102 protein-coding genes, 6 tRNA genes, 1 pseudogene and 1 riboswitch (1 of these 110 running past the window's edge) are annotated in these 112,166 nt (G+C 63.6%); of the genes and pseudogenes, 44 read left to right on the forward strand and 65 right to left on the reverse strand.

The window, feature by feature from the left end; translation table 11 throughout:
* Positions 1 to 246: 246 nt before the first annotated feature.
* Positions 247 to 1,005 (forward strand): DUF2259 domain-containing protein, encoded by a 759-nt coding sequence (locus tag J8I29_RS05910; protein ID WP_209430954.1) that lies wholly within the window; start codon positions 247 to 249, stop codon positions 1,003 to 1,005.
* Positions 1,006 to 1,018: 13 nt separating this feature from the next.
* Here J8I29_RS05910 and J8I29_RS05915 read toward each other — a convergent pair whose 3' ends face one another.
* Positions 1,019 to 1,423, reverse strand: a complete 405-nt coding sequence (locus J8I29_RS05915; RefSeq protein ID WP_209430955.1) for a DCC1-like thiol-disulfide oxidoreductase family protein — start codon at positions 1,421 to 1,423, stop codon at positions 1,019 to 1,021.
* On the reverse strand, positions 1,413 to 2,270 hold the full coding sequence (locus J8I29_RS05920) for an HAD family acid phosphatase (RefSeq protein ID WP_209430956.1): 858 nt from the start codon (positions 2,268 to 2,270) through the stop codon (positions 1,413 to 1,415). Before J8I29_RS05920 ends, J8I29_RS05915 begins: the two co-directional genes overlap by 11 nt.
* 590 nt (positions 2,271 to 2,860) lie before the next feature.
* On the opposite strand from J8I29_RS05920, the gene rnr reads away from it, so the two are divergent.
* The 5 genes from rnr (at position 2,861) to J8I29_RS05945 (ending at position 7,320) form a co-directional block, all read left to right on the forward strand.
* Positions 2,861 to 5,176, forward strand: coding sequence for a ribonuclease R (gene rnr / locus J8I29_RS05925; RefSeq protein ID WP_348535985.1), 2,316 nt, complete (start codon positions 2,861 to 2,863; stop codon positions 5,174 to 5,176).
* Positions 5,173 to 5,580: a DUF983 domain-containing protein gene (locus J8I29_RS05930; protein ID WP_209430958.1), complete on the forward strand. Its 408-nt coding sequence runs from the start codon at positions 5,173 to 5,175 to the stop codon at positions 5,578 to 5,580. The genes rnr and J8I29_RS05930 overlap by 4 nt, the downstream gene beginning before the upstream one ends.
* Before the next feature lie 3 nt (positions 5,581 to 5,583).
* Positions 5,584 to 6,297, forward strand: a complete 714-nt coding sequence (locus tag J8I29_RS05935) for an NUDIX domain-containing protein (RefSeq protein ID WP_105864565.1) — start codon at positions 5,584 to 5,586, stop codon at positions 6,295 to 6,297.
* A 170-nt stretch (positions 6,298 to 6,467) separates the two neighbouring features.
* The gene (gene rpmG, locus J8I29_RS05940) at positions 6,468 to 6,635 is read left to right on the forward strand and encodes a 50S ribosomal protein L33 (RefSeq protein ID WP_068297055.1); all 168 of its coding nucleotides are present in this window, start codon (positions 6,468 to 6,470) and stop codon (positions 6,633 to 6,635) included.
* Positions 6,583 to 7,320: an MFS transporter gene (locus J8I29_RS05945; RefSeq protein ID WP_209430959.1), complete on the forward strand. Its 738-nt coding sequence runs from the start codon at positions 6,583 to 6,585 to the stop codon at positions 7,318 to 7,320. Before rpmG ends, J8I29_RS05945 begins: the two co-directional genes overlap by 53 nt.
* Positions 7,321 to 7,376: 56 nt before the next feature.
* On the opposite strand, the gene cbbX is transcribed toward J8I29_RS05945, so the two are convergent.
* The 6 genes from cbbX to J8I29_RS05975 form a co-directional block, all read right to left on the reverse strand.
* On the reverse strand, positions 7,377 to 8,321 hold the full coding sequence (cbbX, locus tag J8I29_RS05950) for a CbbX protein (RefSeq protein WP_209430960.1): 945 nt from the start codon (positions 8,319 to 8,321) through the stop codon (positions 7,377 to 7,379).
* 289 nt (positions 8,322 to 8,610) lie between these two features.
* Complete coding sequence (locus tag J8I29_RS05955; protein ID WP_209430961.1) at positions 8,611 to 9,033, reverse strand: ribulose bisphosphate carboxylase small subunit; 423 nt, start codon at positions 9,031 to 9,033, stop codon at positions 8,611 to 8,613.
* Positions 9,034 to 9,200: 167 nt separating this feature from the next.
* The gene (locus tag J8I29_RS05960; RefSeq protein WP_209430962.1) at positions 9,201 to 10,661 is read right to left on the reverse strand and encodes a form I ribulose bisphosphate carboxylase large subunit; all 1,461 of its coding nucleotides are present in this window, start codon (positions 10,659 to 10,661) and stop codon (positions 9,201 to 9,203) included.
* A 37-nt stretch (positions 10,662 to 10,698) separates the two neighbouring features.
* Positions 10,699 to 12,723, reverse strand: a complete 2,025-nt coding sequence (gene tkt / locus J8I29_RS05965) for a transketolase (RefSeq protein WP_209430963.1) — start codon at positions 12,721 to 12,723, stop codon at positions 10,699 to 10,701.
* A gap of 151 nt (positions 12,724 to 12,874) precedes the next feature.
* Positions 12,875 to 13,750 carry a phosphoribulokinase gene (locus J8I29_RS05970; protein ID WP_209430964.1) on the reverse strand — a complete coding sequence of 292 codons (876 nt, stop codon included), beginning with the start codon at positions 13,748 to 13,750 and terminating at the stop codon, positions 12,875 to 12,877.
* Between the two features lie 13 nt (positions 13,751 to 13,763).
* A complete protein-coding gene (locus tag J8I29_RS05975) occupies positions 13,764 to 14,825 on the reverse strand; it encodes a class 1 fructose-bisphosphatase (protein ID WP_209430965.1) in 1,062 nt (353 codons plus the stop codon).
* A 126-nt stretch (positions 14,826 to 14,951) separates the two neighbouring features.
* On the opposite strand from J8I29_RS05975, the gene J8I29_RS05980 reads away from it, so the two are divergent.
* Positions 14,952 to 15,887 carry a LysR family transcriptional regulator gene (locus J8I29_RS05980; protein ID WP_105864573.1) on the forward strand — a complete coding sequence of 312 codons (936 nt, stop codon included), beginning with the start codon at positions 14,952 to 14,954 and terminating at the stop codon, positions 15,885 to 15,887.
* A 45-nt stretch (positions 15,888 to 15,932) separates the two neighbouring features.
* Here the strand turns inward: J8I29_RS05980 and J8I29_RS05985 are convergent, their stop codons facing one another.
* Positions 15,933 to 16,301, reverse strand: coding sequence for a response regulator (locus J8I29_RS05985; RefSeq protein ID WP_068297025.1), 369 nt, complete (start codon positions 16,299 to 16,301; stop codon positions 15,933 to 15,935).
* Between the two features lie 217 nt (positions 16,302 to 16,518).
* On the opposite strand from J8I29_RS05985, the gene J8I29_RS05990 reads away from it, so the two are divergent.
* Complete coding sequence (locus J8I29_RS05990; RefSeq protein WP_105864575.1) at positions 16,519 to 16,812, forward strand: DUF3572 domain-containing protein; 294 nt, start codon at positions 16,519 to 16,521, stop codon at positions 16,810 to 16,812.
* The gene (locus J8I29_RS05995; RefSeq protein ID WP_209430966.1) at positions 16,812 to 18,080 is read left to right on the forward strand and encodes a DNA polymerase IV; all 1,269 of its coding nucleotides are present in this window, start codon (positions 16,812 to 16,814) and stop codon (positions 18,078 to 18,080) included. The genes J8I29_RS05990 and J8I29_RS05995 overlap by 1 nt, the downstream gene beginning before the upstream one ends.
* Positions 18,081 to 18,087: 7 nt before the next feature.
* Here J8I29_RS05995 and J8I29_RS06000 read toward each other — a convergent pair whose 3' ends face one another.
* The 7 genes from J8I29_RS06000 to J8I29_RS06030 form a co-directional block, all read right to left on the reverse strand.
* Complete coding sequence (locus J8I29_RS06000) at positions 18,088 to 19,788, reverse strand: glycosyltransferase family 39 protein (protein WP_209430967.1); 1,701 nt, start codon at positions 19,786 to 19,788, stop codon at positions 18,088 to 18,090.
* A 93-nt stretch (positions 19,789 to 19,881) separates the two neighbouring features.
* Positions 19,882 to 19,958: transfer RNA gene (locus J8I29_RS06005), tRNA-Arg, on the reverse strand.
* 23 nt (positions 19,959 to 19,981) lie between these two features.
* Complete coding sequence (locus J8I29_RS06010) at positions 19,982 to 20,287, reverse strand: ETC complex I subunit (RefSeq protein WP_105864578.1); 306 nt, start codon at positions 20,285 to 20,287, stop codon at positions 19,982 to 19,984.
* 33 nt (positions 20,288 to 20,320) lie between these two features.
* Positions 20,321 to 20,397, reverse strand: a tRNA-Pro gene (locus J8I29_RS06015).
* Between the two features lie 95 nt (positions 20,398 to 20,492).
* A complete protein-coding gene (locus J8I29_RS06020) occupies positions 20,493 to 20,888 on the reverse strand; it encodes a DUF192 domain-containing protein (RefSeq protein WP_342588432.1) in 396 nt (131 codons plus the stop codon).
* A gap of 83 nt (positions 20,889 to 20,971) precedes the next feature.
* Positions 20,972 to 21,562 (reverse strand): cold-shock protein, encoded by a 591-nt coding sequence (locus tag J8I29_RS06025; RefSeq protein WP_105864580.1) that lies wholly within the window; start codon positions 21,560 to 21,562, stop codon positions 20,972 to 20,974.
* Between the two features lie 171 nt (positions 21,563 to 21,733).
* On the reverse strand, positions 21,734 to 22,510 hold the full coding sequence (locus J8I29_RS06030; protein ID WP_245196731.1) for a Sir2 family NAD-dependent protein deacetylase: 777 nt from the start codon (positions 22,508 to 22,510) through the stop codon (positions 21,734 to 21,736).
* A 34-nt stretch (positions 22,511 to 22,544) separates the two neighbouring features.
* On the opposite strand from J8I29_RS06030, the gene J8I29_RS06035 reads away from it, so the two are divergent.
* From J8I29_RS06035 to J8I29_RS06045, 3 genes are all read left to right on the forward strand, one after another.
* A complete protein-coding gene (locus J8I29_RS06035) occupies positions 22,545 to 22,985 on the forward strand; it encodes a VOC family protein (protein ID WP_105864581.1) in 441 nt (146 codons plus the stop codon).
* A 115-nt stretch (positions 22,986 to 23,100) separates the two neighbouring features.
* A tRNA-Glu gene (locus tag J8I29_RS06040) sits at positions 23,101 to 23,175 on the forward strand.
* A 75-nt stretch (positions 23,176 to 23,250) separates the two neighbouring features.
* Complete coding sequence (locus tag J8I29_RS06045) at positions 23,251 to 23,778, forward strand: DedA family protein (protein ID WP_209430969.1); 528 nt, start codon at positions 23,251 to 23,253, stop codon at positions 23,776 to 23,778.
* 47 nt (positions 23,779 to 23,825) lie between these two features.
* Here J8I29_RS06045 and J8I29_RS06050 read toward each other — a convergent pair whose 3' ends face one another.
* From J8I29_RS06050 to J8I29_RS06085, 8 genes are all read right to left on the reverse strand, one after another.
* Positions 23,826 to 25,124, reverse strand: a complete 1,299-nt coding sequence (locus J8I29_RS06050; RefSeq protein WP_209430970.1) for a dihydrolipoamide acetyltransferase family protein — start codon at positions 25,122 to 25,124, stop codon at positions 23,826 to 23,828.
* A gap of 97 nt (positions 25,125 to 25,221) precedes the next feature.
* Entirely contained in the window at positions 25,222 to 26,235 is a 1,014-nt protein-coding gene (locus J8I29_RS06055) for an alpha-ketoacid dehydrogenase subunit beta (RefSeq protein WP_209430971.1), read from the reverse strand.
* On the reverse strand, positions 26,235 to 27,509 hold the full coding sequence (locus tag J8I29_RS06060) for a thiamine pyrophosphate-dependent enzyme (RefSeq protein WP_209430972.1): 1,275 nt from the start codon (positions 27,507 to 27,509) through the stop codon (positions 26,235 to 26,237). The genes J8I29_RS06055 and J8I29_RS06060 overlap by 1 nt, the downstream gene beginning before the upstream one ends.
* Positions 27,510 to 27,592: 83 nt before the next feature.
* Positions 27,593 to 28,756: an isovaleryl-CoA dehydrogenase gene (locus J8I29_RS06065; RefSeq protein ID WP_209430973.1), complete on the reverse strand. Its 1,164-nt coding sequence runs from the start codon at positions 28,754 to 28,756 to the stop codon at positions 27,593 to 27,595.
* A gap of 24 nt (positions 28,757 to 28,780) precedes the next feature.
* A complete protein-coding gene (locus J8I29_RS06070; RefSeq protein ID WP_209430974.1) occupies positions 28,781 to 29,770 on the reverse strand; it encodes a hydroxymethylglutaryl-CoA lyase in 990 nt (329 codons plus the stop codon).
* Positions 29,767 to 31,779, reverse strand: coding sequence for a biotin carboxylase N-terminal domain-containing protein (locus J8I29_RS06075; RefSeq protein ID WP_245196732.1), 2,013 nt, complete (start codon positions 31,777 to 31,779; stop codon positions 29,767 to 29,769). Before J8I29_RS06075 ends, J8I29_RS06070 begins: the two co-directional genes overlap by 4 nt.
* Positions 31,776 to 32,537: an enoyl-CoA hydratase-related protein gene (locus J8I29_RS06080; protein ID WP_245443556.1), complete on the reverse strand. Its 762-nt coding sequence runs from the start codon at positions 32,535 to 32,537 to the stop codon at positions 31,776 to 31,778. Before J8I29_RS06080 ends, J8I29_RS06075 begins: the two co-directional genes overlap by 4 nt.
* A gap of 8 nt (positions 32,538 to 32,545) precedes the next feature.
* Positions 32,546 to 34,153, reverse strand: coding sequence for a carboxyl transferase domain-containing protein (locus J8I29_RS06085; RefSeq protein WP_209430975.1), 1,608 nt, complete (start codon positions 34,151 to 34,153; stop codon positions 32,546 to 32,548).
* A gap of 112 nt (positions 34,154 to 34,265) precedes the next feature.
* On the opposite strand from J8I29_RS06085, the gene J8I29_RS06090 reads away from it, so the two are divergent.
* The 3 genes from J8I29_RS06090 (at position 34,266) to J8I29_RS06100 (ending at position 38,336) form a co-directional block, all read left to right on the forward strand.
* Entirely contained in the window at positions 34,266 to 34,862 is a 597-nt protein-coding gene (locus J8I29_RS06090; protein WP_209430976.1) for a TetR/AcrR family transcriptional regulator, read from the forward strand.
* Between the two features lie 178 nt (positions 34,863 to 35,040).
* Positions 35,041 to 37,056 (forward strand): tetratricopeptide repeat protein, encoded by a 2,016-nt coding sequence (locus J8I29_RS06095; protein ID WP_209430977.1) that lies wholly within the window; start codon positions 35,041 to 35,043, stop codon positions 37,054 to 37,056.
* Between the two features lie 254 nt (positions 37,057 to 37,310).
* Positions 37,311 to 38,336 carry an aldo/keto reductase gene (locus J8I29_RS06100; RefSeq protein WP_209430978.1) on the forward strand — a complete coding sequence of 342 codons (1,026 nt, stop codon included), beginning with the start codon at positions 37,311 to 37,313 and terminating at the stop codon, positions 38,334 to 38,336.
* A gap of 5 nt (positions 38,337 to 38,341) precedes the next feature.
* Here the strand turns inward: J8I29_RS06100 and recJ are convergent, their stop codons facing one another.
* The gene (gene recJ / locus J8I29_RS06105; RefSeq protein ID WP_209430979.1) at positions 38,342 to 40,147 is read right to left on the reverse strand and encodes a single-stranded-DNA-specific exonuclease RecJ; all 1,806 of its coding nucleotides are present in this window, start codon (positions 40,145 to 40,147) and stop codon (positions 38,342 to 38,344) included.
* Positions 40,148 to 40,327: 180 nt separating this feature from the next.
* Entirely contained in the window at positions 40,328 to 41,506 is a 1,179-nt protein-coding gene (locus J8I29_RS06110) for a glycosyltransferase family 61 protein (protein ID WP_209430980.1), read from the reverse strand.
* 75 nt (positions 41,507 to 41,581) lie between these two features.
* Between J8I29_RS06110 and rfbF the strand changes: the two genes are divergently transcribed.
* Genes rfbF through J8I29_RS06130 form a run of 4 tightly spaced genes read left to right on the forward strand, consistent with a single transcriptional unit; the run spans position 41,582 to position 45,213 of the window.
* Complete coding sequence (rfbF, locus tag J8I29_RS06115) at positions 41,582 to 42,355, forward strand: glucose-1-phosphate cytidylyltransferase (protein ID WP_105864710.1); 774 nt, start codon at positions 41,582 to 41,584, stop codon at positions 42,353 to 42,355.
* A complete protein-coding gene (rfbG, locus tag J8I29_RS06120) occupies positions 42,352 to 43,431 on the forward strand; it encodes a CDP-glucose 4,6-dehydratase (RefSeq protein ID WP_348535986.1) in 1,080 nt (359 codons plus the stop codon). Before rfbF ends, rfbG begins: the two co-directional genes overlap by 4 nt.
* Positions 43,432 to 43,441: 10 nt before the next feature.
* Positions 43,442 to 44,686 carry a class I SAM-dependent methyltransferase gene (locus tag J8I29_RS06125; RefSeq protein WP_209430981.1) on the forward strand — a complete coding sequence of 415 codons (1,245 nt, stop codon included), beginning with the start codon at positions 43,442 to 43,444 and terminating at the stop codon, positions 44,684 to 44,686.
* Positions 44,683 to 45,213 carry a dTDP-4-dehydrorhamnose 3,5-epimerase family protein gene (locus tag J8I29_RS06130; RefSeq protein WP_209430982.1) on the forward strand — a complete coding sequence of 177 codons (531 nt, stop codon included), beginning with the start codon at positions 44,683 to 44,685 and terminating at the stop codon, positions 45,211 to 45,213. The genes J8I29_RS06125 and J8I29_RS06130 overlap by 4 nt, the downstream gene beginning before the upstream one ends.
* A gap of 40 nt (positions 45,214 to 45,253) precedes the next feature.
* Here the strand turns inward: J8I29_RS06130 and J8I29_RS06135 are convergent, their stop codons facing one another.
* Together J8I29_RS06135 and J8I29_RS06140 are read right to left on the reverse strand one after the other, a co-directional pair.
* Positions 45,254 to 45,751: an N-acetyltransferase gene (locus J8I29_RS06135; protein WP_105864595.1), complete on the reverse strand. Its 498-nt coding sequence runs from the start codon at positions 45,749 to 45,751 to the stop codon at positions 45,254 to 45,256.
* Between the two features lie 14 nt (positions 45,752 to 45,765).
* Entirely contained in the window at positions 45,766 to 46,023 is a 258-nt protein-coding gene (locus J8I29_RS06140) for a YjhX family toxin (protein WP_209431286.1), read from the reverse strand.
* 402 nt (positions 46,024 to 46,425) lie between these two features.
* On the opposite strand from J8I29_RS06140, the gene J8I29_RS06145 reads away from it, so the two are divergent.
* Positions 46,426 to 46,638, forward strand: coding sequence for a hypothetical protein (locus J8I29_RS06145; RefSeq protein ID WP_209430983.1), 213 nt, complete (start codon positions 46,426 to 46,428; stop codon positions 46,636 to 46,638).
* 47 nt (positions 46,639 to 46,685) lie between these two features.
* Here the strand turns inward: J8I29_RS06145 and J8I29_RS06150 are convergent.
* The 6 genes from J8I29_RS06150 to J8I29_RS06175 form a co-directional block, all read right to left on the reverse strand.
* Positions 46,686 to 46,761, reverse strand: a tRNA-Val gene (locus tag J8I29_RS06150).
* A 115-nt stretch (positions 46,762 to 46,876) separates the two neighbouring features.
* Complete coding sequence (lon, locus tag J8I29_RS06155; RefSeq protein WP_105864597.1) at positions 46,877 to 49,300, reverse strand: endopeptidase La; 2,424 nt, start codon at positions 49,298 to 49,300, stop codon at positions 46,877 to 46,879.
* A gap of 543 nt (positions 49,301 to 49,843) precedes the next feature.
* Entirely contained in the window at positions 49,844 to 51,103 is a 1,260-nt protein-coding gene (clpX, locus tag J8I29_RS06160; protein WP_068296294.1) for an ATP-dependent Clp protease ATP-binding subunit ClpX, read from the reverse strand.
* Between the two features lie 279 nt (positions 51,104 to 51,382).
* A complete protein-coding gene (locus J8I29_RS06165; RefSeq protein ID WP_105864599.1) occupies positions 51,383 to 52,015 on the reverse strand; it encodes an ATP-dependent Clp protease proteolytic subunit in 633 nt (210 codons plus the stop codon).
* 297 nt (positions 52,016 to 52,312) lie between these two features.
* Positions 52,313 to 53,740, reverse strand: coding sequence for a trigger factor (gene tig, locus J8I29_RS06170; protein WP_105864600.1), 1,428 nt, complete (start codon positions 53,738 to 53,740; stop codon positions 52,313 to 52,315).
* Positions 53,741 to 53,801: 61 nt separating this feature from the next.
* Positions 53,802 to 53,886: transfer RNA gene (locus tag J8I29_RS06175), tRNA-Leu, on the reverse strand.
* 220 nt (positions 53,887 to 54,106) lie between these two features.
* Between J8I29_RS06175 and J8I29_RS06180 the strand changes: the two genes are divergently transcribed.
* Positions 54,107 to 55,402 (forward strand): multicopper oxidase family protein, encoded by a 1,296-nt coding sequence (locus J8I29_RS06180; protein WP_209430984.1) that lies wholly within the window; start codon positions 54,107 to 54,109, stop codon positions 55,400 to 55,402.
* 58 nt (positions 55,403 to 55,460) lie between these two features.
* On the opposite strand, the gene J8I29_RS06185 is transcribed toward J8I29_RS06180, so the two are convergent.
* Positions 55,461 to 56,255 (reverse strand): hypothetical protein, encoded by a 795-nt coding sequence (locus J8I29_RS06185; protein ID WP_209430985.1) that lies wholly within the window; start codon positions 56,253 to 56,255, stop codon positions 55,461 to 55,463.
* A 290-nt stretch (positions 56,256 to 56,545) separates the two neighbouring features.
* Here J8I29_RS06185 and J8I29_RS06190 point away from each other — a divergent pair, with 290 nt between their 5' ends.
* Entirely contained in the window at positions 56,546 to 57,175 is a 630-nt protein-coding gene (locus J8I29_RS06190; RefSeq protein WP_105864603.1) for a glutathione S-transferase, read from the forward strand.
* A gap of 98 nt (positions 57,176 to 57,273) precedes the next feature.
* On the opposite strand, the gene J8I29_RS06195 is transcribed toward J8I29_RS06190, so the two are convergent.
* Positions 57,274 to 58,758: an NAD(P)H-hydrate dehydratase gene (locus tag J8I29_RS06195; protein WP_209431287.1), complete on the reverse strand. Its 1,485-nt coding sequence runs from the start codon at positions 58,756 to 58,758 to the stop codon at positions 57,274 to 57,276.
* Between the two features lie 286 nt (positions 58,759 to 59,044).
* Between J8I29_RS06195 and J8I29_RS06200 the strand changes: the two genes are divergently transcribed.
* The 5 genes from J8I29_RS06200 (at position 59,045) to J8I29_RS06220 (ending at position 65,029) form a co-directional block, all read left to right on the forward strand.
* Positions 59,045 to 59,383, forward strand: coding sequence for a P-II family nitrogen regulator (locus J8I29_RS06200; protein WP_068296275.1), 339 nt, complete (start codon positions 59,045 to 59,047; stop codon positions 59,381 to 59,383).
* Between the two features lie 166 nt (positions 59,384 to 59,549).
* Positions 59,550 to 60,959: a type I glutamate--ammonia ligase gene (gene glnA / locus J8I29_RS06205; protein ID WP_105864604.1), complete on the forward strand. Its 1,410-nt coding sequence runs from the start codon at positions 59,550 to 59,552 to the stop codon at positions 60,957 to 60,959.
* A gap of 181 nt (positions 60,960 to 61,140) precedes the next feature.
* Positions 61,141 to 62,292, forward strand: a complete 1,152-nt coding sequence (locus tag J8I29_RS06210) for a carboxylate-amine ligase (RefSeq protein WP_105864605.1) — start codon at positions 61,141 to 61,143, stop codon at positions 62,290 to 62,292.
* A 166-nt stretch (positions 62,293 to 62,458) separates the two neighbouring features.
* Positions 62,459 to 64,090, forward strand: coding sequence for an aromatic amino acid ammonia-lyase (locus tag J8I29_RS06215; RefSeq protein WP_209430986.1), 1,632 nt, complete (start codon positions 62,459 to 62,461; stop codon positions 64,088 to 64,090).
* A gap of 9 nt (positions 64,091 to 64,099) precedes the next feature.
* Entirely contained in the window at positions 64,100 to 65,029 is a 930-nt protein-coding gene (locus tag J8I29_RS06220; protein ID WP_209430987.1) for a carbohydrate kinase, read from the forward strand.
* Between the two features lie 54 nt (positions 65,030 to 65,083).
* Here J8I29_RS06220 and J8I29_RS06225 read toward each other — a convergent pair whose 3' ends face one another.
* The 3 genes from J8I29_RS06225 to J8I29_RS06235 all read right to left on the reverse strand — a co-directional run bounded on the left by J8I29_RS06225 (position 65,084) and on the right by J8I29_RS06235 (position 66,496).
* Entirely contained in the window at positions 65,084 to 65,359 is a 276-nt protein-coding gene (locus J8I29_RS06225) for a hypothetical protein (protein WP_105864607.1), read from the reverse strand.
* Positions 65,360 to 65,875: 516 nt separating this feature from the next.
* Positions 65,876 to 65,949 (reverse strand) — tRNA-Gln (locus tag J8I29_RS06230).
* Between the two features lie 241 nt (positions 65,950 to 66,190).
* Positions 66,191 to 66,496 carry a hypothetical protein gene (locus J8I29_RS06235; protein ID WP_209430988.1) on the reverse strand — a complete coding sequence of 102 codons (306 nt, stop codon included), beginning with the start codon at positions 66,494 to 66,496 and terminating at the stop codon, positions 66,191 to 66,193.
* 379 nt (positions 66,497 to 66,875) lie between these two features.
* Between J8I29_RS06235 and J8I29_RS06240 the strand changes: the two genes are divergently transcribed.
* Positions 66,876 to 67,613, forward strand: a complete 738-nt coding sequence (locus J8I29_RS06240) for a hypothetical protein (RefSeq protein WP_209430989.1) — start codon at positions 66,876 to 66,878, stop codon at positions 67,611 to 67,613.
* 16 nt (positions 67,614 to 67,629) lie between these two features.
* Here the strand turns inward: J8I29_RS06240 and J8I29_RS06245 are convergent, their stop codons facing one another.
* Positions 67,630 to 68,076 carry a hypothetical protein gene (locus J8I29_RS06245; protein WP_209430990.1) on the reverse strand — a complete coding sequence of 149 codons (447 nt, stop codon included), beginning with the start codon at positions 68,074 to 68,076 and terminating at the stop codon, positions 67,630 to 67,632.
* Between the two features lie 20 nt (positions 68,077 to 68,096).
* A complete protein-coding gene (locus J8I29_RS06250) occupies positions 68,097 to 68,468 on the reverse strand; it encodes a hypothetical protein (RefSeq protein ID WP_209430991.1) in 372 nt (123 codons plus the stop codon).
* A gap of 277 nt (positions 68,469 to 68,745) precedes the next feature.
* Here J8I29_RS06250 and J8I29_RS06255 point away from each other — a divergent pair, with 277 nt between their 5' ends.
* Together J8I29_RS06255 and J8I29_RS06260 are read left to right on the forward strand one after the other, a co-directional pair.
* Entirely contained in the window at positions 68,746 to 69,855 is a 1,110-nt protein-coding gene (locus J8I29_RS06255; protein ID WP_209430992.1) for a hypothetical protein, read from the forward strand.
* A gap of 315 nt (positions 69,856 to 70,170) precedes the next feature.
* Positions 70,171 to 70,917 (forward strand): hypothetical protein, encoded by a 747-nt coding sequence (locus tag J8I29_RS06260; RefSeq protein WP_209430993.1) that lies wholly within the window; start codon positions 70,171 to 70,173, stop codon positions 70,915 to 70,917.
* 43 nt (positions 70,918 to 70,960) lie between these two features.
* Here J8I29_RS06260 and J8I29_RS06265 read toward each other — a convergent pair whose 3' ends face one another.
* From J8I29_RS06265 to J8I29_RS06295, 7 genes are read right to left on the reverse strand one after another with little or no spacing between them, the layout of a single operon-like run.
* The gene (locus J8I29_RS06265) at positions 70,961 to 71,887 is read right to left on the reverse strand and encodes an RDD family protein (RefSeq protein WP_209430994.1); all 927 of its coding nucleotides are present in this window, start codon (positions 71,885 to 71,887) and stop codon (positions 70,961 to 70,963) included.
* A complete protein-coding gene (locus J8I29_RS06270; protein WP_245196739.1) occupies positions 71,871 to 72,965 on the reverse strand; it encodes a stage II sporulation protein M in 1,095 nt (364 codons plus the stop codon). The genes J8I29_RS06265 and J8I29_RS06270 overlap by 17 nt, the downstream gene beginning before the upstream one ends.
* Positions 72,962 to 74,272 carry a DUF58 domain-containing protein gene (locus J8I29_RS06275; RefSeq protein ID WP_105864613.1) on the reverse strand — a complete coding sequence of 437 codons (1,311 nt, stop codon included), beginning with the start codon at positions 74,270 to 74,272 and terminating at the stop codon, positions 72,962 to 72,964. The genes J8I29_RS06270 and J8I29_RS06275 overlap by 4 nt, the downstream gene beginning before the upstream one ends.
* Positions 74,269 to 75,225, reverse strand: coding sequence for a MoxR family ATPase (locus J8I29_RS06280; RefSeq protein WP_209430995.1), 957 nt, complete (start codon positions 75,223 to 75,225; stop codon positions 74,269 to 74,271). The genes J8I29_RS06275 and J8I29_RS06280 overlap by 4 nt, the downstream gene beginning before the upstream one ends.
* Positions 75,194 to 76,429, reverse strand: coding sequence for a DUF4350 domain-containing protein (locus tag J8I29_RS06285; RefSeq protein WP_209430996.1), 1,236 nt, complete (start codon positions 76,427 to 76,429; stop codon positions 75,194 to 75,196). The genes J8I29_RS06280 and J8I29_RS06285 overlap by 32 nt, the downstream gene beginning before the upstream one ends.
* The gene (locus tag J8I29_RS06290) at positions 76,426 to 77,106 is read right to left on the reverse strand and encodes a hypothetical protein (protein ID WP_209430997.1); all 681 of its coding nucleotides are present in this window, start codon (positions 77,104 to 77,106) and stop codon (positions 76,426 to 76,428) included. Before J8I29_RS06290 ends, J8I29_RS06285 begins: the two co-directional genes overlap by 4 nt.
* A 50-nt stretch (positions 77,107 to 77,156) precedes the next feature.
* Complete coding sequence (locus J8I29_RS06295; RefSeq protein ID WP_181161313.1) at positions 77,157 to 77,312, reverse strand: hypothetical protein; 156 nt, start codon at positions 77,310 to 77,312, stop codon at positions 77,157 to 77,159.
* 87 nt (positions 77,313 to 77,399) lie between these two features.
* Between J8I29_RS06295 and J8I29_RS06300 the strand changes: the two genes are divergently transcribed.
* The 6 genes and pseudogenes from J8I29_RS06300 to J8I29_RS06325 all read left to right on the forward strand — a co-directional run bounded on the left by J8I29_RS06300 (position 77,400) and on the right by J8I29_RS06325 (position 84,247).
* A complete protein-coding gene (locus J8I29_RS06300; RefSeq protein WP_209430998.1) occupies positions 77,400 to 79,487 on the forward strand; it encodes an ATP-dependent helicase in 2,088 nt (695 codons plus the stop codon).
* A 31-nt stretch (positions 79,488 to 79,518) separates the two neighbouring features.
* Positions 79,519 to 80,217, forward strand: a complete 699-nt coding sequence (locus J8I29_RS06305; protein ID WP_209430999.1) for an SOS response-associated peptidase — start codon at positions 79,519 to 79,521, stop codon at positions 80,215 to 80,217.
* Positions 80,218 to 80,477: 260 nt separating this feature from the next.
* Positions 80,478 to 82,763: pseudogene (locus J8I29_RS06310) on the forward strand (heavy metal translocating P-type ATPase); the annotation flags it as partial.
* Between the two features lie 82 nt (positions 82,764 to 82,845).
* Positions 82,846 to 83,274 (forward strand): Cu(I)-responsive transcriptional regulator, encoded by a 429-nt coding sequence (gene cueR, locus J8I29_RS06315; protein WP_105864620.1) that lies wholly within the window; start codon positions 82,846 to 82,848, stop codon positions 83,272 to 83,274.
* Between the two features lie 30 nt (positions 83,275 to 83,304).
* Positions 83,305 to 83,796 carry a peptide deformylase gene (locus J8I29_RS06320; RefSeq protein WP_209431001.1) on the forward strand — a complete coding sequence of 164 codons (492 nt, stop codon included), beginning with the start codon at positions 83,305 to 83,307 and terminating at the stop codon, positions 83,794 to 83,796.
* Between the two features lie 97 nt (positions 83,797 to 83,893).
* On the forward strand, positions 83,894 to 84,247 hold the full coding sequence (locus J8I29_RS06325; protein WP_105864622.1) for a DUF1428 family protein: 354 nt from the start codon (positions 83,894 to 83,896) through the stop codon (positions 84,245 to 84,247).
* A gap of 182 nt (positions 84,248 to 84,429) precedes the next feature.
* Here the strand turns inward: J8I29_RS06325 and J8I29_RS06330 are convergent, their stop codons facing one another.
* The 8 genes from J8I29_RS06330 to J8I29_RS06365 all read right to left on the reverse strand — a co-directional run bounded on the left by J8I29_RS06330 (position 84,430) and on the right by J8I29_RS06365 (position 92,484).
* Entirely contained in the window at positions 84,430 to 84,780 is a 351-nt protein-coding gene (locus tag J8I29_RS06330; protein ID WP_105864623.1) for an ArsC family reductase, read from the reverse strand.
* Position 84,781: 1 nt separating this feature from the next.
* Positions 84,782 to 86,011 (reverse strand): MFS transporter, encoded by a 1,230-nt coding sequence (locus tag J8I29_RS06335; RefSeq protein WP_209431002.1) that lies wholly within the window; start codon positions 86,009 to 86,011, stop codon positions 84,782 to 84,784.
* A 234-nt stretch (positions 86,012 to 86,245) separates the two neighbouring features.
* Complete coding sequence (gene ugpC, locus J8I29_RS06340; protein WP_209431003.1) at positions 86,246 to 87,313, reverse strand: sn-glycerol-3-phosphate ABC transporter ATP-binding protein UgpC; 1,068 nt, start codon at positions 87,311 to 87,313, stop codon at positions 86,246 to 86,248.
* Between the two features lie 13 nt (positions 87,314 to 87,326).
* Positions 87,327 to 88,166, reverse strand: a complete 840-nt coding sequence (locus tag J8I29_RS06345; protein ID WP_105864627.1) for a carbohydrate ABC transporter permease — start codon at positions 88,164 to 88,166, stop codon at positions 87,327 to 87,329.
* Between the two features lie 2 nt (positions 88,167 to 88,168).
* The gene (locus J8I29_RS06350; RefSeq protein WP_209431004.1) at positions 88,169 to 89,092 is read right to left on the reverse strand and encodes a sugar ABC transporter permease; all 924 of its coding nucleotides are present in this window, start codon (positions 89,090 to 89,092) and stop codon (positions 88,169 to 88,171) included.
* A 207-nt stretch (positions 89,093 to 89,299) separates the two neighbouring features.
* Entirely contained in the window at positions 89,300 to 90,565 is a 1,266-nt protein-coding gene (locus tag J8I29_RS06355; protein WP_105864629.1) for a sugar ABC transporter substrate-binding protein, read from the reverse strand.
* A gap of 84 nt (positions 90,566 to 90,649) precedes the next feature.
* Positions 90,650 to 91,819 (reverse strand): PLP-dependent transferase, encoded by a 1,170-nt coding sequence (locus J8I29_RS06360; RefSeq protein ID WP_209431289.1) that lies wholly within the window; start codon positions 91,817 to 91,819, stop codon positions 90,650 to 90,652.
* 11 nt (positions 91,820 to 91,830) lie between these two features.
* A complete protein-coding gene (locus tag J8I29_RS06365) occupies positions 91,831 to 92,484 on the reverse strand; it encodes a FadR/GntR family transcriptional regulator (protein WP_105864630.1) in 654 nt (217 codons plus the stop codon).
* Positions 92,485 to 92,810: 326 nt separating this feature from the next.
* On the opposite strand from J8I29_RS06365, the gene rimO reads away from it, so the two are divergent.
* The 6 genes from rimO to J8I29_RS06395 all read left to right on the forward strand — a co-directional run bounded on the left by rimO (position 92,811) and on the right by J8I29_RS06395 (position 99,039).
* Positions 92,811 to 94,163 carry a 30S ribosomal protein S12 methylthiotransferase RimO gene (rimO, locus tag J8I29_RS06370; protein ID WP_105864631.1) on the forward strand — a complete coding sequence of 451 codons (1,353 nt, stop codon included), beginning with the start codon at positions 92,811 to 92,813 and terminating at the stop codon, positions 94,161 to 94,163.
* A gap of 428 nt (positions 94,164 to 94,591) precedes the next feature.
* Complete coding sequence (ampC, locus tag J8I29_RS06375) at positions 94,592 to 95,734, forward strand: class C beta-lactamase (RefSeq protein ID WP_245196744.1); 1,143 nt, start codon at positions 94,592 to 94,594, stop codon at positions 95,732 to 95,734.
* Between the two features lie 208 nt (positions 95,735 to 95,942).
* Positions 95,943 to 96,815, forward strand: coding sequence for a transporter substrate-binding domain-containing protein (locus J8I29_RS06380; protein WP_209431006.1), 873 nt, complete (start codon positions 95,943 to 95,945; stop codon positions 96,813 to 96,815).
* Between the two features lie 106 nt (positions 96,816 to 96,921).
* Positions 96,922 to 97,590, forward strand: coding sequence for an amino acid ABC transporter permease (locus J8I29_RS06385; protein ID WP_245196746.1), 669 nt, complete (start codon positions 96,922 to 96,924; stop codon positions 97,588 to 97,590).
* 4 nt (positions 97,591 to 97,594) lie between these two features.
* The gene (locus tag J8I29_RS06390) at positions 97,595 to 98,230 is read left to right on the forward strand and encodes an amino acid ABC transporter permease (protein WP_105864634.1); all 636 of its coding nucleotides are present in this window, start codon (positions 97,595 to 97,597) and stop codon (positions 98,228 to 98,230) included.
* Positions 98,231 to 98,241: 11 nt separating this feature from the next.
* Positions 98,242 to 99,039 carry an amino acid ABC transporter ATP-binding protein gene (locus J8I29_RS06395; protein ID WP_105864635.1) on the forward strand — a complete coding sequence of 266 codons (798 nt, stop codon included), beginning with the start codon at positions 98,242 to 98,244 and terminating at the stop codon, positions 99,037 to 99,039.
* Positions 99,040 to 99,105: 66 nt separating this feature from the next.
* Here the strand turns inward: J8I29_RS06395 and J8I29_RS06400 are convergent, their stop codons facing one another.
* From J8I29_RS06400 to J8I29_RS06435, 8 genes are all read right to left on the reverse strand, one after another.
* Positions 99,106 to 99,915, reverse strand: coding sequence for an EamA family transporter (locus J8I29_RS06400; protein ID WP_209431291.1), 810 nt, complete (start codon positions 99,913 to 99,915; stop codon positions 99,106 to 99,108).
* Between the two features lie 472 nt (positions 99,916 to 100,387).
* Complete coding sequence (locus J8I29_RS06405; protein ID WP_209431007.1) at positions 100,388 to 101,656, reverse strand: allantoate amidohydrolase; 1,269 nt, start codon at positions 101,654 to 101,656, stop codon at positions 100,388 to 100,390.
* Positions 101,657 to 101,881: 225 nt separating this feature from the next.
* A complete protein-coding gene (locus J8I29_RS06410) occupies positions 101,882 to 102,961 on the reverse strand; it encodes a BMP family ABC transporter substrate-binding protein (RefSeq protein ID WP_209431008.1) in 1,080 nt (359 codons plus the stop codon).
* Positions 102,962 to 103,033: 72 nt separating this feature from the next.
* Complete coding sequence (locus J8I29_RS06415; protein ID WP_209431009.1) at positions 103,034 to 103,969, reverse strand: ABC transporter permease; 936 nt, start codon at positions 103,967 to 103,969, stop codon at positions 103,034 to 103,036.
* Positions 103,969 to 105,039, reverse strand: coding sequence for an ABC transporter permease (locus tag J8I29_RS06420; RefSeq protein WP_209431010.1), 1,071 nt, complete (start codon positions 105,037 to 105,039; stop codon positions 103,969 to 103,971). The genes J8I29_RS06415 and J8I29_RS06420 overlap by 1 nt, the downstream gene beginning before the upstream one ends.
* Positions 105,029 to 106,549: an ABC transporter ATP-binding protein gene (locus J8I29_RS06425; RefSeq protein ID WP_245196748.1), complete on the reverse strand. Its 1,521-nt coding sequence runs from the start codon at positions 106,547 to 106,549 to the stop codon at positions 105,029 to 105,031. The genes J8I29_RS06420 and J8I29_RS06425 overlap by 11 nt, the downstream gene beginning before the upstream one ends.
* Before the next feature lie 107 nt (positions 106,550 to 106,656).
* On the reverse strand, positions 106,657 to 107,676 hold the full coding sequence (xdhC, locus tag J8I29_RS06430) for a xanthine dehydrogenase accessory protein XdhC (RefSeq protein ID WP_245196749.1): 1,020 nt from the start codon (positions 107,674 to 107,676) through the stop codon (positions 106,657 to 106,659).
* 214 nt (positions 107,677 to 107,890) lie between these two features.
* Positions 107,891 to 109,099, reverse strand: a complete 1,209-nt coding sequence (locus J8I29_RS06435; protein WP_209431012.1) for an O-succinylhomoserine sulfhydrylase — start codon at positions 109,097 to 109,099, stop codon at positions 107,891 to 107,893.
* A 36-nt stretch (positions 109,100 to 109,135) separates the two neighbouring features.
* Positions 109,136 to 109,215, reverse strand: a riboswitch (SAM riboswitch).
* A 91-nt stretch (positions 109,216 to 109,306) separates the two neighbouring features.
* Between J8I29_RS06435 and J8I29_RS06440 the strand changes: the two genes are divergently transcribed.
* The gene (locus J8I29_RS06440; protein WP_209431013.1) at positions 109,307 to 110,425 is read left to right on the forward strand and encodes a 2'-deoxycytidine 5'-triphosphate deaminase; all 1,119 of its coding nucleotides are present in this window, start codon (positions 109,307 to 109,309) and stop codon (positions 110,423 to 110,425) included.
* Positions 110,426 to 110,446: 21 nt separating this feature from the next.
* Here J8I29_RS06440 and J8I29_RS06445 read toward each other — a convergent pair whose 3' ends face one another.
* On the reverse strand, positions 110,447 to 111,820 hold the full coding sequence (locus J8I29_RS06445) for an MFS transporter (protein ID WP_209431014.1): 1,374 nt from the start codon (positions 111,818 to 111,820) through the stop codon (positions 110,447 to 110,449).
* Positions 111,821 to 111,938: 118 nt separating this feature from the next.
* Between J8I29_RS06445 and J8I29_RS06450 the strand changes: the two genes are divergently transcribed.
* Positions 111,939 to 112,166 carry the beginning of a helix-turn-helix transcriptional regulator gene (locus J8I29_RS06450; protein WP_209431015.1) on the forward strand. The gene runs 480 nt beyond the window's last position, so the window shows 228 of its 708 coding nt (coding positions 1-228); its start codon is at positions 111,939 to 111,941; its stop codon lies off the right edge, out of view.

Consider the following 112,166-nt stretch of genomic DNA (forward strand, 5'->3'; position numbering starts at 1 on the left):
GGCCTTAACGGGCCGGGGTGCACACGGTCTCTCGCCCGCACCCATCCTGACACATTCCAACTACACAGGGTGCACGGGCATCCTGCCCGTTCTTCCTATTCTGCGAATGCCGCGTTTCCAGGAACGGGCAAGATGCCCGTGCACCCGGAATTCGCCATGCGGAGCGCCATCCTGTTCCGGCCGGCACTTTCCTCTGCTCGCCAACAACTCTAGCTTGCCTGAGGCAAGTAAGCTGGAGGTGGGGCTATGGTTCGTCACGCTGTGAGGCTCTTCAGCGCCCTTTTGTCTTGCAATCTCGCTGCCTTGCCAGCCCTCGCCGGTGACGCCGCAACACCCGATATTATTGGCTTTTCCAAGGACGGGCGCTATTTCGCCTTCGAGGAATACGGCACCCGTGACGCCTCGATCCATCCTTACAGCACGATTTTCGTGATCGATCTCGACACCGGCAAAACCGTGCCCGGCGCGCCCTTTACCGTCGAGCATGACAAGGAAGGCCCCGAGCATGCGGCTCGGGCCGAGGCGCGCCGCCAAGCCGAGCCCCTGCTGGCCCGGCTCGGCATCGACGAGAAGCCGACCAGGCAGGTCGTGTATGAGGGCGCACGTCTGTTCGATCCACCGACGCCCGATCAGGCCTATGCCACAATGGCCGCCGAGGTGACCAATCTCAGCATCGGGGATGCGGTTCCCGGCGGCGACGTCACCGTGGACGTTTTGCCCCGCACGATCACCGATGCGACCTGCGCGGCTCGGGGGCGCGACAAACTCAAGAGCTTCTCACTGGTGCGCACCCTGCCCGAGAACAACAGGGACAATGTGATCGTCTATGTCGACGAGGCTGCCGGGCATGAGCGCGGTTGCTCGCAATCCAACGGCCTAAACGCGCTCTTCGTCTACAGGCCGGCCAATGCCAAGCCGCGGCTGGTGGCGTTGGTCAGCTATTGGCCTCACAGCTGGGAAGAGCCCGACCGGCGCCATCTCGCCATTCCAGTGCCGCTGCCGTGAAGCAATCAATCCGCTACCATCGTCCGTTGCGCTTGTTCCAGGCGAAGAGCAGGTCGGCGAAGCGGTCATAGGCAAAGCGGGTCAGTACGACGATGCCCGGAGCGCCGAGCAAAGTGGCGATCCAGGCCTGTCCCGGCGTGCGCCGCCAGACGGCCAGGGCGACATCAGCCCCGACCAGCAAACGGCCGTCCTCGTCTGTTGCATGCAGGCGGCGCCTGACATCGTCGAGGCCGGCGCCGAAGTGCGCGAGGGCGTCCGGTTCCAGATTGATGTCGAGGAACTCGATGCGTCCAGCCTTGACCGCTTCGATCAAACGGCTCTTCTGATGACGGATGCCGGCGTCACACACCGGACATTTGGTATTGTACCAGACCGTCAGCGGCCTGGTGCCGTCCGGTCTGGAGACCTCATTTGCCATCCCAGCTCTTCAGCGCCTCGAGCTTGAGTTTGCGCTGCTCCTCGACGGAAAGCTTGTAGTCGCCCTTGTAGGGAGCCGATTCGAAGGAGCCATAGGTCGGGTTGGCGATCACGATCCAATCATGGCCCCAGCGCGCGGCATTTTCGGCGAACACCTTCTCGCGCTCCTCGGGCGTGCCCTTATAGGCGTCGGTGAAATCGCCGAAATTATCGCCGACCAGCAGCAGGATGCGATAATCCTTGGCAATCACCGCCCGCCGCGTGCCCTTGGCCGACTTCCAGTCCGGCTGTTCCTTGGCGCTAAGGAAGGTGTCGACATTGCCGCCGGTCGGGAAGCCCAGCTTGGTCATCAACTGCACGGTCGGCTCTTCCTCTTCCTTGGTGCGGTTGGTGACATAGAAGACCTTCACGCCCTTGGAGGCGGCATATTGGGTGAACTCCACGGCGCCGGCGATCGGCGTATCGATCTGCGCCTTGACATATTGGGTCCAGGTCTCCGGGGTGAAGCGCGTGCCCGCCTTGACGTTCCAGGCCTGGTAGTTCGAGGTGTTCAGCAGCGTATCGTCGACATCGAGGACGATGGCCGGCGGAAAATTCTTGAAATCACCGGTCTGTTCGGCAGGAGCCGCCGTCCAGCTCGGATCGGCCAGGGCCTGATCGAGACGGATCCGAGCCAAAGCGAAGGCCGCCAGCGCATTGCCCCTGGCCTCGACGGCGGTCTGGTCCCAGAGCACGGCATTGAGATTGTCGTCGGGCTTGGCGCTCTCCTCAGCCGCAGCCGTTGTGACTGCCGCCGAAGCCGCGACGAGCGCCGACGTGAAACAAAGTCCGATCAAACCACCCCGCATGCCATGCTCCCAGTTTGGACCCGCAGTAAAACCGGAACGATAGCACCGGCCCTTGAAGGGTCAACGCGCCAATTCCGCAGCAATGCATGCAGCACTGATATACCGATCTCCGTCGGCATCTTCTTCGGCAATAGGGATTGTCTTTAAGAATGCCGATCTGGAGATCGGTACATCATGGTCCCTCCCAACAGAAATGCTGCATCGCAGCATTTCTGTTGACAAGCTGCTCTTCGATGCCTATATGGCGACTGTCTGGTTCAGTCGAACCGTCCCTCTGTCCGCCTGTGCCGGCGGATTGTATGAGGATTTTGGACAGTCTGTCCCGGCACGTCGAGTTTCCTGCCGTTCCGCGTTTTGCCAGACATGGCTCTGCCGCGCTGTGGGATCCGTTGGGATCGCCGCGCAGAGCGCTTCGACAATCTCTTCCTTCGACAGACAAAGCTGCCGATCGCGCAGGACGTCGCGGAAATCCGCAATGTCCACGATTGGCTTCGACAAATACCCTATGCGTTGGTCTATGATGCTACCGGATCCACTGCCCTCTTTCCTTGGGCATGCCGGGCCGCCAACGCCAATTCGGAATAATTTCTGTGGTTCGTAAAAACAAACAAGCCGAGGCATTGGACCCCGCCCTGCCCAGCCGTGAAGACATTCTCGCTTTCATCGCGCGCTCGCATGGCCGGGCCGGCAAACGCGAGATCGCCCGTGAATTCGGCCTGGGCGGCGCCGAGAAGATCGCCCTCAAACATCTGCTCAACGAATTTGCCGACGAAGGCATCGTGCAGCGCAACCGCAAGGGCTTCAATGCGCCCGGCGCCCTGCCCTCCTCCCTCGTTGCCGACATCACCGGCCGCGACCGCGACGGTGAGCTCGTCGCCATCCCTTCGGACTGGAACGAGGACAATGGCAAGCCGCCGCGCATCGTGGTGACCATTCCCAAGCGCTTCGGCGGCGCGGCCCCGGGCGTCGGCTCGAGGGTTCTCCTTCGCATGGCCGATGGCGGCTCGGATCATCAGCCGACCGGACGGGTGATCAAGGTGCTGGAGCGGCTGCGCCAGCGTATTCTCGGCGTCTTCCGCCGCCTTCCCAATGGCGACGGCCAGATCGTGCCGATCGAAAAACGCAATGCCGGACGCGAAATGCTGGTCCGTCCCGAGGATGCCGCCAAGGCCGAGGACGGCGAACTCGTCGCCATCGAACCTTTGCGCGGCGCCCGCCATGGCCCGCCCATGGCGCGCATCGTCGAACGGGTCGGCAAGGTCGGCAGCGAAAAGGCGATCAGCCTGATCGCCATCCATGCGCATGACATTCCCTATGTCTTCCGCAAGGACACACTTGAGGAGGCCGAGGCTGCCAAGCCCGCCACCTTGTCCGGCCGCGAGGATTGGCGGCGCCTGCCGCTGATCACCATCGATCCGGCAGATGCCAAGGATCATGACGATGCCGTTCATGCCGAACCGGATTCCGATCCGGCCAATCCGGGCGGACACATTCTCACCGTGGCGATCGCCGATGTCGCGGCCTATGTCAGGCCGGACTCGCCCCTCGACCGCGAAGCCCTGATCCGGGGCAATTCGGTGTATTTCCCCGATCGCGTCGTGCCGATGCTGCCGGAGCGCATCTCCAACGATCTGTGCTCGCTGCGAGCCAACGAGGACAGGCCAGCGCTCGCCGTGCGCATGGTCATCGCGGCTGATGGCCGCAAGCTTCGTCACAGCTTTCATCGCGTGATGATGCGCTCGGCCGCCAAGCTCTCCTACCAGCAGGCCCAACGCGCCATCAACGGCGATCCCGATGAGGTGACGGGCCCGCTGCTTGCTCCCGTCCTCCAGCCTCTTTGGGCCGCCTATGCCTGCCTGAAGACGGAGCGCGAGGGCCGCGGGCCGCTCGACCTCGATCTGCCGGAGCGCAAGATCCTCTTGAAGCCCAATGGCATGGTCGACCGGGTGGTCGTTCCCGAACGTCTCGACGCCCACCGGCTGATCGAGGAGTTCATGATCCTCGCCAATGTCGCGGCCGCCGAGACGCTGGAAGCCAAGAAGACGCCGCTGGTCTACCGCGTGCATGACGAGCCCTCGATGGAGAAGATCATCGCCCTGCGCGAGTTCCTCCACACGCTCGACATCCCACTTTCCAAGCAGGGGGCCCTGCGTCCGAGCCAGTTCAACGCCATTCTGGAAAGGGTCGTGGGCACCGACAACGCCCATCTCGTCAATGACGTGGTGCTGCGCTCGCAGAGTCAGGCCGAATATTCGGCGGAGAATATCGGGCATTTCGGCCTCAATCTGCGGCGCTATGCGCATTTCACTTCACCCATCCGCCGTTATTCGGACCTGATCGTCCATCGCGCCCTGATCCGCGCCCTGCATCTGGGCGATGACGGCCTGCCGGCAGAGATGACGCCTGCGATGCTCTCCGAGATTGCTGGCCGGATCTCGGCCTGCGAGCGGCGCGCCATGACGGCCGAGCGCGAGACCATCGACCGCCTGATCGCCCATTTCCTCGCCGACCATGTCGGCGAGATCTTCCAGGGGCGCGTCTCCGGCGTGATCAAGTCGGGCCTGTTCGTCAAGCTGCTCGAAACCGGGGCCGACGGCTTCGTACCCGCCGCGACGATCGGCCACGACTATTATCGCTTCGAAGAAAACGCGCATCAGCTTATCGGTGCAGCCACAGGTGAATCCTTCCAGCTCGGCGATACGGTATCGGTGAAGCTGGTGGAGGCGGCGCCGTTCGCCGGTGCGCTGCGCTTCGAGATCGTCTCGGACGGTCAGAGGCGGCGGGCGCCCGGGCGGAAGGTCGGCGTGGTCAAGCGGCCGCGCATCACCGATCGCAAGGGCAATGCAGCCAAGCGCAAGGCCAAGGCGCTCAAAGGCAAGCGCGCCGGGAAGGGAAGTCGGCGATGAAAGAATATCGGCCCGAGCAGCGCGACGCGGCGCTCGCCATGCGGCGGGGTGCTTTCGGGCGCTGCCCCCATTGCGGCAAGGGCAAGATCTTCACCTCCTACCTCAAGGTCGCTCCCCGCTGCAGTGTCTGCGGAGAGGATCTGTCGCATCATCGCGCCGACGACGCTCCACCCTATTTCACCATGCTGATCGTCGGCCATGTCGTAGTCGCCGGCATCCTCACCTGCGTGATCGAGACGGAGATGCCGCTCTGGTCGCTCGGCGTGATTTTCGGAACGCTCACGGTGGTATTGTCGCTGGTCCTGCTCCCGATGATCAAGGGCGCCATCATCGGGCTGCAATGGGCAAACCGCATGCATGGCTTCTCCGGCAAGGCCGATCCCGACTCGTTTTCTCCTTACTGAGCCATGACCGACATACCCGTCTCGCAACTGAAACCCCGCCCCGTACGCCCCCGCGACTCCGCGTCGTTGATCCTGCTCGACCGCGCCGGCAAGACGCCGCGCATCCTGATGGGCAGACGGCATTCCGGCCATGCCTTCATGCCCGGCGTGATGGTGTTTCCCGGCGGGCGTGTCGAGGCGGCCGATCGCAGCATGAGCGCCTATGGCGCGCTGGCCGCCCATACCGAACGCAGCTTGCTTACGCGCGTCATCAGGCCCTCTCCGGCCAAGGCCAGGGCGCTGGCCCTGTGCGCGATCCGGGAAACCTTCGAGGAAACCGGCATCCTGCTCGGCGAGACCGGGCTCGGGGCTCCGCCGACCAGTAGCCCTCATTGGCGGGCCTTCGCCGAGCACGAGGTCTTTCCATCGCCCGAAGGCCTGCATTTCGTCGCCAGAGCCATCACGCCTCCCGCCATGAAGCGCCGATTCGACACCCGCTTCTTCGTGGCCGATGCGCGTTCCATCGCACACCAGACCGACGGGGTCGTCGGTCCCGACTCGGAACTGATCGAAACGAAATGGCTCTCCTTCGACGAGGCCCGGGCGCAAGATCTGGTCTGGATCACCCGCACCATCCTCGAGGAAGTGGCCAAGAGACTGGAAATTGGCCTGGAGAAGGATGTTCCCGTGCCCTTCTATCGCGAGCAGCGGGGCGTGCGGAGCCGGGAGGAGATCTAAAAGAGTCGGAATGGCCGGCATGAGCGCACAATTCCCGCCGGCACGCTCTTCTTTTGGTTGACTTCAGCGCTTCCATGAGTAGTGTGCGCCAAGATTCAAAAGGGCCGCGCCATTGCGCGGCTTTGCTGCCTTAGCCGATACGGTCCGGTAGCAATATTCGGAGCATCACCATGGCCAAGGCCGCAACCATCAAGATCAAGCTGCTTTCGACCGCAGACACGGGCTACTTCTATGTCACCAAGAAGAACACCCGCACCAAGACCGAAAAGCTCGCGATGAAGAAGTATGACCCCGTCGCGCGCAAGCACGTCGAGTTCAAGGAAACCAAGATCAAGTAAGATCGGTTTCCGGATCGGAATCAAGGGCGCCTTTCGGGCGCCCTTTTGTTTTTGGAAGATGCGTGGGGGGCTGCAGATGTCGATGTCCGGCGAAACCCGAGGGCCCTCGCGCGGCCTGCAGTTCTTCATCCTCGGCTGCACCCTTCTGGTCATCGGCTTCGGTTCCGGAGCCGCGTCGATCAGCCTCTCGGCCGTTTTTCAGGAGTTCGCGCTCTCCTACGCGCTCATAGGCGCCGTCACCTCCGGCGTTTTCCTGGCTCTTATCGTATTGCTCGCACTTGGCGCGCGCCTGCGCGCGGTGCTCGGCGACAAGCCGCTGCTGCTGGTCGCCACCGCCGTCTTCATCATCGGCGCAGTCTTTGGGGGAATTGCCCCCGATTTTTCCGTCTGGGCCATCGGACGCCTGCTTCAGGGAGCAGCGACAGGCTGCCTCCTTTCCGTCAGCCTCGCTTTTGCGGCCGACAATGCACGCCGGCAGTGGCGAGGCGATGTCATAGGCGTGCTGCTTGCCGTTTATTTCCTGGGCACGGCAACCGGCCCCGGTGTGGCAGGCTACATTACCGCGTTTTACAGCTGGCGTGACATCTCCTACGCCTCCGCGGCGCTCGGCGTGATCGTGCTCCTCCTGCAAGCCGCATTCGTCACCACGCCGAGACGGCCCGAAATCGAGACCATTTTCGACTGACTCCCTCCGGAACGATCCAGCGGCACCCGCCGACACACCGCCTTCCACGCTCCTGGTCAGGCCTTCCCTCCATCGGGCTGCGCGCCCTTAGCGAAGACGCGGCTCGCCAGCACATCGGCCACCTCGATAGTCATGATGTCATCCGCCGTCAGTCGCCGGTCGAGGTCACCGACCAACCGGCTTGCCTGGCGCAGGCGGATACGGTCGAGAGCGTTGCGGATGGAGCGGGCGTTGGAGAACAAGGGCTGGGTCTTGCGCAGCTCGATATAGCGGATGAACGCCGCCCGCGCCTCGGCATCGAAGCGGTAATTGCGCTCCTCCAGCATCAGCTCGGCAATCGACAGCAGTTCGGCGTCCTCATAATCGGGAAAATCGATGTGATGGGCGACCCGCGAGCGGAAACCGGGATTGCTGGCGAAGAACTTCTGCATGCGATCTTCGTAACCGGCCAGTATCACCACCAGGTCGTCGCGCTGCGTCTCCATCACCTGCAGCAGGATCTCGATGGATTCCTGGCCATAGTCGCGCTCGTTCTCGGGACGGTAGAGATAATAGGCCTCGTCGATGAACAATACGCCGCCCATCGCCTTTTTGAGGATCTCCTTGGTCTTCGGCGCGGTGTGGCCGATATATTGACCGACGAGATCGTCCCGCGTCACCGACACCAGATGTCCGCGCCTGACGAAGCCGAGGCGATGCAGGATGTCGGCCATGCGCAGGGCCACCGTGGTCTTGCCGGTACCGGGGTTGCCGGTGAAGGACATGTGAAGGGTCGGCGGATCGTTCGCCAGCCCGATCTTCTGCCGGATGCGCTCGACCATGAGGAGCGAGGCGATCTCACGGATGCGCGTCTTCACCGGCTTGAGACCGACCAGTTCACGGTCGAGCTGGGCGAAGACATCGGCAATGCCGACCGCCTCGAATTCCTGCCTGAGGTCGATGGCCTGCGCTACCGGTGTCCCCGCCTCGCCGGCCTCTTTAACAGTGTTTGCATCGAGCATCGTGGTCCTCGCGAAAGGCTCCGCCGCCCGGCCGGCGGCGGAGCAAGTTGTCCGGTTGGTCGTCAGGGACGGGAGGAACTGCCGTCACCAACCGGACTGGGACACCTCAGCCGTAACGCCAGTGAGCGCTTAGGAAGCGTCGGGAAATAACCGAAGCGCGCCTTTGTCATGCCCGGGCCTGCCCCGGGCATCCATCGGCCTTGGAGCCTGGGGGGCGGCTGGATTGCCGGGTCGAGCCCGGCAATGACAAAGGTCGAGCCAATTCGATCCGCTTATTTTCCGACAAATCCTAAGTTCCGTAACGCTGGCCTTCCGGCCGGTCCGCGGCATAGCTGTGGGTAGCGTAGCGGATGTTGCGTCCCACGCTTTCCTGGCGTTCGAGGCGGAACCCGGGCTCGTCCTTCGGGCGATTGACGATGAAGGAGATGCGCAGCGACTCCCAGCCATGGCCGGAATCGAAGCCGGAGATGCGGATATAGCGATCGCCATAGACGCGCCGGCATTCGGCGAGTTCCATCATCACCCCCGCCGCATCGCGCAGGTCGAACATCGGCAGCCCCCACATCTCCCAATAGGTGTTGCGGGGATGGGGGTCGTCGGTGAACTCGATGTTTACGGCCCAGCCCTTCTCCAGGCAGTACTGCACCTGCCGGCTGATCTGCTCGTCGGTGAGATCGGGCAGGAAGGAAAAACACCCTTGTGTGATACGCATTGTCTTTCTCCTCTTGTGATGACTTGCCCTTTACCCTCCCCTCGATGGGGAGGGTCGACGCGCAGCGTCGGGGTGGGGTGACCTTCTCAACCGTCATGGTTCCCACCCCGCCCCGGCCCCCATCGAGCGGAGGGTATCGAGTGCTTGGAATGGGTAACGATCTCCTTTCAGGCGGTGACGGCGACGCTGGGCACGAAGTCCGGCGTGTCCGTGGATTCGTAGTTGAAGGTGACGTCTTTCCACACCTCGAGCGCCTGCTTGAGCGGGGTGCAGCTGTTGGCCGCCTTGGCCAGGATTTCCGGGCCCTCATGCAGGTAGTCGCGCCCTTCGTTGCGGGCGAGGATCATGGCTTCCAGCGCCACGCGGTTGGCCGTGGCGCCGGCAGCGATCCCCTGCGGATGGCCGATGGTGCCGCCACCGAATTGCAGCACCACGTCCTCGCCGAGCAGATGCAGGAGCTGGTGCATCTGGCCGGCATGGATGCCGCCGGAGGCCACCGGCATCAGCTTGTTGAGGCTGGCCCAATGCTGGTCGAAGAAGACTCCATGCTCGAGGTTGGTCGGATTGAAGTCCTCGCGGCAGATGTCGTAATAGCCGCGCGTGGTGTTGGGATCGCCTTCCAGCTTGCCGACCACGGTGCCGGCATGGATGTGGTCGACACCGGCCAGCCGCATCCATTTGGCGATGACCCGGAACGACACGCCGTGGCTCTTCTGGCGCGTATAGGTGCTGTGGCCGGCCCGGTGCAGATGCAGGATCATGTCGTTGCGGCGTGCCCAGGCCGCCATCGACTGGATCGCGGTATAGCCGATCACCAGATCGATCATCACGATGTTGGAGCCGATCTCCCGGGCAAAGTCGGCACGCTCATACATCTGCTCCATCGTGCCGGCCGTGACGTTGAGATAGGTCCCCTTGATCTCGCCGGACGCGGCCTGCGCCTTGTTCACGGCCTCCATGCAATAGAGGAAGCGCTCGCGCCAATGCATGAAGGGCTGCGAGTTGATGTTCTCGTCGTCCTTGGTGAAATCGAGCCCGCCCTTCAGCGCCTCGTAGACGACGCGGCCATAGTTGCGGCCGGACAGGCCGAGCTTGGGCTTCACCGTGGCCCCGAGCAGCGGACGGCCGAACTTGTCAAGCCGCTCGCGCTCCACCACGATGCCGGTGGCGGGCCCCTGGAACGTCTTCACATAGGCGACGGGAAAGCGCATGTCCTCCAGGCGCAGCGCCTTCAGCGGCTTGAAGCCGAAGACATTGCCGATGATCGAAGCCGAGAGATTGGCGATCGAACCCGGCTCGAACAAATCGAGGTCATAGGCGATGTAGGCGAAGTATTGCCCGGGCGCGTTCGGCACCGGGTCGACCCGGTAGCATTTGGCCCGATACTTTTCCGCCGCTGTCAGCCTGTCCGTCCACACCACCGTCCAGGTGGCGGTGGAGGATTCGCCCGCCACGGCTGCCGAGGCTTCGATCGGGTCGACGCCGTCCTGGGGCGTCACGCGAAACAGCGCGATGACGTCGGTATCCCTGGGTTCGTAGTCGGGCTCCCAATAGCCCATCTTCTTGTATTCCATCACGCCGGACCGGTAGCGATCTTTGCCGCGGACGGTTTGTGTGTTCACATTCATCTCGTCCTCCTTGGTTTTCAGGAAATGGCGCCCTCTCTCATTCGGCTCGCCCGGACACGAGCCGGCGCGCGACTTCGGCGACGGCAGCAGGCGTGATGCCGAACTCCCGGTAAAGATCGCCGGCCGGCGCCGAGGCGCCGAAGCCCGTCATGCCGATGAAGACCCCGTCCTCCCCGAGCAGGCGGGACCAACCCGCCTCGACCGCCGCCTCCACGCCGATACGCGGCGCCGTTCCCAGTACCGCCTGGCGATAGACCGGCCCCTGCCGCCGGAACAGCTCGAAACAGGGAGCCGACACCACGGCGGCACCGACGCCCTCCTTGGCCAGGAGTTCAGCCGCCTCCACGGCGACCGAAACCTCCGAGCCGGTGGCGACAAGGGTGACCTCCCGCGGGCCCGGCGGTTCGACCAGCACATAGGCGCCGAGCGCGGCCCCGTTCACGCCGCAGTCGGAACGCAGCGTCGGCAGGGCCTGGCGCGACAGGCAGATGACGGAGGGTTGCTTCTCGGCCGCAAGGGCGCACTCCCACGCTTCGGCGGTCTCGACCGCGTCCGCCGGCCGGAACACCAGGAGATTGGGAATGACGCGAAGCGCTGCCAGATGCTCCACGGGCTGGTGGGTCGGGCCATCCTCGCCGAGACCGATGGAATCATGCGTCATCACATGGATCACGCGCACTCCCATCAGAGCCGCCAGCCGGATCGCCGGCCGCGAGTAATCGGCAAAGGCCAGGAAGGTGCCGCCGAAAGGGATGAAGCCGCCGTGCAGGGCGATGCCGTTCATGGCTGCGGCCATGCCATGCTCGCGCACGCCGTAATGGATGTAGCCGCCGGAGAAATCGTCGGCCTGGACCGGCTGCAGCCCCTTTGCCCGGGTCAGGTTGGAATGGGTGAGGTCGGCCGAGCCGCCCAGGAGATTGGGCTGGGCGGCGACGATCGCATCGATGACGCGCTGGGAAGCCTGCCGCGTGGCGATGTGCGGGGTATCGCTGGCAAAACGCTGGCGGATTTCGGCCAAGGCGCGCTTGAGCTCGGCACTCGCCCGGCCGTTGAGAGCATCGTCGAACGCACGCCTCTCGGGCTCACCAGTATCGTGCAGCCTCTGCTGCCAGGCCTCGTGCTCGGCCTTGCCGCGGGCTCCCACGGCCAGCCACGCCTCGCGGATTTCCGACGGAATCTCGAAAGGCTCGTGCGGCCAGTCGAGGACTTCTCGCGCTGCCTGGGTCTCCTCGGCACCGAGCGGAGCACCATGCACCTTTTCGGTGCCCTGCCGATTGGGCGCGCCGAAGCCGATGATGGTCCGGCAGGCGATGAGCGAAGGCCGCTCCGTCGCCCGTTCCTCCGCGATCGCCTTCGCCACCGCCTGGCGGTCATGGCCGTCGACCCGGCGCGTCGACCAGCCGGATGCCGCAAAGCGGGCGAGCTGGTCGTCCGAACAGGAGAGCGAGGTAGCCCCGTCGATCGAGATCTCGTTGTCGTCGAACAGTACGATCAGCTTGCCGAGTCTGAGATGACCGGCCAGCGAGATTGCCTCATGGCTGATCCCCTCCATCAGGCAGCCATCGCCGGCAATGACATAGGTGTGGTGATCGACCAGATCGTCCCCGAAGCGGGCATTGGCGAGGCGTTCGGCCAGCGCCATGCCGACGGCCGTCGCCAATCCCTGCCCGAGCGGTCCGGTCGTGGTCTCCACGCCCTGCGTGTGACCAAATTCGGGATGACCCGGCGTCCTGGAGCCCCATTGCCGGAAGGACTTCAACTCTTCCAGCGTGAGTTCGGGGTAGCCGGTGAGATGCAGGAGACCATAGAGCAGCATCGAGCCATGCCCTGCCGAGAGCACGAAGCGGTCCCGATCGGGCCAGGCGGGAGCCGATGGGTCGAACTTCAGGAAACGGGAGAACAGCACGGTGGCGACATCGGCCATGCCCATGGGCATGCCGGGATGGCCGGACTTGGCCTTCTCCACGGCATCGATGGCCAGGAAGCGCAGGGCATTCGCCATGTCGCGATGCGGCACCGAGGTCTCGAAAGTGGCTGATGGTGTCGAGATATTCACGGGCATGTCCTCCCATTCCGCTGCCCAGGGCAGACGGTGGCGGTTCACGGAAAGGCTCTGTGTCTGCTAGTCGGCCCCTGGATCCCCTTCCCCTCGCTCTCTCGCTGCGCTCGCGAGTGGCTCGGCCGTGGATGACAAAAAGCTCGCGTACGAACGGCTAAGCGGCGCGTTTCTTGCGGTCGACCAGTTGCAGGATCAGCGGCGTCAGGATCAGTTGCATGGCCAAATCGAGCTTGGAGCCATGGATGACGATGGAGTTGGCCCGCGACATGAAACTGTTGGGGATCATCGACAGCAGATAGGGAAAATCGATTCCCCGCGGTGTCTGAAAACGGATCACCACCATCGATTCATCCGGCGTCGGGATCCAGCGCGCGATGAAGGGATTGGAGGTATCCACGGTCGGCACGCGCTGGAAATTGATGTCGGTGTGGGTGAATTGAGGGCAGATATAATTCACATAGTCAGGCATGCGCCGCAGGATGGTGTCGGTCACCGCTTCGGTCGAATAGCCCCGCGTGCTGCGATCGCGGTGCAGCTTCTGGATCCATTCGAGATTGATCACCGGCACGACACCGATCTTGAGATCGGCATATCTGGCGACGTCGACCTCGTCGGTCACCACCGCCCCGTGCAGCCCTTCATAGAAGAGCAGATCGGTGCCGGGCGGCAGCGGCTTCCAGGGCGTGAAGGTGCCGGGCGGTGCGCCGTAGAGAATCTCCTCCTCGTCGTCATGGACATAGTGGCGTGTGGTGCCGGTTCCGTGATTGCCATAGTCGCGGAACAGCGCCTCCAGTTCGGCGAACAAATTGGTCTCCGGGCTGAAATGGCTGAAATGCTTGTTGCCCCTGGCCGCCTCCTCGGCCATGCGACTGCGCATCTCGGCCCTGTCGTAGCGGTGAAAGGAATCGCCCTCGACATAGGCAGCCTCGATGTTCTCCCGGCGGAAGATCTGCTCGAAGGTGCGTTTGACCGAGGTCGTGCCGGCACCGGACGAGCCGGTAATGGAAATGATCGGATGCTTGATCGACATGGCACTCCCCGGCTCACACGCGGAAGAGGCCGCGATTGGCGAACAAGGGCGCCGAGGTCGGCGGCCACAGGCCCGGCCTGTTATGCAGCCTTTCCAAATGGGCGACCTTGTTCGAGGCCCCGAGAATCAGCGGTACGCGCTGATGCAGAGACGTCGCCCGGATATCGAGAATGCGGATCCGGCCGTTGGAGCCTGCCCCGCCTGCCCTCTCCATCAGGAAAGCCATGGGATAGGCTTCATAGATCAGCCGCAGCCGCCCCTGCCCGTAGCCGATCCTGGCATCGGCGGGATAGAGATAGATGCCGCCGCGGGTAAGCGCGTGGAACGTGTCGGCCACCAGCGCACCGTGCCAGCGCATGTTGTGATCCCGCCCCGAGGGGCCATCCGCCCCAGCCTGGCATTCGTCGATGAAGGCCCGCACCGGCTCCTCCCAATGCCGGTAGTTGGAGGCATTGATGGAATATTCCGGCTGGTCCCGGTCAGGCAGGCGCACATTGGGCCGGCTCAGCCGGAACTGGCCTCTGCGGCGGTCGAGGGTGAAAATATCCACGCTCTCGCCGAGCGAGAGCACCAGAGTCGTCTGCGGACCATAAATGACGAAGCCCGCGGCGAGCTGGCTGGTGCCGGCCGGCCAGATCAGCGTGCGGTCGGCCGCCGAAGCCCGCACGAACTCATCCGGTGTGGGCATGATGGAAAAGATCGTACCGGCCGGCATATTGAGCTCGAGATTGCCGGAGCCGTCCACCGGATCGATGGCGACGCATAGGGGCTGGCTCGCATCCCAGATTTCCAGCTCGTCGGCCTCCTCCGACGCGAAGGCAGCGATCGGGCAAGCTTTCAGCGCTTCCCGGAACTGGCGGTCGGCCCAGACATCCACCTCCTTTTGTTCGTCTCCTCCGACAGCATAGCCGCGGGTCTCCTCGACGATGTCGGCGAGGGTGCCGAGCGACACCGCTTCCGACACATGAATAGCCGTCGCGGCGAGGCTGGCGACGACTTCGGCCACCGCGACTCTGAGCATGTCACTGCCAGCCTGGCGGGTGAGATAGGCGTCCAGAGACGGCTTGTCGGTCATCGGCATTTCCCCCGGATGACGCCCGGCTCGGGGCATCGTTATTTTTCCGATTCTTCGAAGACCTTGACCCAAAATATAAAATAATAGAAATTTTGTTTTCTTCGCCTTTGCGAAAGTTTTCCTTATATGGCTGTCCGGCTGCGAGACATCACCCGTCGGCAACTGCGCGCCCTGGCCGCAATCGCCTCGAGCGGCTCGGTGACATCGGCCGCCAAGCACCTGCATCTCACCCAGCCCGCGGTGACGTTGCAGTTGCGCAATCTGCAAGACCTTGCCGATCTGCCTTTGTTGCAGCGAACGGGCGACGGGATGATCCTCACCGACGCCGGCATCGAGATGCTGCAATTGCACGGCCGCATCGAGGCGGCCATTGCCGATTGCGAAGCCACGTTGGGCATCATTTCGGGCAAGACCGCCGGGCGTGTCTCGATCGGGGCCGTCAGCACGGCCAAATATTTCGTGCCCTTCATCATCGCGGCTTTCTCGCGCGCGCATCCTCGGATCGAGGTGAGACTGTCGATCGGCAATCGCGCTGAAATCATGCAGGCCTTGCGCGACTACAAGCTGGACGTCGCCATCACCGGCCGCCCTCCTCCCGACATCGAGGTCGAGAAACACCTGATCGGCCAGAACCCGCATGTCATCATCGCATCGCGCAATCACTGGCTGGCAAAGGAGAGAGGCCTCGCCGCGGTCGATTTGTCGCATGAGACCTTCCTCACGCGCGAGCCGGGCTCGGGCACCCGCATGCTGATGGAACGCCTGTTCGAGCAGACGGAACTGGCCCCCCATATCGGCATGGAATTCGACTCGAACGAAACGATCAAACAGAGCGTGATCGCCGATCTCGGCATCGCCTTCCTCTCCGCCCATACCGTTGCGACGGAATTGGAGGACGGCCGCCTGGTGACGCTGGACGTTGCAGGCCTGCCCGTGACGCGACAATGGTTCGTGATGCGCCGGGTCGACAAGGTGCTGCTGCCCCCGGCCCAGGAGGCTCTGGACTTCATCGCCAGGGAAGCGTCTCAATATCTGCCGCGCCCGCGCCTCAGCCACGATTGACTTAACGGAGCGCGATGATAGTGGGTCGATCTCCAGATCGGCCGCCTACTCTCCCAGGAAGCCCCGCACCGTTTCCAGGAACTTCGCCACGGAGATCGGCTTCGACAGATAGGCCTCGCATCCCCCCTGGCGGATGCGTTCCTCGTCGCCCTTCATGGCGAAAGCAGTGATGGCGACCACCGGGATCGACTTCAGCTCGTCGTCGTCCTTGAGCCAGCGCGTCACCTCCAGGCCGGAAACCTCCGGCAGCTGGATATCCATCAGGATGAGGTCGGGACGATGCTCCCGCGCCAGGTTCATCACATTGATACCGCTGCGGGTTTCCACGATGTCGTAGCCATTGGCTTCCAACAGATCATGGAAGAGCTTCATGTTGAGCTCGTTATCTTCCACGATCAGGACTTTCTTGGCCATGGAGACCCTCGTCTGCGCCAAAGCATCTTGCGATCTGGCAGACATCCAGGAATCGCAAAGACGCATCAATACAAAGAGTTAGAACAAGGAAGCGTTTTCAGCAAAACGCACTTTGCTCTAGAATGAACCGCGGATATCGGGGCTGCGAATCTGTTTTCAACCACGCCCGCCTATAAGCACGTTGTTAGCAGTCAGTCCTTACCAAACGGGAAATCGAATGTTCAGGCAGACCGCCGGGCAGGCAGCCCAAAAGCAACGCGCCGAAGAAATCGCGACGGCGGCTCTCGGCTTCATTGCCGCCGATGAAGATCGACTCAATGGTTTCTTCATGGCGACCGGCCTGTCGCCCGACGAAATTCGCAGCGCCGCTGCCAAGCCTGGATTTTTCGCCTCGGTATTGCAGCACGTTCTCTCCGATGAAGAGAGTGCGGCAAGCTTTGCAACGGAAAATGGCCTCTCGCCCGAGGACTTGCAACGGGCGGCGTTCCAGCTCGGCATTCGTTGGGACTGATGAGCGCGCTCTGCCGGGATTGTCTTGGCGAAGCAGGCGAGGCGGATCGCTGCCCTGCCTGCCGCTCGCCTCGCATCATCAGGCATGCGCAGCTCGAGCGCCTCGCCATCGCCCATGTCGACTGCGACGCCTTCTACGCTACGATCGAGAAGCGCGACGATCCGTCCCTGGCTGACAGGCCGGTGATCGTCGGCGGTGCCAAGCGCGGCGTGGTCTCGACCGCCTGCTACATCGCCCGCACCTTCGGCGTCAGATCCGCCATGCCGATGTTCCAGGCACTGAAGCTCTGCCCGGATGCGGTGGTCGTCAGGCCCAATATGGAGAAATATGTCGAGGTCGGCCGACAGGTTCGCGACATGATGCTGGCTCTCACGCCGCTGGTCGAACCGCTTTCGATCGACGAGGCCTTCCTCGACCTCAGCGGCACCGACCGCCTGCACCATGCTAGCCCTGCGTGCACATTGCTGCGCTTTGCCAACCAGGTGGAGAAGGAGCTGAGGATCACCGTATCCATCGGGCTCTCGGCCAACAAATTCCTGGCCAAGACGGCTTCGGATCTGGAAAAACCCCGCGGCTTTGCCGTGCTCTCGCCGGAGGAGGCGCCGGACTTTCTCGCCCCGCGCCCGATCTCCTTCATCTGGGGCGTCGGCAAGGCCGGCGCGGCTCGCTACGAAAAGGACGGGCTTCGCACCATCGCCGATCTGCAGAAAGCCGGAGAGCTGACCCTGATGCGGCGCTACGGCGTCGAAGGCCAGCGGCTTGCCCGCCTCGCCTTCGGCCGCGATACCCGCAAGGTCGATCCGGAGGGCGACCGCAAATCCGTCTCGGCCGAAACGACCTTCGAACATGATCTGGCCAGCGGCGAAGCCCTACTTCCGATTCTCTGGCGCCTGTCGGAAAAGGTTTCTTCGCGCCTGAAGAAATCCGCCATTGCCGGCTCGACCGTGACGCTGAAGCTGAAATCGGCCGACTTTCGTATCCGCACCCGCGCCCAGAGCCTGCATGAACCGACACGCCTGGCGACGCGCATCTTCGAAACCGGCAAGAAGCTGTTGTCGAAGGAGACCGACGGTACCCAATATCGCCTAATCGGCATCGGCGTCACCGGCCTCACCGACATGGCCGACGCCGATCACGGCGATCTCGCCGATCCCCATGCCAAACGGCTGGTCGCAACCGAGGATGCCATCGACGCCGTCCGCGCGAAATTCGGCAGGACGGCCGTGCAAAAGGGCATCGCCTTCAAGCCCGACAGGGGCGAAGCCTAGGGCAACGTCATGGACTGCGATAGACGCCGATATCCAGCTTCTTGCCGCCGTTGATGTTGATCCCCGCAACCCTGGAAACCAGGTCGGCCTTGGTGCCATTCGCGGCGAGGCGGGCCAGAAAAGCCGGCTCGAAGCGCTTGTCGACGAAAGCAGCGCGGCAGGTGCCCTGTCCCAGGAAATCCGCCGCGCCTTCCGCGCTGGGCATATCCAGATCCGTCCCGGCCAGGAAGACCAGGCTGGGCTCGCGAAAACCGACGCTCGCGGCTGCGATATCAGGGCATTGCGTCGTCTGCGCCGCCGCAGCCAGGCGCGGACTGATGGCCATGGCCTGCAGCTTGGGAATGGCGCCGGCATAGATGCCCCAATAGAGCAACAGGCTGGTGGCGAGGCAGGCCAGAATGGCCTCGACGCCCTTATCCTCACCCAGCCGCTGCCAGGCCAGCCATGCCGTCGCCACGGCCACGACGGCGAAGGGCAGCGTCAGCCAGGCGATTTCCCTCTGATAGAACCACACTGCGCCGATCGCGACGACGGCGAGCACCAAGGCCAGCAAGGGGACGAGGCCCGCCACGATGCGGGCCCACAGGCTTCGGGAGAGCCCGTCGTCGCAAACAGCGGCGGCGATCAGGATGGCGATCGCCGGATAGACCGGCAGGACGTAATGCGGCAGCTTGGTTGGGAAGAACTCGAAGACGAGCCAGAAAGGCACCAGCCAGGCGAGCAGGAAAATCACCGACGCGGTTCGGCGCTGCCGCCAAGCCCATGGCCCGGCCAGCGCGGCCAGCGGCGCGAAGGGCCAGAACGTTCCCCAGAAGACGGCGAGATAGGTGCCCGGCCAGCCGCCATGCGATTCCTGGGCGCCAGCCACCTTGTTCAGCATGTCCTTGCCGACAGATTCCTGCAGGAAGGCGCCCTTGGTCTGGATCATGATGGCGATGAACCAGGGGGATACCAGAACCAGGGTGAACAGGATCCCCCAAAGCCAGCGCAGTTGTCCGAGCCAGCGCCAGTCACGCGTGGCAGCCACCGTAGCGGCAATGGTCAGGCCGACCAGAAGGGTGCCGATCGGCCCCTTGATCAGAATGGATGCCGCCATGCCGAGCCAGAACACAGCCGGCAGGCCCAGGCCCTCCGGCAAGGGTTCACCACGCTGGGAGGTCATGAAAAAGCGGGCGAGCACGCCCACCATCGCCATCACCGTCAGAAGCTGGGTCGCATCCGTCTTCGCCAGGCGCGCTTCGACGCCAAGCAGCAGGCAACCGGCCATCATCAGGCCCGCCAGCAGGGCTGCGCGGCGGCCCACGAGCGGAATGGCGGTCCACCAGGTCAGCAGCACCGCACCGATCGCGGCGATCAGCGAGGGAATGCGATAGAGCCAGATCGTGGTGCGCGCTTCAGGAACCCCAAGGCTCTCCCCGAGACTGACGGCAGCCGTCTGGAGCCAGTAAATGCCGACCGGTTTCTTGAGCCGGGCCTCCTCTTGGAAGCGGATATTGACGAAATCGCCGCTCTCCAGCATCTGCTTGGAGGCCTGGGCGAAGCGCGGCTCGTCCCGATCCATGGGCGGCAAGCCGGTGAAGCCGGGGGCCAGCGCCAGGATGGCTATCAGCAGGAGCGTTGCAAGCGCCAGCAGATTGGAACCCGCCAGCCGATCGAGCATACGGCCCGGCCCACGAACGGCGGCTGGTGCTTCGGATAAGGCGGCCATGCTAACCTCCACCGGTCCCGCCGGTTCGTGACGAGGAAGGAAGACCGCCGCTCCGCACGATGCTCTGGCAAATGGCCGAACCGTCCGGCGGGATGGCGACCCCAGCAGGGCTCGAACCTGCGACCTAGCGCTTAGAAGGCGCTCGCTCTATCCAGCTGAGCTATGGGGCCAGTCCAAAGCCAGGCGCAATCGCTCAATGGGTCCACTGACCGATGCGCGATACCTTGAAGTTGTCCGAGTAGGACACGATTTTCGTCGTCGCTTCCTGCGGCTCGAAGAGCTGATAGGCGATGCCGTTGCGGGTGGCGTAGGCGATGGCCTCTTCCTTAGTCGCGAAACGCAGCTTGACCTGCTGCTTCATGTCGCCCGAGGACGTCCAGCCCATCAGCGGCTCGACCGAGCGCGGCTCCTCAGGCTCAAACTCCAGGAGCCAGTCCTTGGTCTTCGCCGAACCGGACTGCATGGCCGTACGTGCCGGCTTGTAGATTCTCGCTGTCATCGTTCGCCGTCCGCCTTTCGTCTCATCCGTCGCTGGTCGGGGCAGCAGGATTCGAACCTGCGACCTATAGTACCCAAAACTATCGCGCTACCAGGCTGCGCCATACCCCGTTCAGGACGAATGTGAGCTTACTAAGGGGCCTCGCAGAGAACCGCAAGGGTCTGGGGACCCCGATTTCAAAAAGTTGTTCGCCCAGATCGGGTCGTCAAGGCTTGAAGATCGGGTAGCTCACCTTGTCGCCGGGCTTGATGCCCAACTTGTCCGCCGTTCCGGCCACCACCTCCAAAACGGCAAGCACCGGCGCGCCGGACATGATGGTACGCGTCGACAGGGGCTCGGCCCGCTTTTCGATCCGCTGGATCGTACCGTCGCTGCGGATGAAGATCATGTCGAGCGAGACATAGGTGTTCTCCATCCAGAACGAAGCGATGCGTTCGGCCGGAAACGGAAAGAGCATGCCCTTGTCCGCATCCAGGCTGCGCCGGAACATCATGCCGCGCCGCTGCTCGTCCTCGCTGCGCATGACCTCGACCTGGAAGTCGTGCTTGCCGCCTGCGGTCGCGATCGACAATGGCTCGAACACGCCATCCTCTGCACGCAAGGCCGCAACGCCTCCAATACTCATGAACAGAGCGAGGATAGTGGCGTAAATTATTGAAAGAAAAGAGCTCTTACGCATTCGTATCAATGCGATTGCGGCCCTGAGGGCCCATCGGCGAGCTTGAGCTCGGCAGCCATCAGCCCCTTTGGCCCGGTACCGAAGCGCACCATCAGGATCTGCCCCGGCTTCAGGTCCATGATGCCGAAGCGCCTGAGTGTCTCCATATGGACAAAAATATCCGGGGTGCCGTCGCCCCTGGAGACGAAGCCGAAACCGCGCAGGCGATTGAACCATTTCACCGTGGTCGGCTCGAAACCACCCGTCGGGGTCACCTGCACATGGGTGCGCGCCGGCGGCAACTGGGCGGGATGGACGGCGGTCGACTCATCCATGGACAGGATGCGGAATACCTGGAGGCCTTTGGCGCGCTGCGTCGCCTCGACGACGACACGCGAGCCCTCGAAGGCTGCCTGGTATCCGTCCCGGCGCAAGACACTGACATGAAGCAGGATATCCTGTCCGCCATTGTCCGGAACGATGAACCCATAGCCCTTGGCAATATCAAACCACTTGATGGTGCCGGCGACCTCCAGCAGGCCTGCCGGCCTCTCGTCCGGATGTCCCCCGGAGTCGCGAACTGGCTCGAACCTCGCTTCAAAATCGTTCGTACCCATCTACGCCATCCAACACATTGCCCACGGACTGGGCCGCCGCACGATTCTTGACGCTGCTACGATAACACCCCCTGGCTCAACGGAAAGCCCGAATTAACATTTTTGTGCCTCATCTTCATACAATCGCAAAACGTCCCTAAAATCGACGAACTCTCGATAATCGGGCCATATTTACAGGACGAAATCCGCCAGCAGATCGCCGATCTCTCCCCTCAGCAACAGCTCCGCATAGGCATCCCCCGGCGTCTCCTCCCGGTTGACGATGACCACGCGAGCGCCCTGGCGATGGGCAAGGCGCGGCAGATCGGCGGCCGGATAGACGACCAGGGACGAGCCGACCACCACGAAAAGATCGCAAGTCTTGGCAAGTTCGGTGGCGCGCCGCATCGCAGTCTCCGGCATGGGCTGCCCAAAGGAAATCGTCGCCGTCTTGATGAAACCGCCGCAATCGTCGCAGCACGGCGCCTTCCCGCTCGCCAGGAACGGCTCCCGCAGGGCAGCGATCTCATAGCGCCTGGCGCAGTCGAGACACGTCGCATAGGTGGTATTGCCATGTACTTCCACCACGGCGTCGGCAGGAATGCCGGAAGCTTGATGCAGATTGTCGATATTCTGCGTGATCACCGCCGGACATTTGCCTGCCCGCACCCAGGAGGCGATCGCCAGATGCCCCCGTGTCGGCCGGGCCAGGCGGATCTCGTCATCCATGTCGAAGCGCCGGCGCCAGCTCTCGCGCCGGGCCTCGTCGTCGGCCAAGAACGCTTCGAAAGAAATCGGCTTCATCCGGCTCCAGCGTCCGCCGGGCGAGCGGAAATCGGGGATACCGGCCTCCGTCGACAGTCCGGCACCGGTGAAGGCGACGACGCGATCGCCGGCTTTCAGCATCTCGGCGAAGCGAAGAAGTTTCTCGCGGTGCATGGCATCCTTGTCGGCGGCGGCAATCGGCATTAGGCCTAACTTCTCCAATTGCGATGAGGATCCAATGAAATATCTGCACACCATGGTTCGCGTTCGCGACCTCGATGCCTCGCTCAAATTCTATGTCGACATCTTCGGCTTGGTCGAGGCCCGTCGCTATGAAAACGAAAAGGGTCGCTTCACCCTGGTCTTCCTGGTCGCTCCCGAGGATCTCGAAGCCTTCAAGGCCGGCAAGGCTCCTGCCCTCGAGCTGACCTATAACTGGGATACGGAAGACTACGGCAGCGCCCGTAATTTCGGCCATCTCGCCTATGAGGTCGACGACATCTACGCCTTCTGCGCCAAGCTGCAGCAGGCCGGCGTCACCATCAACCGCCCGCCGCGAGACGGTCACATGGCCTTCGTGCGCTCCCCGGACCTGATCTCCATCGAGATCCTGCAAAAGGGCGATTCTCTGCCCCCGGCCGAGCCCTGGGCTTCGATGGCGAACACCGGCGTTTGGTGAAACGGCGCTTTTGGCTCCAAAAACGGCACCAAAAGCGCCTCACGCAACTAATTTCACAAAGGCGGCATATTCCTCTTGCCGCCTGCGATTCCCCCCTCTATATGTCCGCCCCGCCGCGCCCTTCGTCTATCGGTCAGGACGCCACCCTTTCACGGTGGAGAGAGGGGTTCGATTCCCCTAGGGCGCGCCACATTTTCGAACCCAAGCATCGATATCAGCCGGATGACCCCCGCTAGTTCGATGCTCTGGTTCCCACATATTTCCCATGACAATCGCCGATATCACCCAGTCCGTCGTCGCATTCGTTCGCGCGCAGGAAGCCTGGGGTACCCTCGTCGTGCTGCTGCTGGCCTTCGGGGAATCGCTCGCCTTCGTCTCGCTGCTGGTGCCAGCGACCGTCATTCTGCTCGGTATCGGCTTCCTGATCGGCGAAAGCGGCATGTCGCTTTGGCCGTTCTGGGCCGCGGCGGCGCTGGGGGCCTTTCTGGGGGATTGGCTGTCCTATTGGATCGGCCTGAAGCTCGAGCATCGCGTTGCCCATTATTGGCCGCTGTCGCGCTACCCGAATCTCTTGCCGCGGGGCCATCGCTTCTTTGAGAGATGGGGTGCGCTCGGCGTCTTCTTCGGCCGTTTCCTCGGACCGCTCAGGGCCTCGGTGCCGCTGGTAGCCGGCATCTGCCAGATGCCGGCCCTCGCCTTTCAGCTCGTGAACGCCGCCTCGGCCGTGATCTGGGCCTTCGGCGTGCTCGCGCCCGGTGCGCTGGGACTCAACTGGCTGCAATCGCTGTTCTGATCGGATGTCGGATGGGCCGGCATCCTCGAACCCGCACCGGGAAGGCGTTATACCATCAGCCGAACCGGCGCCTCCAATTCTCCCTTCACCGTCTTGATGAAGGCAGCGGCATCGAAGCCGTCGACGATGCGGTGATCGAAGGAGGAAGACAGGTTCATCAGTTTGGCGACGACGATCTGGCCATCCTTCACCGCCGGCCGTTCGACGATCTTGTTGACGCCGACAATGGCGACCTCCGGTGGATTGATGATCGGCGTCGCCGCGATGCCGCCGAGCGCGCCCAGGCTTGAGACGGTGATGGTCGAGCCGGTCAGCACCTCGCGGCTCGCCTTGCCGGCCCTGGCGAGTTCGCTGAGCCTGGCGATCTCGGCGGCGAGCTGATGCAGCGTCAACGCTTCGGCATGGCGGATCACCGGGACGACCAGTCCGCGGGGCGTCTGCGTCGCCACGCCGATATGCACGGCATTGTAGCGGTGGATGACGGCCGCCTCGGCATCGTAGCGGGCATTGACGATGGGGTGCTGGGCAATGCCGCGCACCATCGCCTTGATCAGGAAGGGCAGCAGCGTCAGCTTCGGCCAGCCGACGGCCGCGGTGTTGATCTCGGCGCGCACCGCTTCGAGGGCGGTGACGTCGATCTCCTCGACGTAGGTGAAATGCGGCACGCTGCGCTTGGCTTCCAGCATGCGCTCGGCAATCTGGCGGCGCAGGCCGATCACCTTGATGTCCTCGATGCCGTCATCGCCGAGCGTGGGTGGCGGCGGCACCGGCGGGCGGGCGGGCGGAGGCGAGGGCTCAGCCTGGAGTTGGGGCTGGCTGCGCGTCAGATACTCGTCGAGATCGCCATGCTCTATCCGCCCGTCGGGCCCGCTGCCGCGGATCTTGCTGCCGTCCAGCCCGAGGGCGGCCATGCGGGAACGTACGGCCGGGGCGGCCAGAACCTTGCCTGAGCCTGCCGGGGCCGCCGGAGATGGCGGTACGGCGGCAGTCGCAGCGGCCTGTGCCGGGGCCGGAGCCGAAGCGGCTTTGGCCGGCGCCTTGGCAGGCTTGGCAGACGTTGGCGCCGGGGCGGGCGCTGGCCCGGCTATGGGAGTTTCGGCCTTGCCGCCGGTCTCGATCACCACCAATTCACTGCCGATCGAGGCCATTACGCCGACCTCGGCATGGCGCGAGAGGATGCGCCCGGAGACGGGCGAGGTGATCTCCACCGTCGCCTTGTCGGTCATCACATCGACCAGGGGATCGTCCTCCTGGATCTCCTGGCCGATCTCCGCATGCCAGGCGACGATCTCGGCCTGGGCGACGCCTTCGCCGACATCCGGCAGTTTGAACACGAAATTGCTCATGATCGTCTCCCGCTCAACCTGCCCGCGTCATTTCAAGCGCAGGGGTATAGATTCTTACCCTCCCCATCGAGGGGAGCGTAAAGTCCAAGCCTTCCGCTCAGCCAGCCATCACTTTGCGCATGCCTTCCCCCACCCGCCTCGGTCCGGGGAAATATTGCCATTCGAAGGTATGGGGATAAGGCGTATCCCAGCCGGTGACGCGCTCGATCGGGGCTTCCAGATGGTGGAAGCAGCGCTCCTGCACCAGGGCCGACAATTCGGCGCCGAAGCCGCCCGTGCGCGTGGCCTCATGCACGATCAGGCAGCGGCCCGTCTTCTTCACCGATTCCTCGATCGTCTCGATATCGACAGGCAGGATCGTTCTGAGATCGATGATCTCGGCATCGATCTCCGTCTCCTGCGTCGCCGTGAGCGCCACGTGCACCATGGTGCCATAGGCGAGGATGGTGAGGTCGCTGCCCTCCCTGATGATCGCGGCCTTGCCGAGCGGCACCTTGTAATGTCCCGCCGGCACATCGGCCCCGACCTGGTCGGTCCAGGGTTTCAAAGGGCGGTCGTGATGGCCGTCAAAGGGACCATTGTAGAGACGCTTGGGCTCGAAGAACAATACGGGGTCGTCATCCTCGACCGCGCTGATCAGGAGGCCCTTGGCGTCATAGGGGTTGGAGGGGATCACCGTCTTGATGCCGCAGACATGGCTGAACAGGCCTTCCGGGCTCTGGCTATGGGTCTGCCCCCCGAAAATGCCGCCGCCATAAGGCGAGCGGATGGTGATCGGCGAGGTGAACTCTCCACCCGAGCGATAGCGCAGGCGCGCCGCTTCCGAGACGATCTGGTCGAAGCCGGGATAGATGTAATCGGCGAACTGGCACTCGACGATCGGCCGGAGACCATAGGCCCCCATGCCGATGGCGATGGCGATCAGGCCGCCTTCGGCGATCGGGGCATCGAAGACGCGCTGGGAACTGTAACGCTGCTGCAAACCGTCGGTGCAGCGGAACACGCCGCCGAAGAAGCCGACATCCTCGCCGAAAACCAGCACGTTGGGATCGTTCTTGAGCAGGACGTCCATGGCCGAGTTGAGGGCCTGCACCATGTTCATGGCCGGCATCATTCCCCCTCCTTCTTATTGGCGGCTTCCTTGGTGGCCTCGAAGCGGGTGAGTTCGGCCAGTTGCTCCTTGAGATGCCAGGGCATCTCCTTGAACACATCCTCGAACATGGTCTCGTTGCCGTGATGCGGCCCGTCGCTGAGAATACCATGGCGCTGGGCCTCGATATTGGCGGCCTTGACCTCGGCCTGCAATTCCTTGGCCTGCGCCTGATGCCGCTCTTCGCTCCATTCGCCCACGCGGATGAGATGGCGCTTCAGACGCTCGACCGGATCGCCGAAGGGCCAGTACTTCTCCTCATCGCCGGGGCGATAGCGGCCAGGGTCGTCGCTGGTGGAATGGGCGGCGACGCGGTAGGTGAAGAGCTCGATCAGGGTGGGGCCATGATTGGAACGCGCCCGCTCGGCAGCCCAGCGCGTCACGGCATACACCGCGAGCAGATCGTTGCCATCGACCCTGATGCCTGGCATGCCGAAACCGATGGCGCGCGAGGCGAAGGTTGCCTCCTCGCCGCCGGCAACGCCCTGGCTGGATGAGATCGCCCATTGATTGTTGACGAGATTGATCAGCACCGGCGCGTGATAGACGGAGGCGAACACCATGCCGTGGTGGAAATCGCCTTCGGCCGAGGAGCCATCGCCGATCCAGGCCGCGGCAATGCGCCGGTCGCGCTTATAGGCAGAGGCCATGGCCCAGCCGACGGCCTGCGGCACCTGGGTGGCGAGATTGCCGGAGATGGAGAAGAAGCCGGCATCCTTGGCCGAATAGAGCACCGGCAATTGCCGCCCCTTCAGCCGGTCCTGTGCGTTTGAATAGATCTGGGACATCATATCGATCAGCGGCCAGCCGCGTGCGACCAGGAGGCCCTGCTGGCGATAGGTCGGAAAGCACATGTCGCCGGCTTCCAAGGCCAGCGCCTGGCCCACCGCCACCGCCTCCTCGCCCGTGCATTTCATGTAGAAGGAGGTCTTGCCCTGGCGCTGGGCCTTGAACATCTGGTCATCGAAATAGCGCGTCAGCATCATGGCGCGCAGGGCCTTGCGCAAGGTGTCGGCATCGAGCTTGGGGTCCCAGGGGCCGACCGCCCTGCCCTCATCGTCGAGCACCCTCACGAGACCGAAGGCCAGGTCGCGCGTCTCGGAGGCGACGGCAGTCACCGGCGGCCGTTGGGCTTTGCCGGCCCCAGGCAGTTTGAGATAGCTGAAATCGGGCGTGTCGCCCGGCCGGAAGCGGGCTTCCGGAATGTGCAGGCTGAGCGTGGTCTTCTTGGTCATCGAACGGGCGCTCCCAGGACGTGATAATGTCCGGCTGGCATGAGAATGCGTCTGGTCGTGTCGTTTCGGCGTGTCCTGCGATGTCAGCTCGTCTCGCGGAAGATCTCGCGGCCGATCAGCATGCGCCGGATCTCCGAGGTGCCGGCGCCGATCTCATAGAGCTTGGCGTCGCGCAGCAGGCGTCCGGCCGGGAAATCGTTGATGTAGCCGTTGCCGCCCAAGGCCTGGATGGCCTCGAGCGCAACCTTCGTGGCGTTCTCGGCCGCATAGAGGATGCAGCCGGCGGCATCCTTGCGGGCGACCTCGCCGCGGTCGCAGGCCGAGGCAACGGCGTAGGTATAGGCCCGCGAGGCATTGGTGATCGTATACATGTCGGCGAGCTTGCCCTGCATCAGCTGGAACGTGCCGATCGCCTCGCCGAACTGCTTGCGCTCATGCACATAGGGCACCACCAGGTCGAGCGCCGCCGCCATCAGCCCGAGCGGACCGCCCGCCAGCACCACGCGCTCGAAATCGAGTCCGGACATCAGGATACGCACGCCGTCGCCGGCCTTGCCGAGCAGATTGGCGGCAGGCACGAAGCAATCCTCGAACACCAGTTCGCAGGTGCTGGAGCCGCGCATGCCGAGCTTGTCGAGCTTGGGCGAGGTGCGAAAGCCGGCAAAACCACGTTCGACGATGAAGGTGGAAATGCCCTTCGGCCCGGCGGCGGGGTCCGTCTTGGCATAGACCACCAGCACATCGGCATCGGGCCCGTTGGTGATCCACATCTTGGTGCCGTTGAGGACATAGCCGCCGTCGCGGGCTTCGGCTCGAAGTGCCATCGACACCACGTCCGAGCCCGATCCGGCCTCCGACATGGCGAGCGAGCCGACATGCTCGCCCGAGATCAGCCTAGGCAAATAACGCTGCTTCTGCTCGGGGGTGGCATGGCGGGTGAGCTGGTTGACGCAGAGATTGGAATGAGCGCCGTAGGAGAGGCCGACAGCACCGGACGCCCGGCTGATTTCCTCCATCGCGACGCAATGAGCGAGATAGCCCATGCCCGAGCCGCCATACTCCGGCTCGGCGGTGATGCCGAGCAGGCCGAGGGCGCCCAGCTCGGGCCACAGGTCGCGCGGAAAGGCATTGTCGCGATCGATGGCGGCGGCGCGCGGCGCGATCTTTTCCGCTGCGAAACGCTGCACCATGCGGCGCAATTCCTCGATATCCTCACCGAGGTTGAAGTTCAGGCCGCCGTCATACATGAGCGTTCTCCCTGATATTTCGCATTATTTTATCTTGGCCGCCAAGGCCTGGCCCGTGCGTGAGCGCGGGGCTGCTCCCAGCGCCGCGCAGACAGTCCTGCCCGCCGCCGCAACCCGGTCGAGATCCACTCCGGTTTCGACGCCGAGGCCCTCGAGCATGTAAACGAGATCCTCGGTCGCCAGGTTTCCGCTCGCTCCCGGCGCATAGGGGCAGCCGCCAAGGCCGGCGACGGAGGAATCCACCACGGTGACGCCGAGTTCCAGGCAGGCCAGGACATTGGCGAGCGCCTGGCCATAGGTGTCGTGGAAATGCACGGCAACGCGCTGGATGCCGATCTCGCTGGCCACCGCCGCCGTCATCGCGCGCGCCGCATCGGGCGTTCCCACACCGATGGTGTCGCCCAGAGAGATCTCCTGGCAGCCCATCGAGGCCAGCGCCGTCGCCACGGAAACCACGGCGGAGACGGGCACATGTCCCTCATAGGGACAGCCGAGCACGCAGCTCACATATCCCCTGACCTTCAATCCCGCCGCCAGAGCCCCGGCCACGATCGGCCTGTATTCGGCAAGGCTCTCCTCGATGCCGCGATTGATGTTGCGGCGGCTGAAGCTCTCGGAGGCGGCGGCAAACACGGCGATATGCCTGGCCTTCGCTGCCAGCGCATCGGCGAAGCCGCGGGCATTGGGCACCAGCACAGGCAAGTTGATCAGATTCGGAGGGTCGATCTCCAGATCGCCCCTCTGTGTACCGTCGCTGGTCGACCTGGAGATCGACTCTCCGGAAAATGACGGCCTGGTCAAGCCGGACAGCCCGGCCAGCACTTCGGCGGTCCCAGCCATCTGCGGCAGATTCCTCGGCGAGACGAAGCTGCCGGCCTCCACCGTCCGCAGCCCGGCCGCGGCCAGGTCGCGGATCATGGCGATCCGGGTCTCGACGGGCAACACCCTGCTTTCGTTCTGGAGGCCGTCGCGGGGCCCGACCTCGAATATCTCGACGCGACCTGCCCGGCTCATGGCGCGACCTCCAGCACCACCAGTTCGGCCCCGGCAGCGACCTGATCGCCGATGGCGACATCGACCATCTTGACCACACCCGCGCGTGGCGCCGAGACCGTATGCTCCATCTTCATGGCTTCGATCACCACCAGGGCCTGCCCCTTCTCGACCGCCTCTCCAGCGACGGCGCTCACAGACAGAACGAGGCCGGGCATCGGCGACAGGATCCGGCCGCCGCCTTCACTTTCGACACCACGCGGCTTGCGGGGATCGCGCAGCCCGAAACCATAGGAGCGGCCGTCGACGAACAGCGTCAATGTCTCTCCAGACCGGATGGCGCGGGCACTGAGAACGGCCTCGCCCACCCGCAGCCTCGCCGTGCCATCCGCAGCGACCGCGCCGCTCACGCTCACCAGCCGATCGGCCAGCTGCAGTTCATATCCCCCTACCCGCCAGGACACGTCGGCTCGGATGAGCGTATCGCCCCAGGCGAGTTCCACCGCGCGCCGCGCGGCCCCCGACAGGCGCCAGCCGCTGCTGTCGCCCCATGGCGAGTGAGGATCGGCGGGATCGCGGCGATCAGCCTCGTTCTCCACGCCCCGCAGGGCGAAGAAGGCGGCAGCAGCGATCACGTCGTCGGAGGGATGGGGCGCGGGCGCCAGCAATTCGGCCTGGTGGCGTTCGATGAAACGGGTATCGACGCCGCCTTCCGCAAAAGCCGGATGGCGAATGATGGCGGCGAGGAAATCCCTATTGGTATGGGGGCCGACCACCTCGACGGCATCGAGCCCGGACCCGAGCCGGACGATGGCTTCGGGCCGGTCGACGCCCATGGCGATCACCTTGGCCAACAGGGAATCGTAATGCATAGAAATGGTGTCGCCGCCGCGAAAGCCACTGTCGACGCGGATGCCGGAAAGACGATCGGGAAGAGCGAGATGTTCGATCCTGCCGATGCTCGGCAGGAAGCCGCCGGCGGGATCCTCGGCGCACAGGCGCGCCTCCAGCGCATGTCCGGTGCAGACGATCGCCTCCTGCCCCAGCGGCAGCGGCGCCCCTCCCGCCACACGCAACTGCCAGGACACGAGGTCGAGGCCGGTGACCGCCTCCGTCACCGGATGCTCGACCTGCAGCCTCGTATTCATCTCCATGAAGTAGAAATGGTCGTCGGCAACCAGGAACTCAACGGTGCCGGCGCCGACATAATCGACCGATCGCGCGCAGGTGATCGCCGCCTGATGCAGGCCGGCGCGCAAGGCCGGCGGCAGGTCCGGCGCCGGCGCTTCCTCGATCACCTTCTGGTGCCGACGCTGCACCGAACAATCGCGGTCGAACAGATGCACCGTGTTGCCGTGGTGGTCGGCGAAGACCTGCACCTCGACATGGCGCGCGCTCTGCAGATAGCGCTCGATCACCATGCGATCGTCACCGAAGGAGGAGCGGGCCTCACGCTGGGCCGCCTGCAGGGCGGCCGGGAGATCCTCCGCCCTGGCAACCACATGCATGCCCTTGCCGCCCCCGCCCGCCGAAGGCTTGAGCAGGACAGGAAAGCCGATCGCCTCCGCTGCCTTGACCAGCGTATCGACGCCCTGGTCCTCTCCCTCATAGCCCGACAGCACCGGTACGCCGGCTGCCGCCATGCGGGAACGCGCCTGCGCCTTGTCACCCATGGCGAGAATGGTCTCTGCCGACGGACCGACGAAGGTTATGTCAGCCGCCGCGCAGGCCCGCGCAAACTCGGCATTCTCGGCGAGGAAGCCATAGCCGGGATGGATCGCGTCTGCCCCGCTCGCCTTGGCGGCGGCAATCAGAGCCTCGATGGACAGATAGCTCTCGCGCGAAGGCGCCGGGCCGATGCGCAATGCGCGATCGGCAAGGGACACGGCGAGACTGTCGGCATCGGCATCCGAATAGACGGCGACGGTGCGGATACCCATGGCGCGGGCGGTACGGATGATGCGCACGGCAATCTCGCCGCGATTGGCGATCAGCAGCACGCGAATGGGTCTGGGCTGAGGAGTGATCATGACATCCATCCCGGCTTGCGCTTGGCGAAGAAGGCGGCGAGCCCCTCGCGCGCCTCGCTCGAGCTGCGGATCGTGGCGATACGCCGGGCGCTTTCCTCGATGCGCTCGGCCGTGATCGGCCCGGCCATGTCGACCGCCAGTTTCTTGGCGGCAGCGATGGCCTCGGGGCCACCCGCGAGGATGTCCGAGAGACAGCGTTGCACCGCCTGGTCCAGGGTTTCTGGTGCCGCTATTTCATGGATCAGCCCGTATCTCAGCGCCTCATCGGCCGAGAAGCGTTCGGCTGTGAGGAAGAGGCGGCGCGCGGCGCGCTGTCCGATCGCCCTGATCACATAGGGGCTGATCGCGCCAGGGATGAGGCCAAGCCGTACCTCGCTGAGGGAGAAGCGCGCCTGCGGCACGGCGATGGCGATGTCGCAGCAGGCCACCAGGCCCACGGCCCCGCCGAAGGCGGCCCCCTGCACCCTCACGAGCGTCGGCTTGGGGCAGGTATCGACCACCCGCATCAGTTCGGCAAGCTGACGGGCATCGGCCAGATTGTCCTCCGGCGAGGCATCCGCGGCGCGGCGCATCCAGGCGAGATCCGCCCCGGCCGAGAAGGCCTTGCCCTCGGCTTGCAGCAGCACCGCCCGCACAGCGGCGTCGGTACCCGCTTCGGCAAAGGCCCTGGTCAATTCGGCGATGAGACCTTCGTCGAAGGCATTCAGCACCTCGGGACGGTCCAGCGTGAGGACCGCGACCGAACCGTCCCGCTCCACCCGCAAACTCACATCCGGAACACGCCGAAGCGTGTCTCCCTGGCTGGCGCATTGCGCGACGCCGATAACGCCAGCGCCAGGACCATGCGCGTTTCCGCGGGATCGATGATGCCGTCGTCCCACAGCCGCGCCGTCGAGTAATAGGGGTTGCCCTGCTCCTCATATTGAGCCCGGATCGGCGCCTTGAAGGCCTCTTCGGCCTCGGCATCGATTTTGGACTCATCGGTCCCGGCGGCATCCCGGCGCACCTGCGCCAAAACATTGGCGGCCTGCTCGCCCCCCATCACGGAGATGCGGGCGTTGGGCCACATCCACAGGAAGCGGGGATCATAGGCACGGCCGCACATGGCATAATTGCCGGCGCCGAAGCTGTTGCCGATCACCACTGTGAATTTCGGCACGTTCGCCGCCGCCACCGCCGCCACCAGCTTGGCGCCGTCCTTGGCGATGCCGCCTGCTTCATAGTCCCGGCCGACCATGAAGCCTGTGATGTTCTGCAGGAAGAGCAAGGGAATGCCGCGCTGGCAGGCAAGCTCGATGAAATGAGCGCCCTTCAACGCCGATTCGGAGAAGAGAATGCCGTTGTTGGCTATGATGCCGATAGGATAACCCCAGATCCGGGCAAAGCCGGTGACCAGCGTATTGCCGAAATCGGCCTTGAACTCGTCGAACTCGGAACCGTCGACCAGCCGGGCGATGATCTGCCTGACGTCATAGGGCTTGCGCGGATCGGCCGAGACGATGCCATAGATCTCCCTGGGATCGTAGAGAGGCGGCTTCGGCGCTTCGATGTCACCGGCATCATGTTTGCGGCGATTGAGATTGCCGACGATCTCCCGGGCAATGCCGAGGGCATGCGCGTCGTTCTCGGCGGCATAATCGGCCACGCCTGAGGTGCGGGTGTGCGTATCGGTGCCGCCCAGCACCTCCGCGCTGACCGTCTCGCCCGTGGCGGCCTTCACCAGCGGCGGGCCGCCGAGGAATATGGTGGCCTGATTGCGCACCATCACCACCTGATCGGCCATGGCCGGCACATAGGCGCCGCCTGCGGTGGAGCTACCCATCACCACCGCGATCTGCGGGATGCCGGCCGCCGACAGGCGAGCCTGGTTGAAGAAAATGCGGCCGAAATGCTCGCGATCCGGAAAGACCTCATCCTGCTTGGGCAGGAAGGCTCCGCCGGAATCGACCAGATAGACGCAAGGCAGATGGTTTTCGGCGGCGATGGCTTGCGCCCGCAGATGCTTCTTCACCGTCATCGGGAAATAGGTGCCGCCCTTCACCGTGGCGTCGTTGGCGACGATCATGCATTCCCGGCCCGAAATGCGGCCGATGCCGGTGATCAGCCCGGCCGCCGGCACCTCGTCGCGATAGAGGCCGAAGGCGGCAAGCTGGGAAAGCTCCAGAAAAGGGGCTCCGGCGTCGAGAAGCAGTTCGATGCGATCACGCGGCAGCAATTTGCCGCGCCTGAGGTGCTTTTCGCGCGCGGACGCCGAACCGCCGCCACCAGCGCGTTGAGTGCGCTCCCTCAGTTCAGCGGTGAGCGCTGCCAGCGCATCATGATTGCGCTGAAACGTCTCCGACCGCCGATCGATTGTACTCCCTATGATCGGCATGCAGACCGCCTTGCCTGTTGCAAGCCGCTTGCGATGCGGCCTCGATTGGATCATAAACGAACGGACGTTTGTTTCTATAGTCGGGAGCGGGTTTCTCCGCAAGCGGTTTCACATGGCGCGCAAGGCTGGATCGGATGGCAGCAAGACCGCGGAGGCGATCCGGGCCGCCGGTCTGCGCCTGATCTTCGAGCATGGTTACGAGGGGATGAGCCTGAGGGATCTCGCCCAGATCGTCGGGATCCAGCCCGGCTCGCTCTACAACCACATCACCACCAAGCAGGCCCTGCTGTTCGATTTCCTGGTCGAGCACATGACGAGGCTGACCGAAGCTCTCGACGCAGCGCTAGCCGGCATCGAGAGCCCCCTCGCCCGCCTGGACACCTTCATAGAATTCCATTTGCGCTATCACCTGACCCGGCGGATGGAAGTCTTCGTCAACAATTCGGAGCTGCGTAGTCTCGAGCCGCAGAACCGTGCCGTCGTGACCGGCCTGCGGCGCGATTATGAACGGCGCCTGGAGCAGATCCTGGCAGAGGGAACCAGGATCGGCGCGCTGAATGTGCCGGACGTGACTATTGCCACCTTCGCGATCATCGCCCAGCTCACCGGCGTGGTCGGCTGGTATGATCCGAAAGGGCGCCTCGGCGAGGACGAGATCATCGCCATCCATCGGCAGTTGGTCGTCGGCGGGCTGTTACCTATCCCCTAGACAAGATTTCCCTGCCAGGGTTGCGGCCCGGAAAGAGCACACCAAGGTGCCGAGCGCTGCCGGAGCGGCTAAAATAAAGCTGCGCAAACAGTTCCGCGGAGAACACATAGGGCCTTTTCGATATCGCTAAGATGAGTTCTATTGCGGCCGAGGATGGTTTCTCTGGGCGAGGTCTTGGGTGAATAAAAAGCCAGCACTGTGGGTAATAACGGTTTTGTTATCGCTAGTCCCGGCAACAGGGATAGCCAAGAAGATCTCGCCCAAGCAGGCGGAGTCATTCTGTTTCGATACGAAATCCACCAATGACCAGACCATTGCCGGATGCAGTTGGCTAATTTCGTTAGCCGGAAAGCCTCAGGCCGATCTGGTAGCCGCTTTCTACAATAGGGGCGTAGCCTATCAGCGCAAGGGCGACGTGGTGCGTGCCATCGCGGACTACGACCAGGCCATATTGCTGAAACCCGATTACGCCTATGCGTACAACAATCGCGGCAACGCCTATAGCGACAAGGGCGATCGAGAGCGCGCGCTCCAAGACTTTGACCAGGCCATACGACTGGACCCCAACTATGCGCTCGCGCTTGGCAACCGGGGTAATGCCTATGCCGACAGGGGTGACTACGACCGCGCTATCGCGGATTATGATCGCGCCATCAGCCTCGATCCAGACGATGCAGTTCCCTTCAACAACCGCGCCAGCGCTTATCACGATAAAGGCGCGTATGATCGCGCCATCCGAGACTACGACCAAGCCATTCGCATCAAGCCTGACTATGCCGTCGCCTACAATGGCCGCGGCAAAGCCTATGACGACAAGGGAGATCACGACCGAGCTATTCGGGATTTCGATGAGGCCATCCGGCTCAAACCGGATTACGCCTATGCCCTCAATAGTCGAGGAAGCGCCTATCGCGACAAGGGCGAATATGACCGTGCCATCCGCGATTATGATCAGGCCATTCGCATAAAGCCGGACTACGCCTATGCACTCAACAACCGCGGCAGCATCTATGACGACAGGGGCGAGTATGACCGAGCCATCCGCGACTATGATCAGGCCATCCGCTTCAAGCCGGATTATGCCTACGCCTTCAACAATCGCGGCGTCTCCCACAAGAACAAGGGCGACTACGATCGGGCCATCCGAGATTACGACGAAGCCATCCGCATAGACCCGGAATATGTCACTGCCTACTCAAATCGCGGCAACGCTTATTACGACAAGGGCGAATATAGCCGTGCCATTCAGGATTATGACCAGGCTATTCGCATCAAGCCCGACCACGCCATCGCCTATAACGGTCGCGGGAACGCCTATGACGACAAGGGGGACCGCGATCGCGCCATCCAGGATTACGATCAGGCTATCCGGCTCGATCCCAATTTTGCCATCGCGTTCAACAATCGGGGTGGCGCTTACGCCGACAAGGGCGACTATGACCGAGCGATGCGAGATTACGACCAAGCCATTCGAATCAAGCCGAATTATGCCAGGGCATATTACGGGCGAGCCAATGCTTACTATGACAAGGGCGACTACGAGCATGCGATCCGGGATTACGACCAAGCCGTAGTCTTCGACCCCAATTATGCCGCTGCCTTCAACAACCGTGGCAACGCCCATGACGACAAAGGCGATCGCGATCGTGCACTTGCCGATTACAGTCAGGCCATTCGTATCAAGCCCAACTATGCCCTTGCCTATCGGAACCGGGGCATCGCGTTCGACAGGCAAGGCGATTACGACCGCGCCCTCCGCGACTATGACGAGGCTATCCGGATCGACCCGGATAGTGCGGTCGCCTTCATGAATCGCGGTGTGACCTACAACAACAAGGGTGACCATGCCCGCGCGATCCAAGACTTCAACCAGGCCATTCGCATCAAGCCCAGCTATGCGCTTGCCTATCGGCACCGTGGCTCCAGTTATGATGATCTGGGAAATCGCGACCGGGCGATCGCCGACTTCAATCTGGCGATCAATATCGATCCCACCTACGCCGAAGCCTACAATGATCGAGGGATAACCCATTTCAACGCCGGTGATTATGATAGCGCGATCGCGGATTTCAATCAGGCCATACGCATCAAACCCAACTTCGACCTCGCTATAAAAAATCGCGCCAAAGCTTTAGAAACACGAGATAAAAACACTTCCAAATCCAAGATACTCAAAGCATCGGCCACCCCGTGAGTTCGGCGCGTCCGACCGGCCTCGTCGCCAGTCGGATGTTGGCGGTCGCATACAAGACCTGGTGGTTTCATCACTTTTCCGGAGCGGCGCTCGATTGAGATTGTCGTTCCACCACAGCCAGAATATCCTCTGACAATTGCGCTCACTTTGTGCCTGCCGGCAAGCCGCGCGATTGCATCGGCGCTGCCTATTGGCGAGACATTGATCGTCTTTTCCGGCCGTTGTGCCGCTCTCCGCAGCAAAGAGGAAACTCCATGGAATATCGTCAGTTAGGCGGCTCAGGCTTCAAGGTGCCGGCCCTCAGCCTGGGTACCGGAACCTTCGGCGGCGGCGGTGACTTCTTCAAGGCCTGGGGTTCGACCGATGCGGAAGGCGCCCGGCGCCTGCTCGACATCTGCATCGATGCCGGCGTCACCATGTTCGACAGCGCCGATATTTATTCGTCGGGCCTGGCCGAGGAAATTCTCGGCAAGGCGATCGCCGGCCGCCGCGACCGGGTTGTTATCTCGACCAAGGCTACCTTCCGCTCCGGACCGGGGCCGAACGATGTCGGCTCTTCCCGCTTCCATCTCACCGATGCCGTCGACAAGGCGTTGAAGCGGCTCGCCACCGACTATATCGACCTGTTCCAGCTGCACGGCTTCGACGCGCTCACGCCGGTGGAGGAAGTGCTGCAGACCTTCGACGACCTGATCCGCGCCGGAAAGATCCGCTATATCGGCGTCTCCAATTTCTCCGGCTGGCATCTGGCGAAGTCCCTGGCAGCCTCGGACCGTTACGGGCTGCCGCGCTATGTCGCCCACCAGGCCTATTATTCCCTGATCGGCCGCGACTATGAATGGGAGCTGATGCCGCTCGGCCTCGACCAGAAGGTCGGCGCCGTGGTGTGGAGCCCGCTCGGCTGGGGGCGCCTGACCGGAAAGCTGCGCCGGGGTGCGCCGCTGCCGGAGCGCAGCCGCCTGCACCAGACTGCCGCCGACGGTCCGCCCGTGAGCGATGAGCTGCTCTATCGCGTCGTCGATGCGATCGACGCCATCGCCGGCGAAACCGGAAAGAGCGTGCCCCAGATCGCCCTGAACTGGCTGCTGCAGCGGCCCACCGTCGCCAGCGTGATCATCGGCGCGCGCGACGAGGCGCAGTTGCACGAAAATCTCGGCGCCATAGGCTGGTCGCTCACGCCGGAGCAGATCGCCCGTCTGGACGAAGCCAGTACCGTCACCCTGCCCTATCCCTACTGGCACCAGCGCGGCTTCGCCGAGCGCAACCCGCCGCCCGTGTAAACCATTCAGCCCATGGCCGGCGCGGCGTCGAGCACGCGCAACTGCACGCGCTCGCGCCCGCCATAGCGATCGACACTCAAGGTGCCGGCGACATGCAGGGCCCTGCCGCGATGGCCGATGAGGCCATCGCCCAGAGGCTGCCCGACCGAGCGGAAGGCGATGGCGTCGAGCATGGCACCGTCATGCGCCTTGAGGCGAAGCCGCAAATGGGCCTCACCAACCGTATCGACGAAGGCGAGCTGGTGGCTCGGCAGCGCCAGCACGGGCTCAGGATTGCCCTGGCCGAACGGGCCGGCTTTTTCGAGCATCTCGATCAGGCCGGTGGTCGCACCGCCGGCTGCGAGCGCTCCGTCGATCTCCAGGGCTGCATCTGCCCGTGCGGTCTCGACGGCGGATGCGAGTTCCGCTTCCAGATAGGCTCGGAAGGCGCCGAGTTGGTTCTGGCCCAAGGTGATGCCTGCCGCCATGGCGTGGCCGCCGCCCTTGACGACGAGGCCGCGCTCCACCGCCTGCCTTACGGCCTTGCCCAGATCCACGCCGCCGATCGAGCGCCCGGACCCGGTGCCAACTCCATCCTTGTTGAAGGCGATCGCGAAGGCAGGCCGGCCGAAGCGCTCCTTCAGGCGAGCGGCGACCAGACCGACGACCCCGGGGTGCCAATTTCGCGACGCCGTCACCACCGTCGCGCCCGTCTCCTCCATGCCGAGGGCGGCGACGGCCTCGGCCAGCGCTTCCTCCAGCATGATGGCCTCAACCGTCTGGCGCTCCCGGTTGAGCCGGTCCAATGTCGCGGCGATCGAAGCCGCCTCCTCGCCATCCTCGCTCATCAACAGCCTGGCGCCGAGCGCGGCATCGCCGATGCGACCGCCCGCATTGATGCGCGGGCCGAGCAGGAAGCCCAGATGATAAGGCCGCGGCGGCCCGTCCAGACGGGCCATATCCATCAGTGCGCGCAGGCCGGCACGCTGACGTTGGCGCATTACGGCAAGGCCTCGCGCCACGAAGGCCCGATTGAGCCCCTTGAGCGGCACCACATCCGCCACCGTTCCCAGAGCAACGAGGTCGAGGCGCGCCATCAGGTCCGGCTCGGGCCGTTCCCGCCACCAACCGCGCTGTCGCAGAGTTCGGCTGACCGCGACGAGAAGCATGAAGGTGACCCCGCAGGCACATAGATGTCCCTGACCGGAGAGATCATCGAGACGGTTGGGGTTGACCACCGCTACCGCCGGCGGCAGCACTTCGCCGGCCTGGTGATGATCGACGACCAGTGTCTCGAAGCCGAGTTCAGTGGCCTTGCCGAGAACATCGACGCTCGTCGTGCCACAATCCACCGTTACCAGCAGGCTCGCGCCCTCGGCCCGCAACAGGCGAATCGCCTCCTCATTCGGACCGTAGCCTTCATAGATGCGATCGGGAATGTGGATGCGGGCCGGTACGCCGACCTCGCGCAGCCACCCGGCAAGCAGCGCTGCAGAGGTCGCGCCGTCGACGTCATAATCGCCGAAAATGGCGATGCTCTCGCGCGCCATCACGGCATCGGCCAGTCGTTCCGCCGCCTTGTCCATATCGGTCAGGCGGGAGGGATCGGGCATGTAGTGGCGCAGCGTAGGAGCCAGATAGGCCTCCGCCTCCTCGGCCGCGACGCCTCTGCCGGCAAGAATGCGCGCCAGCAGCTCAGGCTGGCCGGAGCGCTGGGCGAGCGTCACAGCCTGCATCTGGCCTTGTGCATCCAGCCTTTCTCGCCAGGCCTTGCCGGTAAGGGAGGATTGCACGCCGAGAAAATGGCGCGAGGAAATGGTTTGAAATTGCATGGAGCGACCATATCGGAGCATCCCTGGACGATGCCAGGGATTTTACGGTCTTCACGGCTTGCGGCAGAGCCGCTCAGGAACCGATCGGCCTCCTGGAAACACGGAAGGCGCCGGCACGAGCCAGGGCCAAACCGATGGCGCGGTCGATCGTGAGCCCCTCGCCGAGACAGACCATCATCATCAGGAAGAGGGGGGAAGTGACTCGAGCTTGTCGCGCAGCAGGTTTTCGTTCAACGCGAACGCCTGGTCATAATCACCCGGCTCGCCGATGAGCCAGCTATAATCGAGGCCGAGGCGCCTGCTCAGCCACAGATAGGTGCTCTTGGTGAAATTCGCGGGAAAAAGCTCGATCACCTGCGTTCCGGGCCGGCAGAACGCCAGATTGCCGAGCCCGGCGCCATGCACGCCGATAACGGCGTCGGCCTGGGAGAACAGGCGAACCTGTTCGGCATGATTGTCGCCCTTGGCCTCGAATCGCTCGAAACCATGCCCTCTTGCAATGTCCCAGAGCGCATCTTCATTGAGCAGGCGCCGGATCTTGCTGTTTCCCCGCGAAAAGAAGATGCGCCGGCCGCGGCCGGCGGGCACCCCGTAGTGCGCGCGGAAAAGGTCCGCCAGCCGCTCGACGGGAGCGGCATCGGCAAAGCTCCATTCGGCATTGCCGGCATCGAAGGAAAGCCACAGCGCCTCCTCGACCGCCACTTTGGCATCGTCCGGCATGGCGATCACGCGCACGCCCGGATAGGCCTGCTCCAGCAGGGCGCAGCCTAGGTTCAGGCTTTCCAGGCGCGAAGGCGGCAGCAGCAGGGTGAGCGGCATGCCCTTGGGGTGAAAGCGCTCGAGGTAGTTGACGACCGGAACCAGGTCCTCAAAGAGCGCATGATAATAATTGTCCGTCCGAGCCAAGAGATGACAACGCCCTGCAAGGGCGGGCAGAACGCGAAGCCGCTTGGCCCTGGCGAAGTTCCAATTCACCCATTCCACGTCGCGTATCACCACGCCTTCCCGATCGGGCGCGAAAACGCGGCTGACATGGCCAAGCAGTTCCGCGGGACTTATCGTCAGGGCCAGTTCCTGCACCGGAACCGTGACGCCTCCCCGCCATTCGCGCGCCAAGGTGTCATAGGGCCAGCACCGGTCCCGCACGAAAGCGCATTCTTCCGGTGTGAACGAAGTCGCCATCTCGGCCTTGCGGTCCTCGATGACAAGGGTCGCGGCGATCTCAGGATCGACTCCGCGCGGATAGAAGGAAAAACGACGCCGCAGCAGGCTGATCCTGCCAATAGTCGCCCGTGCCGCCAGCCAGCGCCAGTAGCGGATATTGAAACGCTTTCGAAATCCGGATTTGACGCGGGCCATTTCTGCCGTTTGATTGCCAAGGAACAGCCAAGCGGCTATAGCCGCGCCACCCACCTCTGTCTATCGGATCAGACCTTGAAAGCAATCATTCTCGCTGGCGGCATGGGCACGCGCATTTCCGAAGAATCGCATCTGCGCCCCAAACCGATGATCGAGATCGGAGGCCGGCCGATCCTCTGGCACATCATGAAGATCTACAGCCATTACGGCATCAACGATTTCGTGATCTGCCTGGGCTACAAGGGCTATATGATCAAGGAGTATTTCTCCAACTACTTCCTGCACAATGCGGATGTGACGATCGACGCCGAAAAGAACGAGGTCATCTACCATAATCAGAAGGCCGAGCCCTGGCGGGTCACCATGGTGGACACCGGCGAGACCAGCATGACGGGCGGCCGGCTGAAACGGGTCGCCCCTTTCCTGACGCCGGGCGAATCCTTCTGCTTCACCTATGGCGACGGCGTCTCCGACGTCGACATCGGCGCGCTCATCGCCTTCCACAAGAAGCATGGCAAGCGCGCCACGCTGACGGGCGTGATCCCTCCCGGCCGCTACGGCTCCCTGTCGCTGGAGGGTGACAAGGTCACCCGTTTCATCGAAAAGCCGCCCGGCGACAATGCGCTGATCAATGGCGGCTTCTTCGTGCTGGAACCGAGCGTGGTCGACCTGATCGAGGCAGACCAGACTTCCTGGGAAGGTGCGCCGCTCGAGGCTCTGGCCGCCTCCGGCGATTTGATGGCCTATCGGCATGGCGGGTTCTGGCAGCCCATGGATACCTTGCGCGACAAGAACCATCTCGAACAATTGTGGGCGCAGGGCAAAGCGCCCTGGAAGGTCTGGCCGTGACCCGGGCTTTGGCCGCAGGCATTTTGCCATCACCTGCTTTCTGGCGGGGCAGGAAGGTGTTTCTTACCGGCCATACAGGCTTCAAGGGGAGCTGGATGGCCTTGTGGCTGCATCGGCTTGGGGCGGAGGTTACCGGCTTTGCGCTGCCGCCGGCCGCCGACCAGCCCCTATTTGCAGCCGCGGGCGTCGACGGTTCCGTCCGGTCGATCCTTGGCGACCTTCGCGATGCCGAAGCCGTGCGCCGGGCCGTGGAGGCGACCCAACCCGAAATCGTGCTGCACCTGGCTGCCCAGGCCCTGGTGCGGCGTTCCCTCGCCGATCCGGTCGAGACTTTCGGCACCAACGTCATGGGCACGGTGCACCTCTTGGAAGCCCTGCGCTCCCTGCCGACACTCGCCTGCATCCTCGCGGTGACCTCGGACAAGGTCTATCTCAACGAGGAGACAGGCGAGGCCTTCCATGAGGATGACAAGCTCGGCGGCAAGGATCCCTACTCGGCTTCCAAGGCGGCTGCCGAGATCGTCACCTATTCCTATGCGCGCTCCTATTTCGACAAGGCACGGGTGCCGGCTGCCACTGCACGCGGCGGCAACGTCATCGGGGGCGGCGACCATTCGGCCGACCGGCTCGTCCCGGACATCGTGCGCGCCGTGCGCGGCGGCAAGCCGCTCGAACTGCGCCACCCCGAGGCGGTCAGACCCTGGCAGCATGTGCTCGACTGCGTGAACGGCTATCTGGTCTATGCCGAACGGCTGGCTACTGTCGCGGACACGCCGCGGGCACTGAACTTCGGTCCCGACCCTTCCCGTCCCCTGCCCGTTTCGGCGGTGGCCGATGCCATTTTCCAGGCGCTTGGCCGCAAGCCGGACTGGCTGCACAAACCCGTGCCCGGTTCCATCGAGATGAAGGCGCTGACCGTCGATTCCGAGCGAGCCCGCTCGCTGCTCGGCTGGCAGGATCGGCTCGCCGGCCCGGCCAGTCTGGAATGGACGGCGCAATGGTATGCTGCCGAGGCCGCCGGGCAGGACATGCACGCCTTCACCCTCGATCAGATCTCCCGTTTCTCGACGCCCTGAGACCGCCGCCATGCCCGCTGCCACGTCCACGCTTCCTCATTGCCGGTTCTGCGCTACGCCGCTGACGACGACCTTGTGCGATCTCGGCTCGATGCCGCTTGCCAACGATTATCGCCTGCCCGACGACAGCAATCCCGAGCGCAGCTTCCCGCTGCATGCGCGCGTCTGTCCGAGCTGCCTGCTCGTCCAGGTCGATGATTCCGTCCCGCCGGACGCGATCTTCTCCGACTACGCCTATTTTTCCTCCTATTCGGACAGCTGGGTGGCGCATGCCAAGCGCTATGCGCAAGCGATGATCGAGCGTTTCAAGCTCGGCGCCAATTCGCTGGTGATCGAAGTCGCCTCCAATGACGGCTACCTGCTGCAGCATTTCAAAGCCGCTGGCGTACCGGTGCTCGGTGTCGAACCTGCTGCCAATGTCGCCGAGACGGCCCGGGCCAAGGGCATCGATACCGAAGTCGCCTTCTTCGGCGTCGAAACCGCCCGGCGTCTCGTCGGCCAGGGCAAGCGCGCCGACCTCATGGCTGCCAACAATGTGCTCGCCCATGTCCCCGATATCCGCGATTTCGTCGGCGGCTTCGCCGCCTTGCTGAAACCCGAGGGCGTCGTCACCTTCGAATTCCCGCATGTGCTCAATCTGATCGAGAAGGTGCAGTTCGATACTATCTATCACGAGCATTTTTCCTATCTCTCGCTGGTGACGGTCGAGAAGGTGTTCGCCGCCGTCGGCCTCAAGGCGATCGATGTCGAGGAACTGCCGACCCATGGCGGCTCGCTGCGCCTGTTCGCGGCACCATTGGCGTCCAGCCACCGGCCTTCGGCGCGGCTCGACGCCCTGCGCGCCAAGGAGCACGCCGCCGGTCTTGACGCTCTGGCCGGCTATGAAGGCTTTGCTGCCAAGGTCGCCGAGGTCAAGCGCGGCTTCCTCGCCTTCCTGGCCGAGGCCAAGGCCGCCGGCAAGACCATCGCCGCCTATGGAGCCGCCGCCAAGGGCAACACCTTCCTGAATTTCTGCGGCGTCGGCCCCGCCGATATCGTGGCTGTGTTCGACCGTTCCCTGGCCAAGCAGGGCCGCCTGCTGCCCGGCAGCCAGATCCCGATCCTCTCGCCCGACAAGATCAGCGAGATCGCACCCGATTATCTCGTCATCCTGCCCTGGAACATCGCCGAGGAAGTGATGGAGCAGACGCGTCCGCTGATGCCGCCGGGCAGTTCCTTCGTGACGGCCGTGCCCAGCATCAGGCTCTCGCCGTGATCTTCGTCGAGACCCGCATCCCGGGCTGCTTCCTGATCGAGCCGGAGCCGCGGCGCGACGATCGCGGCTTTTTCGCCCGCACCTATTGCCCGGACGAGTTCGCTGCCGCCGGCATCGTCTTTGCGCCTGTGCAAACCAATCTCTCGCGCAACGACAAGGCTTTCACCCTGCGCGGCATGCACTTCCAGGATGCTCCTCATGCCGAGGCCAAGCTCGTCCAGGTGGCGCGAGGGAAGATCCATGACGTCGTGGTCGATCTCAGGCCGGACAGCCCGGCCTTTTGCCAATGGCTCGGCGCCGAGCTGAGCGCCGACAATCTGCACCAGCTCTATATTCCCGAAGGCTGTGCCCACGGCTTCCTGACGCTCGAAGCCGGAACGGACGTCTTGTACGGCATGGGCCGCAAATATGTTCCCGGCCATGCCCGGGGCTATCGCTATGACGACCCGGCCTTTGCCATCCAATGGCCCCGCCCGCCCGCGGTGATCGCACCGGCGGACGAGGCTTGGCCGGCTTTCGGGGCTTGAGAGGCGTCCCGCCGCGTCCTGGTCGCGGCGGGACGATCCGCTATTTCGCCTCGAACGCCGGGTGGTAGGCCACGTCTCCCTGCGGCATGTCAGCCCCGAAGGGCAGGCACTGGAAATAGACAGGCGGCACGCCGGGAAGGCAAAGCCGAACCTCGTTCTTGAAGCCGAAGCGGCCGTAATAGGCGGGATCTCCCAGGACGACGCAGCCTTGCGCCTCCTGCCGGCGGAGGTCGGCGAGGCCAGTCTCGATCAGCGCTCGCCCGATGCCGTTTTTCTGGCGGTCCGGTCGCACCGATACCGGCCCCAGCCCGTACCAATGCCGGAAAGCCCCATCGATGGTGACGGGCGAAAAGGCGACATGGCCGACGACCCCGCTTTCTTCTTCCGCCACCAGGGACAAGGTCAAAGCCCCCGCCGCCCTTAAGCCGTCGACGATCGCCGCCTCCGTCTGGCTGCTATATGGCTTTCCTTCGAAGGCGGCCCTGGTCATCGCGCGGATGGTATCGATATCATCGGCACGTTCTGGTCGGATCTGCATGATATTTCCCTCGTTCAGCGGTTGTCGGCCTGAGCGCGCACGCTCTCCCGCCCTTTGCGCGAGATGCGGTAGGGGCCGGAGGCATGGGATTCGATCAGCCTTTTGCGGAGGAGCTTGCCGAATGTCTCAAGCGTGCAATCGGCCAGACGATGGCCGTCGCGGGTGAAGCAGTCGACATGATGGATGCGGCCGTTATCGCCGCGATGATGGCGGATATGCCCGCCCTGGGCCAGCACGTGCAGCACACGCTGCTCGCCCCGTGAGATATTCATGATGGTGGAGCCTGTCGCAGAAACCATGACAAGCATCGCCCGCGCACCCGCCCGATCCGGCCGCCGCGCCTCGCAATGCTTCCTCATGTCTCGTCAAATCGAGACGGTCAGCGGTTTCTCACAAGCTCTGACATGAAACCTTCCGCTCAAATCAGCAGGTGACCATCGCATAGGTCGGCATCAGCCCGATGTCAATCCGGCCCCATCACGCAAGATCTTCCGAAGAGCATGGCTCAGACACCATGGATCCTGCTGCACCTTCCCGGTGACACCCTTGCCCGTGCACGCTGCGAGCCTATCCGGCCCGCCAGCCCATCGCCGCCACGTGAGACGAGCGTGGCATGGAACCCCCGTGCCGCGATGCGCATTTCATTTAGGAGTTCAATGATCAGGACGACGCGGATGAGCTGGTTCATCATCATGAAACGCCGTGGCGCTCACGTCGAACCGCTGCCGGACGCACCGATTTTCGAAGACCTCGTCGAGGCGGAGACCTGGGCGGCGACCTATCTGGAAGGCGACCCGCCCTTGTTCGACAAGAGCCTGGACTCGATCGAGGTCCACCGGCAGGAAGCGCAGCTGGCAATGCGCCAGGTGGCATCAGCCCCGCGCTGAGCACCCATCAAGCCTGCAAGTCGACAGGCCAAACTGATTGAATGTTCTGGTGGGCGGTGACGGGCTCGAACCGCCGACCCTCTCGGTGTAAACGAGATGCTCTACCAACTGAGCTAACCGCCCCAGCACGGAAAGGTCCCGCGCACGGCCCCTGTCTATTGCGCTTGTGCCCGCTTCGCAAGGCAAAAGAAAGCGGCCGCACCCTTTGGGGCGCGGCCGCTTGCAGATCGTTTCAGTGTCAGTGGGCGACGACAGCGTTGGCGTCATCTCCGACGACAGCCGGCGGCGGCGCGTTCTTGTCCTCGTCCCAGGTGATAGGCTCTGGCATGCGCACCAGCGCCCTGCGCAGAACTTCCTCCATCCGGGAAACCGGCACGATTTCGAGACCGTTCTTCACATTGTCGGGAAGTTCGGCCAGATCCTTGGCGTTCTCTTCCGGAATCAGCACGGTCTTGATGCCGGCCCGCAGGGCGGCGAGCAGCTTCTCCTTCAGGCCGCCGATCGGCAGCACCCGGCCACGCAAGGTGACCTCACCGGTCATGGCAACGTCACGGCGAACCGCGATGCCCGTCATCACCGACACCATGGCGGTGGCCATGGCGATGCCGGCCGAGGGGCCATCCTTGGGCGTTGCACCTTCCGGCAGATGCACATGCACGTCGCGCTTGTCGAACAGCGGCGGCTCGATGCCGTAGTCGATGGCGCGCGAACGGACATAGGAGGCAGCCGCGGAGATCGACTCGCGCATGACGTCCTTCAGATTGCCCGTCACGATCATCTTGCCCTTGCCGGGCATCATGACCGCTTCGATGGTCAGAAGCACGCCGCCCACCTCGGTCCAGGCCAGGCCCGTAACCGCACCCACCTGATCCTCGAGTTCGGCCTGGCCGTAGCGGTAACGCGGGGCGCCGAGATAGTCTTCGAGCACCGTGTTCGTCACCTTGACCGTCTTCTTCTTGGACATCAGGATGTCCTTGACGGCCTTACGGGTCAGGTTCGAGATCTCGCGCTCGAGGTTGCGCACCCCGGCTTCCTGCGTGTAGCGACGCACCAGATTGAGCAGCGCTTCGTCGTCGATCGAGAACTCACGTGCCTTCAGGCCATGCTTCTGAACGGCATTGGGGATGAGATGCTTGCGGGCGATCTCCACCTTCTCGTCTTCGGTATAACCGGCGAGACGGATGATCTCCATGCGGTCCAGCAGCGCCGGCGGAATGTTGAGCGTGTTCGCCGTGGTCACGAACATCACGTTCGACAGGTCGTAGTCGACCTCGAGGTAATGGTCGTTGAACGTCGAGTTCTGCTCGGGATCGAGCACTTCCAACAGAGCCGAAGACGGATCGCCGCGGAAATCCTGGCCCATCTTGTCGATTTCATCGAGCAGGAAGAGCGGATTCTGCTTCTTGGCCTTGCGCATCGACTGAACGACCTTGCCGGGCATCGAGCCGATATAGGTGCGCCGATGGCCACGGATCTCGGCCTCGTCCCGGACACCGCCGAGCGACATGCGCACATATTCGCGGCCGGTCGCCTTGGCTATCGAACGGGCGAGCGACGTCTTGCCGACGCCGGGCGGGCCGACGAGGCACAGGATCGGACCGGTCAGCTTGTTGGCGCGCTGCTGCACCGCCAGATACTCGATGATACGTTCCTTGACCTTTTCCAGGCCATGGTGATCGGCATCGAGAATCTCCTGGGCATGCGGCAAATCCTTCTTGATCCGGGACTTGTCGCCCCAGGGCAAGGAAATCAGCCAGTCCAGATAGTTGCGCACGACGGTGGCCTCGGCCGACATCGGGGACATCTGACGCAGCTTCTTCATCTCGGCCTGCGCCTTGTCGCGGGCCTCCTTGGAGAGCTTGGTGTCCTTGATCTTCTGTTCGAGCTCGCCGAGTTCGTCCTTGCCTTCCTCGTCACCGAGCTCCTTCTGGATCGCCTTCATCTGCTCGTTGAGATAGTACTCGCGCTGGGTCTTCTCCATCTGCCGCTTGACGCGGGTACGGATGCGCTTCTCGACCTGCAGGACGGAAATCTCGCTTTCCATCAGGGCGAGCACCTTCTCCAGGCGCGCCGGGATCGACAGGATCTCCAGCACTTCCTGCTTGTCGGCGATCTTCACCGCAAGATGTGCGGCGATGGTGTCGGCGAGCTTCGAATAATCCTCGATCTGGGTGACCGTGGCCACGACTTCCGGCGACACCTTCTTGTTGAGCTTCACATAGCTCTCGAATTCGGCCACCACGGAACGGGCAAGCGCTTCGGCTTCGATCTTCTCGCCATTGCCGTCGCCCAGGACCTCGGCCTCGGCCTGATAGAAATCGTCATGCCCGGAATAGGAGAGCACGCGTGCGCGGTCGACGCCCTCGACCAGCACCTTCACCGTGCCGTCGGGCAGCTTCAGCAATTGCAGCACGGTAGCCAGCGTGCCGAGCTTGTAGATGGCGTCCGGCGCCGGATCATCCTCGGCGGCATTGAGCTGCGTCGCCAGCAGGATGTGGCGGTCGGTCCGCATGACTTCTTCCAGCGCCCGAATCGACTTCTCGCGGCCAACGAAAAGCGGCACGATCATGTGGGGGAACACCACGATATCGCGCAGAGGCAACACCGGGAACGTATCGACGGTGCCTGCCGGCACCGGAGGACGCTGCTTATTCGTCGTCATTGCATATCCTTTCCTGCGCCGTTCCACGCTGCAATAGCCGTACCAGCGGCGCTATCCTCCCGGCCAACACGAAGAGCGACCTCGGAGGTATTCCCAACTGCCCCGGATGGGCACAGTTGCTTCGATAAGGGTTAGGTGGAGAGCACCAAGCACAGTGTCAAGCCGGCTAATCCCGGTAAATTGCGCTGTCTCGATTTTCGTTCTCGCACCTGCGAACCTCGCTACAAATTTCTGTTCGATCGACTTCGGATTGATTGCCGGGAACCTCGGGCCACTCTTGAAAGGACTCTCCGAAAAGTAGCGACAATTAGCCAAAACATGCATTTTTCTACGGAAACCGGCTCGAATCGAGCTGGTCTCTCCTAGCCCACGATACCCCCCTCCGACGTCAAGCGCAATCGAAGGCCGCTGCGGCGAATGGTCGATCTCAGCGGAGCGGGACATCGCCCGAGCCATGCATTTCAACATGTCTGCAGGCAGGTGTCGACATGACAATGCCGGCCACAGGCCGGCATTGCATATCGAGCATTGCTCCGGCGGACATCAGCCGGTGGAGGAAACCTCCTGCTTCTCGGAATAGATGAAGAGCGGCTTGGCCTGTCCGTCAACGACTTCCTTGGAGATCACCACTTCCTCGACACCGTCGAGGCCGGGCAGTTCGAACATGGTGTCGAGCAGGATGCCCTCCATGATCGAGCGCAGGCCACGCGCACCGGTCTTGCGCTCGATCGCCTTCTTGGCGATCGACGACAAGGCCTCGTCCTGGAAGGTCAGATCGATCCCCTCCATCTCGAACAGGCGCTGATACTGCTTCACCAGCGCATTCTTCGGCTCGGTCAGGATCTTGATCAGCGCCGGCTCGTCGAGATCTTCCAAGGTCGCAATGACCGGCAGACGCCCGACGAATTCCGGGATCAGGCCGAACTTCAACAGATCCTCGGGCTCAACCTCACGGAAGATCTCGCCGGTACGCCGGTCTTCGGGCGTCACCACGCGGGCGCCGAAACCGATCGAGGTGCCCTTGCCGCGGCTGGAGATGATCTTCTCGAGGCCCGAGAAGGCACCGCCGCAGATGAAGAGGATATTGGTGGTGTCGACCTGCAGGAACTCCTGCTGGGGATGCTTGCGCCCGCCCTGCGGCGGAACACTGGCCACCGTGCCTTCCATGATCTTCAGCAAGGCCTGCTGCACGCCCTCGCCCGAGACGTCACGGGTGATCGAGGGATTGTCGGACTTGCGGCTGATCTTGTCGACCTCGTCGATATAGACGATGCCGCGCTGGGCGCGCTCGACATTATAGTCGGCCGCCTGCAGCAGCTTGAGGATGATGTTCTCGACATCCTCGCCGACATAGCCGGCTTCCGTCAGGGTCGTGGCATCGGCCATGGTGAAGGGCACGTCGATGATGCGGGCCATGGTCTGGGCGAGCAGCGTCTTGCCCGAACCGGTCGGTCCGATCATCAGAATGTTGGACTTCGCCAGTTCGACATCGCTGTGCTTGGTGGCATGGTTGAGACGCTTGTAGTGATTGTGCACGGCCACCGAGAGCACGCGCTTGGCCTGCATCTGGCCGATCACATAATCGTCGAGCACCTTGCAGATCTCACGCGGGGTAGGCACCCCGTCGCGCGACTTCACCAGCGAGGACTTGTTCTCCTCGCGAATAATATCCATGCACAGCTCGACACATTCATCGCAGATGAATACCGTCGGGCCGGCGATGAGCTTGCGAACTTCGTGCTGGCTCTTGCCGCAGAACGAGCAGTAGAGCGTGTTCTTGGTATCGCTGCCGGCCTTGGTCATGGCATCCCCCTTTCGGGCTCTCTCGGCGGAACGGACATTCCGCATAATCCCACGGGAAATCCCGTGGCTGTAAACACAATCCCGCAGGCGTACCTGCATCGACTAAGTTCGTCCTGCAAGGGCTATGCCAAATGATGGCTGCCCCTGCATTCTCCGGTGACGCTGCATCCAGCAGGTCCAATGCTGGAATCTAGCGCCCCCCACGTCAACAGATCATTACCGATATCCATTGCAACGAACTGTGGCGAAACTCGTGCAGGGATCTCCCGCAGGGTTACATTAAGGCTTGGGCGAGGCTTCCTCCGGCCGCTTCTCGCTCACATGGTCGACCAGACCGAAAGCTTTGGCCTGCTCCGCATCCATGAAATTATCACGCTCCAGGGCCTCCTGGATCGACTTGATGTCCTGGCCGGTATGCTTGACGTAGATTTCGTTCAGCCTCTGCTTCACGCGGCGCGTTTCTTCGGCGTGGATCAGGATGTCGGTCGCCTGGCCCTGATATCCGCCCGAAGGCTGGTGCACCATGATGCGCGCGTTGGGCAGGGCAAAGCGCAGATCCTTCTCGCCGGCGGCCAGCAGGAGCGATCCCATCGAAGCCGCCTGGCCGACGCAAAGCGTTGAGATCGGCGAGCGAATGAACTGCATCGTGTCGTAGATCGACAGGCCCGCCGTCACCACCCCGCCCGGCGAGTTGATGTACATCGCGATTTCCTTCTTGGGGTTCTCCCCTTCCAGGAACAGCAGCTGGGCCACCACGATGGAGGCCATGTAGTCCTCCACCGGGCCGGTCAGGAAGATGATGCGTTCGCGCATCAGCCGCGAATAGATATCCCAGGCACGCTCGCCGCGATTGGTGCTTTCGACCACGGTCGGTATGAGGTTGTTGGTATAGAAGTCGATCGGATCTCGCATCAATCTCTCCAGCAAGCGAATCTCGGCAGTCCATGTTCCTGTCAGGGCAGGGATCGCGAGCCTGTTTGTCAAGTGAACCTTCCTGTCGCCCGCAGGGACATGAAGGTGCGACGGTTGTCGAGGGAGGCTAGCCCGAGAAGAGACGGGCCCTCTTGTCGCAAATGTGTCGTCAAACCCGGTCCTGCAAGTCCCCTCCCCGCCTTTTGCAAGTTCGGGGACGTTCGAGAACGACAATGGCCGGGGCAAGCCCGGCCATCGCATATTCGTCTCGACGAACCAGGATGGCCCGGCACAGCCTTATTCTGCTGACTCGGCAGGCTTGGCGGCCTTGGTTTTCTTGGCCTTGGCCGGCTTTTCCTCGGCAGCGGCAGAAGCGGCCTGCTCGTCGTCTTCCTTGAACAGTTCCTCTTTGGAGACCTTGTTCTCGGTGATGTCGGCGAGCGAGAGGATGTGGTCGACAACCTTGTCCTCGAAGATCGGAGCGCGCAGCTCGGCGATCGCCTGCGGGTTCTTGGTGTAGAACTCCCAGATCTGGCGCTCCTGGCCCGGGAACTGGCGGGCACGCTCGATCACGGCGCGAGTCGCCTCTTCGTCGGTCACCTGGATCTTGTTGCTCTCGCCGATCTCGGCCAGCACGAGGCCGAGGCGAACGCGGCGGGCCGCGATCTTGCGATAATCTTCCTTGGCGGCCTCTTCGGTGGTGTTCTCCTGCTCGAAGGTGCGGCCGGTCTGCTGCATCTCGCGCTCGACCTGCAGCCAGACATTGTCGAACTCCTGCTGGAACAGGGTCGGCGGCAGATCGAAGGAGTATTTCGCATCAAGCGCATCGAGAAGCTGGCGCTTCACCTTGCTGCGCGAGGCGGCGTTGTACTCGCCTTCGATCGAGCTCTTGATCACTTCCTTGAGCTTGTCGAGCGATTCGAGGCCGACAGACTTGGCAAGCTCGTCGTCGATGACGAGCTCAGCCGGAGCCTGCACCGCCTTGACCTTGACGTCGAAGGTGGCGTCCTTGCCGGCCAGCGTGTCGGAGGCATAGTTGGTGGGGAACTTGACCTCGATGGTCTTCTCCTGGCCGGCGGTGACGCCGATGAGCTGGTCCTCGAAGCCGGGAATGAAGGTCTTGGAGCCGAGGTCGACGGAAATGTCCTCACCCTTGCCGCCGTCGAACTCGACGCCGTCGATCTTGCCGACGAAGTCGACGATCACGCGGTCGTGGTTCTCGGCCTTCGACTTGGCCTTCTTGTCGGCATAGGTGACGTTGCGGCGGGCCAGATCCTCGAGGCGCGACTGCACCTCTTCATCCGAGACTTCGGCCACCGGCTTGACGATCTTGATGCCGGAAATGTCGCCTACCTCGAAGGTCGGCAGCACTTCCACGGCGACGGTCCAGGCAAGATCGGCCTTGCCGTCGAGCACCTGGGTCACGCCTTCGTCGTCGGCACCAAAATCGAGCTTGGGCTCCATGGCCAGCTTGATCTGGTTGTCATCGACGATCTTACGATTGGCTTCGCCAACGAAATTGTTGACGACATCGGCCGTGACCGAGCGGCCATAGAGACGACGCAGATGCGCCACCGGCACCTTGCCCGGACGAAAGCCGTTGACGCGGACCTTGCCCTTCATGTCTTCCAATTGGGCATCGGTGCGCGAGGCGATATCAGCCGCCGGCACCACCACTTTGAATTCCCGCTTCAGGCCATCGGCCAGGGTTTGGGTCACCTGCATATTCTTGTCCCGAATCCGTGAGTTCGTAGCTGCCCCGTCTTTAAGCCGTCGAGGCCGATCGTGGTGCGGGCGGAGGGGCTCGAACCCCCACGACTTTCATCACTGGAACCTAAATCCAGCGCGTCTACCAGTTCCGCCACGCCCGCAAATAGGGCTCCCTTTCGCAAAACTTGCATTCTGCGAAACGAGTGGCGCCATATAGCATGTCATGAAATTGATGCAGCAAAAAAATGCCGTCTCCTGCATGATATTTGGAGTTAAGGATTCGCGTGCGGCCGCAACAGCCGGCCGCAGCGTCGCTCCCGGCCTTCGAGCAACCTTCCCGGCAGGCGGGAATAGCCACTGCCCAGCCAGGAGGACCCACCGATGACCGGCAGTTTCGATCGGCGTCAGCTTCTTGCCGGGCTCGGCGTCACCCTGGCCAGCCTTGTTCTCACGCGCCCCGCACCGGCCGCTCCGGGCCTGACCTTGACGGCCGCGGCCGGCGAACTCCCCCTGCCAGGCAGCGTCAAGCCAACCCGGACGCAGTGTTTCGACGCCTCGACGCCGGGACCTCTCCTGCACACGAAGCGCAACCGGGCCGTGAAGCTGCGCTTTGCAAACCGTCTCGACGCCCCCTCGACGATCCATTGGCATGGCGTGCGCCTCGCCAATAGCATGGACGGCGTTCCCGCCCTGACCCAGCAGGCGGTGAAACCGGGCGAGGGCTTCGACTACGCGTTCACGCCGCCGGATGCCGGCACCTTCTGGTACCATCCCCCCGCCTTTGGCCCTTTCTTGTCACAATGCGAGGCCGGCCTCTATGGCGTCCTGATCGTCGACGAGGATGAACCGCCAAAGGTAGACCGAGACCTGGTTCTCGTCATCGACGACTGGAACATCGGTGCCGACGGGCAGATTCAGGCCACCGCCGATAGCAAGCCGACCATCACGGCGAATTCGAAGCCGGCCGAAACGATCAGCCTCGCTCCCAATGAGCGTGTCCGACTGCGTCTCGTCAACGCCGCGGCGACGCGCATCGCCAAACTCGCCCTGGCCGGTTTTCCGGCCACCATCGTCGCCATCGACGGCCACCCCGTCGACACACCCTTCGCCCCCAATCACGGTCGCCTCGACCTGCCGCCCGGCGGGCGCGCCGACATTGCGGTCGACGGCCTGCTCACAACGGGGAGTGAGGCCGGTATCGCACTGGACCGCGACGGCGACGTCGTCATTCTCGCTCACCTCGTTTCGAACGGTGCGGCGCCGCTTCGCCCAGCCCTTCTGCCGCCCCTGGTGCTGCCGCGCCCCGATCTGCCGGCCGCACTTGCGCTGCAGAAGGCCAAGCGCGTCACCTTAGCGCTGTCAGGCCGGAACGGCGGCGGCTCGGTGCTGCCCGACAAGCCTTTGTTCTCGGTCAAGCGAGGCAGCCTCGTCGATCTCGGCCTCGCCAACAAAACGCCTATCGACCAGGCCGTGCATGTGCACGGCCACGCCATGCGCATCCTCCATCCCTTCGACGACGAATGGCAGCCCTACTGGGTCGACACGGTCACAATCGGTCCGGGAGAAACCGTGCATACGGTGTTCACAGCGGATAATCCGGGCAAATGGCTCCTGCACGGCCGCGCCTGCGGCCCTTCCAGGAAGGATGATCTCTTGACCTGGTTCGAGGTGACCTGAACCTTGGAATAAGGGCCGTCATGCGGAAAGCCTCAAGACGACAGGCCCCTCCAGCGGTTCAATCGCGATTCATGTCGGTTAGCGCGTCGCGCATGGAGATGCTGGAGATGCCGAAGAAACCGCCATAGGGAATCTTGAGGTCGATGATCACGAACATGACGCTCGATACGCACACGACGCCGATGGCAAGCACGATCTTGCTCAACAGGCGCTGCGAGATCTGAAGGCCGAAGCTGAGGAAGACGAGGGCCAGCCAGAAGCTGATGATCAGCGTGAAGGACACGCCGGATGGAGCATGTGTATCCTCGATGACGGCCCAGCGCCCCGTCAGCGCCGCCCTGTAGTCCAGTTGGCAGCGCGCGGCGATGTTCTTGCCGATGCCATCGGTCGGCTGGAACGAATCGATCGCCAGGCCGATCTGGTTCATCATGCCGGCAAGCACCTTGTCCTCGCCCATGAGCGGCATGTCCTTGGTGTCGAGCATGGTCTTGACCTCCGGCGCCGGCTCGTCGGGCCAGGTGCTGGCGATCACCGCGGCGGTGTAGCGGCGCAGCAGCTGGCGCGTCGGCTCCATTCGCGGGGAGAGATCGCGCAGGCATTGGTCGAGGCTCGCCAGATGCGCCGCATAGATCGAGCGATCCTTGCTGGCCGCGTCGAAGTCGGCCCTGGAGGTGGAAAGTTGCAGGCTCAGGATCAGAGCGGCGAAGGACACCAGCAGGCCCGTCACCAGGCGCACCGCCTCCATGTTCTCCTTCGAGAGGTGTTCTTCGTGCAGGCGCCTGCGCAAGATCACCCCGCCGACGGCGCTCAAACTGAAAAGCACCAGGAAACTCAGGCCGTAGATTTCTTCCATGACCGGGACCGCCAGGTTTTTCTTTTGTGCCGGCAGTGTGGCTCAGCGGGCGTGACTTGAAAGTCACACCAGAATCCGGCCGCGCGCACAAGATCTCGCGGTGCTCCATACGCTTCAGCTTGGGAGCAACGAGGGAAGCGGATTGTTCTGGTTACGGAGGTCGTCGGCAGGCGCCAGTCTTCAGCCAACACCAAGGGCGAGCCCGTCACCATGAGCCACATTCCAGTCGATTGAGCGAAGTAGTCGAGACCCGTAAGCTGTCAGCCGCACCGCGCAAGTGGAGGAGCAACATGACCAACGCCTTGACGATATGGACTTATGATTGGGTGCCACCGGGCCCCCGCGGTCACGTTCGAGACATCAGATTGCGCTGGGCCTGCGAAGAGGCTGGCCTCCCTTACGACGTAAAGTCGGTTTCCTTCCATAACCGCGGGCCGGAGCATTTCGCGCGCCAACCTTTTGGCCAGGTGCCCTTCATCGAGGACGGGGACATCGCCCTTTTCGAAAGCGGCGCCTGTCTTCTGCATCTGGCTCGAAAAAGCGAGAAACTGATGCCACGCGATCCCAAAGGAGAAGCAGCGACGCTGGAATGGACGATCGCCGCGCTCAACTCGATCGAGATGGTTTCGGTGCCCTGGTGGTTCATCGGCCTGTCCAAGCAGGCCACCAACCCGCTCGAAGGCTGGCTGTTCCAGCGCCTGCAGCATCTGGAAACGGTGCTGGCACGGCGCGAATGGCTTGCCGCGGGACAATTCACCGTCGCCGACATCGTGATGACGGAGGCTCTTCGCGTGCCGAAGGTAAGGGCTGCCGGCGATTTTCCGGCCACACGATCCTATGTCGATCGAGCCTGCGCGCGCCCGGCCTTCAAACGAGCCTATGACGGCCAGATGGCGCATTTCGCGGCGAGCGACAAATAATCGAGGCCCCACGGCTCCCCGGATGCCGCAGCATCCGGGCAGATCCACCGGGATCGACCTGTTCGCGGAAAGCTCGGAATGAGCCGGTGCGGCATTGATCACGAAGGGCGCAATGACGCCAAGGCGGCGAGAGCCTTGGGCAGCATCGCAGGCAGGTCGTCGGCGGTGAGGCCCGGCCCGAACAGATTGGCCGCTTCGCCATGGAGCCAGACGGCGGCGCTGGCGGCTTCGAAGGCCGGCATCGATTGAGCCAGGAGCCCGCCGATAAGGCCCGAGAGCACGTCGCCGGAGCCGGCCGTCGCCAGGGTAGGCGGCGCATTGGCGTTGATGGCGGCCCGCCCGTCCGGCGCTGCGATCACGGTATCGGCCCCCTTCAGCACGATGACCGCGCCGGTTGCCTCGGCAGCCGCGCGGGCCCGGTCGAGCTTGGCCGCGTGTTTTCCGGCGATGTCGTCGAAGACGCGCGCGAACTCGCCCTCATGGGGCGTGAGGACGACGGGCCCGAGCGCCGCCCGCAACGTGGCGATGAAATGAATGCGTTCGGCGGCAAAGGCGGAAAGCGCTCCGGCATCGATCAGCACGGCACGCGAGGAAGAAAGCACCAGGTCGACCTTGGCCCGGGTCTCCTCGTCCGGCGGCAAAGCGGGCCCGACGACGAACGCATTGCGCCGCGCATCCTCCAGCAAGACGGCGAGGCCTTCCGGCCCATCGCAGCGCCGCACCATGATGGCCTCGAGCGAGGCGGCATGGATAGCGAGGGCGTCGGAAGGACTGGCGACGGTCACGAGACCGGCGCCGACGCGCAATCCAGCCTTGGCCGCCAGCCGCGCCGCCCCCGTCCCTTCGATGCCCGCGGACAGGACGACCAGATGCCCCCGCGCATATTTATGTCCCGCCGGTTCGGGATGCGGAAAACCGGGCTGCCACAGGTCCGGCTGGTTGACGAAAGTCCGGGGTCGGATGGTGGCCAGCACATTGTCCGCAATGCCGATATCCGCAACCCGGACGGCGCCGCAATTGAGTTTGCCGGGCAAGAGCAGGTGCCCCGGCTTGCGCCGGAAAAAAGTCACCGTCTCGCGCGCCTTCACGGCCACGCCGCGGATCTGGCCGGTCGCCCCATCGATGCCGGAGGGCAGATCGACTGCGATGACCTGCAGGCAGGAAGCATTGATCCGCTCGACCAAACCGGCGAGCGGGCCGCCAATGTCACGGGAAAGCCCGGCGCCGAGCAGCGCATCGATGACGATTCCCTCCCTGGGGAACGAAAGGGCCAGCGCATCCTCGACCGGCTGCCCCCATTTCTCGGCAGCGTAGGCGACCTCTCCCCCCAGCGCCGAAGCCGGGCCCAGCAGGCCAAGCCGGACCCGATAGCCTCTTTCGCGCAGGATGCGGGCGGCAACGAAACCATCGCCCCCGTTCAGGCCCGTTCCACACAAAACCAGGATCGGCGTGTTGAAGGGATGCCGCGCCGCCACATCGGCCACCGCCCTCCCCGCCCGCTCGAGCAACTGGTCGGCGGTGGTGGCCTCAGCGATAGCGAGACGATCCGCATCGGCCATTTCAGATGGGGTCAGCAACTCGATCAAGACGTCCTCCAAGCTTTCCACGGCATGCGCCACCTCGTCGCATTCGGTGGAAAAAATGCGTTTGCTGCCGTCACGGGCCGAAAATTACCCTCTCACGCCGCATATTTTATTGGCAGCCCGCCAAAAAATTGTGCAGTCTTTCGGTAGCGCTTGCCCATTTTTCAGCACCTTAGGTCTCAACACGTTGAAGATAAAAGAAAATTTTCCTGTTGGCGGTTTGGCATGCGACCTGCTACCAGCAAGGAGGTTTCTGCGCACTATGTGCTGAAATCGAGGAGACCCCATGAAGAAAATTGAAGCCATCATCAAGCCCTTCAAGTTGGACGAGGTGAAGGAAGCGCTGCAGGAGGTCGGTCTGCAGGGCATTACGGTGACGGAAGCGAAGGGATTCGGGCGGCAGAAAGGCCACACGGAACTTTATCGCGGCGCCGAATATGTCGTCGATTTTCTTCCCAAGGTGAAGATCGAGGTTGTGGTGCCGGACGAGCGTGTCGAGCGCGCCATCGACGCCATTCGCAAGGCCGCCCAGACGGGCCGGATCGGCGATGGCAAGATCTTCGTCCTCAATATCGAGGAAGCCATCCGCATCCGCACCGGCGAGAGCGGCCTCGACGCCATCTAGATCAAAGTGCGTTCGTCACCGAACGCTCATTTGCTCTGGTTCTTTGTATCGACGCGTCTTTGCGGTTCCAGGTGATCCCGTCCAATCGCAAAACGCCGTGGCAATCAGCGGGCCTCTGCCTGCGCCTCATAAGATCATGCCCAAACGAACGAAAGGGTTGCACAAGATGAAGACCGCCAAGGATGTCCTGAAGGCGATCAAGGACAATGACGTCAAATATGTCGATTTCCGCTTCACCGACCCGCGCGGCAAGTGGCAGCACGTGACCTTCGACGTCTCCCTGGTGGATGAGGAGATCTTCACCGAAGGCACCATGTTCGACGGTTCCTCGATCGCCGGCTGGAAGGCGATCAACGAATCCGACATGTGCCTGATGCCGGACCCCACCACCGCCACGATGGATCCCTTCTTCTCCGCGGCGACGATGTCGATCACCTGCGACGTGGTCGAACCCTCCACGGGTGAAGGCTACAGCCGCGACCCGCGCGGCATCGCCAAGCGCGCCGAGGCCTATCTGAAGTCGACCGGCATCGGTGACGTCGCCTATTTCGGCCCGGAAGCCGAATTCTTCGTCTTCGACGACGTCCGTTTCAAGGCCGATCCCTACAATACCGGCTTCAAGCTCGATTCGACCGAACTGCCTTCCAACTTCGACACCGAATATGAAGGCGGCAATCTTGGCCATCGCATCAACACCAAGGGAGGCTACTTCCCGGTTCCCCCGCTGGATTCGGCCCAGGATATGCGCTCGGAAATGCTGGCTGCCATGCAGCAGATGGGTGTCGTGGTCGAAAAGCACCACCATGAGGTCGCCTCCGCCCAGCATGAACTCGGCATGAAGTTCGGCACGCTGGTGACGATGGCCGATCATCTACAGATCTACAAATATGCCATCCACAACGTCGCCCACACCTATGGCAAGACGGCGACCTTCATGCCCAAGCCCGTCTTCGGCGACAACGGCTCGGGCATGCATGTGCACCAGTCGATCTGGAAGGACGGCAAGCCGGTCTTCGCCGGCAACAAATATGCCGACCTCTCCGAGACCTGCCTTCACTACATCGGCGGCATCATCAAGCATGCCAAGTCGCTGAACGCCTTCACCAACCCCTCGACCAACTCCTACAAGCGCCTGGTCCCCGGCTATGAGGCGCCGGTGCTGCTGGCCTATTCGGCCCGCAACCGCTCGGCCTCCTGCCGCATTCCCTACACCACCAGCCCGAAGGCCAAGCGCGTCGAGGTCCGCTTCCCCGATCCGGCGGCGAACCCCTATCTCGCCTTTGCCGCCCTGTTCATGGCCGGCATGGACGGCATCCTCAACAAGATCGATCCCGGCCCGGCGATGGACAAGGATCTCTACGACCTGCCGCCCAAGGAGCTCAAGAAGATCCCGACCGTCTGCGGCTCACTGCGCGAGGCCCTTTCTGCCCTCGACAAGGACCGCGAATATCTCAAGAAGGGCGGCGTGTTCACCGACGACTTCATCAACAGCTTCATCGAGCTGAAGATGCAGGAAGTGATGCGCTTCGAGATGACGCCGCATCCGGTCGAATTCGAGATGTACTACTCGGTCTAAGAACGCAAGACCATCCAGAGAGAGCCGAGCGGGGGGCCGGTGCAGCGATGCACCGGCCTTTCCTTTTCTAGCCCATGGCGGCGGCGAGGGGAATCACGCCGGCCGGGGACCTTCTGGGGGTCACCTGCGTTAGAGTGCTGGATCGAGGAGCGGATCACGGCCCGACCTATCGGAGGACAGCATGGGGCATTCCTACACCTTCGGTATCGAGGAGGAGTATTTCGTGTTCCAGCGCCGGACGGGCGGCGTGCAGGAAACCATGTCGGCCCAGTTTTTCGACGAGGCCCGGCAAATGCTGGGCAAGCACGTCACGCGCGAATTGCTGCAATCGCAGATCGAGATTGCCACGACGCCCTGTCGCAACATGAAGGATGCGAGGCTGCAACTGGTAGGCTGCCGACAGGCGTTGCAGGATCTCGCCTTCAAGCACGATCTCGGCGTCCTGGCCGCGGGCACCCACCCCTCCGCCGAGTGGTCCGACCAGCATCCCACCCAGGCTACCCGCTATGGCAAGGTCACGCATGACCTGCAGATGCTCGCCCGGCGCAAGATGATCTGCGGGATGCATGTTCACGTCGAGATTCCCCCGGACCGCTCGCGAGTCGATCTGATGAGCCGCATGCTGCCCTATCTGCCGCTGTTGCTGGCGCTTTCGACCTCCTCGCCCTTCTGGCAGTCGCGCCCGACCGGCCTGATGGGCTATCGCCAGAACATCTATTCGGAACTGCCCCGCTCGGGCCTGCCGGACCTCTTCCAGAGCGAAGAGGACTATCAGACCTATGTCGACACCCTGGTGAGAAATCGCATTATCGACGACGCAAGTTTCCTGTGGTGGGCGATAAGGCCCTCCAGCCACCTGCCTACGCTGGAACTGCGGATCACCGATGTCTGTACCAATGTGGACGATGCCCTCGCCATCGCCGCGCTTTATCGCAGCCTGGTGCGGCATCTCATCCGCAAGCCGGACCTCAACCGCGGCCTGACGTCGCCCGGGCGCGCCATCGTCGAGGAAAACAAATGGCGGGCTCAGCGCTACGGCATTCACGGCTCGCTCATCGACCTCCACAGCGGACAGGCGAGAAGCGCCGCCAATATGCTGACGGAACTGCTCGATCTCGTCTGGGAAGACGCCGAACTGCTCGGCTGCAGCGAAGACCTGGCGACCGCCCAGATGATCCTGCGCACCGGCACCAGCGCCGACGGACAACTGGCGGTCTACGAAGAGCGCATCGCCGCCGGCGCGACCACCGACGAGGCCATCCACGCCGTGGTCTGCTGGCTTGCCGACAGGACGGCTGCACCGCTCGCTGCGCGCCTTGCCACCGGCGGCTGACGGGCCGGTTGCGTTTCGATCCGCTTCTGCTAGAGCAAAGCCCGTTCAGACGGAAACGCTTGTTTGCTCTCACTCTTTGGTGCGACGCGTCTTTGCGAGTCCTGGCGATTCCGCCAAATCGAAAAACGCTTTGGGTCAAGATATCGAGCGTGACGCGGGGGAGGCCATGACTGTCACCATAGACGGACGGCGTATGACGGGTGCCAAGGTCGTCCGCGTCGCGCGCGCACAGAAGGCAGGTCGATTCGAGAAAGCGGGTATCGAGGCCAAGGCCCGTGCCGCGGTAGGTGCCGCGCGCGACTATATCGACGCCAACTGGCTGAACGACCAGGCCCCGCTGATGTACGCCTTCAACACCGGCGTCGGCCTGTTCAAGGAAGTGCGCATCCCCATCGCCAACATGGCGCATTACCAGGACCAGACCATTCGCGCCCACGCCACCGGCATCGGCGAGCCCTTTGCGCGCGAGATCGTGCGGGCCACCATGCTGCTGCGCGCCAATGCCTTCGCCTCCGCCTATTCCGGCGCGACGCTGCCGCTGATGGACCGTCTCGTCGGCTTCCTCAATGCCGGCCTGCACCCCGTGATCCCTTCCAAGGGCTCGGTCGGCGCGTCCGGCGACCTTGCGCCCCTCGCCTATCTCGCCGGCGCCATCCGCGGCTTCGAGGACGTGCAGGTCGAATATAAGGGCAAGGTTTATCCGGCGCCCGAAGCCGCGCGCCGGGCCGGCTTCGAGCCCGAATACAAGATGGGGGCCAAGGAAGCCTCGGCCATCATCAACGGCTCCACCGTATCGCTGGCCATCGCAGCCCTTGCCCAGGAGGACGCCAAGCGTATCCTCAAACATGCCGACATCGCGCTCGCCTTGACGCTGGAAGCCTTGCGCGGCGAACTGGCGGCCTTCGATCCGCGTGTGCATGCGGCGCGCCCGCATCGCGGCCAGGCCCGTACCGCCCGCAATCTCCTGCGCATTGCCGGCGATTCCAAGCGCTGCTCGGAAGGCGCGCGCGCCATCCTCTATCCCGACGAAGCGCGCGATCCGGCCAAGCCCGTGCCGCCGCGCGTGCAGGACGTCTATTCGCTGCGCTGCGCCCCGCAGGTGCACGGACCGGTCTTCGAGGCTCTCGCCTATGCCGACGGCATACTCGGCGTCGAGATGAATTCGGCCACCGACAATCCGCTGATGTTCGCCAATGACGACGGCAGCTATGTCTCGATCTCGGGCGGCCATTTCCACGGCGCTTACGTCGCCCAGGCCATGGATCTGCTCGCCATTGCCATGACCGATCTCGGTGCCATTTCCGAACGCCGCCTCGCCCGGCTGATCGATCCGGTGATGAGCTACGGCCTGCCGCGCAACCTGCTGGCCGGCCAGCGGGGCCTCAATACCGGCTTTGCCACGGTGCAATGCTCGATGTCGGCCCTGGTCATGGAAAACCGCAGCCTCGCCACGCCCGGCTCCGTCGACTCCATCCCCGGCAAGAGCAATGCGGAGGATCATGTTTCGAACTCCACCTGGTGCGCGCGCAAGGCCCGCACCGTGGTGGAGAATGTCGAGCAGATCGTTGCCGTCGAGATGCTGATGGCGGCCCAGGCGCTTTCGCTAGTCGCCGATCGCAGTAAGGACTACCCGATCGGCAAGGGCTCGCAGGCGGCCCTCGACGCCATCCGCGCCGAAATCGCGCCGGCTCTTGACGGGGACCGCTGGTACCACCACGAAATGCAATCCATACTCGAACTTGCCCGTAGCGGCCGCATCCTGGCGGCCGTTGAAGCGGCAGTCGGTGGCCTGGAGTGAGGAGACCCCATGATTCTTGTGTGCGGCGAAGCCCTGATCGACTTTCTGCCGGTCAAAAGCACCGATGGCCGGAGTGCCTATCGACCGGCTGTCGGCGGCAGCCCCTTCAACACGGCCGTCGGCATCGGTCGGCTCGAGGGTGATGTCGGATTCTGCGCCGCGTTGTCCACCGACTTCTTCGGCGACGACCTTGCCGCTGCCTTGACCAAGTCGAAGGTCAAGCAGCACTACGTGGCCCGCTCGAAACATTCCTCGATGCTTGCTTTCGTCTCCGTCGGCGAAGGCGAACCGGAATATGCCTTCATCGACGAAGCCTCCTCCAATCGCCTGTTCTCGCCGGAACGCGACGTTCCGCCGGTCGGGCCGGAAGTTTCGATGATCTGGACGGGTTCGGTCGCCCTCATCAACGATCCGATCGCCTCCGCCTATGAGACGCTCTACTTCGCCAACAAGGGCAAGCGCGTGCTCGGCATGGATCCGAATGTGCGGCCGACCGTGGTGGGCGACGCCGTCGAATATCGCGCCCGCATGAAGCGCATGACGGAAGCCGCCGAGATCATCAAGATTTCCAAGGCCGATCTCAACTGGCTCTATCCCGGCATCGATCCTGCCGCCTGGGCACGGGACCTGGTGGCGAAGGGCGCCCATCTGGTCGTGCTGACGGATGGCGGCAATGGCGCGGAAGGCCATGGCAAGGGGTTTGCTGTCAAGAGCCCCGTGGTCAAGGTCGAGAAGGTCGCCGACACGGTCGGCGCCGGCGACAGCTACTCCTCCGGCCTGCTGACCATCCTGCAGCGTCGGAACGTAGTTTCCATCGATACCGTGAAGAACATCGACGAGGCCATCGCCCAGGAAGCCATGGACTATGCCGCACGGACGGCGGCGATCACGGTCTCGCGCGAGGGCGCCGATCCCCCGTGGAACCACGAAATGGCCTAATCGCCTTCCGGCCAGGCGCTCGCCTTCACAGGAGCGGCATCGACACCGATGCCGCTACTCCTCCAGCTGAGCCAGTTTCTTGTCGAAACGCCCGCTTTGCAGGCTGATCAAGGCGAGCAGCGGCAGGGCGAACAGCGCCAGGTGCACATAGCCGCCGCGCACCAGCAGGAACTGTGCGATCAGCGTGCCCGCATCTATCAGCAGCAGCAGCACCGCCGCCGTCAGGCTCGCCACGGGCACGAGGACGAGCAAGGCGGCGAGAACCTGCGTCGACGACAAGGCGATGCGCATCCAGGGGGCGAAGCCGAGCGCATCGAACTGACGGACCATGATCCGATGCCCCCATAGGGTGAGCAACGCGGGCGTAAGGAAAATAAGCGCCACAAGAATACGCAAACCCCAGGTAACCAGAAGCTTGGTACGGGATTGGGGGGAAGAGTCGGGCTCCATCCGTGTACTCGCCAACAACGCCTTTGGCGCGGCTAAAGCACGATGAAAGCGCTTGCAGACGTCCACGAGGCCAACATTGAATAATCCGCCCGCTTCACCGCATTGGCAACTGTTAAAATTGCACGAGAGCGTGATCTGTAACCGGCGAAACGCCTTACACCCTCTCGCCACCTGAGGTGGTCTCCACTTGCCGCAATGGTGGAGCACTGCCGGGCGGCGCGGCGGAAGGTCGGTTTCATTCTGGCAGCCGCCCCGGAGAAGGCACGCTGTTACCACAATGACATGCGGCAGGATCAGGGGTTTCCAGGAATGCTGGATGCTTGCCGGGCTTCGCGGAGCCTAATGGCTGGCGCTTGGCATTGCTGCGGCGTGTCTGGTAATTTCTGAGAGGAAGATTGGCTCGGGGACCTGGATTCGAACCAAGATTAACGGAGTCAGAGTCCGCTGTTCTACCGTTGAACTATCCCCGAACAAAGGGCCTTTTCGATCAAACACTTGGTTGGAATGTGTTCAATCCAACGCGTGTTTCAGTGGGTGGCCCCGTTCTGTCCGGGCTTCATATTGAAGTCGCTGCCGCATTGCAAGAGGGCTTGTCGTTTTTCTGTGACCATCGCTTCCGTTTGCAACCCAGAGGGCACAGCAGCCGCTAGCCTGCGCCTAGTCCGACGGGAAACAGGCGCCGCGAAGGCGCCTGTACCGACAGGAAACGGCTCAATAGCCGTCATCGTAATAGCGACGATGGGGATAGCTGCGATAGCCAAAACCGAATCCGAAGCTGGGACGCTCTTCGTAGTAATAATTGTTCGGATTCCGGCCGGGATGACGGCGCAGATAATGGCTGAGTTTGCAGCCCCCGTAACTGGTCACCTTGTAGCCTGGCGGACATCCACCATGATACCGAACCTGGACAATGCTGGAACCATCGTCGGCCGGACGTGGCACGAGAGGTGCTGCGAATACCGACGAGCCAGAAATACCCATTGCCGCCACAAGACCTATCAGTATCGAGCGTGTCATCGGGACCTCCTTCTCAGACGATCTCGGACATACCAATGATTCAAAACCTCATTTTAGTGAAAACGTTCCCTCTCTCTGGATTTCGCCGAAGCAGGATTCCAGGAAACCAGCCAGAAGATCTGAGTGAATGCCTGCCCGAGGCGGCCGGAAAAGCACGACCGGCGCTGTTCGTCACGATACTGGCCGATCAAAGGTGAGCCGGAAGGCCAAGGCATCCTCCTGAACCGGCCCCTGTCGCGCATGTCTTCACAAAGCGGGGCGCGACCGGGGACCAAAGCCCGTCCCGGGCGTTATGATACCACGACGCAAGCCCTTTCTCTTGCGCCCCACAAAGGTCATAACAGATCGATTGGCGTGGCCAGTCTCGACCGAGTTGCCCATGAGCAGACATACTGCCCACCGACCGCCTCTGCGCTTGCCTCTTCTCCTTGCGAATGCGGTGAAGGGTTTGTGGCGCGGTCTCGTCCCGATCGTCCTGCTCAACGCTCTGCCGAGCCTGCCGACCCTGCTCGCCTTGATGGTGAACGGCGAGGTGTCGCAAACCCCTACACTTGCCGATCTGGTGGCCTTGCCCATCGCGGTGATTCTGCTGGTCTTTGCCCAAGGGGCCACGGTTGCGGGCACGCATCGCCTGCTGCAGGGCGACGATTTCGACCTGCTTCTGTCGATGCAGCAAACCTGGCGGAGGCTTCCCACCCTGCTGGGCACCGCCTTTCTCAGCGGCATTCTGGTCCTGCTCGGCCTCGCGGCGCTGGTCGTGCCCGGCCTGATGGCGATCGCGCTGCTCTATCTCGTCCTTCCGGCCTGCATGATCGAGCGCACGGACATGGTCGAGAGCCTGGAACGCAGCGGGCAGCTCACCCAGGGCTATCGCTGGTCCATCCTTGGCCTCTTCATCCTGACCCTGCTGCCGACCATCGGGCTTGGAGCAGTCACCGGTGATCTCGCCAATGCCCCCGCAACCGTGATGCAGGCTCTGGGCCAGGAGGCTGGCATGATGCTGTTCAGCATGCTCTCGGCGGTGACGGCAACGGCCGCCTTCGAGCGACTTGGCGAGATCCGCGGCATGCCGGAGGCCGCACGGCCCCTCCCGGAATGGGCCAGCGGCAAGACCTGAAAGCTGCCCCTGCCCTCTAAGGCGGTTCATCCCAGAGGAAGGGATGGTCCGGCGGCAACCGGACGTTGCTTATCCTGTCCCACCAATTCGTTGGCTTGCGGCCGTTGCACCAGTAGGAATCGTAGATGGTGTCCACCTGCCAGCCCCACAGATGGGCCAGTCCCTTGATGTCCAGGGGATACATTATGTTCCTGGCCGTCGCTTGGCCCGCGTCGGATTGCTGATGGTTGAGGCGGCAGGCGTGCCCCATTTCGTGGATCAGCAAGGTCTTGGGACTGTCCTGGATTGGTGTGGGATCGGCTATGACCCAGGGCAGCCACTCCTGGCGCAGAACCGTGTAGCCATTCGGCCCGCCGTCAATATGGGCGAATACCACGACCAGCCGCGTCTCATCCCGGATCGTGCCGAGGCTTCTCCTGAGGGCAATGAGGCCATCGATGGGAGCCTCTCCCTCCCTGGGCACATGGACCGAGCCGCTGAAATTCAGAAGGCCGCGCGCCGCAGGGCCTTGTTCCTCGATCGACTTGGCCGCGGCTTCGGTCTGCTTCTGGGCGGCCCTGCCCTTCGCTTTCCTTTGCCGCGCGAGCTGTTTACCCGCGGACCTGTCGAATTCGCGGGTGGCGCCGGTTCTGTTTGCAGCGGCAACATGTCGAGTGCCAGCGTATATTTGCGAAGGATTTCGTCGGCCCCTTTGAGCAATACCCAGCTGTTGTTCCACAGCGATACGTCCCGCCAGATATCGGCAGCCCAATAGACCTGCACCCGCACGCCCTTGCCGCCAAAGTCATGATATTGTTGGGGTTTGTTATCGATGTCGTTGGCGGGATCTTTGTTGAAGTCGAGAAAACTCGTCATTTGAAGGACTCTCGCGCCATCGTCACCATGGGCTGAGGAAGGCGGCATTGACAAGATGGCACGGGGTCGTAGGGAGCGCCCGCTGGGGAAGGCCGCCACCCACGCGCTTGATTGGAGCATGGAAAAGCCGGGGCCGCCTCCCCCGAACTCGGGATGACCCGGACGCTCCTCCTGGCGATACTGCCTCATCAGGCAGCATCGCGGGCTTGCTGCGGGCCGCGCAAAACGAACCGCGATCGCTCCGCCACGAAGGCATGCCGCCTTCACGGAGACAATCATGGCTACACCGCTCGAAACCAAGCCCGTCAAGCTGGCCCCGATTCCGCGCGGCCGTCCCTACCGCGTGAAGGATGGCGACGACTGGCTTTCCGTTGCCAGGGCGCATGGCATCAACGTGCAATATCTGATCAGCTATAATTTCGACACGCTCAATACCCGGGAGGTGAACTGGTATCTGCGCCACCGCGTCGGCTGCGTCGTGCCGAGTCCGAAGGGTTGGAACTGGCGGTTCAGCAGCAGTGCCAATCCCGGCATCATCATGATCCCGCCCGATGACGGCCAACTCGTCCTCAAGATCAACAGCTTCACCTATTCGATCGCCACCATGAGCTGGATCGACCCGCGCTCCGGCCTGCCGGAGCACGATGCCGGCAGCCCGGGCGAACTTGTCGATCGCAAGCTCATCCTCGGCAGCAGCGGCTATCGCTTCGCCAATTTTCTCGAAGCCACCATCGAAAGTACGGACACCTCCTCCAAAGCGATCAGGCTGCTCCACCGCGTCGCATACGAGAAGGATACCGGCCTCTACCGCTCGCCATCCTTTCTCGGCTTTCCCTCCTATCCCTATCCGATCAAGCTGGAGGAGCCGCAATATATCGACGAGGGCGTGGTGTTCCGCCAAACCGTCGGCGCCCGTACCCAGAGCGCCGAACTCGCCGCGGGCGTGGCGCCTCCCCCCATCGGCTTCGTTGCCGGCAAGATCCTGCAGAAGGTCATGAATTTCCCGCCGATCTGGACGGAACTGAAGCTGACGCTGCGCTATGACGGGACCTATGAGGGCGAACTCGTCGCCCACAGCCTCTATCCGAGCTGCTCCTATTATGAACGCTCGCCGCTCATCTGCCTCAATCTCGGACCCAAACCCGAAGCCTGCGAGGCCTATGAGCGCAAATATGAATATGACGGCCTGCCGAATTTCGACCGCTGGTTCGAACAAGACAAAGGCTGGGGCGCCAAGAGCGGCTATATGCCCGCCGACGGCAATCCGTGGGGAGTCACCGCGCCCGATTCGGACGTGCTCTTCGGCCAGCAGCCCCCGGACCCGAACGAGGAGGTACGCCGCCCACGCCAATATCCACCCGAGACCTGGCGTCCTCCCAGCCGCTGAGATGGCTTTTCCGACTTCTCCGCGGTTTGAGCGATCGGCGCCGCGGCGCTGTCCGAACCTCACGCCCGGCCCTTCCGCGGCAGATGTCATCCTTATACCAAGGAAAATAAAGGCACCATTTGCACTTCCACTTCGCGTGAAATAAGTTTCCATAGGTGTCCCTCGCCGAACTTTCTTGCCGTGTACTTGGCAGTTCGCAAAGGAACTGTGGTTTGCAAAGGAAATCGCCGTCGATGGATACTTCCGCAAATATGATCTCCGGACGCCACCCCGGCATGGCTTGGGTAATGCCCCTGCTTAATAGGATGCACTTTCATGACCAACTACAGTCAGGCCACCGGCTCCGGTGATTTCAACATCGGCGCCTTGATCAGCGAGAGCCTTGCCGTTCTCCACCGAGCTCTGCCCCGTTTTCTGGGGCTGGGTCTGATTCCCATCATTCCCCTGATTATCTCGACCCTGGTCATCGGGGTGCCGGCGCCGGGGAACCCGTTGCCGAACGCTGGTGCGTTCATCGCGCTGATGCTGATCTACATCGTCCTGCTTTTCGTGATCCAAGGGGGCATGATCTACGGCGCGTTCAACGAACTGCGTGGGCAGAGTTTTTCGGTCGGAGACGCTCTCTCCAAGGGATTGGCACGTTTGCTGCCACTGGTGGGGCTGTCGATTCTCATCGGCCTTGCGGTCACGATCGGGCTGATTCTGCTTGTCGTGCCGGGCGTGTGGCTGATCTGTGTGCTTTATGCCGCCGTCTCGGTCTGTGTCGTCGAACAGCGTGGCGTTACCGAAAGCATGTCCCGAAGCGCTGAACTGACTTCAGGCTTTCGCTGGAAGATTCTCGGCCTCGCGCTGATCGTCGGCATCGCCGGCTGGATCGTCGCCGCCATCATCGAATATGTCGCCGGGGGTATCGGTGGCCCCACATTCGGCGCGCTGCTGGCCAATCTGTTCCAGGTGTACCTGATCGCCCTTGGCAGCGTCCTCAGCGCCTTGGTCTATTATCGCCTGCGTTCGATCAAGGAAGGCGTCGACATCGACAGGCTCGCCAACGTCTTCGATTGAGGCCTTCACCGCAATGGGAGCCGGCCCTCGGCTTGGCCGTCCCTCACCTGGCGGGCTCGCCGGCCTTGCGGGTGCCCGAGTTCTTGTCGTCGCGATAGCGGCCGAAAAGCTGACCGCGCTCGAGCTCGGCCCGCTCCGCCGCATAGAAGGCCTGCAGGAAATCCGTCGCGGCATTGGGCTCGAAGGTGCCTTGCCAGCCGATGCGCCGGATGATCTTTTCGGCGATCTCGCGATGGATGCGCCAGGTCTCGGTCCCGCCGGGCCGGCGGAGAATTTCTTCCAGCACCTGCAATTCATAGGCGCCATAGGCCTGCAATTGCGCCGAGGTGAAGCTGTAGCGGGCCGCGGCCTTGGCTGCACCCTGCGTGAGGTCGAGCGCAAGCGCCCGCTTGGGCAGGGCGATCACCAGCGTGCCGCCGATCAGGTCGCCCGCCCGCAGATGATCCCGGTTGAAGAAGGGCAAGGCGGCGAGCAGCACCACCCACCCCAACATCGAGAGCGCCTGCCAGGATTCGCCGCTGTTCGAAGCGCCGACCCACATGAAGAAAAGCTGCAGCGGCAGGAAGAACTCGACCTCGCGGGTCAGGTTGCGGGCAACGACGGCCGTGGGGGTGAGGACGCCGCCCTTGCGATCGATCACCTTCAAACCAGTGGCCCGCTTGCCGGGCGTCGAGCCCTGCCAGGCCAGCTCGAAATGGATGAAATAGAGGTTGCGCAGCAGGAAGGAGAGGAAGGATATCACCGTCACCGCGACATCGCTGCCGCCGCGCAGGAAGGTCGCCGCCAGGGCGATCCAGATCAGGATGGTGGCGCCGAACCAGATCATCAGGTCGATCAGGAAGGCGCCCAGCCTTTCGCCACGATCGGCGACCTCGACATGGATGGCGACGCCTTCCGGCGTCACGATCTCGCGGGTGCGGCGCTGCCGCCCCTCCAGCAGTTGGGAAACGCGGTCACGCGGAGAGGGCATGCTGTGCCCCCTTGCCGCAATAGAGGAAATAAACGCCCCACAGCACGGCCGTGACAGCAGCGAAGGCAAAGCGCCAGGAGGTCACGTTGATGAGCTGGCGCAAGCCTCCCTCGATGAACCCCGCGATGAACAACATGGCAACCGCTCCGCAAGCAATGATCGCGGCCTGCTTGCCGTGGATGGCGAGCGCTTCCAGGCGTGAATAGCGGCCGGGGAAAATGATCTTCTCGGCCACCACCAGGCCTGCGGCGCCACACAGGATGAAGGCACCGAGTTCCGTCACGCCGTGAATGGAGAGCCAGCCGATGCAATCGATGAGAAGCCCGCGCTGATAATGGATCGCCAGGAAAGCGCCGACGATCAGCCCGTTATAGACCAGCAGCAGCAAGGTCGGCACGCCGGCCATGAAACCTACCCCGAAGGACAGGATGGCGACCATGCTGTTGTTCTGGAACAGGTAATTGGCGAAGACGATGAAGCTCTCCTTGAAACCGTCCCAGGGTGCGAACAGGACGCTGCGCAGATATTCGGCGCTGGCGCTCGGTCCCCGCCCGCCTGCCAGGCCATCGGGTACGATGGCGTTGAACCATTCGGCCTCGCTGTTCACCAGGACGAACCCGGCCGCAATGCCCAGCGCCATCGCGGCGAAGGCGATCAATATATGCCAGCCCGCCTTGCGCACGGCGTCTGGGAAGCCGTAGCGGAAGAAGTGGCCCAGCCCCGCCATCAGGCTGGTGCGCGGTCCGTAGACCACCAGATAGGCCCGCAGGGTCAGGGCTTCGAGATAACGCAGCAGATTACGGTCGAGTGCGATGCTGCGCGCGACGGACAGCGAGGACAGCGCCGAGCGGTAGAGCAGCGGCATCTTCTGCAGCTCATCCGCGGAGACGCTCTTGATCCCACGCTTCTCGACGCGCGTGACCAGATCCTCGAGTTCCCGCCAGCCTTCCTCGCGTCCCCGCCGAAATTCCGCCGAGCGCAGCACGATGTGAGCCCGGGGCTCGTTGGGCACGCCGATGATCGTCGGCGCCGGCCGGGCTGGACCGGCCTCCGGAAAGCCTGCATCCATGGCTGTCATAGCAGGCCCTCCTGCTTGATTTGGAGATAGCGGTTGAGCAGGGCGACACTGAGCCCGCCGACCGGCACATCGACGCAATGCACGCCGAGACGGGCGATACGCTCCATCACGATCGCTCGCTCGCGCGCGAAATCATGGGCCACCACGGCTTCGGCCACGATGGTGAAATCCTGCGGCTCCGCATTGACCAAACGCGTGGTCAGCGGGTCCTGCAGCGTGACGAAGATCACGGCATGACGGTTGGCCATGCGCTTGAGGCTCTCGATCAGCAGTTCGGCCATCACGCTGTCGACGAATTCGGTGAACAGCACCACCAGGGCCCGGCGCTTCAGCCGCGCGTTCAGCTCGGCCAGGCCCAGGGTGAAATTGGTCTCCTCGGTGTGATAGGCAAGCTGGGCGGCGGAGCGCTGCAGCCGGGCATAATAGGTGCTGCCCCGGCCCGGTTCCAGATAATGGCGGATGGTGGCGTCGAAGCCGAAACTGCCGACGAGGTCGCCAGCCCTAAGCCCGGTCCAACCAAGCATCAGACCCGCCTCGATGGCGTGATCGAGCCGCGCCAGGCCGTCGATCGGCTCGAGCATGAGATGGCCGGTATCGAAGGCCAGCACGATCTGATGATTGCGCTCGATACGGAATTCCTTCGACAGGAGCTTGCGATGGCGGGCCGACTGCTTCCAGTCGATCATGCGGGAGTCGAGGCCGGGCACATGCTCGCGCAGCGTATCGAACTCGGTGCCCTCGCCCTTCTGGTTCTGGGTCTTGGTGCCGTAGATGGCGCTCTTGCTCAGCGCCTGGATGGCCGGACCGAAGGACATGCGGGCGGCCGGCAGGATTTCGATCTTGCGATCCAACCCTTCCTTGAGACGCCATTCCACCAGCCCCAGCGGCCCCCGCCAGCGCAGCCACAGGGCCTCCAGGGTCACCACCCCGCGCCGCAAGGCGGTGAAGGGAATGCTGAGCCTCTCCGGAGCTCCGCCGAAATGCCCCGCCACCATCGGCGGCGTCTCCAGCGGCCCGTCGAGATCGACCACCGCCTCGATCCTGAGCGGGCGGGCCGACCCCGTGCTGCGCAGCGTGACCTCGATCTGCCCCTCATTGCCGACCGGCAACCGCCTTGGAGCCTGAAGGTCGACCACCAGAGATCGACGCGGCGGGATCAGCAGCGCGTCGACGGCGATCACCACCAGCGCCAGCAGGCTGAGGTCGAAGGAAAACGGCCACAGGGCCGGGTTCCACACCACCATCAACAAGGCGACGGGGATGCCCAGGCTGAACAGCAGGACGGCGCGCGGGGTCGGCCGGATCATCGGGGCGCTGCCGTCTGGTCCAGGATCTCGTTGACGATGCGATCGGGGGTGAGGCCGTCGATCTCGGCATTGGGCGCCAGCACGATGCGATGACGCAGGATCGGCCGGGCCAGACGCTTCACGTCGTCGGGAATGACGAAATCGCGCCCGTTCAGCGCGGCCAAGGCCCGCACGGAGGCCGCGAGCGCATTGGCGGCGCGGGTCGATCCGCCCGTCTCGATCGCCGGATGCTGGCGGGTGGCGCGCACCACGTCCACGATATAGTCGATGATCTGCGGCGTCAGCACGATCTGCTCGCTGGTCGCCCTGAGATCGGCGAGAGTCGCCGGATCGGCCTGCGTCTGGATGCCGAAATCGGAGAGCTTGGGCATGGCTGAGCGGTGCCCGTGCTGGGTGACGATGGCCCGCTCCTCGTCGCGGCTGGGATAGGTGACATCGATCTTGAAAAGGAACCGGTCGAGCTGCGCCTCGGGCAAGGGATAGGTCCCCTGCTGCTCGATCGGATTCTGGGTCGCCACCACCATGAAATCGGCGCCGAGCGCATAGGTCTTGCCGTCGATGGTAACGGCCCGCTCGTTCATCGCCTGCAGCAAGGCCGCCTGCGTCTTGGGCGGGGTGCGGTTGATTTCGTCCGCCAGCAGGAGATCGGTGAAGATCGGCCCCTCTGTCAGCACGAAGGTGTTGGTCTGGAAGTTGAACAAATTGGTGCCGATCACGTCGCCCGGCATCATGTCGGGCGTGAACTGCACGCGTCCGAATTTCAGCGACAAGGTCGAGGCGAAAGCCTGCGCCAGCAGCGTCTTGCCAGTACCGGGCACGCCTTCGAGCAGAATATGCCCGCCGCAGAGCAGGCCGGTGAGCATCAGTTCGATGACCTCGTCCTGGCCGACGATGGCCTTGCCGACTTCCTTGCGGATGCCGTCAGCGATGTGAGCGACGCGCTGCAGTTCCATCGGTGATTTCTTCCTTCCAATCATGAATATCGCGCGCGGCCTGGAACAGGCCGGTCAGGGATGTGCCCTGCCCTTCTCCCGCGCGAGCGAGAATGGGGGAGGCCTTGGTTTCCAGCCCCCTGGCCTCGCCGATTTTGTCGAGCCACTCCGCCAGTTTCTCGTCATCGAGCTGGCGGGGTGCGTGAAACAGCCGGCCGACGTCGCGCAATGTCGCGCGCACATAGCGGCGCATGACGAAGGCCTGATGGCCGGCGCGGTCGAGCAGAGTGGCCGTGTTGGTGATCAGGCGCCCCTTGCCGAGATCGAAGGCCGGCGGCGCCAGGCGCGGCTTGCCGAAACGGCTGGTGGTGGCCAAGGCCAGCAGCGCCGTCGCGGCGAGCACGAGCAGAAGCACGATGACATAGGGAAACTGGAACAGCTTCCTGAAGGGGCTGTCGACATTGTTGACCATGCCATGGATGGTCTCGTCGAACACGACCTTGCCGTCTCCGAGTTCGGCGTCGCGCATGGCATTCAGCAAAGCAAGCGCGAATTCGGCGTTCCGCCCCTTGGTCAGGCCGTGATTCTCGATGAGGTCGGGATCGGCGAGCACCCAGACGCGGCGTTCGCCATCGAGTTTCTCCCCGATCAACATGCCCTGGCGATTGCCGATGATCGGGGTGAGCTCCTCGCTCCTGATGAGCTGGGCGCCGTCGTCGAAGGACGGATTGACGCCAAGGTCGTTGCGGTCCCAGCTCTTGGGCGGATCCCCCCTGGTGACTTCGAGCTGCGGTTCCACCAGCCGCGCAATGCTGGTGACCCAGGGAATGTCCATCGGCGTGGCGGACCGGATCCAGGTGGGCTTGCTCCGGTCGGCCAGGGCCCAGCGCTTGGGCAGTACCAGCAGGACATTGTTCTCCCGCCCCAGCCGAATGATATCGTCCTTCGACAGGCTCGATGTCGGCTCCGCCATCACCAGCAGCCCGCCTTCACCCGGGGCGACGATCCCATTGATGCGGCTGCGCGCGACCGGGATATCGAAGCGCTGCGCTAGGTCGTAAAGGCCGGCATGCCCGATCGCCGAGACAGACTTGGTGGTGGTGCTGAAGCCCTGTTCTTCGGATGAGCCGTTCAGCATCAGCAGCATGGACAGGGCGAAGATGGCCGTTGCTCCCGCGACCAGCACGGCCAGGACGGGACCGGAGAAAGTGGCCTTTTCCGTCATGCCGCCCTCGCCTGCATCGCCTCGGTCAGGATCTCGTAGCTCTGCCGGCAAGCGGCATAATCCCGTTCCTCGGCGAGGCTTTCACCGAAATAGACGGGTTCCACCCGCCCGATGATATCGGCGAGCGCCTGCTTGCCCCGATCCGGCAGCGAAAGGGCTCGAAGAATCTCGCGGCTGGTCAGTGAATCAGCGAAGCTGACATTGAGCCTTTTTCGCACCTCGATCAGGCTACGTAGCAGCAAGGCATGCATCGCTTCGGCAAGGCGGCCCTGGCGCGCCAGCTCGTCGGCCTCGATTTGGGCCACCACCATGCGTTCGACCGAGGCCGCCTGGGCGGAGACATCCGTCTCGACATGGGCGACCAGCTTGCGCCGGCCGAGCACCGGCAGGCGATCCCGCATCGTCCAGATTGCGAAGATCAGGCCCGCGGCGATGGCGGCATAGAGCAGGATGCTCAGCAAGGTCCCCAGCCAGGGGCTCCAGATACGCGGCGCCCGCTCGTCCGGTTTCGGCTCGGTCTTGGGGGTCACCACCTCGCCCTTGTTGCCGGGCAGATCCGGCTGCAGACCGAGATTGCGCGCGACATCCCGGGCCACGGCCTGGGGATCGGAGGCGGCAACAGCCGGTATTGCCGGCGTCAAAGCAAGGAGAACCGCCAGGCCAGCGACAGCCGGCATGGTTCTTCGCGTCAGATTGATTCGACCCCGTTCCCGCACCAAACCGCCAATCAGCCCCGCTTCATATCCGCGAACATGGCGTGACGGCCGATCCGGAGCAAGCGTCCAGGGAACACATTCGCCGCGTCCCGATCGAATTCACTCAGCCGCAGGATTGCGGCAGCAGGCCGCCGCCGGCAAAAGAGCCATTCGCGAATCTGTTCCATTTTTGTTCATATCTCCCTTCTACCCTCTTTCGAAGCGCGCCCGCCGAATCGCCGGCGGATCCGTTTCTCACCACGCGAGAGCAAGGCATGAATGCGCAGGCAGCCCTTCTTGTCCCCGAGGAGTCCGTTCCACCGCCCGCCGATCGTCTCGCCGGACTGAATGAGAACCAGCGCCGCGCGGTCGAACATGGTTCCGGCCAGCCGGCCGGTCCCCTCCTGATCATCGCCGGCGCCGGCTCGGGCAAGACCAACACGCTGGCGCATCGGGTTGCCCATCTCCTCGCCGAGGGGGCCGATCCCAGACGTATTCTCCTCTTGACCTTCTCACGCCGGGCCGCCTCCGAGATGACAAGGCGGGTCGGGCAGATCACCGCCAAGGTCATGGGCGCGAAGGGGGCGACGCTGAGCGAGGGCCTCACTTGGGCCGGCACGTTTCACGCCATCGGCGCCCGCCTTCTGCGCGAATATGCCTACCAGATCGGGCTCGATCCCTCCTTCACCATTCATGACCGGGAGGACTCCGCCGACCTGATCAACCTGGTGCGCCACGAACTCGGCTTCTCCAAGACGGAGAACCGCTTCCCGAGCAAAGGCACGTGCCTGGCCATCTATTCGCGTGTGGTCAACGCGCAGGACGACCTCGAAAACGTGCTGAAGGAGGCCTTTCCCTGGTGCCTTGCCTGGGCGGCGGAGCTTCGCAGCCTGTTCGCCGCCTATGTCGAGGCCAAGCTCGCCAACAATGTGCTCGACTATGACGACCTGCTGCTGTGGTGGTCGCATATGGTAGCCGAGCCGATGATCGCCGCCGATATTTCGGTGCGTTTCGACCATGTCATGGTCGACGAATACCAGGACACCAATCGCCTGCAATCCTCGATCCTCAAGGCGCTCAAGCCGGACGGAAAGGGCGTGACCGTGGTCGGCGACGACGCCCAGTCGATCTATTCCTTCCGCGCCGCCACTGTACGCAACATTCTCGACTTTCCGGCGCAGTTCTCGCCCGCGGCGGAGATCATCACGCTCGACCGAAACTACCGGTCGACCCAGCCCATCCTCGCGGCAGCCAACGCCGTGATCGCTCTTGCCAGCGAGCGCTTCACCAAGAATTTGTGGACGGACCGACAATCGAGCGAACGCCCCCAGCTCGTCACCGTCCGCGACGAAGCGGGACAGGCCGATTTCGTGGCTGGCCAGATCCTGGAGAACCGCGAGGCCGGCATGATGCTCAAGCAGCAGGCGGTGCTGTTTCGCGCCTCCCATCACTCCGGCCCCCTCGAGGTCGAACTGACCCGTCGCAACATCCCCTTCGTGAAGTTCGGCGGGCTGAAATTCCTCGACGCCTCCCACGTCAAGGACATGCTGGCGCTGCTGCGCTGGGCGCAGAACCCGCGGGACCGCGTTGCCGGTTTTCGCGTCCTGCAATTGCTGCCGGGCGTCGGCCCCACATCAGCCGCCAATGTCCTCGATGCCGTCGGTGTCGACGATATCGCAGCCTTGCCGGCGCCGCCCCGCGCCGGGGCGGACTGGCCCGATTTCATCGAACTCGCCGCCAGCCTTCACAAGGGACCTAACGACTGGCCCGGCGAGATCGAGCGTGTCCGGCGCTGGTACGAGCCCCATCTCGAGCGCATGCATGAGGATGCCGCGACGCGACGGGCCGATCTTCTCCAGCTCGAGCAGATCGCGGCGGGCTACGAATCGCGCGAACGCTTCCTCACCGAGCTGACGCTCGATCCGCCCAATGCCACCAGCGACGAGGCCGGAACGCCCTTGCGGGACGAGGACTATCTCATCCTCTCCACCATCCATTCGGCCAAGGGGCAGGAATGGAAAGCGGTGTTCGTGCTCAACACCGTGGATGGCTGTTTGCCGGCGGATCTTGCCGCCGGCACCAAGAATGATCTGGAAGAGGAGCGCCGGCTTCTCTATGTCGCGATGACGCGGGCGCGCGACAGCCTGCATCTCGTGATGCCGCAGCGCTTCTTCACCCATGGCCAGCCTTCCCAGGGCGACCGGCATGTCTACGCCAACCGCACCCGCTTCATTCCGTCTTCGATCCTCGACCGCTTCCAGCAAGTGATGTGGCCGAAGGTGGCGGCTTCAGGCACCCGACAACAAAGCGGCATCCACAGCTCGATCGACCTGCGCGACCGCATGCGCGGCATGTGGCGTTGAGACCTGCGGGTGAGCGTGCCATGGTCCGGCCATGTGCGGACGGATCATGCAGCGCAGCCCGGACCTGCCGGGCCTTCAGACGGAACCGGGAGCCACGCCGGAAGAGGTCGCTCGCGCCTGGGAAGCCCATTTCAATGGCGCGCCGGCGCAGTATTTCTGGGTGATCCGCCGCCAGCCCCGTGCTGCCGCCTATGTCCACGATCTCCTGCAATGGGGCCTCATACCCAACTGGGTGAAGGACCCCAGCGATTGGCCGAAGCCCATCAACGCCCGTTGCGAGGGCATCCAGACCAAACCCTCCTTCCGGGATGCCTACAAGGCCAGGCGCTGCCTTGTCCCGATCGATCTCTTCTTCGAATGGATGAAGATCCTCGAGCCGGACGGCAAGCCGGTGAAAGGGGCCAAGCAGCCTTATGCCATCGCCATGAAGGATCGCCGCCCCTTCGCCGTCGCCGGCGTGTGGGAAAGCTGGGTCGACAGGGCCTCCGGCGAGATCACCCGCAGCTTCGCCATCGTCACCTGCCCGGCCAATGCGTTGATGGCGACGATCCACGACCGCATGCCGGTGATCCTGGCCCCGGAGAACCATCGGCGCTGGCTCGACAACATCGAGCCCGATCCCTTCGACCTGATGGTGCCCTTTCCGCCCGAACTGATGGAGATCTGGCCGATTTCCTCGCGCGTGAACAGCCCGGCGAACAATGGGGAAGATATCGCGGCGCCGGTGTGAGGCATGGGTTATCAGAGCGGACGGGACGTCTGCGGTCCCAGCCAATGTGTCTCCCATGCAAACCTTGCTGGCATTATGCAGAAAACGCAGCGACTGGAACTGCGGACGTCCAGTCCGCTCTTGGAACACCACGCCCGCAAAGGATAAAAGCGGACTGATACTCGGCGCTCCAGAGGTCCCTTGACCTTGCCATGACTGGAAGGTTTACCTATCTCGGCAATGACCTGGAAAGGGATTGCCCCATGCCTTCGACTTCGAGCTCCGCAACATTCGATATCGCCATCGAGGGCATGACCTGCGCGTCCTGCGTCCGCCGCGTTGAGAAAGCTATCGCTGCCGCGCCGGGTGTCGTGCAGGCGGCCGTCAACCTCGCTACCGAACGGGCTCAGGTCGCCTTCGAGGGGCCGGCCAATTTGCCGCCCGTGCTGGCCGCCATTGCCAGCGCGGGTTATGGCGCCCATGTGGTCGAGGAAGACCGTGCGGAAGACCCCGAGCGCACGGCCCGCAAGGCGGAGATCGCCACGCTACGCCGGGATCTCGTGCTTGCCGCCCTGCTGACCGCGCCGGTTTTTCTGGTCGAGATGGGCGGACATCTGGTACCAGCGCTCCACCACGCCATTCAGATGAATTGGGGCCAGTGGAACTGGTACGTCCAATTCGTGCTGATCAGCCTGGTGCTGTTCGGGCCGGGTCTGCGCTTCTTCGTCAGGGGCATTCCTGCCCTGCTGCGCGGCGCTCCGGACATGAACGCGCTGGTCTCGCTCGGCGCCGGCGCCGCCTGGCTGTTTTCGGTGGTCGCGACCTTCCTGCCCGCAGCCCTGCCGGAGGGCACGGCCTATGTCTATTTCGAGGCTGCCGGCGTCATCGTCACGCTGATCCTGCTCGGCCGCTATCTCGAGGCTCGCGCCAAGGGCGAGACCAGCGAGGCGATCCGTAAACTGGCCGGTCTGCAGGCCAAGACAGCCCTGCGCCTTCGCGACGGCTCGGAGACGGAGGTACCGATCGCCGAGCTCCGGCCGGGAGACATCATCCGGGTCCGTCCCGGCGAGAAGATCGCAGTCGACGGCGAAGTCGTCGAAGGCTCCTCCTTGGTGGACGAGTCGATGCTCTCCGGCGAGGCGATACCGGTTACCAAGGGCATCGGTGACGAAGTCATCGGGGGCACCCTCAACAAGACGGGCAGTTTCTCCTTCCGGGCAACCAAGGTGGGCTCGCAGACCGTCCTCGCCCAGATCATCCGCATGGTCGAGGCGGCCCAGGGCGCCAAGCTGCCGATCCAGGCGCTGGTCGACAAAGTGACGGCCTGGTTCGTGCCGGCCGTCATCGCCATCGCGGCGTTGACCTTCATCGCCTGGCTGCTGCTTGGCCCGAGCCCCGCCCTCACCTTCGCGCTCGTCAATGCGGTTGCCGTATTGATCATCGCCTGCCCGTGCGCCATGGGCCTGGCCACCCCCACCTCGATCATGGTGGCGACCGGGCGCGCGGCGGAACTCGGCGTGCTCTTCCGGCGCGGCGATGCCCTGCAGAGCCTGCGTGACGTCGGGATCGTCGCCTTCGACAAAACAGGCACCCTCACCCAGGGCAAACCCGCCGTCACCGACATCGAAACCGCCCCCGGCTTTTCGGAGAATGAGGCCCTCGCCTTGCTGGCTTCGGTGGAGGCGCGCTCGGAACATCCGCTTGCCACGGCGATCGTCGAGGCCGCCCGCGATCGTAATATCGACATCCCCGCGGCCACCGGTTTCGAGGCGATCCCGGGACGCGGCGCCTCCGCCCAGGTCGACGGCCGGAAGATCTCGATCGGCTCGGCACGCTGGATGGCGGAACAGGGCATCGATGCCGGGAGGCTTTCCGCCCGGGCGGATACTCTCGGCGCACAGGCCAAGACGCCGCTTTTCGCGGCCGTCGACGGCAGGATCGCCGCGGTTGTCGCCGTCGCCGATCCGATCAAACCCACGGCCAAGGCGGCCGTCGCTGCCCTCAAGGCACTCGGCATCGAGGTCGCGATGGTAACAGGCGATAGCCGGAAGACGGCGCAAGCGATCGCGGCAAGCCTCGGGATCGAAACCGTCGAGACCGATGTGCTGCCTGACGGCAAGGCCCAGACGGTGAAGCGCCTTGCCGCCGATGGCCGCAAGATCGCCTTTGTCGGCGACGGCATTAATGATGCGCCTGCCCTCGCCACTGCCGATGTCGGCATCGCCATCGGCACGGGCACCGACGTCGCCATCGAAAGCGCGGCCGTGGTGCTGATGGCGGGCGATCCCAACGGCGTCGTCAAAGCCATAGGACTGTCGCGGGCGACCATGCGCAATATCGCCCAGAACCTGTTCTGGGCCTTCGCCTACAACATTGCGCTGATCCCTGTCGCCGCCGGCGCCCTCTACGCCGTCAACGGCACCCTGCTCTCGCCGATGCTGGCGGCCGGCGCCATGGCGCTCTCGAGCGTCTTTGTGGTGACCAACGCGCTCAGGCTCAGGGGTTTCCACCCCGCGGATTCCGCAGCACGGGCGATCGGAAAGAAATACGTTAAATTATCTAATTAATTCAAAGGAATATAGAAAAACCTCATCGCGATTCGAAGGTCGCGGTAGGGATTTCGTGGAAAAGACCGACAGGAAGAACCGCATGAATATCGGTGAAGCATCCGCAGCCTCCGGCGTTTCAGCCAAGATGATCCGCTATTACGAATCCATCGGACTGGTGCCGAACGTGGCCCGCACCGAAGCCGGCTACCGGGTCTATGGCGACAGTGACATCCACACGCTGCGTTTCATCCGGCGCAGCCGCGATCTCGGCTTTTCGGTCGAGCAGATGGAAACCCTGCTTGCCCTTTGGAGCGATCGCAGCCGGGCGAGCGCCGACGTCAAGCGCATCGCCGCGGCGCACATCACAGAGCTCGAACGCAAGGCGCGCGAGATCGAGGAAATGGCGAAAACCCTGCGTCACCTCGTGCATAATTGCCACGGCGACAGCCGGCCCAACTGCCCGATCCTCGAGGACCTCTCCCATGGCGAGGAGGCGGCGCCGCCCAAACCCAAGCGTCGCCGGGCGTGATGTCCAGGCCGAGGTGAGCTAATTTCCGATATGCCCGTTCAACCGATTCTGCGCTTTCCCGATCCGCGCCTGCGCCTCCCTGCGGCCCCTGTCACCGCCTTTGACACCCACCTCGCCGCCCTCGTCCGGGATCTGCTCGACACCATGCGCGCCGCGCCGGGAATCGGCATCACAGCGCCTCATCTCGGCATTGCCAAACGGCTCACGGTCCTCGAACTGCCCGGCGAGAACAGGGTGCGCGTCTATGTCAATCCGCGCATACTGTGGTCGTCCGAGGAAAGCCAGCAGCATACCGAAGGCAGCGTTTCGATGCCCGGCGTAACCGAGACGATCGAACGGCCGGCCCGGGTGCGTGTGGCCTTTCAGACACTCAACGGGGCGGAGGAGACGGAGGAAGCCGATGGCCTGCTCGCCATCTGCCTGCAGCACGAAATCGACCAGCTCGACGGCATTTTCTGGATCCAGCGTCTATCGCGCCTGAAACGTGAAAGGCTGATCAAGCGTTTTCAGAAGCAATCCTGACGCGACCGGCTCCTCACACGACAAAATCTCGCCAGGGCTGTCGGCTTGGCCGAATGCCGATCGTCCTTGGGGAGATCGAAACAGGAGGAAGCTGAAAATGACCTATGTCGACGGTTTTGTTCTCGCCGTACCCAAGCAAAATCTCGAGGCCTATAAGGAAATGGCGCGTCTCGGCGGCCAGGTGTGGATGGAACATGGCGCGCTCAGCTATGTCGAATGCGTCGGTGACGATGTGCCCTACGGCGAAGTCACGTCCTTTCCGCGCGCCGTCCAGGCCAAGGAGGACGAGGTCGTCATCTTCTCCTGGGTGACCTATCGCTCGCGCGAGGAGCGCGACGCCGTCATGGCCAAGGTGATGGCCGATCCCCGCCTGGAGGGCAGCATGGCGAACGCGCCCTTCGACGGCAAGCGCATGATCTTCGGCGGCTTCACCAGCCTGATCGAGATGTAGGCCAGATCGTCATCGCCGCTTGTTCATAGGGGTCAATCCAAGTCATCAGAATTGGTGTGCCGATCTCCAGATCGGCATCTTTTCGACAGACATATCGCTACCCAGAATGCCGATCTGGAGATCGGCACACCAGCATAAGCGCTCTTGTCCGTCAGGTTAACACACCGCCCGCCCTGTCCCCATCAAGCCATCGCGGCGGCATAGCTATCCGGCTTGAAGCCGACCAGCAGCTTGCCGTTGCCGAGATCAAGTACGGGCCTTTTGATCATGGTCGGCTCGGCCAGCATGAGGTCGATCGCCTTGGCCCGGTCGATGCCCTGCCTGTCGCCCTCAGGCAAGGCGCGGAAGGTGGTGCTGGTTTTGTTGAGCAGCGTTTCCCAGCCGACCTTGTCCGCCCAGGCATTCAGATGCGCGCGATCGATGCCCTCGGCCCGGTAATCGTGAAAGGCATAGGCCTTGCCATGGCTCTCGAGCCAGGTCCGCGCCTTCTTCATGGTATCGCAGGTCTTGATGCCGTAGATCGTCACACTCATGTCAGGTCCTGTTTCCCGGGCTGGTTGATGCCGTCTTTTCCGTCGCGAAATAGAGTAATGCAAGCACCGGCAGGGCAAAGCCGAGCCAGGACGTCGCCGTCCAGCCGCCATGGGCGTAGGACCAGCCTCCCAGGGCGGAGCCGAGGGCGCCCCCCGCGAAGAAGGTCGCCATATAGACGCCGTTGAGGCGGCTGCGATATTCCGCTCCCAGACTGTAGATCAGGCGCTGGCCGAGCACGACATTGGCCGAGACGCCGAAATCGAGCACGATCGCGGCAGTAACCAAAAGGCCGAGGGACAGGTTCGATCCCGGCTCGGCCAGATGGGTGAGCAGGAAGCTGACGGCACCGAGCGTCATGGCGAAGGCCGAAGCCGGACGTACCCAGCCGCGGTCGGCGACCCGTCCGGCGATCGGGGCCGCCACCGCGCCTGCCGCCCCGGCCAGCGCGAACAGCGCGATGCCCGATTGCGTCATGCCGAAGGCGGGACTCGCCAGCAGCAGCGGCGTGCAGGTCCAGAACACGCTGAAGGCGCCGAACATGCAGGCCTGATAGAGTGCGCGCCGGCGCAGGATCGGCGTGGTGCGCATCAAGGTCGCCATCGAGAGCAGGAGCCTGCCGTAGGATGGGGCCGGCGGCGGCTGGCGTTTCGGCAAGGCGCGGGCCAATACCGCGCCCAGCACCAGCATGGCAACGATGGAGACAAGAAACACCATGTGCCACGAACTGAAATAGGTGATCAGGCTCGATACCGGGCGGGCCAGCATGATGCCGACCATCAGCCCGCTCATTACATTGCCGACGACCCTGCCCCGCCTGGCCTCGGGCGCGAGATGCGCGGCAAAGGGTACGAGGATCTGCACCGCCACGGAACCGAGCCCGATCAGCAAGGCCGAGACCAGGAACTGCAGGCTGTCGCGGGCGAGCATGGCCCCTGCCAGAGCGATCACCGCCAGTCCCATAACCCAGAGAATGAGCTTGCGGTTCTCGATCAGATCGCCGAGCGGCACCAGGAACAGCAAGCCGGCGCCGTAGCCGATCTGCGTCATCGTCACGATCAGCCCGGCCGCGCCGGGAGACATGCCGAGATCGGCGCTGATCAAGCCGACCAGAGGCTGGGCATAATAGATATTCGCGGCGATAAGGCCACAGGCCGCCGCGATCAGCAGGGTAATCCAGCCCGAGGCCGCGGGCTCATGAGCCGTCTCGCCCCTCGTTGCAATGCGGGACATCAAATCTCACAAAAGAAAAAGGCATGCAGCCACCCGGTTACGGGAACGCGTCATGCGGAGCTGAAAGGAATTCAGCGTCTCTTTTGTCACGGGCGATGCCGGCTTGGCCAGCCCCTGCCTGCTGAAAGACAACATGATCGAGGAATACATCGTGCCATCCCGCGCGCATTGCAGCGCGCACGGATGACATATTTGCCGGCAGGAGCGTACGCCTCGGTCATTGCGGGCCAGACATCAGATCAGCCTGATGCGTTCTCCGCTTGCCGGGTCGAACAGGCGCAGATCGCCGGGGGCGATCGCCAGCTTCACGATCTCGCCAGCCGTCAAGGCGGGGCGCTCCGTCGTGAACAGCTTCAGTCCCTGCCCGCCGATCTCCAGATGCGCCACCGTGCCGAGCCCCGTCGGCTCGACCAGATCGACGCGGGCCGGCACGTTGCCCCCGGGCGAGAGCACCGCGCGCTCCGGACGAATGCCGACGACGATCTTCCCGGGCAAGCGCTGGCCTGGCAGGACAGCAAGCACCGTGTCGCCGACGCGCAGGGTGGTGCCGCCCTCTCCCGGCTGCGCCTGCGCATCGAGGAAGTTCATTGCCGGTGAACCGATGAAGCCGGCCACGAACATGTTGGCGGGATCGTCATAGAGTTCGAGCGGCGCGCCGACCTGCTGGATCACACCCCCGTTCATGGCGACGATGCGATCGGCCATGGTCATCGCTTCGATCTGGTCATGGGTGACGTAGATCGAGGTCGCTCCGAGATCGCGGTGCAGCTTGCGGATCTCGAAACGCATCTGCTCTCGCAGGCGGGCGTCGAGGTTGGACAAAGGCTCGTCGAACAGGAAGGCCTTGGGGTTGCGCACGATGGCCCGGCCCATGGCGACACGCTGGCGCTGCCCGCCCGACAATTGCCGTGGCTTGCGGTCCTGCAAGGCTTCCAAGCCAAGCTTGGTGCCGGCCTTGGTCACGGCGTCCGCGATGAAATCGGCCGCTTTCTTCCGCAGCTTGAGCGCGTAGCTCATATTGTCGCGCACGCTCATATGCGGATAGAGCGCGTAGGATTGGAACACCATGGCGATGTCGCGATCCTTCGGCGGCAGGTCGTTCACCGTGGCGCCGTCGATGAGGATCTGGCCTTGGCTGGTGTCCTCAAGCCCGGCGATGAGACGCAGCAAGGTCGACTTGCCGCAGCCGGAAGGCCCGACCAGCACCACGAACTCGCCCGAGGCGATCGTAAGGTCGATGCCCTTGAGGATGGGCAATGCGCCGTAGTTCTTGCGGACGGCTTTGACTTCGATATTGGCCATCGGAAAAACCCTTTCAGCCTTTCACGGCGCCGGCCGTGAGGCCCTGGACCAGATAGCGCTGGATCAGGAAGAAGAAGATGCAGACGGGGATGAGCGCGAGCACGCCGGCCGCCATCATCTGCCCGAAATCCACCGCGAACTTCGATACGAAGTTGAGCAGCCCCACCGGGAAGGTGATGACGCTGTCCTTGGTGTTGAGCATCAGGGCAAAAAGCAGTTCGCTCCAGGCGGCGGTGAAGACGAAGCCGAGGGTGGCGGCGATGCCGGGCATGGTCAAGGGCAGGATGATCTGGCGCAGCGCCCCGAAACGGGTGGCGCCGTCGATCATCGCCGCCTCCTCCAGATCCTTCGGAATGCCATCGAAGAAGGACTGCATCAGGAAGGCGGCGAACGGCACGTTATAGGCGGTATAGATGATGATCAGGCCGGTCAGGCTGTTGTTGAGGCCGAGCGGCTGGAACAGCTTGAAGATCGGCGCGATGATCATCACCAGCGGAAACATCTGGGTGACCAGCATCAGTCCGACCAGCCAGAATTTGCCGCGATAGACGAAACGCGAAAAGCTGTAGCCGGCGCCAGCCGCCAGCAGCGTGGTGAACAGCGCGGTAAAGCCCGAGATGATCACGCTGTTGCGGAAGAACAGCGGGAAATCGGTGTGGGTGATCACCGAGGCATAATGATCGAAACCGAAGCGCGAAGGCCACAGCTTCACCCCTTCGCTGTAGAGCAGATCATTGGGCGTGACTGAGACCTTGAACACCCAGTAAAGTGGGAACAGGGCGAAGAGCAGGAACAGCCCGATCAGGGTGTAATGAAAGACCCAATAGGCCGAACGGCGGGTGGAACGGCGCATGGTCAGGCCCTCCGGATCAGCATTTGCCTGAGCGCGATCAGCGTGGCGGCATAGGCGAGCAGCAGCACCAGCAGCACCATCGAAATCGCCGAGGCATAGCCGAAATCGAGGCGCATATAGGCCTGCGTGTAGATGTAGCTGGCGATGATCTGGGTCGAGTCGGCCGGCCCGCCGCGCGTCATCACCACGATGAGGTCGGCGGAATTGGCGATCCAGACCGCGCGCAGCAGCACGGTGATGGCGATCGTCGGTGCCAGGAACGGCACGGTGATCGAAGTAAAGCGCTTGAGCGGCCCGGCGCCATCGATCTCGGCCGCCTCATAGATGTCCTGCGGGATCGACTGCAGGGCGGCGAGCAGTGTGATGGCGAAGAACGGAAAGCCCCACCAGACATTGGCGACGATCGGGCCCCAGATGGCATGGGTCGGGCTGGAGAGAATGTTGTCGGGCGCCGCCATCAGGCCGAGGCCGGAGAGCCAGTGCGGCACCGGACCGACGATGGGATTGAACATCCAGGCCCAGTTGAGGCCGGAGAGAAAGCTCGGCACGGCCCAGGGCAGGAACACCAGCGCCTGCACCACGCCTCGCCCCGGGAAGGGCCGGTTGAGCAGGAGGGCTAGGATCAGGCCGAGAATGAATTGCAGGGCGACCGAGACCACCGTCCACAGCACCGTATTGGAAAGGGCGTTCCAGAAATTGGCATCGCCCCACATGGTGTGGAAATGCTCGAGCCCGACAAAGCCGCCGCCGAAGGGTTTCAGGAGTTGGATATCGCGGAAGGCGTAGGACATGCCGATGGCCAGAGGCACCAGCATGATCGCCACGATCAGGATGACCGAAGGCGCTGCATAGAGCCAGGGTTCGAGCGCCAGCCAGGCGCTTCGGCCGCGCCGCCTGGTCGGAATGGAAAGTTCTGCCAAAGCCATTCGGTATCCGATCGGGAATGGGCTGGGGACGGAGAAGGCAGCCGGGCGTGCCGAACCATTCCCTTCTCCCCTTACGGGAGAAGGTGCCGGCAGGCGGATGAGGTGTGGCGGCGCCCCTGAAGAGGTCGCGTGCCTCCCCTCATCCGGCATTTCGTGCCACCTTCTCCCGCAAGGGGAGAAGGAACACGCGCGGAGCCTACGGAATGACTACTTCTTCTTCGCCAGAAACTTCTGCTGGGCCTTGGTCAAATAGTCGGCCCACTGCCCGGCGAGTTGCTCGGGGGTGAGCTGGCCCAGCAGCGCCTGCTGCGTGGTCTTGACCGCGATGGAGTCGGCGAAGAAGGCGAACTCCTCCAGATAGGTCGGCATCACCAGCGGCGAGACATTGGAGTCGCCGAGCTCGGCGAACCAGCCCTTGAACTTGGGGTCGGCATAGAAGGGATCGTTGGCGGCGGACTTGTAGATCGGCAACGCGCCCGTCTTCTTGTTCCAGGCGATGTTGCCTTCCGGGCCATCGAGGGCGGCGATCAGCTTCCAGGCCAGTTCCTTGTTCTCGGAATTGGCGAACATCGACCAGGAGGCATAGCCGATGGTCGGGAAGGTCTTGCCGGCCGGCCCCTTGGGCATGGGGGCGACGTCGTAATCGTCCTTGTTCATCTTGTCGGCCACGGCGATCAGGGCATCGGGATCCTGGTCGAGCATGGCGCAGGTGCCGGAATAGAAGCCGGTGACGATCTCGTTGAAGCCCCAGTTCACGCTATCCTTGGGCGCATAGCCGTTCTTGTAGAGATCGACCAGCACGGTGACGCCCTTGATCCAGCCGGGATCGGCCATGGTCGAGGTGCCGTCAGGCTTGAAGAAGGTACCGTCTCCCGCCATGTTGGCGCCCATCATCATCCAGCCATTGAGGCCGCCGGGACCGCCGCGCAGGCAATAGCCGAACTTGCCGGGAAGGGCGGAAACCTTCTTGGCCGCCTCGACGAACTCGTCCATCGTCTTGGGCGGACCATCGACGCCGGCTTCCTTGAACAGCTTCTTGTTGTAGAACATCGCGCGCAGATAGAAGCCATAGGGCAGCGCGTAGGCGGTGTTGTTGACATAGCGCCCCATTTCGAGTGCGCGGTCGTTCAGTTCCTTGGTGTGCTCCCATTTGGCCAGATAGGGCTCGAGATTTTCGAGCATGCCATTATTGGCGTAGAGCGACTGCCACCGGTCAGGCATCTCGACCACATCCGGCGTATCGCCGGCCGAGACCATGGTGGCGAATTTCTCGAAGGCCTGGCCCCAGGGCAGCGAGGTGATCTCCACCTTCACGCCCGGATTGGCGTCCTCGAACTTCTTGACGATCTCCTTGAGCGTCTGGGTGCGCTCAGGACTGGTGATGACTTCCGTCAGCTTGAGCGTGGTGTCGGCCAAAGCCGGCAGGGCCAGGGCCAACGAGGCCGTCGCGGCCAGCAACAGTTTCTTGAACATTGAGATTCCCCTCTCTTGTTATTTGCACCCTACGTCCCAGCCAGAACCCGAACGCTCGTCCAATGGGCGGCGTCGGCGCACCGGCTATCTCTTGGCCGCAGCCAGCGCCTGCGTGACATCGGCCCATAGCGCGTCCGTGCCTTCCAGGCCGACATGGAAGCGCACGATGCGCTCCGAAACTCCGAAATCCAGCGCCGAGTTGGGACCCGCATTCTGGCCACGCGTAACCAATGCCGGCACCACCAGGCTTTCATGCCCGCCCCAGCTCACGCCGATCTTGAACAGCTTGAGGGCATTGCAGAAGGCGGGAATGTCGATGCTGTCGTCGAATTCGAAGGAGAACAGGCCGGAGGTGCCGCTCAGCCCGGGCGGCAGGCTGTTGCCGAGACCCGGATGGTAGACTGCCAGCACTTCCGGCAGCTCGCCGAGCTTGCGCGCGATGGCAAGGCCCGCCGCCTCATGCGCCTTCATGCGCGTCGGCAAGGTGCGCAGCCCCCTGAGCAGCAGCCAGGCTTCGAACGGCGCCAGCTTGGCGCCGAGATAAGGGGTGATGGTGCGGCGGATGATGTCGACGAGCTCCTTGCGCCCTGCCACCACGCCGGCAACCACGTCCGAATGGCCACCGATATATTTGGAGGCCGAGTGCACCACGAGGTCGACGCCGAGACGCACCGGCTGCTGGAAGACCGGCGAGGCCCAGCTGTTGTCGAGGATGGTGATGACGCCATGCTGGCGGGCCAAGGCCGTGAGCGCGGGAATGTCCTGCGTCTCCATCATCCAGCTGTTCGGGCTCTCCATGTAGAAGAGCTTGGCGCCCGGCAGTACCGCGGCGACGGCTTCGGCGTCACGGCCGTCGACATAGACGGTCTCGACCTTCCAGCGTTTCAGCAGCGTCTCGAACAGGCGATAGGCATCGGGATAGACATGTCGCACGCAGACGATGCGATCACCCGGCTCGAGGAAAGCGAGCACGCTGGAGGAAATCGCGCCCATGCCGCTGGCAAAGCCGATGGCATCCTCGGTGTGTTCGAGTTCGGCGATCTTCTCCTCGAAAAGGCGCGTGGTCGGATTGGTGACACGGGTATAGACGGGGCGCGACTGCTCGCCGCGATAGGTCGCCGCCATCTCCTCGAAGCTGGAGAAGGTGAACAGCGACGTCTGCACGATCGGCGGCACCACAGCCTCGAAGGCGTGGGCATCGTCATGGGCGACGACGAGGCTGGCATGGTCGAAATCGGCCAATGCCTGCGTCATCCGATGGTCGGTCATTTGGACATGTCCTTGATGTCTTCTTCGACAATTTCGAGAATGGCGAGCGTCTTCAAACGTGCCGTTTCCGGATCGCGCCGGACGATGGCGTCGAAGAGCTCGCGATGGAAACGAAAGGAGCGGCGGGCAAAATCGGGGCGGTCGAACGGTTCGTCGAAGAAACTCTCGAAGGCACCGCGCATCTGTTCCAGGAGCTGGCCGAACAGGGGATTGTGGCTGGCGTCGTAGATGGCCAGATGGAAAGCGAGGTCCTCGGGGCCGGAGGTTCCCTTTTCCAGATGCACCGCCTCCATGATGTCGAGCTTGGCCTCGATGACGGCGATGTCGTCAGGGGTCGCCCTGAGGGCGGCGAGCGCGCTCACCTCGGTTTCAAGCCCGCGCCGAACCTCCAGCGTCTGCAGCAGGCGGTCGCGCAGCAAGGCAGTATCGATCACCAGCGGCATGTGGATGGCGTCGGCGGAGAACACCCGCTTGAGATAGGTACCGCTGCCCTTGCGGGATTCCACCACCCCCAGGGCCTGCAGCTTGCGGATGACTTCCCGCACCGTGGAACGGCCGACCGCCAGGGTCTGCATCAGCTGCCGTTCGGTCGGCAGCCGCTCGCCAGGTTTGATGCCGGAGGTAGCGATGAAGGTGCCGATCGCACGCATGACGTCATCCGCCCGGTCGGCGGATGGCAGCGGAGCAAGTCCCTGGAGAGACGGCGTGCTCAAATGCGGCTTCCGGATGATGATTCAAAATTGGTCTGACATCTGACTATTTTTCAAAGCAGATCGGATTGTCAAGGAGAAAGTCAGACCAATTACAATCCCGTGGATAGGCCTTGGGGCCGGGCTCTTCTTCGCGGCAAGCAGGATGTTTCCGGTCTGCCTGAAGAGCAGGCTCGATTGCCTGCCATGCTCACTCCGCAATTGCATTCCGACCCGTCTTGGCGCAAAGGAACGCGTTTCATGAGACAGACGGAAAGAAAGCGGACATGGCGGTGATCGAAGCAGCGCAAGAGACGGCCGAGGGCAAGACGGCCCCGACGGTCTCCTATGTCTCGCTGGGCTGCCCCAAGGCCCTGGTCGATTCCGAGCGCATCCTCACCCAGCTGAGGGCGGAGGGTTACGGCATCACCCGCAACCACAAGGGCGCGGATCTCGTCATCGTGAATACCTGCGGTTTTCTCGATTCGGCCAAGGCGGAATCTCTCGGAGCCATCGGCGACGCGATGGCCGAGAACGGCAAGGTGATCGTCACCGGGTGCATGGGCGCCGAGCCCGATCCGATCCTGGAGAAGTTCCCCAACGTCTTCGCCGTCACCGGCCCGCAGCAATATGAGACGGTGGTCGAGGCCGTGCACAAGGCGGCGCCGCCGGCTCATGACCCCTTCACGGACCTGGTGCCGCCGCAGGGTCTCAAGCTCACGCCGCGCCACTATGCTTACTTAAAGATTTCAGAGGGTTGCAACAATCGCTGCAGCTTCTGCATCATCCCCAAGCTGCGCGGCGATCTCGTCTCCCGCCCGGCCGCCGATGTGATGCGCGAGGCCGAGAAGCTGGTGAAGGCCGGGGTCAAGGAATTGCTCGTCATCAGCCAGGACACCTCGGCCTATGGCGTCGACATCCGCTATGCGGAGAGCCCCTGGCAGGGCGAGCCTCTGAAAGCGAAATTTTACGATCTCTCCAAGGCCCTCGGCGAACTCGGGGTCTGGGTGCGCATGCATTATGTCTACCCCTACCCGCATGTCGACGATGTCATTCCGCTGATGGCCGAACGCAAGATCCTGCCCTATCTCGACATCCCCTTCCAGCACGCATCCCCCACGGTGCTGAAGGCGATGCGCCGCCCCGGCAACCAGGAAAAGGTGCTGGAGCGCATCCATAAATGGCGCGAGATCTGCCCCGACATCACCCTGCGCTCGACCTTCATCGTCGGCTTCCCCGGCGAGACCGACGAGGATTTCGAGCTCCTGCTCGACTGGTTGCGGGAAGCCCAGCTCGACCGGGTCGGCTGTTTCGAGTATGAGCCGGTGGCCGGCGCCACCGCCAATGATCTCGGCCTGATGCCGGTGCCGGACGAGGTGAAGAAGCAGCGTCACCGCCGCTTCATGGAAACCCAGCAGCAGATCTCGATCCGAAAGCTGAAGAACAAGGTCGGCAAGCGCCTGCAGGTGATCATCGACGAAACGGGGCCGACCGTCGCCAGGGGCCGTTCCATGGCCGACGCACCGGAGATCGACGGTGCTGTCTATGTCGCCAGCCGCCGCCCGCTGCGCGTGGGCGACATCGTCACGGTGAAGATCGAGCGTTCGGACGCCTACGACCTGCACGGCATCGCCGTCTGAGGACCGGCGATCCGGAAATCCGGGCGCGACCGACAACAGCAACACCGATTTTACGAACCCGATCGCCGACAGTCGGGTTCGTCCCAGACCGCTTCACTGCCGCGGTCCGGCGGCGTCTTCCGCCTCAATCACAAGAGACAAACTTATATCCGGCAGCCACGGGACGGGCGGCAACGCGCGCTGCCTTATCCAAAGGCCAAGATTTTCTCATCTCACAGCCAAATATTCATCGTTTGGCGGGAGCCGGATTTGCTCCTATCCGGTGTCGAGCGGGCGGTGGTCGATGATGCGGCGGAGTGCCGACGAGACCTGTCTCCCCGGGACAACATCGTGAAATGGAGTTGGGAATGATGTCGTTGACATTGCGAGCCAATCTGAAACTCGGATGTCCGACGCGGATGATCGCCGCATCGGCTCTCGCAGTTTCCATGACTGCCGGCTCACCGGTTTCGGCCCAGACGCCCCCAGAACGGAGCCATCTGGAAGAGATCGTCGACGCTGCCATCAAGCCGTTGATGGAGCGGGATAAAATTCCCGGCATAGCCGTCGCCATCGTCGCCGGCGGCAAGCAATTCGTCTTCAATTACGGCCTCGCCTCGAAGGAAAACGGGCAGAGGGTCACCGACGCCACGCTTTTCGAGGTCGGCTCGATCAGCAAGACCTTCACCGCTACCCTCGCCGCCTATGGCCAGGTCCGCGGCGCCTTCTCCCTGTTTGACAGGGTGGGACAGAGATTGCCGGCTCTCGCCGGCAGCAGTCTCGAAAATGCCAGCCTGCTCGACCTTGCCACCTACACGGCCGGCGGCCTGCCCCTACAGTTTCCGGACGAGGTCACCGACGATGCCAAGATGCTTGCCTATTACAAGGCATGGCACCCGGCTTACGCGCCCGGCACCCACCGGCTCTATTCCAATCCGAGCATCGGCCTGTTCGGCTATCTCGCCGCTCAGGCCATGGGCAAGCCCTTCGATGACCTCATGCAGGCGGAGCTGCTGCCCCTGCTCGGTCTCTCCAATACCTATGTCAGGGTGCCGCAGGAACGAATGGCCGACTATGCTTGGGGCAATAGCAAGAACGACAAGCCCATCCGGGTATCGCCGGGGCCCATGGATGCCGAAGCCTATGGCATCAAGACAACCGCAGCCGACCTCATCCGCTTCGTCGAAGCCAATATGAACGGTTCCCGGCTGGATGAATCGCTCCAGCGCGCCATCGCTGCAACGCAAACGGGCTATTACAAGATCGGCGTGATGCAGCAGGGACTCGGATGGGAAATGTATGGCTATCCGACGACGCTCGAGCGGCTGCTCGCCGGAAACTCGGCCAAGATGGCCCTCGAGCCGCACCAGGCGCACAAGCTCGTGCCGCCCCAGCCGGCACGGCGTGACATGCTGTTCAACAAGACCGGCTCCACCAGCGGCTTTGGAGGCTATGTCGCCTATGTGCCCGCCAGGGGCATCGGCATCGCGATCCTGGCCAACAAGAACTATCCCATTCCGGATCGGATCAAGGCGGCCTGGCAGATCATGACTGCGCTCGACGGCCCAATAAAACCGGCGCCCAAGCCGTGAGACGTCGGCGACAGACAGGCGCCCAGGCCCTGCACCTCCCCGGTGCGGGGCTTTTTTTTAAGCCGTTTCCTTCCCGCCAAAACCAGGCGACTCCGTTCCCACCTGGCCACATCCGTCTTGACACCCCCGGATGCCGTTAATACCATAACTATGCCTAATATAACATAATAATGTAATATAGCATCCAGATGATGGGGAGTTCAGCACTATGGAAGACTTCGCCGAAACCAGACGGAATCTGGTCAAGGGCGGCTTGCTCGGCGGCCTCGCCCTCGCCAGCGTCGTCAGCTCCGCCCGGCAGGCAGCCGCGCAAGCCTCGTCCGACAGCCTGCTCCGCACCGTGCTCGATCGCGGTCACCTGATCGTCGGCACCGGTTCCACCAATGCGCCCTGGCATTTCGAGGACGAGAAGGGCGAACTCACCGGCATGGACATCGCCATGGCGAAGATCCTCGCCAAGGGCCTGTTCGACGACGCCAGCAAGATCGAGTTCGTGCGGCAGGACGCTGCCCAGCGCGTTCCCAACATCAATACCGGCAAGGTCGACGTCGTCATCCAGTTCATGACGATCTCGCCGGCCCGGGCCCAGCTCGTCGCCTATTCGCGCCCCTATTATGTCGAGGGCGTCGCCTTGCTGACGCGCCCAGACAGCGACAAGAAGACCTTTGACGACCTCCTCAAGGCCGGGTCCGGCGCCCGCATCTCCATCCTGCAGAACGTCGACGCCGAGGAAACGGTGAAGAAAGTGCTGCCCGAGGCGACAGTGATGCAGCTCGACAGCCAGCCCAACGTGGTACTTGCCCTGGATTCAAAGCGCGTCGACGCCGCCGCCGTCGATCTTTCCAACGTCTGGTGGCTCGCCAAGCGTCACCCCGACAAATATTTCGACGCCGGCAAATCCTGGAACGCCATGCTCTACGGCGCTGCGGTACGCCAGGGCGACCCGGACTGGCTCCATTTCGTCAACACCACCTTCGGCGTGGCGATCCATGGCCACCAGAACGAGATCTATGATGCGGCGCTGCGCGATTATTTCGGCCTGACGCCGCCGGCCCGCAAACCCGGGCTGCCGACCTTCTAGACCCCGCTTATTCCGGCAAACTCCCGACAGCATCGCCGGCCCACTTCGGTGCCGAACCTCACCGGCGATGCGAGGGGCCATAGCGCAGGACGGCTGGATCTCCGGCATGATGCATTATCACTTCAACTTCGCCATCGTTTGGCGCTATTCGGCCAAGCTCTTCGAGGGGCTGCTGCTGAGTGTCGAACTGGCGGCCGCGACCATTGCGATCGGCATGCTCATCGGACTGGTCCTCGCCCTGGTCCAGCTCGACGGGCCGCGATGGGCCCGTCCCCTGATCCGCTTCTATGTCGAATTCGTCCGCAACGTGCCGCTGCTGCTGCTGGTCTATCTGGTCTTCTACGGCATCCCCAGCGCCATCGACCTGCAATATGAGGCGACGACCTCCTTCGTGGCCACGCTCGCCGTCTATTCCGGCGCCTATCTCGTCGAAGTCTTGCGGGCGGGCCTCGAGGCCGTGCCCAAAGGCCTGATCGAAGCGGGCAAGAGCATCGGACTGACGCCGTTCGGCGTGCTCTGGCACATTCGCCTGCCGACGGCGCTGCGCATCGCCCTGCCTTCGCTGTCGAACACCTATGTCTCCCTGTTCAAGGACACCTCGATCGCCTCCGCCATCGCCGTGCCCGAACTCGCCTATGGCATGCGCTGGATCGAGACACAGACCTTCCGCACCGTCGAAGTCTATCTGCTCGCCACGCCGATCTACCTCGTGACCAGCTACGCCATCCTGCTGCTGCTGAGGCTGGCAGAGCGGCGCTATGCCATCAGCCGGTGACACCATGTCCATGATGCTCGAAACGCTCCCCTTCCTGCTCGGCGGCCTGTGGACCACGCTCTTCGTCTCTGCGGCCGTGGTCGTGATTTCCCTGCTGATCGGCATTCCACTCGGCTGCGCGCTGGTCTTCGGACCGGCCTGGGCACGGCTGCCGATCCGGCTCTATGCCGATTTTGTCCGCGGCGTGCCGATCCTGGTGCTGCTCTATTTCATCTATTATGGCCTGCCGGCGTTGCGCATCAATCTGCCCAGCCTGCTGGCGGCGATCGTGGCGCTCACCGCCTTCAAATCGGCCCAGATCGTCGAGATCACGCGCGGGGCGTTCCAGGCCATTCCGAAAGGACAGACGGAAGCAGCCCAGTCGATCGGCCTCGGCCTCTTCGATCGCTTCGTCTATGTCCTCGCGCCCCAGGCCGTCAGGCGCTTCCTGCCGCCCTTCATCAACAGCGTGGTCGACACGGTGAAGGGCTCCTCGCTCGTATCCCTGCTCGGTATCGTCGACCTGCTGCTCTCGCTGCAGCAGGTGATAGGCCGTACCCATGTCGCCCTGCCCCTCTATGTGCTGGGTGCCCTGCTCTATTTCGCCATCAACTTCCCGCTCTCCGCTTTGAGCCGCAGGCTCGAAAAGCGCTTCGTCTGATCGGAAGCCCCATGCCCAACGCCGCGACGCAGCCGGTGATCGAGATTGCCAATCTCACCAAATCCTTCGGAGCCCTGCAGGTGCTGAAAGGCGTCGACCTTTCCGTTCAGAAGGGTCAGGTCATCGCCATCATCGGCCCGTCCGGCAGCGGCAAGACCACCCTGCTGCGCTGCATCAACTTCCTGGAGGAATATGACGGGGGCTCCGTCCGCATCGACGGGGTCGAGGTCGGCTTCAGCGAAACGAACGGCAAGCGGCGGCGGCGCAGCGAGCGCGAACTCGCCCATATCCGCGTCGACGCCGCCATGGTGTTCCAGCAGTTCAACCTGTTTCCGCATTTGACGGCAGCCCAGAACATCATGCTGGGCCTGGTCAAGTCGCGCGGCAAGAGCAAGGCCGAGGCGAGGAGCATTGCCGAGAAATGGCTCGGCCGCGTCGGCCTGTCGGCGAAGGTCGATGCCATGCCGGGACAGCTTTCCGGCGGACAGCAGCAGCGCGTCGGCATTGCCCGCGCCGTGGCGATGGAGCCCAAGGTGCTGCTCCTCGACGAGATCACCTCCGCTCTCGATCCCGAACTTGTCGGGGAGGTCCTCGGCGTCGTGCGTGAATTGGCCACCGAGGGACGCACCATGATCCTGGTCACCCATGAAATGGCCTTCGCCCGGGAGGTCGCGGACCGGGTCGTCTTCACCGACCAGGGCAAGATCGTGATCGACGCTCCGCCCGCGCTCGTCTTCGGCGAGCAGCCGAACGAGCGACTGCGCGCCTTCCTCGCGCGCTTCGCAGGCCTGCAATATCAGGGGTCATAAAGGCCGCGTCATTGCGAGCGAAGACGGTGATTCAATCTTTATGCTGGTTGGTGTGAGTGCCGTCCTCTACTCCCGCGCGCTAATGACCGCGCCGGCGCTGGCGATCATCACCAGCGCGATACCGCCGATCTGCTGTAGGCTGAGCGGCTCGTGCAGGACGAGGTATCCGGCGAGCGCACCGATACCGGGCTCGGCGCTCATCAAGATCCCGAAGGTGGCCGAGGACAGGCGCCGCAGAGCCATCATTTCGAGGGCATAGGGCAGCAGCGGCGTCAGGACGGCAAGGCCGACGGTCTGCACGGCGAGACCGCCGGGAAGCGCAAAACCGGTTTCATACAAGCCGAAGGGCGTCGATATCAGGGCGGCCGCGGCGAACGAGATCGCCAGCCCTTCCAGTCCCTTGAAGACCTTGCCGATCCGCTTGCTCAAAAGGATATAGGCGGCCCAGCCGGTCCCGGCTGCGATCGCAAACATGAAGCCGAGCATGTCGACGCTCCAGCCTGCCTGGTTTCGCACCAGCAGGAGAACGCCGGAAAAGGCCAGCACCAGCCAGATCAGGCGCCAGCTGCGGGCAAAGCCGAGAGCCGCCACGCCCAGCGGCCCGAGGAACTCGATGGCAACCACCAGGCCCAGCGGCACACGGGTGATCGCCACGAAGAAGAAGAGCGTCATCATCGCGATGGTTGCGCCCAGCGCCAGGGCCGTCAGGATCTCCCGGCTGCGATAGCGGCGAAGGTCGGGCCGGACGATGACGCCCAGAATGATCGCCGCCCAGGCCAGACGCCCCCAGGTGGTGGCGAAAGGACCGTAGGCCGCCATGGCGGGATGCGCCAGGGCCGCGCCGAGCTGCACCGAAACCATCGAGCATATGAGCATGAGCAAGGCGAGGCCCGTCTGCGATGTCGATGGTGCGGCTCCTGCTGCCGCGCTGCTTGGATTTTCCTGCAAAGTCCCCTCCCCAGGGGTGTGCTTCTACACCATCGAAACGGCAAAGCGCAGAGTGGCAAAACGACGTTTACGGCCGCCGGACGAAAGAATCGAGCCGAGCCTAATTCAGTTCGCCTAAGCGTCTTCGAGTTTGCGCGACCTTCGCCAGGAGCGGGCTTGCCCCGGCAACCCGGCTCTTCGCGCGGCTTCTGGATAGCCGGCTCAGGCCCGGCCATGACCAATCTGGACCTGAAACCACCGCACCATTCTCGTCCGTGCAATCAAATGCCGAACGATCTGATCATTCTATTCAGGCCCGAGAGCGATATACATAGCCGATGTGAGGCGATGAAGACCGGCATCCTAATTCTGAAAGGGCATATCGGCGCCTTCGTACCATGCGAACGAAGAAGCCTCCTTTTCAGCCACGGGTCGCCTCGGCCGGATCGAATTTCTCGATGAAATCGATCAGGGCCGTCACGGCCAGTCCCATGTCGCGAATGGAGGTGAACTCCGCGGGATTATGGCTGATGCCGCCGCGGCAGCGCACGAACAGCATGCCGATCGGGCAGAGGGCCGCCAGCGACTGGGCGTCATGGCCGGCTCCCGACGGCAAGTGGATGGCCTTGCCGCCCTGGGCGGTGATCGCAGCGGCAAAACCGGCTTGAAGCGAGGGATCGCAGGGCTCGGCCTTGGCTTCATGGGTCTGCTCGATCCAGACCGAGACGCCGCGCCGTTCGGCGATGGCGAGGAACTCCGCACGCAGGACATTCATCGCTTCCACCCGCCTGACATCGCTCTGCGAGCGCAGATCGACGGTGAAGACGATGCGGGCGGGAATGACGTTGGAGGCGCCGGGCGACAGGTTCAACTTGCCGATGGTGCCGACCATGAAGTCGTCGGCGTGGCTCCGGGCGAGGCTTTCCAGTGCGAGCGCCATCTCGGCACAGGCCGAAAAGGCGTCTCGCCTCAGCGCCATCGGGACAGTGCCGGCATGCCCGGCTTCGCCGACGACCGTCACCGAATAACGGCCCTGGCTGGCGATTGCCGTCACGACGCCGAGCCCCTCGCCGGCCTCCTCCAATACCGGTCCCTGCTCGATATGGACCTCGACATAGGCCGCCGCTTCGCCGGGCTCATAGGCCGCGGGGGCAATGGCGTCCGGATCCTTGCCATAGAGCCGCAAGGCATCAGCCAGCTTGACGCCATCGCTGGATTCGATCTGCAGAGCGGCGGGATCGAAGCGCCCGGCCACGGATTGTGAGCCGAGCAACGTCGTCGGGAAACGGGAGCCCTCCTCGTCGCCGAAGGCCAGGACGTCGATGCCGAAGGGCATGGCGCCATGCTTGCGGATGATCTCGCGCGTCGCCAGGATGCCGGCGATGACGCCGAAGGTCCCGTCATAGGCGCCAGCATCGATCACCGTATCGATATGCGAACCGATCAATAGCCGCTGCACGGCGTTGCGCATCGCGGGCAGCGGGGCGAGACGTCCCCGCACCGTGCCGAGCGTGTCTTCGCTGACCTCCAATCCTGCTTCCGTCATCCAGCGGCCTACCAGGTCCGCTGCCTGGCGGTGCTCGGGGGTGAGATAGAGGCGCGTCAGGCGCCCCTCCTCGGCACTGATCGTCGCCAGGACGCGGATCATGCCTTCAGCCTCGCGCCCCAATGCCATCGCCCGTTCGATCATCGCATCGGCTCCCTCGACAGCAAGGACAGGGGACGGCGGACGGCTTCGAGCCTGGAACGGTCAAATGGCATGGAGTGTGTCGGCCTCGTCTGCGCGGCATTCCGAAAGGTCAGCCAGTCCCTAACAGAAAAAGCCGCTCCGGTCCCCTTTCTTGGGCACGGGAACCGGAAAGTCGTGGGCCATTATGCGCGATCAAGCATCGGTGCCTGTCCGCGCGACAGCCGATCAGTTCGGGAACTTGTCGTCGATGCCCTTGACGTACCAGTTCATGCCGAGGATCTGGGAGGCATCGAGCTTGTCACCGCCCTTGCATTCCACCGTCTCGCCCTTCTGGTTCACGACGGGGCAGGTGAAGGGATGGATCTTGCCGGATTTGAGTCCTGCCTCTGTCTCCTCGGCCAGCTTCTTCACATCCTCGGGCATGTTGGTATAGGGCGCCATCTTCACCATGCCCTTGTCGAGCCCCTCCCAGGTGTCTTCCGACTTCCAGCTCCCGTCCAGCACGGCCTTGGCACGCTCGATATAGTAATCGTCCCAGTGATTGATGATGGCGGTGAGCTGGGTCTTCGGCCCGAAGGCGATCATGTCCGAGTCCTGGCCGAAGGAGTTGATGCCCTTCTCGGCCGCGGCCTGGGTGGCGGCGGGGCTGTCGGTATGGGTCGCCAGGATGTCGGCTCCCTGCGCGATCAGCGCCTTGGAAGCGTCCGCTTCCTTGCCGGGATCATACCAGCTCGAGGTCCAGACGATCTTGATCTTCATGTCCGGCCGCACGGATTGGGCACCCCGCATGAAGGAATTGATGCCCGAGATCACTTCGGGGATCGGGAACGGCGCGACATAGCCGACGATACCGCTCTTCGACATCTTGCCGGCGATCACGCCCTCGATATAGCGCCCTTCATAGAAGCGCCCGGCATAGGTCGAGACATTCTCGGCCCGCTTGAAGCCGGTGGCATGTTCAAACTTCACGTCCGGAAAGTTCTTGGCGGCCTTGATGGTGGGATCCATGAAGCCGAAGGAGGTGGTGAAGATCAGCTTGTGGCCGGAATCGGCGAGATTCTCGATGGCGCGCTGGGCATCGGGCCCTTCCTGCACGCTCTCGACATAAGTGGTCTCGACCTTGTCGCCGAGCGCCTTCACCAGCGCCTTGCGCCCGACATCGTGCTGGTAGGACCAGCCGAAATCGCCGACCGGACCGACATAGATGAAGCCCACCTTGAGCTTCTCCTCGGCACCGGCCGAAGTCACCCCGGCACCGGCCATGAGGCCGCAGACGGCCAGGGCTGCCAATATCGTTTTTTTCATCGAGTTTCCCCTCATGGCGGGCCATACGGATCGAAATGCCGGGCCATGGCCCATGCCCGGCGGAAACGGAAATCAGCGATCGGGCACGAAGGCGGTGCCGAGTGAACCCGGCGCCACGCCACGCCGCCCCTTGCCGGCCGAGATCATCACCAGGACGATCACCGTGGCAAGGTAGGGCAGGCCCGTCCAGAATTGCGGGGGCCAGACCAGCCAGTGCGGCAGCGAGCCGCCCAGTGCCTGCATGTGCAGATTGCCGATCCAGATAGCCCCGAAGAAATAGGCGCCCAGCAAGAGCCGCCCGGGTCGCCAGGACGCGAACACCACCAGGGCTAGCGCGATCCAGCCGCGGCCGGCCGTCATGCCCGTCCCCCAGAAGGGCGTGTCGGCCAGGGAGAGATAGGCCCCGCCGAGGCCGGCGCAGGCTCCGCCGAACAGCACGGCCCCGAAGCGGATCAGCCTGACGGGATAGCCCAGCGCATGCGCCGAGACGTGGTTTTCGCCGACGGCCCGCAGGATCAGGCCGCCGCGGCTGCGATAGAGGAACCACCAGACGGCGGCCACCAAAGCGATCGACAGATAGACCAGGGCATCCTGGCCGAACAGGATCGGCCCGATCACCGGGATGTCGGTCAGGCCTGGAATGTCGAGCGACGGGATCTTGGCCCGGTTGAGCCCGACGAAGCCGGTGCCGAGGAGATCGGACAGGCCGAGGCCGAGAATGGTCAGAGCCAGGCCGGAGGCGACCTGGTTGGCGGCGAGGCCCAGGGTCATGAAGGCGAAGAGCGCCGCGAAGCCCATGCCGGCGACAATTGCGGCAAGAAAGCCGAGCGGCGCGCTGCCGGTCGTGTAGGCGATGGCAAAGCCCGAGACCGTGCCCATGATCATCATGCCTTCGACCCCAAGATTGAGCACGCCGGAGCGCTCGACGACCAGTTCGCCGATACCGGCGAGCACGAAGGGCGTCGAAGATGTGATGATGGTGAGGATGATCGCTTCGGTGAGGTTCATCAGGCCACCTTGACTGCGCCGCGCACGAAGCGAATGCGATAGAGGATGAGCGTGTCGCAGGCGAGCACGTAGAAGAGCAGCAGCCCTTGGATCACGCTGGTGATGCCAATCGGCACCTTGAGCGAGATCTGGGCCGCCTCGCCGCCGAGATAGGACAGCGCCAGCAACAGGCCTGACAACAGGATGCCCACCGGGTTGAGCCGTCCGAGAAAGGCGACGATGATGGCGGTGAAGCCGTAGCCGCTGGCGAAGGGAAGCTGCAGGAGGCCCATCGTGCCGTCGGCCACGCTGATGCCCGCGAGACCGGCAAGGCCGCCCGACACCGCAAAGACGAACAGGGTCATCTTCCTGGGCGAAAAACCCGCGAACAGGGCCGCGCGCGGCGCCTGGCCGAGAAGGCGGATCTCGAAGCCCTTGAGGCCGCGCCACAGCAGCACGGCGGCGGCAGCCACCACCAGCAGCGCGAAGATGGAATCGAGATGGATCGGGCTGCGCCGGAACAAGGCCGGCAGCGTATTGTCGAAATTGGCGGTGAGCGGGAAGTTCAGGCCGGCCGGGTCGCGCCAGGGGCCGCGCACGCAATAATCGAGGATCTTGTCGGCGATATAGACCAGCATCAGGCTGGTCAGGATTTCGTTGGTGTTGAACCGTATCTTCAGGATCGCCGGGATCAGGGCCCAGAGCGCGCCGCCGACGATGCCGCCGATGAGGATGAGCGGCACGGCATAGAAGGGCGTCTGGCCCTGGAACAGCAGGGCGATGCCGCCCCCCACCGTGGCGCCGATGATGTATTGGCCTTCGGCGCCGATGTTCCAATTGTTGGAGATGTAGCAGAGCGAGAGGCCGACCGCGATCATCACCAGGGGCGTGGCGCGCACCACCAGTTCCTGGGCGGTACGCAGGCCCGTCAGCGGCTTGATGAAATAGACATAGAGCGCCTCACCCGGCGGCTTGCCGTAGAGCGCGAAGATCAGGGCCGCCGAAACCACCGTAAGCAGGATCGCGATGAGCGGCGAGACCAGGGCCATGCTAATGGAGCGCTCGGCCCGCTTTTCGAGTTCAATCCGCATGATCGGCGCCCCCCATCAGCAGCCCGATCCTCTCCAGACTCATGGCCGACACCGGCTCCGGCGCCGACAGGCGGCCGTGATGGATGACCGCGATATGGTCGGCCACCTCGAAGATCTCGTCGAGATCCTGGCTGATCACCACCACCGCAGCACCGCGCCGCGACAGGTCGATCAGGGCCTGCCGGATCAGCGCGGCAGCGCCGGCATCCACGCCCCAGGTCGGCTGGTTCACCACCAGCACGCCGGGTTCGCGCAACATTTCGCGGCCCACCACGAATTTCTGCAGGTTTCCGCCGGAGAGCGAGCCGGCCTCGGGATCGGGCTTGCCTTTGCGCACGTCGAACGTGCCGGAGATCCTCGCCGCTTCGGCCGAGGCTTTGCGCATATCGACCATGCCGTAGGACACCAGGCCATTGGCCGCGTGGCCCGTCAGCAATGCATTTTGCGAGAGCGTCATGCGCGGCGCCGCCGCATGGCCGAGACGCTCTTCCGGCACGAAGGCGGCGCGCAGGCGCCGGCGCTCGGTGACGCCAAGCGCCCCCACCGGCTTGCCATCGATCGCGACCGCCTCGGGTCCCACCGTGCGCTCGCCGGAGATGGCCGCGAAGAGTTCGCTCTGACCATTCCCCGCCACGCCGGCAATGGCGAGAATCTCGCCGCCCCGGGCGTTCAGCGTGACGTCCTTCAGCGCCGTGCCATGCAGGTCTTCGGCCGGCAGGTCGAGTCCCTTCAGCGCCAGGCGCACGGCCCCGTCGCGGTTGGCCAGGCGCCCATGCTCGACCATGGCGACGTCGGCACCCACCATCATGCGGGCCAGGCTGGCAGCGGTTTCCTTACGCGGGTCGCAGGTCGCCACCCGCTTGCCGTGGCGCAGCACGGTCGCCGTCTGGCACAGGCGCTTCACCTCTTCGAGCCGATGGGAAATATAGAGCACCGCCCTGCCCTCGCCGGTGATGCGTTCGAGGGTGAGGAAGAGCTGGTCGGCCTCCTGCGGCGTCAGCACCGAGGTCGGCTCGTCGAGAATGAGCAGCTTGGGATTCTGCATCAGGCAGCGCACGATCTCGATGCGCTGCCGCTCCCCGACCGAGAGCGTATGCACCGGCCGGCGCGGCTCCAGCGGCAGGCCATAGGCGGCCGACACCGCCGCGATGCCCTCCTCAACATCCCGCAATTTCGTGCCCGGCGGCTGGGCCAGGGCGACATTCTCCGCCACGCTGAGATTGTCGAACAGCGAGAAATGCTGGAACACCATGCCGATGCCAATGGCGCGGGCAGCCGCAGGGCGCGGCAGCTGGATCGGCTGGCCCTCCCAATAGAGCTGCCCCTCATTGGGCTGAAGCAAACCATAGAGAAGCTTGACGAAGGTCGACTTGCCGGCGCCGTTCTCGCCCAGCAGGGCATGAATCTCATGCGGCATGATCTTGAGATCGATGCCGTCATTCGCTCTCAGCGCGCCGAAGATCTTGACGATACCCCTCGCTTCGATCAGGGGCGTGTGAGCGTCTGCCATTGCTGCCACATTCATGGACGTGCCCAATTCATAGGCGTAAACAAGGCAGATGCGAAGAGTTCAGGCATGGTGACGCAGCTTTTCCCCAACTCAGCGACGTGCCGCAACTAGGCGGGACGCCGGTGGCCTTTCAGGACCGGCATCCGGCTGCCGGCCTGACGGGGTAATTGCAAGATCTGGGCCACGACGGAGGCCGCGATCACCGCCGGCTCCTTGCCCTCGACGCCGGGCACCCCGATCGGGCAGATCATGCCCTCGATCAGGCGCTCGGCCAAGCCCGCTTGCCGCAATTGCGAGAGGAAGCGAGCCCGCTTGGTCTGCGAGCCGATCACGCCGACATAAGCGAAGCGATCCGCCGCCAAGGCTGCCGAAACGATGGCAAGATCGAGCGCATGGCTATGCGTCATGACCACGATGCGGGCATCATCGGGCGCCTCCGCCAGGATCCGCTCGGGCTCGGCATCGCGTCGGAGCACGACATGCTGCGGGACGTGACTTGGAAAGGCGTCCGGCCGGGAATCGCACCAGACCACGTCGATCGGCAGCGGCGCCAACGCCAGGATCAGGGCTCGGCCGACATGGCCGGCTCCGAACAGATAGAGAGCCGGATTCGCGGGCTCGAGTCTTTCGAGCAGACGCCCGTCCGGCAGGAAGCGGCTGGCCGCGCCGGCGGGCAGGCCTTGCGCCTCGGTATCGCTGGCCGGGCGACGCGTAAAGCCGCCCCGGTCATGCGGCATGCCGATGCTGACCCGGCTCCCGTTGGCTGGTTGCGCCGCCAGTTCGGTCAGCCAAGCGAGATCGTCCCGCTCCAGGCGCTCCAGCATCAGGCTGACCCGGCCGCCGCAACACTGGCCGAGATCGGGCCCCAGCGCCTTGTCCAGCGTACGCATGCGGCGGCCCTCCCCGGCCGCCAGCAGCGCCTGCGCCTCGGCGAGCACCTGCCATTCCAGGGTGCCGCCCCCGACCGTGCCGGAGAAGGCGCCGTCTGCCCGCACCGCCATGCGTGTGCCGGCCTCGCGCGGGCTCGAACCGCGCACGTCCGTGATGGTGACGAGCACGGCGCGCCCGTCCCGTTCGACCATGGCCTTCAGCGTCGCGAAGATCCCCATCGCTCTGCCCGCATCCATGCCGGTTTTGACGTTGGCATGATAGCGCTTGGAACCAGTCGCGCCAAAGCCCATTTGGGGAGAAATACCGCCTTTGGCATGCCCGGGCTTGTCCCGGGCATCCAGCTACCGCCACTTGTCGAGATTGCGGCACTGGATTGCCGGGACGAAGCCCGGCAATGACAAAAGTCGAGTTTTACGGATTTCCGGCCAGGCTCTGGGACCAGCCCCTCGATTACAGGGCCTTGTCGAGTGCCTGCTCGAAATCGGCGATCAGGTCGTCGGCGCTCTCGATGCCGGCGGAGAAACGCAGCATGCCCTGGCGTATGCCCATGCCGAGACGCGCATCTTCCTCGAAACGCTGATGGGTAGTGGTCGAGGGGTGGGTGAGCAGGCTCTTGGTGTCGCCGAGATTGTTGGAAATGCGGGTGATCTTCAGGGCGTTGGCAACCTTGAACGCCGCCGCCTTGCCGCCCTTGACCTCGAAGGTCACCAGCGTGCCGCCCGCTTTCATCTGGCGGCGCGCGAGTTCGGCCTGAGGATGGTCGTCACGGAAAGGGTAGATCACGCGCTCGATCGCCTTGTGGGCAGCCAGGGCATCGGCGACCTTCGCCGCATTGGCGATCTGGCGCTCGACCCGCAGCTCCAGCGTCTCCAGGCCCTTGAGCATCACCCAGGCATTGAAGGGCGAGATCGAGGGACCGGTCTGGCGCAGATAGGTATGGATGTGGTCGTTGATGAACTTTTCGGACGCCAGGATCACGCCGGCCAGACAGCGGCCCTGCCCGTCAATGTGCTTGGTCGCCGAATAGACCACGCAATCGGCGCCGAGCGCGAGCGGGCTCTGCAGCAGCGGCGTGGCGAAAACATTGTCTACCACCAGCGTGGCGCCGGCGCTCTTGGCGATCTTGGCGATGGCCTCTATGTCGAGGATCTCGAGCGTGGGATTGGTCGGGCTTTCCAGGAAGAATACCTTGGTCTCCGGCCGCACGGCCGCCCGCCACTGGCCGAGATCGGTACCGTCGACCAGGGTCGAGCTGACGCCGAAACGCGGCAGAAGCTCCTCGATGACATAGCGGCAGGAGCCGAACAGCGCCTTGGCGGCGACGATGTGATCGCCCGCCTTGAGCTGGCCGATCAGCGTCGCGGTGACGGCGGCCATGCCGGAGGCGGTGGCGCGAGCGGCCTCGGCTCCCTCCAGTTCCGCCATACGCTGCTCGAACATCGCCACGGTCGGATTGGAAAAGCGGCTATAGATGAAGCCGGCATCCTCGCCCTTGAAGCGGGCCTCGGCCTGCTCGGCGCTTTCGTAGACGAACCCCTGGGTGAGGAACAGCGCCTCCGACGTCTCGGCATATTGGGAGCGCAGCGTGCCGGCATGCACGAGCCGGGTTGCCGGGCGCAATTCCCGGGTGGAAGGTGCTGAAGTCAAAGGCTTGGTCATCTGCGGCAATCCTGAACAGCCGCAAGTCGAGCGCCAGCGCTCTTTCCCACGGCCCTTTAGCGAGTTGTTTTACGTGGCTGCAAGCCGGCCGGCCCAAATCCACCACGACGAAGACTGTTGAGTAGCCCTACTCCCCGATGGCGTCAATGCATGGTTTCGTCTAGCAAGACCAAGATACGCCAAAACTGGCAGCAAAAAGCGAGAGCCATGCCGTCCGCGAACATCCTGCATTCCCAAGGCATCCTGCACAGCCATGGCATCCTGCCTTCCCAGGCGATCGCCGGCTTGGTCGAGGCGGGCGCCATCCGCATCGAGCAGCCCCTGGCTTCGGACCAGATCCAGCCGGCCAGCCTCGATCTGCGCCTGGGCGCCAAGGCCTATCGCATGCGGGCAAGCTTCCTGCCGGGGCCGCGCAGCACCGTGGCCGAGCGCATCGCCGACCTTGCCCTGCACGAGATCGACCTGACCAAGGGCGCCGTGCTGGAAACGGGCTGCGTCTATATCGTGCCCCTGCTCGAAAGCCTGAAGATGCCGGACGGCGTTCTCGCCTCCACCAATCCCAAGAGCTCGACCGGCCGCCTCGACGTCTTCACGCGCGTCATCACCGACCATGCCCGCGCCTTCGACCAGGTCGAGGCCGGCTATGACGGCCCGCTCTATGCCGAGATCGGCCCGCGCACCTTTCCGGTGCTGGTCAGGATGGGATCGCGCCTCAGTCAGATCCGTTTCCGCCGCGGCGAGGCCCGCATCGATGATGTCTCCCTGCGCGAATTGCAGCGCCGCATGGGCCTGGTCTCCTCGCCGGATCCGGACATTGCCGGCGGCGTCGCCGTCTCCGTCGACCTGACAGGCTTCGGCGACGGCATCGTCGGCTACCGCGCCAAACGGCACACCGCCGTGATCGATGTCGACAAGCGTGCGGCCTGCGATCTCCTCGATTTCTGGGAGCCCATTCCCCATCGCGGCAAGAACGACATGATCCTCGACCCGGACGAGTTCTACATCCTGGCGTCCAAGGAAGCCGTGCATGTGCCGCCGGAATTCGCCGCTGAAATGGTGCCTTTCGATCCGCTGGTGGGCGAGTTCCGCGTGCATTACGCCGGCTTCTTCGATCCGGGCTTCGGCTATTCACCTGATGGCATGGAGGCGGCCCGGGCCGTGCTGGAAGTGCGTTCGCGCGAAGTCCCCTTCATCGTCGAGGACGGCCAGATCGTCGGGCGCCTGATCTATGAGCGCATGCTCGAACGCCCGCAGATCCTCTACGGCTCCGGCCTCAATTCGAACTATCAGGGCCAAGCCCTGAAGCTCTCCAAGCATTTCAAATAGATCTGGCTCGAGCGACGAGGACTATCGTTGCGCTGGCGCCGCGCACCAGGCCATTGTCGCGGCGACGATCTGCACCGATCCGCCCACGACCATGGCAGCGGCCAGTCCGGCCGAGCCACCGCCAAAAACGGCATAGAGCGAGCCGAGCACGGCGACGCCGACCGTCGCTCCGACCATCCGCGCCACATTGATGAGAGCCGAAGCCGTGCCGGCCCGCGCCGATGCGACCGCGCCCACCGCCTCCCCCATGAGGGGGCCGGTCGCCATGCCCATGCCGAGGCCGGTCAAGGCCAGGCCGATTTCGGCCGGCAGGATCGAGACATGATGGGCGCTGGCTGCGATCGCCAACAGGCCGCGGCCTATGACGGCGACACCGCCGCCGGTCATCGTCCGCATGCCGAGCCTTCGGCCCAGAAATCCTGAAAAGGGCGAGACTGCAACGAACAAGGCGGCCATCGGCATCAAGGCAAGGCCCGCCATGGTCGGGCTGAGCCGGCCCGCTTCCTGCCAGAAGAGCGGCAGCAGGAAGAGAGTACCATACATGCCGAAGGTCATGCCGGCGGTCGCCGTGATAGCGCCACGGAAGATAGCGTTCTGAAAAATATCCAACGGCACCAAAGCTCTATGGTGATATCTTCGCTCGATTGTTACAAAAAAGACCAGAGAGAGGACGGCCAGGAAACTGGCTCCCAGGGCGATGGACGGCCTCTCGCGCATTTCGATGGCGGCAAAGGCGAGACCGCCGAGGGCAGCCGCACCGACGAGTTGGCCACCCGCATCGAAGTGTCGTCCCTGGGGATCGGCGGATTCGGGAATGACCAGACCTGCCAGGGCCAGTGCGACGAGGCCTATCGGCACGACGACGAGGAAGATGCTCGGCCAGCCGAAACCATGCAGCAGAATGCCACCGAGCGTTGGGCCGATGGCCATGGCAACGCCGTTGCAGGCCGCCCAGATGCCCAATGCGCGTTCCCGTTCGGCCTGATCGGTCCACGTGACGCGCAGAATCGCCAATGAAGATGGCATCAAGAGCGCCGCACCGAGGCCGGCCAACGCCCGTGCTGCGATCAATATCCCGATCGTGGGAGAGAAGGCGCACAGGAGCGACGCCGCGGTGAAGATCGCGGCACCGGCCATGAAGATCAGCCGGCGTCCCCAGAGATCGGCCAGCAAACCGCCCGTCAGCAGCATGACGGCGTAAACCAGATTATAGCCGTCCACGACCCATTGCAGCGCGCCCATACTCGCGGAAAAGGCTTCGCCGATCGGGCGAACCGCGAGATTGACGACCGCCGTATCGACCTGGGCTATGAGGACCGCAAGGCACAGCGTCAGCAGGGCCAGCCCACGTCGCGAGCGCGGGAGAGCCCGTTTCGAAGCAAGAGTGGAATCCATGGCGGATGGTCTCCGTGGACGTAGGTCCTTTTACCGCCATGTTCAGGTTCGATGCTTCGGCCTGCATCGAAACATGCCCCGAGGCGTTGGGGCATACTCATCCCGGAAAGGGGATGCCATGCCCGAAATTCCGGATTTTGCCTTCGCCGCGTCATTGGTCGCCGATCCCGCCCGTGCACTGATGCTGACCGCCCTGCTCGACGGGCGGGCGCTGCCGGCCGGCGAATTGGCCTATGCCGCCCGCATCGCGCCCCAGACGGCGAGCTCCCATCTGGCCAAGCTGCTTGCCGGTGGTCTCCTCGCCGTCGAGACGGAAGGGCGTCATCGCTATTACCGCCTGGCCGGC

Origin of the sequence: Labrys sp. LIt4 (genome assembly GCF_017813775.1) — a bacterium.
GTDB classification, from domain to species: Bacteria; Pseudomonadota; Alphaproteobacteria; order Rhizobiales; family Labraceae; genus Labrys; species Labrys okinawensis_A.

What these genes read in the sequence shown, in the direction of transcription:
- J8I29_RS05910 (WP_209430954.1), top strand. Translation starts at nt 247, where the DNA reads ATGGTTCGTCACGCTGTGAGGCTCTTCAGCGCCCTTTTGTCTTGCAAT.
- J8I29_RS05915 (WP_209430955.1), bottom strand. Translation starts at nt 1,423, where the DNA reads ATGGCAAATGAGGTCTCCAGACCGGACGGCACCAGGCCGCTGACGGTC.
- J8I29_RS05920 (WP_209430956.1), bottom strand. Translation starts at nt 2,270, where the DNA reads ATGCGGGGTGGTTTGATCGGACTTTGTTTCACGTCGGCGCTCGTCGCG.
- J8I29_RS05930 (WP_209430958.1), top strand. Translation starts at nt 5,173, where the DNA reads ATGAAAGAATATCGGCCCGAGCAGCGCGACGCGGCGCTCGCCATGCGG.
- J8I29_RS05935 (WP_105864565.1), top strand. Translation starts at nt 5,584, where the DNA reads ATGACCGACATACCCGTCTCGCAACTGAAACCCCGCCCCGTACGCCCC.
- rpmG (WP_068297055.1), top strand. Translation starts at nt 6,468, where the DNA reads ATGGCCAAGGCCGCAACCATCAAGATCAAGCTGCTTTCGACCGCAGAC.
- J8I29_RS05945 (WP_209430959.1), top strand. Translation starts at nt 6,583, where the DNA reads ATGACCCCGTCGCGCGCAAGCACGTCGAGTTCAAGGAAACCAAGATCA.
- cbbX (WP_209430960.1), bottom strand. Translation starts at nt 8,321, where the DNA reads ATGCTCGATGCAAACACTGTTAAAGAGGCCGGCGAGGCGGGGACACCG.
- J8I29_RS05955 (WP_209430961.1), bottom strand. Translation starts at nt 9,033, where the DNA reads ATGCGTATCACACAAGGGTGTTTTTCCTTCCTGCCCGATCTCACCGAC.
- J8I29_RS05960 (WP_209430962.1), bottom strand. Translation starts at nt 10,661, where the DNA reads ATGAATGTGAACACACAAACCGTCCGCGGCAAAGATCGCTACCGGTCC.
- tkt (WP_209430963.1), bottom strand. Translation starts at nt 12,723, where the DNA reads ATGCCCGTGAATATCTCGACACCATCAGCCACTTTCGAGACCTCGGTG.
- J8I29_RS05970 (WP_209430964.1), bottom strand. Translation starts at nt 13,750, where the DNA reads ATGTCGATCAAGCATCCGATCATTTCCATTACCGGCTCGTCCGGTGCC.
- J8I29_RS05975 (WP_209430965.1), bottom strand. Translation starts at nt 14,825, where the DNA reads ATGACCGACAAGCCGTCTCTGGACGCCTATCTCACCCGCCAGGCTGGC.
- J8I29_RS05980 (WP_105864573.1), top strand. Translation starts at nt 14,952, where the DNA reads ATGGCTGTCCGGCTGCGAGACATCACCCGTCGGCAACTGCGCGCCCTG.
- J8I29_RS05985 (WP_068297025.1), bottom strand. Translation starts at nt 16,301, where the DNA reads ATGGCCAAGAAAGTCCTGATCGTGGAAGATAACGAGCTCAACATGAAG.
- J8I29_RS05990 (WP_105864575.1), top strand. Translation starts at nt 16,519, where the DNA reads ATGTTCAGGCAGACCGCCGGGCAGGCAGCCCAAAAGCAACGCGCCGAA.
- J8I29_RS05995 (WP_209430966.1), top strand. Translation starts at nt 16,812, where the DNA reads ATGAGCGCGCTCTGCCGGGATTGTCTTGGCGAAGCAGGCGAGGCGGAT.
- J8I29_RS06000 (WP_209430967.1), bottom strand. Translation starts at nt 19,788, where the DNA reads ATGGCCGCCTTATCCGAAGCACCAGCCGCCGTTCGTGGGCCGGGCCGT.
- J8I29_RS06010 (WP_105864578.1), bottom strand. Translation starts at nt 20,287, where the DNA reads ATGACAGCGAGAATCTACAAGCCGGCACGTACGGCCATGCAGTCCGGT.
- J8I29_RS06025 (WP_105864580.1), bottom strand. Translation starts at nt 21,562, where the DNA reads ATGGGTACGAACGATTTTGAAGCGAGGTTCGAGCCAGTTCGCGACTCC.
- J8I29_RS06030 (WP_245196731.1), bottom strand. Translation starts at nt 22,510, where the DNA reads ATGCCGATTGCCGCCGCCGACAAGGATGCCATGCACCGCGAGAAACTT.
- J8I29_RS06035 (WP_105864581.1), top strand. Translation starts at nt 22,545, where the DNA reads ATGAAATATCTGCACACCATGGTTCGCGTTCGCGACCTCGATGCCTCG.
- J8I29_RS06045 (WP_209430969.1), top strand. Translation starts at nt 23,251, where the DNA reads ATGACAATCGCCGATATCACCCAGTCCGTCGTCGCATTCGTTCGCGCG.
- J8I29_RS06050 (WP_209430970.1), bottom strand. Translation starts at nt 25,124, where the DNA reads ATGAGCAATTTCGTGTTCAAACTGCCGGATGTCGGCGAAGGCGTCGCC.
- J8I29_RS06055 (WP_209430971.1), bottom strand. Translation starts at nt 26,235, where the DNA reads ATGCCGGCCATGAACATGGTGCAGGCCCTCAACTCGGCCATGGACGTC.
- J8I29_RS06060 (WP_209430972.1), bottom strand. Translation starts at nt 27,509, where the DNA reads ATGACCAAGAAGACCACGCTCAGCCTGCACATTCCGGAAGCCCGCTTC.
- J8I29_RS06065 (WP_209430973.1), bottom strand. Translation starts at nt 28,756, where the DNA reads ATGTATGACGGCGGCCTGAACTTCAACCTCGGTGAGGATATCGAGGAA.
- J8I29_RS06070 (WP_209430974.1), bottom strand. Translation starts at nt 29,770, where the DNA reads ATGAGCCGGGCAGGTCGCGTCGAGATATTCGAGGTCGGGCCCCGCGAC.
- J8I29_RS06075 (WP_245196732.1), bottom strand. Translation starts at nt 31,779, where the DNA reads ATGATCACTCCTCAGCCCAGACCCATTCGCGTGCTGCTGATCGCCAAT.
- J8I29_RS06085 (WP_209430975.1), bottom strand. Translation starts at nt 34,153, where the DNA reads ATGCCGATCATAGGGAGTACAATCGATCGGCGGTCGGAGACGTTTCAG.
- J8I29_RS06090 (WP_209430976.1), top strand. Translation starts at nt 34,266, where the DNA reads ATGGCGCGCAAGGCTGGATCGGATGGCAGCAAGACCGCGGAGGCGATC.
- J8I29_RS06100 (WP_209430978.1), top strand. Translation starts at nt 37,311, where the DNA reads ATGGAATATCGTCAGTTAGGCGGCTCAGGCTTCAAGGTGCCGGCCCTC.
- recJ (WP_209430979.1), bottom strand. Translation starts at nt 40,147, where the DNA reads ATGCAATTTCAAACCATTTCCTCGCGCCATTTTCTCGGCGTGCAATCC.
- J8I29_RS06110 (WP_209430980.1), bottom strand. Translation starts at nt 41,506, where the DNA reads ATGGCCCGCGTCAAATCCGGATTTCGAAAGCGTTTCAATATCCGCTAC.
- J8I29_RS06125 (WP_209430981.1), top strand. Translation starts at nt 43,442, where the DNA reads ATGCCCGCTGCCACGTCCACGCTTCCTCATTGCCGGTTCTGCGCTACG.
- J8I29_RS06135 (WP_105864595.1), bottom strand. Translation starts at nt 45,751, where the DNA reads ATGCAGATCCGACCAGAACGTGCCGATGATATCGATACCATCCGCGCG.
- J8I29_RS06140 (WP_209431286.1), bottom strand. Translation starts at nt 46,023, where the DNA reads ATGAATATCTCACGGGGCGAGCAGCGTGTGCTGCACGTGCTGGCCCAG.
- J8I29_RS06145 (WP_209430983.1), top strand. Translation starts at nt 46,426, where the DNA reads ATGAGCTGGTTCATCATCATGAAACGCCGTGGCGCTCACGTCGAACCG.
- lon (WP_105864597.1), bottom strand. Translation starts at nt 49,300, where the DNA reads ATGACGACGAATAAGCAGCGTCCTCCGGTGCCGGCAGGCACCGTCGAT.
- clpX (WP_068296294.1), bottom strand. Translation starts at nt 51,103, where the DNA reads ATGACCAAGGCCGGCAGCGATACCAAGAACACGCTCTACTGCTCGTTC.
- J8I29_RS06165 (WP_105864599.1), bottom strand. Translation starts at nt 52,015, where the DNA reads ATGCGAGATCCGATCGACTTCTATACCAACAACCTCATACCGACCGTG.
- tig (WP_105864600.1), bottom strand. Translation starts at nt 53,740, where the DNA reads ATGCAGGTGACCCAAACCCTGGCCGATGGCCTGAAGCGGGAATTCAAA.
- J8I29_RS06180 (WP_209430984.1), top strand. Translation starts at nt 54,107, where the DNA reads ATGACCGGCAGTTTCGATCGGCGTCAGCTTCTTGCCGGGCTCGGCGTC.
- J8I29_RS06185 (WP_209430985.1), bottom strand. Translation starts at nt 56,255, where the DNA reads ATGGAAGAAATCTACGGCCTGAGTTTCCTGGTGCTTTTCAGTTTGAGC.
- J8I29_RS06190 (WP_105864603.1), top strand. Translation starts at nt 56,546, where the DNA reads ATGACCAACGCCTTGACGATATGGACTTATGATTGGGTGCCACCGGGC.
- J8I29_RS06200 (WP_068296275.1), top strand. Translation starts at nt 59,045, where the DNA reads ATGAAGAAAATTGAAGCCATCATCAAGCCCTTCAAGTTGGACGAGGTG.
- glnA (WP_105864604.1), top strand. Translation starts at nt 59,550, where the DNA reads ATGAAGACCGCCAAGGATGTCCTGAAGGCGATCAAGGACAATGACGTC.
- J8I29_RS06210 (WP_105864605.1), top strand. Translation starts at nt 61,141, where the DNA reads ATGGGGCATTCCTACACCTTCGGTATCGAGGAGGAGTATTTCGTGTTC.
- J8I29_RS06215 (WP_209430986.1), top strand. Translation starts at nt 62,459, where the DNA reads ATGACTGTCACCATAGACGGACGGCGTATGACGGGTGCCAAGGTCGTC.
- J8I29_RS06220 (WP_209430987.1), top strand. Translation starts at nt 64,100, where the DNA reads ATGATTCTTGTGTGCGGCGAAGCCCTGATCGACTTTCTGCCGGTCAAA.
- J8I29_RS06225 (WP_105864607.1), bottom strand. Translation starts at nt 65,359, where the DNA reads ATGGTCCGTCAGTTCGATGCGCTCGGCTTCGCCCCCTGGATGCGCATC.
- J8I29_RS06235 (WP_209430988.1), bottom strand. Translation starts at nt 66,496, where the DNA reads ATGACACGCTCGATACTGATAGGTCTTGTGGCGGCAATGGGTATTTCT.
- J8I29_RS06240 (WP_209430989.1), top strand. Translation starts at nt 66,876, where the DNA reads ATGAGCAGACATACTGCCCACCGACCGCCTCTGCGCTTGCCTCTTCTC.
- J8I29_RS06250 (WP_209430991.1), bottom strand. Translation starts at nt 68,468, where the DNA reads ATGACGAGTTTTCTCGACTTCAACAAAGATCCCGCCAACGACATCGAT.
- J8I29_RS06255 (WP_209430992.1), top strand. Translation starts at nt 68,746, where the DNA reads ATGGCTACACCGCTCGAAACCAAGCCCGTCAAGCTGGCCCCGATTCCG.
- J8I29_RS06260 (WP_209430993.1), top strand. Translation starts at nt 70,171, where the DNA reads ATGACCAACTACAGTCAGGCCACCGGCTCCGGTGATTTCAACATCGGC.
- J8I29_RS06265 (WP_209430994.1), bottom strand. Translation starts at nt 71,887, where the DNA reads ATGCCCTCTCCGCGTGACCGCGTTTCCCAACTGCTGGAGGGGCGGCAG.
- J8I29_RS06270 (WP_245196739.1), bottom strand. Translation starts at nt 72,965, where the DNA reads ATGACAGCCATGGATGCAGGCTTTCCGGAGGCCGGTCCAGCCCGGCCG.
- J8I29_RS06275 (WP_105864613.1), bottom strand. Translation starts at nt 74,272, where the DNA reads ATGATCCGGCCGACCCCGCGCGCCGTCCTGCTGTTCAGCCTGGGCATC.
- J8I29_RS06280 (WP_209430995.1), bottom strand. Translation starts at nt 75,225, where the DNA reads ATGGAACTGCAGCGCGTCGCTCACATCGCTGACGGCATCCGCAAGGAA.
- J8I29_RS06285 (WP_209430996.1), bottom strand. Translation starts at nt 76,429, where the DNA reads ATGACGGAAAAGGCCACTTTCTCCGGTCCCGTCCTGGCCGTGCTGGTC.
- J8I29_RS06290 (WP_209430997.1), bottom strand. Translation starts at nt 77,106, where the DNA reads ATGCCGGCTGTCGCTGGCCTGGCGGTTCTCCTTGCTTTGACGCCGGCA.
- J8I29_RS06295 (WP_181161313.1), bottom strand. Translation starts at nt 77,312, where the DNA reads ATGGAACAGATTCGCGAATGGCTCTTTTGCCGGCGGCGGCCTGCTGCC.
- J8I29_RS06300 (WP_209430998.1), top strand. Translation starts at nt 77,400, where the DNA reads ATGAATGCGCAGGCAGCCCTTCTTGTCCCCGAGGAGTCCGTTCCACCG.
- J8I29_RS06305 (WP_209430999.1), top strand. Translation starts at nt 79,519, where the DNA reads ATGTGCGGACGGATCATGCAGCGCAGCCCGGACCTGCCGGGCCTTCAG.
- cueR (WP_105864620.1), top strand. Translation starts at nt 82,846, where the DNA reads ATGAATATCGGTGAAGCATCCGCAGCCTCCGGCGTTTCAGCCAAGATG.
- J8I29_RS06320 (WP_209431001.1), top strand. Translation starts at nt 83,305, where the DNA reads ATGCCCGTTCAACCGATTCTGCGCTTTCCCGATCCGCGCCTGCGCCTC.
- J8I29_RS06325 (WP_105864622.1), top strand. Translation starts at nt 83,894, where the DNA reads ATGACCTATGTCGACGGTTTTGTTCTCGCCGTACCCAAGCAAAATCTC.
- J8I29_RS06330 (WP_105864623.1), bottom strand. Translation starts at nt 84,780, where the DNA reads ATGAGTGTGACGATCTACGGCATCAAGACCTGCGATACCATGAAGAAG.
- J8I29_RS06335 (WP_209431002.1), bottom strand. Translation starts at nt 86,011, where the DNA reads ATGTCCCGCATTGCAACGAGGGGCGAGACGGCTCATGAGCCCGCGGCC.
- ugpC (WP_209431003.1), bottom strand. Translation starts at nt 87,313, where the DNA reads ATGGCCAATATCGAAGTCAAAGCCGTCCGCAAGAACTACGGCGCATTG.
- J8I29_RS06345 (WP_105864627.1), bottom strand. Translation starts at nt 88,166, where the DNA reads ATGCGCCGTTCCACCCGCCGTTCGGCCTATTGGGTCTTTCATTACACC.
- J8I29_RS06350 (WP_209431004.1), bottom strand. Translation starts at nt 89,092, where the DNA reads ATGGCTTTGGCAGAACTTTCCATTCCGACCAGGCGGCGCGGCCGAAGC.
- J8I29_RS06355 (WP_105864629.1), bottom strand. Translation starts at nt 90,565, where the DNA reads ATGTTCAAGAAACTGTTGCTGGCCGCGACGGCCTCGTTGGCCCTGGCC.
- J8I29_RS06360 (WP_209431289.1), bottom strand. Translation starts at nt 91,819, where the DNA reads ATGACGCAGGCATTGGCCGATTTCGACCATGCCAGCCTCGTCGTCGCC.
- J8I29_RS06365 (WP_105864630.1), bottom strand. Translation starts at nt 92,484, where the DNA reads ATGCGTGCGATCGGCACCTTCATCGCTACCTCCGGCATCAAACCTGGC.
- rimO (WP_105864631.1), top strand. Translation starts at nt 92,811, where the DNA reads ATGGCGGTGATCGAAGCAGCGCAAGAGACGGCCGAGGGCAAGACGGCC.
- ampC (WP_245196744.1), top strand. Translation starts at nt 94,592, where the DNA reads ATGACTGCCGGCTCACCGGTTTCGGCCCAGACGCCCCCAGAACGGAGC.
- J8I29_RS06380 (WP_209431006.1), top strand. Translation starts at nt 95,943, where the DNA reads ATGGAAGACTTCGCCGAAACCAGACGGAATCTGGTCAAGGGCGGCTTG.
- J8I29_RS06385 (WP_245196746.1), top strand. Translation starts at nt 96,922, where the DNA reads ATGATGCATTATCACTTCAACTTCGCCATCGTTTGGCGCTATTCGGCC.
- J8I29_RS06390 (WP_105864634.1), top strand. Translation starts at nt 97,595, where the DNA reads ATGTCCATGATGCTCGAAACGCTCCCCTTCCTGCTCGGCGGCCTGTGG.
- J8I29_RS06395 (WP_105864635.1), top strand. Translation starts at nt 98,242, where the DNA reads ATGCCCAACGCCGCGACGCAGCCGGTGATCGAGATTGCCAATCTCACC.
- J8I29_RS06400 (WP_209431291.1), bottom strand. Translation starts at nt 99,915, where the DNA reads ATGCTCATATGCTCGATGGTTTCGGTGCAGCTCGGCGCGGCCCTGGCG.
- J8I29_RS06405 (WP_209431007.1), bottom strand. Translation starts at nt 101,656, where the DNA reads ATGATCGAACGGGCGATGGCATTGGGGCGCGAGGCTGAAGGCATGATC.
- J8I29_RS06410 (WP_209431008.1), bottom strand. Translation starts at nt 102,961, where the DNA reads ATGAAAAAAACGATATTGGCAGCCCTGGCCGTCTGCGGCCTCATGGCC.
- J8I29_RS06415 (WP_209431009.1), bottom strand. Translation starts at nt 103,969, where the DNA reads ATGAACCTCACCGAAGCGATCATCCTCACCATCATCACATCTTCGACG.
- J8I29_RS06420 (WP_209431010.1), bottom strand. Translation starts at nt 105,039, where the DNA reads ATGCGGATTGAACTCGAAAAGCGGGCCGAGCGCTCCATTAGCATGGCC.
- J8I29_RS06425 (WP_245196748.1), bottom strand. Translation starts at nt 106,549, where the DNA reads ATGGCAGACGCTCACACGCCCCTGATCGAAGCGAGGGGTATCGTCAAG.
- xdhC (WP_245196749.1), bottom strand. Translation starts at nt 107,676, where the DNA reads ATGGATGCGGGCAGAGCGATGGGGATCTTCGCGACGCTGAAGGCCATG.
- J8I29_RS06435 (WP_209431012.1), bottom strand. Translation starts at nt 109,099, where the DNA reads ATGACCAAGCCTTTGACTTCAGCACCTTCCACCCGGGAATTGCGCCCG.
- J8I29_RS06440 (WP_209431013.1), top strand. Translation starts at nt 109,307, where the DNA reads ATGCCGTCCGCGAACATCCTGCATTCCCAAGGCATCCTGCACAGCCAT.
- J8I29_RS06445 (WP_209431014.1), bottom strand. Translation starts at nt 111,820, where the DNA reads ATGGATTCCACTCTTGCTTCGAAACGGGCTCTCCCGCGCTCGCGACGT.